97 protein-coding genes, 3 tRNA genes, 4 pseudogenes and 2 CRISPR repeat arrays (2 of these 106 running past the window's edge) are annotated in these 115,343 nt (G+C 68.6%); of the genes and pseudogenes, 53 read left to right on the forward strand and 51 right to left on the reverse strand.

Annotation, left to right across the window (positions count from 1 at the left end):
* The 3 genes in view from FHX37_RS00545 to FHX37_RS00555 are tightly spaced (each overlapping or abutting the next) and all read left to right on the forward strand, a layout consistent with a single transcriptional unit that may run on beyond the window.
* Window positions 1-428, forward strand: the 3' portion of a protein-coding gene (locus FHX37_RS00545) for a TetR/AcrR family transcriptional regulator (RefSeq protein ID WP_141921522.1). The gene continues 265 nt to the left of window position 1, outside the view; 428 of the gene's 693 nt are visible here — the last part of the coding sequence; its start codon lies off the left edge, out of view; its stop codon occupies window positions 426-428.
* Entirely contained in the window at window positions 421-1,335 is a 915-nt protein-coding gene (locus tag FHX37_RS00550) for an ABC transporter ATP-binding protein (protein WP_141924928.1), read from the forward strand. The genes FHX37_RS00545 and FHX37_RS00550 overlap by 8 nt, the downstream gene beginning before the upstream one ends.
* Window positions 1,335-2,960 (forward strand): ABC transporter permease, encoded by a 1,626-nt coding sequence (locus tag FHX37_RS00555; protein WP_141921523.1) that lies wholly within the window; start codon window positions 1,335-1,337, stop codon window positions 2,958-2,960. The genes FHX37_RS00550 and FHX37_RS00555 overlap by 1 nt, the downstream gene beginning before the upstream one ends.
* A 257-nt stretch (window positions 2,961-3,217) precedes the next feature.
* Here the strand turns inward: FHX37_RS00555 and FHX37_RS24025 are convergent, their stop codons facing one another.
* The 3 genes and pseudogenes from FHX37_RS24025 to FHX37_RS00570 all read right to left on the reverse strand — a co-directional run bounded on the left by FHX37_RS24025 (window position 3,218) and on the right by FHX37_RS00570 (window position 5,509).
* Window positions 3,218-3,925: a DDE-type integrase/transposase/recombinase gene (locus FHX37_RS24025; protein ID WP_170181465.1), complete on the reverse strand. Its 708-nt coding sequence runs from the start codon at window positions 3,923-3,925 to the stop codon at window positions 3,218-3,220.
* Window positions 3,926-3,938: 13 nt separating this feature from the next.
* Window positions 3,939-4,124 (reverse strand): annotated as a pseudogene (locus FHX37_RS00565) (response regulator transcription factor); the annotation flags it as partial.
* Between the two features lie 101 nt (window positions 4,125-4,225).
* Window positions 4,226-5,509 (reverse strand): sensor histidine kinase, encoded by a 1,284-nt coding sequence (locus FHX37_RS00570; RefSeq protein ID WP_141921524.1) that lies wholly within the window; start codon window positions 5,507-5,509, stop codon window positions 4,226-4,228.
* Between the two features lie 426 nt (window positions 5,510-5,935).
* On the opposite strand from FHX37_RS00570, the gene FHX37_RS00575 reads away from it, so the two are divergent.
* Both FHX37_RS00575 and FHX37_RS00580 read left to right on the forward strand, forming a co-directional pair.
* Window positions 5,936-6,706 (forward strand): ABC transporter ATP-binding protein, encoded by a 771-nt coding sequence (locus tag FHX37_RS00575; protein WP_141921525.1) that lies wholly within the window; start codon window positions 5,936-5,938, stop codon window positions 6,704-6,706.
* Window positions 6,706-9,243, forward strand: coding sequence for an ABC transporter permease (locus FHX37_RS00580; protein ID WP_141921526.1), 2,538 nt, complete (start codon window positions 6,706-6,708; stop codon window positions 9,241-9,243). The genes FHX37_RS00575 and FHX37_RS00580 overlap by 1 nt, the downstream gene beginning before the upstream one ends.
* Before the next feature lie 61 nt (window positions 9,244-9,304).
* On the opposite strand, the gene FHX37_RS00585 is transcribed toward FHX37_RS00580, so the two are convergent.
* The 4 genes and pseudogenes from FHX37_RS00585 to FHX37_RS00600 form a co-directional block, all read right to left on the reverse strand.
* The gene (locus FHX37_RS00585; protein WP_141921527.1) at window positions 9,305-9,508 is read right to left on the reverse strand and encodes a hypothetical protein; all 204 of its coding nucleotides are present in this window, start codon (window positions 9,506-9,508) and stop codon (window positions 9,305-9,307) included.
* Between the two features lie 37 nt (window positions 9,509-9,545).
* Window positions 9,546-9,875, reverse strand: coding sequence for an integrase core domain-containing protein (locus tag FHX37_RS22670; RefSeq protein ID WP_170181466.1), 330 nt, complete (start codon window positions 9,873-9,875; stop codon window positions 9,546-9,548).
* Window positions 9,859-10,655, reverse strand: a pseudogene (locus FHX37_RS00595) (IS30 family transposase); the annotation flags it as partial. The gene FHX37_RS22670 and the pseudogene FHX37_RS00595, both read right to left, overlap by 17 nt.
* On the reverse strand, window positions 10,603-10,791 hold the full coding sequence (locus tag FHX37_RS00600) for a hypothetical protein (RefSeq protein ID WP_141921529.1): 189 nt from the start codon (window positions 10,789-10,791) through the stop codon (window positions 10,603-10,605). The gene FHX37_RS00600 and the pseudogene FHX37_RS00595, both read right to left, overlap by 53 nt.
* A 782-nt stretch (window positions 10,792-11,573) precedes the next feature.
* On the opposite strand from FHX37_RS00600, the gene FHX37_RS00605 reads away from it, so the two are divergent.
* Window positions 11,574-12,050, forward strand: a complete 477-nt coding sequence (locus FHX37_RS00605; protein WP_141921530.1) for an NUDIX domain-containing protein — start codon at window positions 11,574-11,576, stop codon at window positions 12,048-12,050.
* 163 nt (window positions 12,051-12,213) lie between these two features.
* Here the strand turns inward: FHX37_RS00605 and FHX37_RS00610 are convergent, their stop codons facing one another.
* From FHX37_RS00610 to FHX37_RS00640, 7 genes are all read right to left on the reverse strand, one after another.
* A complete protein-coding gene (locus FHX37_RS00610; protein ID WP_141921531.1) occupies window positions 12,214-12,651 on the reverse strand; it encodes a hypothetical protein in 438 nt (145 codons plus the stop codon).
* A 346-nt stretch (window positions 12,652-12,997) separates the two neighbouring features.
* Complete coding sequence (locus tag FHX37_RS00615; protein WP_170181467.1) at window positions 12,998-13,441, reverse strand: RHS repeat-associated core domain-containing protein; 444 nt, start codon at window positions 13,439-13,441, stop codon at window positions 12,998-13,000.
* Window positions 13,442-14,528: 1,087 nt separating this feature from the next.
* Complete coding sequence (locus FHX37_RS00620) at window positions 14,529-14,927, reverse strand: hypothetical protein (protein ID WP_141921533.1); 399 nt, start codon at window positions 14,925-14,927, stop codon at window positions 14,529-14,531.
* A gap of 255 nt (window positions 14,928-15,182) precedes the next feature.
* A complete protein-coding gene (locus FHX37_RS00625) occupies window positions 15,183-15,560 on the reverse strand; it encodes a hypothetical protein (RefSeq protein ID WP_141921534.1) in 378 nt (125 codons plus the stop codon).
* A gap of 441 nt (window positions 15,561-16,001) precedes the next feature.
* Complete coding sequence (locus tag FHX37_RS00630) at window positions 16,002-16,316, reverse strand: hypothetical protein (RefSeq protein ID WP_141921535.1); 315 nt, start codon at window positions 16,314-16,316, stop codon at window positions 16,002-16,004.
* A 14-nt stretch (window positions 16,317-16,330) separates the two neighbouring features.
* Complete coding sequence (locus FHX37_RS00635; protein ID WP_141921536.1) at window positions 16,331-19,519, reverse strand: RHS repeat-associated core domain-containing protein; 3,189 nt, start codon at window positions 19,517-19,519, stop codon at window positions 16,331-16,333.
* 764 nt (window positions 19,520-20,283) lie between these two features.
* On the reverse strand, window positions 20,284-21,192 hold the full coding sequence (locus FHX37_RS00640; protein WP_141921537.1) for an IS5 family transposase: 909 nt from the start codon (window positions 21,190-21,192) through the stop codon (window positions 20,284-20,286).
* Window positions 21,193-21,357: 165 nt separating this feature from the next.
* Between FHX37_RS00640 and FHX37_RS00645 the strand changes: the two are divergent.
* The 9 genes and pseudogenes from FHX37_RS00645 to cas2 all read left to right on the forward strand — a co-directional run.
* Window positions 21,358-21,924 (forward strand): annotated as a pseudogene (locus FHX37_RS00645) (tyrosine-type recombinase/integrase); the annotation flags it as partial.
* A gap of 250 nt (window positions 21,925-22,174) precedes the next feature.
* Window positions 22,175-23,002 (forward strand): DUF2637 domain-containing protein, encoded by an 828-nt coding sequence (locus FHX37_RS00650; protein ID WP_141921539.1) that lies wholly within the window; start codon window positions 22,175-22,177, stop codon window positions 23,000-23,002.
* 90 nt (window positions 23,003-23,092) lie between these two features.
* Window positions 23,093-23,914: direct repeats of the CRISPR family, unit length 31 nt; unit sequence GTTGCGATCCCTCCAGGGATGATGAGTGAAC.
* 503 nt (window positions 23,915-24,417) lie between these two features.
* Window positions 24,418-25,107, forward strand: a complete 690-nt coding sequence (cas6, locus tag FHX37_RS00655) for a CRISPR-associated endoribonuclease Cas6 (protein ID WP_141921540.1) — start codon at window positions 24,418-24,420, stop codon at window positions 25,105-25,107.
* A complete protein-coding gene (locus tag FHX37_RS00660; protein WP_141921541.1) occupies window positions 25,104-26,501 on the forward strand; it encodes a hypothetical protein in 1,398 nt (465 codons plus the stop codon). The genes cas6 and FHX37_RS00660 overlap by 4 nt, the downstream gene beginning before the upstream one ends.
* Window positions 26,501-27,553, forward strand: a complete 1,053-nt coding sequence (gene cas7i, locus FHX37_RS00665) for a type I-B CRISPR-associated protein Cas7/Cst2/DevR (protein ID WP_141921542.1) — start codon at window positions 26,501-26,503, stop codon at window positions 27,551-27,553. The genes FHX37_RS00660 and cas7i overlap by 1 nt, the downstream gene beginning before the upstream one ends.
* Before the next feature lie 5 nt (window positions 27,554-27,558).
* Window positions 27,559-30,630 carry a CRISPR-associated helicase Cas3' gene (gene cas3, locus FHX37_RS00670; RefSeq protein ID WP_141921543.1) on the forward strand — a complete coding sequence of 1,024 codons (3,072 nt, stop codon included), beginning with the start codon at window positions 27,559-27,561 and terminating at the stop codon, window positions 30,628-30,630.
* Window positions 30,627-31,133: a CRISPR-associated protein Cas4 gene (cas4, locus tag FHX37_RS00675; protein WP_141921544.1), complete on the forward strand. Its 507-nt coding sequence runs from the start codon at window positions 30,627-30,629 to the stop codon at window positions 31,131-31,133. Before cas3 ends, cas4 begins: the two co-directional genes overlap by 4 nt.
* Window positions 31,130-32,110, forward strand: coding sequence for a type I-B CRISPR-associated endonuclease Cas1b (cas1b, locus tag FHX37_RS00680; protein WP_141921545.1), 981 nt, complete (start codon window positions 31,130-31,132; stop codon window positions 32,108-32,110). The genes cas4 and cas1b overlap by 4 nt, the downstream gene beginning before the upstream one ends.
* 4 nt (window positions 32,111-32,114) lie before the next feature.
* A complete protein-coding gene (gene cas2, locus FHX37_RS00685; protein WP_141921546.1) occupies window positions 32,115-32,378 on the forward strand; it encodes a CRISPR-associated endonuclease Cas2 in 264 nt (87 codons plus the stop codon).
* A 109-nt stretch (window positions 32,379-32,487) separates the two neighbouring features.
* Window positions 32,488-33,707: direct repeats of the CRISPR family, unit length 31 nt; unit sequence GTTCACTCATCACCCCTGGAGGGATCGCAAG.
* Between the two features lie 166 nt (window positions 33,708-33,873).
* Here cas2 and FHX37_RS00690 read toward each other — a convergent pair.
* The 5 genes from FHX37_RS00690 to FHX37_RS00710 all read right to left on the reverse strand — a co-directional run bounded on the left by FHX37_RS00690 (window position 33,874) and on the right by FHX37_RS00710 (window position 38,220).
* A complete protein-coding gene (locus FHX37_RS00690; RefSeq protein WP_141921547.1) occupies window positions 33,874-34,161 on the reverse strand; it encodes an ATP-binding protein in 288 nt (95 codons plus the stop codon).
* Window positions 34,162-34,866: 705 nt separating this feature from the next.
* A complete protein-coding gene (locus FHX37_RS00695; RefSeq protein ID WP_170181468.1) occupies window positions 34,867-35,622 on the reverse strand; it encodes a phosphotransferase in 756 nt (251 codons plus the stop codon).
* The gene (locus FHX37_RS00700) at window positions 35,615-36,448 is read right to left on the reverse strand and encodes a class I SAM-dependent methyltransferase (RefSeq protein WP_141921549.1); all 834 of its coding nucleotides are present in this window, start codon (window positions 36,446-36,448) and stop codon (window positions 35,615-35,617) included. Before FHX37_RS00700 ends, FHX37_RS00695 begins: the two co-directional genes overlap by 8 nt.
* 18 nt (window positions 36,449-36,466) lie before the next feature.
* Entirely contained in the window at window positions 36,467-36,991 is a 525-nt protein-coding gene (locus tag FHX37_RS00705) for a P-loop NTPase family protein (RefSeq protein WP_141921550.1), read from the reverse strand.
* 746 nt (window positions 36,992-37,737) lie between these two features.
* Window positions 37,738-38,220, reverse strand: a complete 483-nt coding sequence (locus FHX37_RS00710; protein WP_281288257.1) for an ATP-binding protein — start codon at window positions 38,218-38,220, stop codon at window positions 37,738-37,740.
* 420 nt (window positions 38,221-38,640) lie between these two features.
* On the opposite strand from FHX37_RS00710, the gene FHX37_RS00715 reads away from it, so the two are divergent.
* Window positions 38,641-40,095, forward strand: a complete 1,455-nt coding sequence (locus tag FHX37_RS00715; protein ID WP_141921552.1) for a hypothetical protein — start codon at window positions 38,641-38,643, stop codon at window positions 40,093-40,095.
* A 4-nt stretch (window positions 40,096-40,099) separates the two neighbouring features.
* Here FHX37_RS00715 and FHX37_RS00720 read toward each other — a convergent pair whose 3' ends face one another.
* Window positions 40,100-40,999, reverse strand: a complete 900-nt coding sequence (locus FHX37_RS00720) for a phosphotransferase enzyme family protein (protein WP_141921553.1) — start codon at window positions 40,997-40,999, stop codon at window positions 40,100-40,102.
* 315 nt (window positions 41,000-41,314) lie between these two features.
* On the opposite strand from FHX37_RS00720, the pseudogene fxlM reads away from it, so the two are divergent.
* Window positions 41,315-42,169, forward strand: a pseudogene (fxlM, locus tag FHX37_RS00725) (methyltransferase, FxLD system); the annotation flags it as partial.
* A gap of 58 nt (window positions 42,170-42,227) precedes the next feature.
* Here fxlM and FHX37_RS00730 read toward each other — a convergent pair.
* Window positions 42,228-42,300 (reverse strand) — tRNA-Arg (locus FHX37_RS00730).
* A 298-nt stretch (window positions 42,301-42,598) separates the two neighbouring features.
* On the opposite strand from FHX37_RS00730, the gene FHX37_RS00735 reads away from it, so the two are divergent.
* Complete coding sequence (locus tag FHX37_RS00735; RefSeq protein WP_246061964.1) at window positions 42,599-43,765, forward strand: D-alanyl-D-alanine carboxypeptidase family protein; 1,167 nt, start codon at window positions 42,599-42,601, stop codon at window positions 43,763-43,765.
* Window positions 43,766-43,798: 33 nt separating this feature from the next.
* Here the strand turns inward: FHX37_RS00735 and FHX37_RS00740 are convergent, their stop codons facing one another.
* From FHX37_RS00740 to FHX37_RS00750, 3 genes are all read right to left on the reverse strand, one after another.
* Window positions 43,799-44,446, reverse strand: a complete 648-nt coding sequence (locus FHX37_RS00740) for an SAF domain-containing protein (protein WP_141921554.1) — start codon at window positions 44,444-44,446, stop codon at window positions 43,799-43,801.
* A gap of 126 nt (window positions 44,447-44,572) precedes the next feature.
* Window positions 44,573-44,962 (reverse strand): FmdB family zinc ribbon protein, encoded by a 390-nt coding sequence (locus tag FHX37_RS00745; RefSeq protein ID WP_141921555.1) that lies wholly within the window; start codon window positions 44,960-44,962, stop codon window positions 44,573-44,575.
* A gap of 158 nt (window positions 44,963-45,120) precedes the next feature.
* Window positions 45,121-45,717: a 5-formyltetrahydrofolate cyclo-ligase gene (locus FHX37_RS00750; RefSeq protein WP_394344461.1), complete on the reverse strand. Its 597-nt coding sequence runs from the start codon at window positions 45,715-45,717 to the stop codon at window positions 45,121-45,123.
* Window positions 45,718-45,859: 142 nt separating this feature from the next.
* Between FHX37_RS00750 and galU the strand changes: the two genes are divergently transcribed.
* The 7 genes from galU (at window position 45,860) to FHX37_RS00785 (ending at window position 51,426) form a co-directional block, all read left to right on the forward strand.
* Window positions 45,860-46,786: a UTP--glucose-1-phosphate uridylyltransferase GalU gene (gene galU / locus FHX37_RS00755; RefSeq protein WP_141921556.1), complete on the forward strand. Its 927-nt coding sequence runs from the start codon at window positions 45,860-45,862 to the stop codon at window positions 46,784-46,786.
* A gap of 85 nt (window positions 46,787-46,871) precedes the next feature.
* Window positions 46,872-48,104, forward strand: a complete 1,233-nt coding sequence (glp, locus tag FHX37_RS00760) for a molybdotransferase-like divisome protein Glp (protein WP_141921557.1) — start codon at window positions 46,872-46,874, stop codon at window positions 48,102-48,104.
* Between the two features lie 222 nt (window positions 48,105-48,326).
* Window positions 48,327-48,815 carry a cyclic pyranopterin monophosphate synthase MoaC gene (gene moaC, locus FHX37_RS00765; protein WP_141921558.1) on the forward strand — a complete coding sequence of 163 codons (489 nt, stop codon included), beginning with the start codon at window positions 48,327-48,329 and terminating at the stop codon, window positions 48,813-48,815.
* Window positions 48,812-49,333: a MogA/MoaB family molybdenum cofactor biosynthesis protein gene (locus tag FHX37_RS00770; protein WP_141921559.1), complete on the forward strand. Its 522-nt coding sequence runs from the start codon at window positions 48,812-48,814 to the stop codon at window positions 49,331-49,333. Before moaC ends, FHX37_RS00770 begins: the two co-directional genes overlap by 4 nt.
* Window positions 49,334-49,545: 212 nt before the next feature.
* Window positions 49,546-50,190 carry a GNAT family N-acetyltransferase gene (locus tag FHX37_RS00775; RefSeq protein WP_141921560.1) on the forward strand — a complete coding sequence of 215 codons (645 nt, stop codon included), beginning with the start codon at window positions 49,546-49,548 and terminating at the stop codon, window positions 50,188-50,190.
* A 342-nt stretch (window positions 50,191-50,532) separates the two neighbouring features.
* Complete coding sequence (gene sepX, locus FHX37_RS00780; protein ID WP_141921561.1) at window positions 50,533-51,279, forward strand: divisome protein SepX/GlpR; 747 nt, start codon at window positions 50,533-50,535, stop codon at window positions 51,277-51,279.
* A gap of 73 nt (window positions 51,280-51,352) precedes the next feature.
* Window positions 51,353-51,426 (forward strand) — tRNA-Ala (locus tag FHX37_RS00785).
* 149 nt (window positions 51,427-51,575) lie between these two features.
* Here FHX37_RS00785 and FHX37_RS00790 read toward each other — a convergent pair.
* The 10 genes from FHX37_RS00790 to FHX37_RS00830 all read right to left on the reverse strand — a co-directional run bounded on the left by FHX37_RS00790 (window position 51,576) and on the right by FHX37_RS00830 (window position 65,826).
* A complete protein-coding gene (locus FHX37_RS00790; protein ID WP_141921562.1) occupies window positions 51,576-53,525 on the reverse strand; it encodes a S9 family peptidase in 1,950 nt (649 codons plus the stop codon).
* Window positions 53,526-53,710: 185 nt separating this feature from the next.
* Window positions 53,711-54,775, reverse strand: coding sequence for a terpene synthase family protein (locus FHX37_RS00795; RefSeq protein WP_141921563.1), 1,065 nt, complete (start codon window positions 54,773-54,775; stop codon window positions 53,711-53,713).
* Window positions 54,776-54,870: 95 nt separating this feature from the next.
* Window positions 54,871-55,533 (reverse strand): class I SAM-dependent methyltransferase, encoded by a 663-nt coding sequence (locus tag FHX37_RS00800; RefSeq protein ID WP_211351713.1) that lies wholly within the window; start codon window positions 55,531-55,533, stop codon window positions 54,871-54,873.
* Between the two features lie 208 nt (window positions 55,534-55,741).
* Entirely contained in the window at window positions 55,742-56,509 is a 768-nt protein-coding gene (locus FHX37_RS00805; protein ID WP_141921564.1) for a thioesterase II family protein, read from the reverse strand.
* Complete coding sequence (locus tag FHX37_RS00810) at window positions 56,506-60,924, reverse strand: type I polyketide synthase (protein ID WP_141921565.1); 4,419 nt, start codon at window positions 60,922-60,924, stop codon at window positions 56,506-56,508. The genes FHX37_RS00805 and FHX37_RS00810 overlap by 4 nt, the downstream gene beginning before the upstream one ends.
* Window positions 60,921-62,747, reverse strand: coding sequence for a non-ribosomal peptide synthetase (locus FHX37_RS00815; RefSeq protein ID WP_170181470.1), 1,827 nt, complete (start codon window positions 62,745-62,747; stop codon window positions 60,921-60,923). The genes FHX37_RS00810 and FHX37_RS00815 overlap by 4 nt, the downstream gene beginning before the upstream one ends.
* Window positions 62,744-63,643 (reverse strand): NAD(P)-dependent oxidoreductase, encoded by a 900-nt coding sequence (locus FHX37_RS00820; RefSeq protein ID WP_141921567.1) that lies wholly within the window; start codon window positions 63,641-63,643, stop codon window positions 62,744-62,746. The genes FHX37_RS00815 and FHX37_RS00820 overlap by 4 nt, the downstream gene beginning before the upstream one ends.
* Window positions 63,644-63,888: 245 nt before the next feature.
* On the reverse strand, window positions 63,889-64,023 hold the full coding sequence (locus tag FHX37_RS23795; protein ID WP_281288260.1) for a hypothetical protein: 135 nt from the start codon (window positions 64,021-64,023) through the stop codon (window positions 63,889-63,891).
* Between the two features lie 85 nt (window positions 64,024-64,108).
* Window positions 64,109-64,951: a class I SAM-dependent methyltransferase gene (locus FHX37_RS00825; protein ID WP_170181471.1), complete on the reverse strand. Its 843-nt coding sequence runs from the start codon at window positions 64,949-64,951 to the stop codon at window positions 64,109-64,111.
* A 338-nt stretch (window positions 64,952-65,289) separates the two neighbouring features.
* Entirely contained in the window at window positions 65,290-65,826 is a 537-nt protein-coding gene (locus FHX37_RS00830) for an EF-hand domain-containing protein (RefSeq protein WP_141921569.1), read from the reverse strand.
* A 991-nt stretch (window positions 65,827-66,817) separates the two neighbouring features.
* Between FHX37_RS00830 and FHX37_RS23800 the strand changes: the two genes are divergently transcribed.
* Window positions 66,818-66,952 carry a hypothetical protein gene (locus tag FHX37_RS23800; protein ID WP_281288261.1) on the forward strand — a complete coding sequence of 45 codons (135 nt, stop codon included), beginning with the start codon at window positions 66,818-66,820 and terminating at the stop codon, window positions 66,950-66,952.
* Between the two features lie 152 nt (window positions 66,953-67,104).
* Window positions 67,105-67,674, forward strand: a complete 570-nt coding sequence (locus FHX37_RS00840) for a hypothetical protein (RefSeq protein WP_141921571.1) — start codon at window positions 67,105-67,107, stop codon at window positions 67,672-67,674.
* A gap of 231 nt (window positions 67,675-67,905) precedes the next feature.
* Here FHX37_RS00840 and FHX37_RS00845 read toward each other — a convergent pair whose 3' ends face one another.
* Complete coding sequence (locus FHX37_RS00845) at window positions 67,906-68,223, reverse strand: sec-independent translocase (protein WP_141921572.1); 318 nt, start codon at window positions 68,221-68,223, stop codon at window positions 67,906-67,908.
* A 217-nt stretch (window positions 68,224-68,440) separates the two neighbouring features.
* Here FHX37_RS00845 and FHX37_RS00850 point away from each other — a divergent pair, with 217 nt between their 5' ends.
* The gene (locus FHX37_RS00850; RefSeq protein WP_246061965.1) at window positions 68,441-69,310 is read left to right on the forward strand and encodes an ion transporter; all 870 of its coding nucleotides are present in this window, start codon (window positions 68,441-68,443) and stop codon (window positions 69,308-69,310) included.
* A gap of 106 nt (window positions 69,311-69,416) precedes the next feature.
* Here FHX37_RS00850 and FHX37_RS00855 read toward each other — a convergent pair whose 3' ends face one another.
* Together FHX37_RS00855 and FHX37_RS00860 are read right to left on the reverse strand one after the other, a co-directional pair.
* Complete coding sequence (locus tag FHX37_RS00855; protein WP_141921574.1) at window positions 69,417-69,620, reverse strand: cold-shock protein; 204 nt, start codon at window positions 69,618-69,620, stop codon at window positions 69,417-69,419.
* Window positions 69,621-69,884: 264 nt separating this feature from the next.
* Window positions 69,885-71,540, reverse strand: coding sequence for a dolichyl-phosphate-mannose--protein mannosyltransferase (locus FHX37_RS00860; protein WP_141921575.1), 1,656 nt, complete (start codon window positions 71,538-71,540; stop codon window positions 69,885-69,887).
* Window positions 71,541-71,623: 83 nt separating this feature from the next.
* Here FHX37_RS00860 and rsmI point away from each other — a divergent pair, with 83 nt between their 5' ends.
* Window positions 71,624-72,493 carry a 16S rRNA (cytidine(1402)-2'-O)-methyltransferase gene (gene rsmI, locus FHX37_RS00865; protein WP_211351714.1) on the forward strand — a complete coding sequence of 290 codons (870 nt, stop codon included), beginning with the start codon at window positions 71,624-71,626 and terminating at the stop codon, window positions 72,491-72,493.
* Window positions 72,494-72,712: 219 nt separating this feature from the next.
* Here the strand turns inward: rsmI and secD are convergent, their stop codons facing one another.
* Complete coding sequence (gene secD / locus FHX37_RS00870) at window positions 72,713-75,415, reverse strand: protein translocase subunit SecD (protein ID WP_141921576.1); 2,703 nt, start codon at window positions 75,413-75,415, stop codon at window positions 72,713-72,715.
* Between the two features lie 65 nt (window positions 75,416-75,480).
* Window positions 75,481-75,927: a hypothetical protein gene (locus FHX37_RS00875; RefSeq protein WP_141921577.1), complete on the reverse strand. Its 447-nt coding sequence runs from the start codon at window positions 75,925-75,927 to the stop codon at window positions 75,481-75,483.
* 145 nt (window positions 75,928-76,072) lie between these two features.
* On the opposite strand from FHX37_RS00875, the gene metG reads away from it, so the two are divergent.
* Together metG and FHX37_RS00885 are read left to right on the forward strand one after the other, a co-directional pair.
* Window positions 76,073-77,890, forward strand: a complete 1,818-nt coding sequence (gene metG / locus FHX37_RS00880; RefSeq protein WP_141921578.1) for a methionine--tRNA ligase — start codon at window positions 76,073-76,075, stop codon at window positions 77,888-77,890.
* 152 nt (window positions 77,891-78,042) lie between these two features.
* On the forward strand, window positions 78,043-78,969 hold the full coding sequence (locus FHX37_RS00885) for a TatD family hydrolase (RefSeq protein WP_141921579.1): 927 nt from the start codon (window positions 78,043-78,045) through the stop codon (window positions 78,967-78,969).
* Between the two features lie 13 nt (window positions 78,970-78,982).
* Here FHX37_RS00885 and FHX37_RS00890 read toward each other — a convergent pair whose 3' ends face one another.
* The gene (locus FHX37_RS00890; RefSeq protein ID WP_141921580.1) at window positions 78,983-80,080 is read right to left on the reverse strand and encodes a CaiB/BaiF CoA transferase family protein; all 1,098 of its coding nucleotides are present in this window, start codon (window positions 80,078-80,080) and stop codon (window positions 78,983-78,985) included.
* Window positions 80,081-80,215: 135 nt separating this feature from the next.
* On the opposite strand from FHX37_RS00890, the gene rsmA reads away from it, so the two are divergent.
* The gene (gene rsmA, locus FHX37_RS00895; protein ID WP_141921581.1) at window positions 80,216-81,091 is read left to right on the forward strand and encodes a 16S rRNA (adenine(1518)-N(6)/adenine(1519)-N(6))-dimethyltransferase RsmA; all 876 of its coding nucleotides are present in this window, start codon (window positions 80,216-80,218) and stop codon (window positions 81,089-81,091) included.
* A gap of 4 nt (window positions 81,092-81,095) precedes the next feature.
* Here rsmA and FHX37_RS00900 read toward each other — a convergent pair whose 3' ends face one another.
* The gene (locus FHX37_RS00900) at window positions 81,096-82,958 is read right to left on the reverse strand and encodes a serine/threonine-protein kinase (RefSeq protein WP_141921582.1); all 1,863 of its coding nucleotides are present in this window, start codon (window positions 82,956-82,958) and stop codon (window positions 81,096-81,098) included.
* Window positions 82,959-83,086: 128 nt separating this feature from the next.
* On the opposite strand from FHX37_RS00900, the gene FHX37_RS00905 reads away from it, so the two are divergent.
* The 4 genes from FHX37_RS00905 (at window position 83,087) to FHX37_RS00920 (ending at window position 87,726) form a co-directional block, all read left to right on the forward strand.
* Entirely contained in the window at window positions 83,087-84,013 is a 927-nt protein-coding gene (locus FHX37_RS00905; protein WP_141921583.1) for a 4-(cytidine 5'-diphospho)-2-C-methyl-D-erythritol kinase, read from the forward strand.
* A gap of 201 nt (window positions 84,014-84,214) precedes the next feature.
* The gene (locus FHX37_RS00910; protein WP_141921584.1) at window positions 84,215-84,898 is read left to right on the forward strand and encodes a thiamine pyrophosphate-dependent enzyme; all 684 of its coding nucleotides are present in this window, start codon (window positions 84,215-84,217) and stop codon (window positions 84,896-84,898) included.
* Between the two features lie 80 nt (window positions 84,899-84,978).
* Entirely contained in the window at window positions 84,979-85,878 is a 900-nt protein-coding gene (locus FHX37_RS00915; RefSeq protein ID WP_141924934.1) for a transketolase family protein, read from the forward strand.
* Between the two features lie 60 nt (window positions 85,879-85,938).
* Window positions 85,939-87,726 (forward strand): ABC-F family ATP-binding cassette domain-containing protein, encoded by a 1,788-nt coding sequence (locus FHX37_RS00920; protein ID WP_141921585.1) that lies wholly within the window; start codon window positions 85,939-85,941, stop codon window positions 87,724-87,726.
* Window positions 87,727-87,825: 99 nt separating this feature from the next.
* On the opposite strand, the gene FHX37_RS00925 is transcribed toward FHX37_RS00920, so the two are convergent.
* The 3 genes from FHX37_RS00925 to FHX37_RS00935 all read right to left on the reverse strand — a co-directional run bounded on the left by FHX37_RS00925 (window position 87,826) and on the right by FHX37_RS00935 (window position 90,032).
* Window positions 87,826-88,329, reverse strand: coding sequence for a MarR family winged helix-turn-helix transcriptional regulator (locus FHX37_RS00925; RefSeq protein ID WP_141921586.1), 504 nt, complete (start codon window positions 88,327-88,329; stop codon window positions 87,826-87,828).
* A gap of 63 nt (window positions 88,330-88,392) precedes the next feature.
* Window positions 88,393-89,046, reverse strand: coding sequence for a TetR/AcrR family transcriptional regulator (locus FHX37_RS00930; protein WP_141921587.1), 654 nt, complete (start codon window positions 89,044-89,046; stop codon window positions 88,393-88,395).
* Between the two features lie 14 nt (window positions 89,047-89,060).
* Window positions 89,061-90,032, reverse strand: a complete 972-nt coding sequence (locus tag FHX37_RS00935) for a fatty acid desaturase (protein ID WP_394344463.1) — start codon at window positions 90,030-90,032, stop codon at window positions 89,061-89,063.
* A 330-nt stretch (window positions 90,033-90,362) separates the two neighbouring features.
* Here FHX37_RS00935 and FHX37_RS00940 point away from each other — a divergent pair.
* The 8 genes from FHX37_RS00940 (at window position 90,363) to cysN (ending at window position 98,374) form a co-directional block, all read left to right on the forward strand.
* Window positions 90,363-90,435: transfer RNA gene (locus FHX37_RS00940), tRNA-Gln, on the forward strand.
* A gap of 315 nt (window positions 90,436-90,750) precedes the next feature.
* Complete coding sequence (gene glmU / locus FHX37_RS00945; RefSeq protein WP_141921589.1) at window positions 90,751-92,223, forward strand: bifunctional UDP-N-acetylglucosamine diphosphorylase/glucosamine-1-phosphate N-acetyltransferase GlmU; 1,473 nt, start codon at window positions 90,751-90,753, stop codon at window positions 92,221-92,223.
* A 25-nt stretch (window positions 92,224-92,248) separates the two neighbouring features.
* Window positions 92,249-93,223 (forward strand): ribose-phosphate diphosphokinase, encoded by a 975-nt coding sequence (locus tag FHX37_RS00950; protein WP_141921590.1) that lies wholly within the window; start codon window positions 92,249-92,251, stop codon window positions 93,221-93,223.
* A gap of 234 nt (window positions 93,224-93,457) precedes the next feature.
* The gene (locus tag FHX37_RS00955) at window positions 93,458-94,126 is read left to right on the forward strand and encodes a 50S ribosomal protein L25/general stress protein Ctc (protein WP_141921591.1); all 669 of its coding nucleotides are present in this window, start codon (window positions 93,458-93,460) and stop codon (window positions 94,124-94,126) included.
* A gap of 117 nt (window positions 94,127-94,243) precedes the next feature.
* Entirely contained in the window at window positions 94,244-94,846 is a 603-nt protein-coding gene (gene pth, locus FHX37_RS00960; RefSeq protein WP_246061971.1) for an aminoacyl-tRNA hydrolase, read from the forward strand.
* 336 nt (window positions 94,847-95,182) lie between these two features.
* The gene (locus tag FHX37_RS00965; protein ID WP_141921593.1) at window positions 95,183-95,974 is read left to right on the forward strand and encodes a 3'(2'),5'-bisphosphate nucleotidase CysQ; all 792 of its coding nucleotides are present in this window, start codon (window positions 95,183-95,185) and stop codon (window positions 95,972-95,974) included.
* A gap of 42 nt (window positions 95,975-96,016) precedes the next feature.
* Window positions 96,017-96,949 (forward strand): sulfate adenylyltransferase subunit CysD, encoded by a 933-nt coding sequence (gene cysD, locus FHX37_RS00970; RefSeq protein WP_141921594.1) that lies wholly within the window; start codon window positions 96,017-96,019, stop codon window positions 96,947-96,949.
* Between the two features lie 156 nt (window positions 96,950-97,105).
* Window positions 97,106-98,374, forward strand: coding sequence for a sulfate adenylyltransferase subunit CysN (gene cysN, locus FHX37_RS00975; RefSeq protein WP_141921595.1), 1,269 nt, complete (start codon window positions 97,106-97,108; stop codon window positions 98,372-98,374).
* Between the two features lie 40 nt (window positions 98,375-98,414).
* Here the strand turns inward: cysN and FHX37_RS00980 are convergent, their stop codons facing one another.
* Both FHX37_RS00980 and mfd read right to left on the reverse strand, forming a co-directional pair.
* On the reverse strand, window positions 98,415-99,512 hold the full coding sequence (locus FHX37_RS00980) for an oxygenase MpaB family protein (protein ID WP_141921596.1): 1,098 nt from the start codon (window positions 99,510-99,512) through the stop codon (window positions 98,415-98,417).
* 245 nt (window positions 99,513-99,757) lie between these two features.
* Window positions 99,758-103,333, reverse strand: coding sequence for a transcription-repair coupling factor (gene mfd / locus FHX37_RS00985; protein ID WP_141921597.1), 3,576 nt, complete (start codon window positions 103,331-103,333; stop codon window positions 99,758-99,760).
* A gap of 427 nt (window positions 103,334-103,760) precedes the next feature.
* Here mfd and cysC point away from each other — a divergent pair, with 427 nt between their 5' ends.
* From cysC to FHX37_RS01000, 3 genes are all read left to right on the forward strand, one after another.
* A complete protein-coding gene (gene cysC / locus FHX37_RS00990) occupies window positions 103,761-105,371 on the forward strand; it encodes an adenylyl-sulfate kinase (protein ID WP_246061974.1) in 1,611 nt (536 codons plus the stop codon).
* The gene (gene mazG, locus FHX37_RS00995; RefSeq protein WP_141921598.1) at window positions 105,355-106,077 is read left to right on the forward strand and encodes a nucleoside triphosphate pyrophosphohydrolase; all 723 of its coding nucleotides are present in this window, start codon (window positions 105,355-105,357) and stop codon (window positions 106,075-106,077) included. The genes cysC and mazG overlap by 17 nt, the downstream gene beginning before the upstream one ends.
* Before the next feature lie 388 nt (window positions 106,078-106,465).
* Entirely contained in the window at window positions 106,466-107,308 is an 843-nt protein-coding gene (locus FHX37_RS01000; RefSeq protein ID WP_141921599.1) for a methyltransferase domain-containing protein, read from the forward strand.
* Between the two features lie 590 nt (window positions 107,309-107,898).
* On the opposite strand, the gene FHX37_RS01005 is transcribed toward FHX37_RS01000, so the two are convergent.
* Together FHX37_RS01005 and FHX37_RS01010 are read right to left on the reverse strand one after the other, a co-directional pair.
* Window positions 107,899-108,084, reverse strand: coding sequence for a DUF397 domain-containing protein (locus FHX37_RS01005; protein ID WP_141921600.1), 186 nt, complete (start codon window positions 108,082-108,084; stop codon window positions 107,899-107,901).
* Window positions 108,077-108,892 (reverse strand): helix-turn-helix domain-containing protein, encoded by an 816-nt coding sequence (locus FHX37_RS01010; RefSeq protein ID WP_141921601.1) that lies wholly within the window; start codon window positions 108,890-108,892, stop codon window positions 108,077-108,079. The genes FHX37_RS01005 and FHX37_RS01010 overlap by 8 nt, the downstream gene beginning before the upstream one ends.
* A 270-nt stretch (window positions 108,893-109,162) precedes the next feature.
* Here FHX37_RS01010 and FHX37_RS01015 point away from each other — a divergent pair, with 270 nt between their 5' ends.
* The 5 genes from FHX37_RS01015 (at window position 109,163) to FHX37_RS01035 (ending at window position 112,349) form a co-directional block, all read left to right on the forward strand.
* On the forward strand, window positions 109,163-109,663 hold the full coding sequence (locus FHX37_RS01015) for a hypothetical protein (RefSeq protein ID WP_141921602.1): 501 nt from the start codon (window positions 109,163-109,165) through the stop codon (window positions 109,661-109,663).
* Window positions 109,660-109,875, forward strand: a complete 216-nt coding sequence (locus FHX37_RS01020) for a MerR family transcriptional regulator (protein ID WP_246061976.1) — start codon at window positions 109,660-109,662, stop codon at window positions 109,873-109,875. The genes FHX37_RS01015 and FHX37_RS01020 overlap by 4 nt, the downstream gene beginning before the upstream one ends.
* Complete coding sequence (locus FHX37_RS01025; RefSeq protein WP_141921604.1) at window positions 109,872-110,108, forward strand: hypothetical protein; 237 nt, start codon at window positions 109,872-109,874, stop codon at window positions 110,106-110,108. The genes FHX37_RS01020 and FHX37_RS01025 overlap by 4 nt, the downstream gene beginning before the upstream one ends.
* Window positions 110,096-110,497, forward strand: coding sequence for a hypothetical protein (locus FHX37_RS01030; protein WP_141921605.1), 402 nt, complete (start codon window positions 110,096-110,098; stop codon window positions 110,495-110,497). The genes FHX37_RS01025 and FHX37_RS01030 overlap by 13 nt, the downstream gene beginning before the upstream one ends.
* Window positions 110,498-110,858: 361 nt before the next feature.
* Window positions 110,859-112,349 (forward strand): SUMF1/EgtB/PvdO family nonheme iron enzyme, encoded by a 1,491-nt coding sequence (locus FHX37_RS01035; protein WP_246061982.1) that lies wholly within the window; start codon window positions 110,859-110,861, stop codon window positions 112,347-112,349.
* Here FHX37_RS01035 and FHX37_RS01040 read toward each other — a convergent pair.
* Window positions 112,344-112,784, reverse strand: coding sequence for an NUDIX domain-containing protein (locus tag FHX37_RS01040; RefSeq protein WP_246061984.1), 441 nt, complete (start codon window positions 112,782-112,784; stop codon window positions 112,344-112,346). The genes FHX37_RS01035 and FHX37_RS01040 overlap by 6 nt on opposite strands.
* A 62-nt stretch (window positions 112,785-112,846) precedes the next feature.
* Here FHX37_RS01040 and FHX37_RS01045 point away from each other — a divergent pair, with 62 nt between their 5' ends.
* On the forward strand, window positions 112,847-113,602 hold the full coding sequence (locus FHX37_RS01045; protein ID WP_141921607.1) for a sugar phosphate nucleotidyltransferase: 756 nt from the start codon (window positions 112,847-112,849) through the stop codon (window positions 113,600-113,602).
* Between the two features lie 781 nt (window positions 113,603-114,383).
* Here the strand turns inward: FHX37_RS01045 and FHX37_RS01055 are convergent.
* Window positions 114,384-114,866 (reverse strand): nitroreductase family deazaflavin-dependent oxidoreductase, encoded by a 483-nt coding sequence (locus FHX37_RS01055; protein WP_141921609.1) that lies wholly within the window; start codon window positions 114,864-114,866, stop codon window positions 114,384-114,386.
* A 116-nt stretch (window positions 114,867-114,982) separates the two neighbouring features.
* On the reverse strand, window positions 114,983-115,343 hold the 3' portion of the coding sequence (locus tag FHX37_RS01060; protein WP_170181472.1) for a TetR/AcrR family transcriptional regulator. 239 nt of this gene lie beyond the right edge of the window; only the last 361 of its 600 coding nucleotides appear in the window; the start codon falls outside the window, past its right edge; its stop codon occupies window positions 114,983-114,985.

Genomic DNA, 115,343 nt, shown 5'->3' on the forward strand with positions numbered 1-115,343 from the left:
CCAGCCCCGAATTCATGGGTGAGCTGTTCTCCAGGAGTCCGTTGATCACCCGTTACATCGCCCGGGCCATGGTGGAGGGCTCGCCCGCGGCCTCGGCCGTCTTCGACACGAGCGCCTCGGTGTCGGAGGAGTTCTTCCGCAGGTTCTGGCCGGACCGCTTCCCCGAAGGATCGGACAGGGTCCGCGATGCCGCCGCGGTCCTGGCCGCCATGCACCTCTCGACGGTCGTGCTGCACGAGCGGCTGTCGCAGCGGATGGACACGGACGTGCTGAGTGCCGCGAACTCCTCGCGCATCGCCCTGGCGATGTTCGACGTCTACGCCTGCGTGGCGGATTTCCTCGAATCGGACGTCGGCCACGGCATCCACGACGCGGTCGTCAAGCAGCAGCAGGACCAGCCTCCCACGAACGGACACGATGATGAATGAGGCGATCAGCACCCGCGGTCTCGTGAAGACCTACGGGAGGACACGCGCTTTGAACGGCCTGGACCTGAGCGTCGGCACGGGAGAGGTGCATGGCTTTCTGGGCCCGAACGGCGCTGGCAAGACCTCCACTCTGCGCCTCCTCCTGGGGTTCCTGCGGGCCGAGTCCGGTACGGCCCGGCTACTGGGGGAGGATCCCTGGGAGAAGGCGGTCGAGCTGCATCGCAGGCTCGCCTACGTGCCCGGCGACGTCACGGTGTGGCCGAACCTCACCGGCGGCGAGATCATCGACCTGATGACCCGGCTGCGCGGCCACGCCAACGAATCCCGCCGCGACGAGCTGATCGAGCGGTTCCAGCTGAATCCCAAGAGGAAGGCCCGCACCCATTCCAAGGGCAACCGGCAGAAGGTCGCGTTGATCGCGGCGCTGGCGTCCGACGTGGAACTCCTGCTGCTGGACGAGCCCACATCGGGGCTCGACCCCCTGATGGAGGCGGTGTTCCGCCAGTGCGTCGAGGAGGAGCGCGGCCGCCGGACGGTGCTGCTGTCCAGCCACATCCTGTCGGAGGTCGAGGAGCTCTGCGACCGGGTGAGCATCATCCGGGACGGCCGGATCGTGGAGTCCGGAACGCTCGCCGAGCTGCGGTACCTGACCCGGTCCACGATCACCGCTGAGGTGACCGGCCCGCCCGCGGGCCTGGAGTCGCTGCCGGGCGTGCACGAACCGGAGGTCGATGGCCACCGGGTGCGGTGCCAGGTCGACAGCGACCACGTCGGCTCCGTCGTCGCGCACCTCGGTTCGTTGGGACTGCGCGACATCGCCATCAGCCCGCCGACCCTGGAGGAGCTGTTCATGCGCCACTACCAGGACGCTCCGGCAGCCACCGCGCCCCCGGGGAAGGCCCTGTGATGAGCGCATCCCCCGCCCAGCGGCGCGGAAACCCCAAGGCGCGTACACACAGCGGTGCCACAGCGGGCACCACTCAGCTGGTCCGGCTGATCCTGCGCCGCGACCGGGTGTGGCTGCCGGTATGGATGGCGGCGGTCCTCGGTCTCGTGGGGAGTCGCGCGACGTCCTATCCGGTCATCTATCCCGACGCCGCCGCGCGCCGGGAGCGCTACAGCGACGTCATGCGCGACGTCCCCATGTTCAGGCTGTTCCAGGGGCCCGCCTACGATGACAGCCTGCCCGCGCTGATGGCGCAGGAGACGGTCGCGGCCGTTACGCTGGTCGCCGCCCTCGGCGCCGCGATCTTCGTCGCCCGGAACACCCGGGGCGAGGAACAGGCCGGCCGACGGGAGCTGGTGGGGTCGGCGGCCGTGGGGCGGCACGCCCAGATCACCGCCGCGCTGCTCGTGGTCTTGGCGACCGGGACGATGCTGGGCGCGGCCTCGGCCGCCGTCCTCGTCGGAGCAGGCATGCCCGTCGCGGGATCGTTGGCGTTCGGCCTGGTCGTCGTGTCCGCCGTCGGGATCGCGGGGATCCTGGCCGCTGTGACGGCGCAGCTGACCGAGAGCAGCCGCGTGGCCGGAGCCAGCGCGATCGCGCTGTTCACCGGCATGCATTTCGTGCGTGGTGCCTTCGATATGGGCGACGGGTCCTTCCGCTGGTTCGGTTGGCTGGTGCCCAACGGGTGGCTGCAGCGCACCCGCCCGTACGCGGACGAGCAGTGGTGGCCGTTCCTGCTCGTCCTGGTCCTGATGGCCGCACTCGCCTGGGCCGCCTGTGCGCTGTCCGACCGCCGTGATCTCGGCACGGGCCTGATGGCGACGCGCCCCGGGCCCGCCAGGGCCGCGGGGAGCCTGAGCACTTCACTGGGTCTGGCCTGGCGCCTGCACCGCACGACGGTCATGGTCTGGGCCATCGCCACGGTCGCCATCGCGCTGCCGACGGGGCTCATCGGGGCGGAAGCCATGGAGGACTACGCCGACAGCGAGCGGATGCGGGAATGGGCCACCGCGATGGGAGGGGCAGAGCCCAGCCAGGCGTTCTTCACCTACATCGCCTTCCTCCTGGGGTTCCCGATCACCATGTACGCGATCATGACGGTGCTGCGCCTCCGTCAGGAGGAGAACAGCGGGCATGCCGAGCTCATGCTGTCGGCCTCGGTGGCGAGGACGCGCTGGGTCGCCAGCCACCTGGCGATCGCCCTGGCGAGCTCCGCGGGGTTGCAGCTGATCCTTGGGCTGTGCTTCGGGCTGGGCAGCGGTGACCTGGGAGGCATGCTCACCACCACGCTGAGCCTGGTCCCCGCACTGTGGGTCATGGTCGGGATCACTATGGCGGCCTTCGGCCTGCTGCATCGCGGTGCCGCGGTTGTCGGCTGGGGCGCGCTGGTCGTCGCCCTCGCGGTGGAGTTCGGCCAGCACGTCGGCTTGCCCCGGTGGATCTTCATGACGTTCTCCCCGTACGCCCACGTGCTCCCCTTCCTCGGCCCCCCGAGTCCACTCACCCTCGGCACGCTCACGGTGGTAGCGGCGGTGCTCATCGGTATCGGCCTCGCCGGGGTGCGGCGCCGGGACATGCTCGTGTGATGAACAGAGTGCGCTCGGCGGCGGTCCGGCACATGAGGGGTCGCTGCCGTGCGTGCGTACTACCGCGCACCCGCCGGGCCGGAGGCGTCGTTACGGTGATGGAGCGGGATCGCCTCCGGGGCTGCTCCACCAATGGAACCGCGGCCAACTGGCAAGAACCGACGAATAGCCGCGCACAACGCACACAGATGCGGGCCGGGAACGCTCGGGGTGCGCACGCGAAGGTGAGACCGACGTCCTTCCGCCGCGTGCGCCCCTCACCCTGCGGTGCCCCTGACACGGTGCGCCCGTACCGGAACGGGTCTTCTCTCGTCCGGCTTCTCGCGCGGGTCGGCGCTCACCGGGAGAGCGATCGCCCAGTGGGTCAGGCGTACTGGGTGATCATGGCGTCGGGCGAGCCGCGCTGGGTGAACGGGACCCTGGCTATGGCTCCCCTGGAACGCCGCTACGTGTCTCGCACCGCAACGTCCAGGGTCCGCCGTTCCATGGAGGTCTGCGGCACCCCAGTGCAGTTCCTGTTGCGGATCCAGCAGGGCAGCATGCGAACCTCCAGCCTGTAATCGATGGGCCACACATTGAACTTCTGAAGTTGCTTCGGTGTAGGAGAACACCTCGCGTTCGGCGTCGGCACGGGTGGTGAACGTGGTGCGGTCGATCAGTTCGGTCTCCAGCGAGGCGAAGAAGCTCTCAGTGACGGCGTTGTCGAAGCAGGAGCCGCTGCGCCCGGTGGAGGGGCGGATGCCGACCTGTTCGCAGCGGTGGCCGAAGGCCAGACTCGTATATTGCGAGCCCTTGTCCGAGTGGTGGATCAGCCCGGTCCGGGGCCGGCGGGCAGTTACGGCCATGGCCAGGGCGTCGCAGACCGGATCGGTGCGCATGTGGCTGGCCATGGCCCAGCCCACGATGCGTCGCGAGAATAGGTCCATGACCACCGCGAGGTAGAGCCATCCCTGCTCGGTGGGCACGTAGGTGATATCGGCCGTCCACCCCGGGCATGCGGATGTCCAGCAGCATGACGTCGGGCCCGCTCGCGCGGGCGCCGCGCACGGCCTCGGCGCCGTCCGAGGCCTCGCCGAGCACCTCGATGTCGTCGGCCGCCTCCAGGATCATCTTCAGCCCCGAGCGGACCAGCTGCTCGTCGTCGACCAGCACCGTGCGGATCATCGGCCGCCTTCCCCGTCACTTCCTGCACACGCGGGCACCGCGCTCTGGCGCGCTCCCCCTGCCACGCGCGACGCTAGCGCATGGCCGGGGGAGCGTGGGCCTCAGCCGTCCCCGGTGAGCGGCAACACCGCCCGCACCTGCCAGCCCCCGTCCGGGTAGGGCCCAGCGGTCAGCGTCCCCTCCGCAAGCACGATCCGCTCGCGCAGCCCTGCCAGACCGTACCCCCCGCCCCTCGGCGGCTCGGGCGCGCCCGGCGCGCGCGGCGGGCGCGGTTCGTTGGACACCGCCACCTCCAGGTCGCGCTCCCCGTAGTCGACCCTGACCTGTACCCCGGCCCCGGGCGCGTGCCGGCCAGCGTTGGTCAGCGCCTCCTGCACGACCCGGAAGGCGGTCCGCTCGGCCTGGGCGGGCAGCGGCCGGGGACGGCCCCCGGTGACCAACTCCACGCCCATGCCGGCCGAGCGCCACTCCCCCACCAGCCGGGCCAGGTCGGACAGGACCGGCTGGGGGGCGGTGGGCGCCTCCCCCGGCCCGTCGGTCGACTCGCGCAGCACGCCCAGGATCTCCCGCAGCTCCCCCAGCGCCTTGCGCCCGGTGGTGCGGATTAGTCCGGCCGCCTCGGCGGTGCGCTCGTCGGGTGCGTTCACCTCCAGTCCGCCGGCCCGCAGCACCATCATGCTGACCCGGTGCGCCACCACGTCGTGCATCTCGCGGGCGATCCGGGTGCGCTCGGCGTTGATGGCCCGGTCGGCCAGCAGGTGCTGCTCGCGCTCCAGGCGCTCGGCGCGCTCGCGCAGGTTGCCGATCAGCTGGCGGCGGGTGCCCACCCACAGCCCCAGGGTGAGCGGCAGGGCGACGCCCATGACGAGGAAGAGGAAGGTCACCGCGATGCCGTTCTGCGACACCAGGGAGGTGCCCGCGACGGCCGCCACCATCAGCGCGCTCCACAGGGCGAGCCGCCGCCGGTCGGTGAACCAGGAGGCGTAGGAGTACAGGCCGAGCATGCAGGGCACGGGGTTGCCGAAGAACAGCAGGAGCACCAGGGCGGTGCTCATCAGCCAGTTCGGGCGGGTCCGGCGCACCAGGAGGGTGAGCGAGACCGCGACGGGCAGAACCAGGGCCAGGGCCAGAGCCAGGGCCTGGGTGCCCAGGACCGCGAACTGGAGCGGGGAGGGCATGTCCACCGCGAGCAGGGGTGCGGTCAGGGCCCTGATCAGGTCCCCGCCGGGCGCCAGGGTGAACAGCGCGTTCCAGGGAAAGGCGCACACGGCCAGGAACCAGTCGGCGAGCCGGTGGCGGCGCTCCCACCACCACTTCCATAGCCGGACCGGTCCGTCTCCGAACGCGGCGCGCAGGCGCCGCTCCTCGCCTTCCCCATAGAACACACCCCGGAGTCTAGGCAAGCGGGGACGGGCTCCGTTCGCCCTGGTGAAGGGTGTTCCTCCCGCGGGCCGACGAACGTCGGTGCGGTGCGCGCCCAGCGCACGGGCGCCTTCACGGCCGCTCTGCGGCCCCGGCGCCCCGCCGCCCCGCCGGGCGGTACCGACGAAAGTCGGTACCGGGACCCCGCCCAAGGCTCCGGACCGGGCCGCGCCCCCCTCCTTTCGGCCATGGCCGAAAGGAGGGGGGCGCGGCCGATGCGCCGGTCACCCCGGCGCACCTAGCGTGGTCACGGTCGGTGCCTGGGCCGCGAACCCGCCGGTTACCGGAACACCGTCCGACCTCGGAGCCGTACCGCACCGGAGCACGCCCGGTCGCGGTACGCGAACGCTCCGGAGTCACCAGACCCACGACAGCAGGAGCAACGAGACGTGAGCCAGACCGCAGCGGTGGCCGCACCCGACGACAGCACACAGGCACCCCCCGTGGTGACGGCACGGAGCCTCTCCAAGGTGTACGGGGCCGACGACTCGGCCGTCCGGGCGCTCGACGGGGTCAGCGTCGAATTCGCCCGAGGCCACTACACCGCCATCATGGGCCCCTCGGGCTCGGGCAAGTCCACCCTGATGCACTGCCTGGCCGGGCTGGACACCGCCAGCTCCGGCACCGTGCACCTGGACCGCACCGACATCACCCGGCTCAACGACCGGCAGCTCACCCAGCTGCGCCGGGAGCGCATCGGCTTCATCTTCCAGTCGTTCAACCTGCTGCCGATGCTCACCGCCGAGCAGAACATCCTGCTGCCGGCGCAGATCGCCAAGCGCAAGGTGGACCGGGAGCGCTTCGAGCGGCTGATCGACGTGGTCGGCCTGCGCGACCGGCTGGACCACCTGCCGTCCAAGCTCTCCGGTGGCCAGCAGCAGCGCGTGGCGGTCGCCCGGGCCCTACTGGGTGCCCCCGAGGTGGTCTACGCCGACGAGCCCACCGGCAACCTCGACTCGCGCTCGGGCGCCGGCGTACTGTCCTTCCTGCGCGACTCCGCCCGCGACATGGGCCAGACCATCGTGATGGTGACCCACGACCCGATGGCCGCCTCCTACGCCGACCGGGTGATCTTCCTGCATGACGGGCAGCTGGTCGACGAGGTGCACGCGCCCACCGCCGAGACCATCTCGGACCGACTGCTGAAGCTGGAGTCCTGATGCTGCGCACGACCCTGGCCGGGCTGCGCATGCACAAGGCGCGGCTGGTCACCACCGCCCTGGCGATCGCCCTGGGCGTCATGTTCGTCACCGGGACCCTGGTGTTCGGCGACACCCTCGAGGAGGGGTACAGCACCAAGGTGCTGGGGGCGGCCGACGAGTACGCCGCCGTCGCCATCCCGGCATGGGACGAGGGCGCCCCCGCCGACCCGGAGGCGCCGGCGCCCGTGCTGCCCGCCGACACGCTGGAACAGATCCGCGACCTTCCCGAGGTGGCCGCGGCCGGCGGCATGACCCGCGGGGACGCCCCGCTGCTCGACAAGGACGGGCGCGCCGTGGGGTCCGTTCCCACCATCGGCATGAGTGTGGGGCCCGACACCCGGTTCCAGCCCGCGGAGGGGAGCCTGCCCGAGGGCTCCGGCGAGGCTGCCCTGGCCACCACCAGCGCCGACGCCACGGGGTACGGGGTCGGCGACACCGTCACCGTGCTCGACTCCGAGGACGAGCGGCACGAGTTCACCGTCAGCGGGCTGATCGACTTCGGCGTCGACCGCGAACTCAGCTACCGGGGGGTCGTCGCCTTCGATGAGGACACCACTCGGGAGATGACCGGCGCCGAGGGGTACTCGGAGATCGACGCGAGGGCCGCCGAGGGCGTAACCGACGCCGAGGTGGTCCGCGCCGTGGAGGGCGTCACTGGGTCGGACACCCACGTGGAGACCGGCGCCGCCTACGGCGACCGGCTCGCCGCGGAGGCGGGCGGCGACACGCAGGTGCTCACCGTCGGCCTGATGCTGTTCGCTCTGATCTCGGTCCTCGTCGCCGCGATCGTCATCTACAACACCTTCGCGATCCTGGTGGCCCAGCGCCAGCGGGAGATGGCGCTCCTGCGGTGCGTGGGCTCGGCGCGCGGGCAGGTGTTCCTCAGCGTGCTCACCGAGGCGCTGGTGGTGGGCCTGGTCGCCTCCGCGGTGGGCGTGGCCGTCGGTGTGGGGGCCGGCTGGGCCGGATTCGCCTTCGGGGGCGAGGCGCTCGGCGCCGACGCCTCGCAACCGCTGGTCGTGGGCGTCCTGCCGGTCGTCGTCGGGATGACCGTGGGCACCGTGATGGCGCTCGGCGCAGCGCTGCTGCCGGCCTGGCGCGCCACCCGCGTACCGCCGCTTGCGGCGCTGCGCACCAGCGCCACCGCGCAGGGCCTGGAGAAGGGCATCGGCTGGGTGCGCATCACGGTCGGCGCCGTGCTGTTCCTCATCTCGGGCGGCATCGTGTTCGCGGCCACCGACGGCGACAGCACGGGCCCGACCGGCATGGTGCTGACGACGGTGGCGGGGCTGGTCTGCTTCGTCGGCGTCGTGGTCCTGTCGCCGCTGCTGGTGCGCGCGGTCGTCGCGGCCGTCTCGCCGGCCATGCGGCGCATCGGGGTGGCGAGCATGCTGGCCGCCGACAACTCGCGGCGCAGCCCGAAGCGGGCGGCGACGGCGATGATCGCCCTGACCGTGGGGGCAACGCTGATCACCGGCTACGCGGTGGTCAGCGCCTCGCTCAAGACCACGATGGACGAAAGGCTGGCCGAGCAGTTCCCTGCCGACTACCGGATCAGCGCGTCCTTGGACGATCCCGACGCGGTCGTCCCGCAATCGGCGGTGGACGCGCTGGAGGAGTCCGACGCGATCGGCACCGTCGTCGAGCGGCGGCGGACCTCCACCGAGAGCGACGACGCCTCGGGCGACCTGGCCGTCCGCTCCTACATCGGCGCCACGCTCGGCGAGGACATCAAGAGCGACGCCGTCTCCGGGTCGCTGGCCGACATGGGCCCCGGCAAGGTCGCCGTGTCGGAGGAGTACGCGGGCGGCCGCGAGGCCGGGGACGTCCTCCCGCTGGCCACCGAGGACGGTGAGCAGGAGTACGAGATCGCCGCGGTCCTGAAGGACGGCGGGGGCATGAGGGGCGTGACCCTGGCCCCCCAGGACTTCGAGAAGGCCTTCCCGGACGTGGACGGCGCCGCCGGCGTGCTGGTGGACGGGGCCGAGGACGCCTCGGCGCAGCAGGTGCGCGACGCGGTGTACGACGCGGTCGCCGACGCCCCCAAGGTGGGCGTGAGCTCGATGGCAGAGATGAGGGCCCAGTTCGACGACATGCTGAACATCGCCTTCCTGGCCATCGCGGCCATGCTGGGCCTGGCGATCATCATCGCCGTGTTCGGCATCGCGAACACGATGGCGCTGTCGGTGCTGGAGCGCACCCGCGAGTCGGCGATGCTGCGGGCGCTCGGGCTGGCCCGAGGACAGCTGCGGCGGATGCTGAGCATCGAGGCCGTGGTGCTGTGCCTGATCGGCGCGGGCGTGGGCATCCTGCTGGGCATCGTGTTCGGTTGGGCGGCCGGGACCACGGCCTTGGAGAGCATGGTGTTCACCCTGCCGGTCGCGCAGATCGCGGTGTTCATCGGTGTCGCCGTGGCCGCGGGCCTGCTGGCGTCGGTGCTGCCGGGCCGCAAGGCGGCGGGCGCCTCGATCACCGGGGCACTCGCGAGCGAGTGAGGGGCGCCGTGCCCTGAGCCGCCGGGGGCGGGGCGGTTCCCAAGGTTAACCGCCCCGCCCGTCACACGGGAGGCGGCTGCGCTTCATCCGAGATCTTCTCAACGCTGAAGCCATGGCAGCCAGAGGAGTCGAGTTCCCCTTCCCGCCTCTCCCGGTCCCCGTCCGGGTGCTCCCCGGAGAGGTCGAGCATCGTATAGGAGGAATCGCCAACGATCCAGTAGTCGCTGTCGCGGGCCAGGTTTCCATCGCGATAGCTGCATTGCATGGCGAACTGTCAAGCCCCGAGTTCTGTGGAGAGTGGGTTAGCTGGTTTTCAGGGGTGCTTGTGAGGCGGCGGACGTTGCGTGCAGTGCCTCGAACTCGGCCGGTGGGAGGTGGCCGAGCTCTCCGTGGAGGCGCCGCTGGTTGAACCAGTCGATGTACTCGGCGACGGCGGTCTCGACGTCGTCGATACCCCTCCAGGGTCCCTTGTTGCGGATCAGTTCGGCCTTGAACAAGCTGTTGAACGCTTCGGCCAAGGCGTTGTCGTAGGAGTCGCCCCGGGAACCGACGGAGGCCACGGCCTCGGCCTGTTCGAGGCGTTCGGTGTAGCGCACGGCGCGGTACTGGGTGGGTTCAACCGGTCGATGCAACACCGGCCTGTTCGAGCAAGCGTAACCGCTCCCCGAAAACCTCGGCCGGAGTCCGCCAGCCCAGGACCTTGCGGGGACGGTTGTTGATCGCCAGAGCGACAGCTTCGAGGTCCTCGGCCGACCACCGGGAAAGGTCCGTGCCCTTCGGGAAGTACTGGCGCAGCAGCCCGTTCGTGTTCTCGTTCGTCGGCCGCTGCCACGGCGAATGCGGGTCGGCGAAGAACACCCTCGTGCCGGTATCAAGCGCGAACCGGGCATGATCGGAGAGTTCCTTGCCGCGGTCCCAGGTGAGGGTCTTGCGCAGCTGCTCGGGCAACCGGGCCATCGACGCTGTCAGCGCGGCTTTCATCGCGACGGCGCCGTAACCGCCCAGCGCGGGGCCGCTCTTCACCGGCGGTCCCTCTCCCCAGCCCTCCAGACGGGGCAGATGCACAAGCAACGTGGAACGACTGCTGCGTTCCACGACCGTGCCGATCGCTCGGTCCCGATGATCAGGTCTCCCTCCCAGTGCCCGGCAACCGCCCGGTCCCACGCCTCGGCGGGCCGCTCTGAAATCACGACGTCGGTGGTGACGTGGCCTTGCGGCTTGTTGCGTGCCCGCGCTCTGGGCACGCGCAGCGCACGGCCGGTGCGCAGGCACGCGACCAGGCCCCGCTTGAGCGCGCCGCGTCCCTCGATGAACAGGGACTGATAGATCGCCTCGTGGCTGATACGCATGGACTCATCCTCAGGGAAGTCGCTCCTCGGCGGCCACGTCCTTGTTGAACGCACCGGGCTCCGCGCACGCCAGGACGATCCGGCAGCGCAGCGCGTAGGCCTGGGTCGAGGTCGCCGCCCGCGCTCCGCGCACCAGCTCCCGGCGGTCGGCCTCGGTCACCGTCAACTCGGCCTTCTTCGGCCGCCCCGTCTTCGCCATCCCCGAAGCCTACACTTCTGAAACGAATTTCAGGCGCAGAACACTAGCCCCGCATCCTCGCGTCGGATGGGTTCCTGCCCCCTGCATAGTGCTGTGCGGCCTTGCCGCGTCTGCCTGCCAGTTGGTGGGCGAGGCGGGTCGGATCGACTCCGCTGGTGGGGGAGGGGAGGTCAGCGCGTGGCTGAGCCGCGGGGGAGGCAACCGGCCGGGCGCCCTGGCTGTTGGGTGCGGGACGGGCGTGCCGGAGGGTGCCGGGTGCTCCGCGTTGCTCCAACGGGACTGGAGAAGTCGTGGATTCTCGGGCACTCGACAGGCGCCAGGATAGCCGATGACCTGCGCAAATGACACGGCGCCGACACAAGAGCACCCGCGGAGCGACATCCGCCTCCGCAGCGACCGCCCCACCGGCCTTACAGTCCACCGACCTGCGGAAACAAGGTGGGCCACCAGGGGATCGAACCCTGAACCCGCGGATTAAAAGAAAACTCAGTAGGGAGTGTCCGGGGGTGATGCGTGTCAACTGGTGTTAAATCATCCCAGCGCATATGCCGTTTTCTGCTGTTCGGTGTTGCTTCATGCTGTCAGTGTCCGTAACCACCGAGCACACATGGAGCACACAGGTCAGGGGTGGTGTTCATAAGGGCAAGAGCCGATGGTACGGAGTAAATTTTCTGTCATAAGTGCCCTAATAGGTTTCTTGTTCGGAAAATAGGGGCCCGGTTGTTGATGGCCTCGTGGGATGTGCCGTCATGTAGTCGGGTATCGCTGTAGGCTGGCCAGCCATGACAGAACATTTGACCGTGGCGGTGGGAAAGCGCGCGGCACGGGCGATCCTGATTGATCCTCACGGGCGTTTGGTGCTGATTAAACGGACCAAGCCAGAACAGGCACCGTACTGGACCACTCCCGGCGGCAGTGTCGAGGAAACCGATACGTCGGTTGAGGCAGCCCTGCACCGCGAACTTGCTGAAGAATTGGGGGCGACAGCGGCCGGGACCTCGCAGGTCTTCCTCGTCAGCACGCCCTCGGAGGTTGGGGTGGCTGTGCAGCACTTCTTCGTGGCTCGGCTGTCGACACTGGACGAATCCACCCGCAGCGGGGCAGAGTTCAGCGATCCCGCACGAGGCGGCTACGAGCTGGACCGGGTAGAGCTGCGGGGTAAGGAGCTGGATTCGATCGACCTGAAGCCAGCCGCGTTGAAAGAGTTCATCCTCGCCAACCGGGAAGCGCTGCTGGCCGAAACGGTATCCGCCTCTTGACTCCCTACCGGCCCATCAGTGATAGGCCGGTGTTCCACGTCCGGGCGTACGCGCGGGTGGTCGTGGTCCATACCGGACGTGTCGCGCGGTGCAGCAGTCTTTCTAGGGCATCCGACGCGAACGAACTCGTCGAAGGCAAGGACCTTGACGCAAGGTGAATCTGTCAGTGCGTCTTCTGGTTGGGTTGGAGTTTCTGCCAGAAGTGGGCGAAGCGGTGGCCGAGGGCTTTGTCGCCGTTGTCGAGTTCGTAGGCGCCGGTGTAGGTGAAGGGGTTGGTCTGGGCCGCTTGGTCGCCGCTGCCGGCCGTGGCCGTCTCGGTTTGGCCGTAGGGGGTGTAGTCGTAGGCCACGTCCGGATCGGTTGACTCGGTTCCGTCCTCGGCCAGGGCGAGGGTGGAGTTCTGGGCGTCGGTGGCGGCGTTGTAGCGCTGCCCGCCGGTGATCATGCCCAGCATCCGCCCGTCCGGATCACGCACATACCGGGTGCGCTCCCCGTCGTCCTGTTCGATGCTGGAGATGCCCAGGGCGGTGTTGGTCAGGGTCTGGGTGGCGGCGTTGTCACCGCTTCCTTGGGTGATACCGCTACGCTGAGACGAATTCACCTTTTTCTTAAAAAAAGATATCCCAAGAAAGCGGAAATTATTATAGAGATCAAAAAACAAAAAAAGATATCGTTGGATATATCTTTACAAAAATTTCCTCATTCGCAAACCCTCTTATTGTTGGAATTGAGGCTGCAACGGAAATCGAAAGAACCCCTAAAGAGGATCCCGCATAAAGACTTTTATCTGGCATTGAGATTTATCGCTTCACAACTGGATGGTTTGTGTGTAATTGTTTCTCTAAATGAGAGAATTTGTACACGTAAGCGGACTGACGATAGGGTGGTCAACGAACTCTCTCGTCAGTCCGCACCGTTAACCAAAACTCTTCACTGGATCACTGTTGCTAGTAGCAGTTGCGGACTACATCAAACATTGCGTATCCCTGTCCGGCTTTATAGAGTCCAAGACTCCAGCCCAGTGTTGCAGCGCTTGGGCCAGCGGCGGCTCCCGCGGTTCCGAGTGTAGCCGCGATGCCAGCAATTCCAATTACTGTGGTGACTCCGAACCCAATTGCTGACCACTGGCAAGAAGTTAGCAACCCGTTTGGGTCGCTCTTGTTGATGGGGTCGCATTCGGCGTAGGTGTAGAGGTTGTCCTCCTGCCGGGAGGGGTCCTGCTGGGTGAAGCGGTCGGTGAAGTGCGACATGTACCGGTGCCCCATCGCCTTGTCGCCGTTGTCGAACTCATAGGACCCGATATAGGTGAACGGGTTGGCTCCGGCCGCCTGATCGCCGTCTCCGGCCGTGTCCGCTTCGGCGTCCCCGTAGGGGGTGTAGTCGTAGGCCACGTCCGGATCGCTTGACTCGGTTCCGTCCTCGGCCAGGGCGAGGGTGGAATTCGGGTGGTCGGCGGTATCGTCAAAGCCGCGCTGGCGTTCACGGTTCTCGAAAATAAAGTCGCTGATAACATCTCATCCGAAAAACAATGGAGCCAACAATGTCCCTATCAATCCTACAGTAAATAGTGATATTCCGATGATGAATATTTGTAAATTTGGCACGTTCTTCTGGTTTTGATTTTCCATGAATGGATTCCTAGTTCACAAATATCGGGCATCTTTGACCGATAGTATAAAGGTTTCCCATATGGAACCCGAACGTTCCAGCAAGACCGATTGTAGCGCCAACCGCTCCGACAGCAGCTGCGCCTCCTGACGCTGCGGTTGCCCCATAAGCCGCAACAGTCGTGAGTGCCATTCCTGAGAACATGAGGTGTGACATACCTGCGTTGAAAACCGCTCGCCCGCATGTGACCAGCCCACTCGGGTCGGTGTTGTTGATGGGGTCGCATTCGGCGTAGGAGTACAGGTTGTCTTCCTGCCAGGACGGGCCCTGCCGGGCGAAAAGCTCGGTGAGGCGCGAAAGATACTGACACACTACCAACTTGTCTCCGTGGTCAAATAGCATGGTCCCAGTGCAAGCAAATACTGACCGCCATTATTATATTTTCACTTAGCTCTCATCTTGGCTTGCCATCTAATGTTTTTTGCGGTAAATAGCGTAACAAAAGAAACAGGTGACAACCAGAAAAAATAAAAGGGCCATCAGAAGTGCTGGAACCTGATTGCTCGTAATCTTCTCATGGATAACAAATGATATCATAAGACAAGAGGAGATTGCTATAAATGGCCAAGCTGGGAACGGCTTTTTCTGTGATTCGTTTGCCATATTTACACTCAAAAGAGTAAGTAGAGTGGCCCCGTCGCTGGGCCACCGACACGAATATTCAGCTTCGGTAGGGCGAGCAGTTTATACCCACTTGGACAGCACCGATAATTGCGCTCCCTGCAGCCAGGCCGAAGACCACGGTTGCTCCAATGAATCCTGCGGGGCCACCCCACCAGATCCATGCCCCCACGTTAGCCAGACCCCACGCTAGCGAGAACATACTGCCCGCACACAGCCCCGTGGGGTCCATGTTGTTGATGGGGTCGCATTCGGCGTAGGTGTAGAGGTTGTTTTCTTGCCAGGAGGGGTCCTGTTGGGTGAAGCGGTGGGTGCGTTGGGAGAGCGGTGGCCGAGGGCTTTGTCGCCGTTGTCGAGTTCGTAGGCGCCGGTGTAGGTGAAGGGGTTGGTCTGGGCCGCTTGGTCGCCACTGCCGGCCGTGGTCGCTTCGGTTTGGCCGTAGGGGGTGTAGTCGTAGGCCACGTCCGGATCGGTTGACTCGGTTCCGTCCTCGGCCAGGGCGAGGGTGGAGTTCTGGGCGTCGGTGGCGGCGTTGTAGCGCTGCCCGCCGGTGATCATGCCCAGCATCCGCCCGTCCGGATCACGCACATACCGGGTGCGCTCCCCGTCGTCCTGTTCGATGCTTGCCCAGGCTGACCCCGCAGCGCATCGAGGTCCTTTCGGCCGAACCACGTGACGAAGGCCCTCGATGCACCCGGGGATTGTTAACTGCTTTCGCGACCTGATTACCTAATCAGGGCCCGGCGTATATATTCTACCTTATTGGATACTCTTTCCCGTATGCGAGGTCCCGGTCTAGGAGTCGGTTTTTCGTGTGAATTGAGTATTTGGAGCGCAGGAATGTCAAGTGCTCGCGTTCGCGTTTCTGCTTACGATTTCTACCGTGGAGCGAAAATCTTTTTCGTAAATTTCATGCGCCAAAGGATGCGCGGCCACGTACCATCCTTCATCGCTCCTAAATCTCAGCGCGACAGTCTTTGAGTCACCATCTTTGATGGCGACGTCCAGAATGGCGGGAATATTCCTTCTGCCTACCGAGAAAAATAGGCCGAACATCCGAAAAATAAACCGCGATCCATAGCATGCCGAGAGGCTATATTTTTCGAGTTTCTCAATTCTCCACCCTTGATTCTTCAAGGCTTCAGAGGCTTCGTGTACAAACGCTTCCGGATCACAAGAAACCCTGATGCTTATTTGTTCATCAAATATTCTTTTTCTCACCAGAACGTCCTATAAGCGCATACGCCAACTCCTGCAACGAACCCGTAAGCAGCACCATACACCATGCCCCATGAGCCCCAAGGAAAAATCCAACCCATACAGGCCGATTCCTGCGATCCCTCCAACCAGGGATCCGGCTCCCGTGCCGACCGAGACAGCTGTTCCGATAGTTGTCCAGCACAGTCCGCTGGGGTCCATGTTGTTGATGGGGGCGCATTCTGCGTAGGTGTATTTGTTGTTTTCTTGGCGTGAGGGATCTTGTTGGGTAAATTGGGAGGAGTAAAGGATACTTGTAAAACTGTCAGATCGCCATCTCAAGGAAGCTTGAATAAGTTTTTATCCGGATAGTCCATTGCTCTTTCGGATGCTTGTTTGTTACCGCTCGTTATTTATTACCTTGGATAGGATCAAGGTTCAATCCAGTAGGCAATCGCTATAGGATCAGGATAATTGGCCTCCGATTATAAAACCGATCGCGAGCCCAAGCACGGAAAGCAATGCGACAATGATAACGATTTTTTTGAGAGTGTGTCGCTCGCCCTCGCTTAACTCTCTCGCTTGCTTTCTTTTTCCGCCTCTTGCGCGATGGGTGACCTCTATGGACAACACCGGAACTAAAGGAGCAAGGAAAGCGAAAGAGGTCCACCACATCTCACCCGTCGCTGCGACTCCGGCGAAAACAACCCCTACCACAACGACTGTTCGCGAAAAAATTTTCCAAATTTTTGTTTCCGCATAGATCAGTGTATTGCCCAATCAGATACCTTTCTCTACCCGAAACGATGGCCCAGAACCGCTCCGACTCCCACAGCGAATCCAAAAGAGGCTCCTATTCCGGAACCTACTCCGCAACCAGCGCCGACAGTTACAACCCCTGCAAGACCGACTGTGCAGCCGACTGTTGCCCCCAGTCCGGTCCCAGCACCAGTAGAACTTCCGATAACGCCAATATCGTTCGTAAAGTTATTGTACGAATAGAGACCACTTGGATCCATATTGTTTATCGGATCGCCGGCGGCGTAGGTGTAGAGGTTGTTTTCTTGCCAGGAGGGGTCCTGCTGGGTGAAGCGCTCGGTGAAGTGCGACATGTAGCGATGCCCCATCGCCTTGTCGCCGTTGTCGAACTCATAGGACCCGATATAGGTGAACGGGTTGGCTCCGGCCGCCTGATCGCCGTCTCCGGCCGTATCCGCTTCGGCGTCCCCGTAGGGGGTGTAGTCGTAGGCCACGTCCGGATCGGTTGACTCGGTTCCGTCCTCGGCCAGGGCGAGGGTGGAGTTCTGGGCGTCGGTGGCGGCGTTGTAGCGCTGGCCGCCGGTGATCATGCCGAGCATGCGGCCCTCAGGGTCGCGCACATACCGGGTGCGGTCGCCGTCGTCCTGTTCGATGCTGGAGATGCCCAGGGCGGTGTTGGTCAGGGTGTGTTCGGTCTGGTTGTCGCCGGATCCTTGGGTGATGGTGCGGCGCTGGGTGGAGTCGGCGGTGTCGTAGCTGACCTGCAGGTCCGACGCGGAGTTGCCGGCGTCCTTGTCGACCATTTGGCCGGTGGGGCTGTAGTCGATGTCGGTCTGGCCGGCCTCGGTGAGGTTGCCGGCTTGGTCGTAGCCCAGCTCGGTGTCATCGACCTCGGTGACCTGGTCGGCCTTGTTGACCTGATAGTCGGTGTCGCCGGCGGAGGTGAGGTTGTCGGCCTCGTCGTAGGTGTAGTCGGTGTGGCCGTCGCTGGTCAGGCGGCCGCGCTCGTCGTAGGTGAACTCGCGGCTCTGGCCGTTGACGGTGCGCGACTGCAGCTTGGTGGTGTCCTGGCCGTCGTCGTCGGTGTAGGAGTAGGCGGCCTCGGCCAGGGTGTCACCGTCGGCGTTGGCCATCACCGACTCGGTGAGGAGCCCGGCCTCGTTGTGGTCCAGGCTCTGGGTGGCCCCGTCGGGGAAGGTGATCTCGTCGCGGTTGCCGGCCTCGTCGTAGCCGATGGTGGTCTCGCCGCCGGAGTCGTCGGTGACGGTGGTCAGCCGGTTGGCGGTGTCGTAGGCGTAGTCGGTGGTGGCGCCGTGTTCACTCAGCGAGGTGAGGTTGCCGGCCTGGTCGTAGGTGTAGTCGTAGGACTCGTGGTCCTGGCCGTCGTCGCGGCCGGTGTTGGCGACCTCGCCGCGTTTGTTGTAGGCGTGGGCCACGGTGGCCTGGGGGGTGTGGGTGGCGGTGACGTCGCCGTTGGGGTTGTATTCGGTGGATTGCCGGATGTCGCCGTCGTGGACGATCTCGACCACGCGGTCGAGCTTGTCGTAGGCGTACTCGAGGGTGGTGCCGTTGCCGTCGGTGACGCTGGTGACCCGGGACAGGGCGTCGTAGGTGAAGCTGGTGGTGCCCAGCGGGTCGGGTTGGTCGATTTCGGTGAGGTTGCCGTCCTCGTCGTAGGAGAACTCGGTTTTGGCGCCTTGGCCGTTGGTTTGGGAGGCCAGGGTGCCGTTGTTGTTGTACTCCAGACTCTGTTCGGGCTCCTCGGCGCCGGGGCGGCGGATCTGGGTGAGGTTGCCGCGGTCGTCGTAGTCCAGCTCCACCTCCTCCTCGGGAGCGGTGATGGAGGTGGGTTTGTGCGGGTTGGCCGAATCGGCGTATCCGATCTGGTATTCGGCGCCGGAGGGCAGCTGGGTGCCGACCATGTTGTTGAGGTCGTCGTAGTCGTAGGTGGTGGAGGCTCCGGCGGGGTCGGTGGCGGCGGCCACCGAGGCCGCGGCGGTCCAGGTGGTCGAGCGGGTGTTGCCCTCGGGGTCGGTGGCCTCTTCCTGGCGGCCCTGCTCGTCGAAGGTGTGGGTGGAGGTGTTGCCGCGCGGGTCGGTGACCTCGGTTTCGGCCTCGCCGTGGTCGTAGGTGGTCACGGCGCGTTCGTCTCCGGTGACCGGCTGGTCCAGCTCGGTGAGTTGGCCCGCGGTGTCGTGGTCGAGGTTCCAGGTGTGGCCGCGGGCGTTGGTGATCTCGGACAGGTGGTTGTTGTCGTCGTAGGCGAAGGTGATGTCGTTGCCGGCGCGGTCGGTGATTTCGGTGAGTTGCCCGTCGGCGTTGTAGGAGTAGTCGGCGGCGGTGGCTCCGGTGGGGTCGGTGATCTCGGTGAGTCCGATGCGGTTCTGGTGCCAGTCGAGTTCGGTGACGCGGTCCTGGTCATCGGTGATGGAGGTGATCAGGCCGTCGTCGTCGTAGTTGAGGGTGGTGGTGTTGCCGTTGTGGTCGCTTTGGGCATATAGCCACCCGTCGGCGGTGAAGGTCCACATCTGGTCGGCGTAGGGGCCCTGGTGGAAGGTCAGGGCGTAGCGGCCGTTGTCCAATTCCTCCAGGTCGGCTTCCATGTCCTCCGGAGACGCGAATGTCCCGTCGCCCTGGTCGGTGAAGGTCTCGCAGAACCCGGAGGGTCCGCGGAAGACGACGTCGTCGGAGTCGGTGATGAAGTCCAGGCCCACGTCGGTGCCGGTGTTGAGCTTCCACCCGTTGGTGCCCAGGTCCTGGCTGTTGTAGACGCTGGACAGCGACAGGTCGATGCCGGTGCCGGGGATGGTCAGCTCGCGGTGGCGCAGGACGGTGTTGCCGTTCTCCAGGTTGACGTCCAGTTCCAGGCGGTCGCTGATCTGGTGGCGCTGGAGGGGGTAGTGGTCCTGGACGCCGCGGTTGGTGCCATCATCACAGGAATCCTCGGCGTCGATGTCGGTGTCCTGGGCTGACAGGCCGTCCTGCTGGTCGGCCTCGCGTTCGTGGGGTTGCTTCCAGTCCTCCTCGGGCGGCTCGCCACCCGAGGGGTCCCGGTCGACCTCCTCGTCGGGCTGCCAGGAATCGCCGGACGGCACGTCCTGGGTGTCGGGGCTGCTGTTCTGTTCGGCGTGGGCGGGGGTGTGCAGCAGCGCTGCGGTCGTGACGGCGGCGGTGGCCACCGCGATCGAAGCGAGCCACCCTCGCGGGTGTGCGGGTGCGGGCATGTCTGTCCTCACCTGGTCGCGCGTGGGGGAGTTGTCGCACCACACGTGTGGTGCGACAAGCACGAGGGCAACGGCGTGCCGGCGGTGCGGTGCGAGACACCACCGCCCGGGGGCTGCAACGCGAGCACCGTGGATGGTGGTGGGATCGCACATGGGCCGGCGGCACACGAAGAGAAGAGGGGTGGGGCGCCTCCTGGGACGGGGGGTGAGAACCCCTGCGGCTCACGGGATCTCTCAGAGTGTTCTCAGTTTCGGTTCAGGAAGCACTCAAACATACGGTCTTCTGTTCCGCACCCACCCCCCGTGCCGTTCGTGGTTGGGGTGGCCGTGGTCGGGGTGTCTGGCCACGGGCGGGGGTATCGCGGTGGTCTGGAACGGCGTAGGACGATGACCAGCACTAGGGTTATCCCGCGGGAGTCCGGGGTGTGTTCAGCTCCGGCCACGGGAATAACCGAGGGTTTGTCCCGGGTGTCCAGGGGGCGGGGTGGTGGTGTGTCCCCGCGGTGGGTGCCTCGTGTGGGTCACTGTCGGGTTCGGCTCTCCCCGCCGGGGTGCTGTGGGCCGGTGGCCAGCACCACCACTAGTGGTGTTGCGGAAGGGAAACGAAAGGGAAAAGACAAGGAATACGCGGAGAAGCGTGCGCGTGCTACCACCATCAGAGACCAGCAAGAGCTCGTCATGATGACACCGACTCCGCCGCAGCCCACAGAGCTCCGAGAATCAGGTGGCTTCGACCGTTGGATCGGCCAGCGCCTAGGCCGTGTTTAAGAAGGTGTTGTTGCGAGGTCGCGTAGCCAGATGTCGATCACGGCGATGTGGACCGTGGCCTCGTAGCGCAGGGCGAGCTTGTCGTAGCGCGTGGCCACCGCGCGGAATTGCTTGAGCAGCCCTACGCCGCACTCCACCGCATGGCGGTCCCGATAGGCCCGGGCATCGAAAGCGGGCGGCCGGCCGCCCGCCGACCCCCGGGCTTTGCGGTGGGCCCGCTGGTCGGCGGGCTCGGCGATGGTCGCGGGGATCTTCCTGCGCCGTAGGTAGGCGCGATTGCTCCGGGAGGAGTAGGCCTTGTCGGCCAGCACGCGGTCGGGCCGGGTGCGCGGGCGCCCTGGCCCCGGGCGGGCCACGCGGATGCGCTCCAGCACTCGCGCGAACTGCGGGCTGTCGCCGCGGTGGCCGGCGCCCACCACCACCGCCAGGGGTTTGCGGCCCTGCTCTCCGGCGAGGTGGAGCTTGGTGCCCCACCCGCCGCGCGAGCGTCCCAGTGCGTGGTCGCGGGGTTCGTCCCCGGGCGGTTCGACCTGGTCGTAGGGGGTGCGGCGGGCGCCGGCGGCGTGGGGGTGGGCCCGGCACGTCGTGGAGTCGACCGAGACCCGCCAGTCGATGAGCCCGGCCGTATCGGCCCAGGCCCGCAGTTTCGCCGCGATCAGTGTCCAGATCCCGGCGCGCTGCCAGGTCCGCAGCAGGTGGTAGACCGATTGCCAGTGGCCGTAGCGTTCGGGCACGTCGCGCCAGGGCGCGCCGATGCGGGTGCGCCAGCGGATGCCGTCCAGCAGTTGGCGGCGGCTCCATATGGGCGGCTTTCCGCGTCCGCTCCTGGCGGGCAGCAGCGGTTCGAGCACGCGCCACTGCTTGTCGGTGAGATCGTTGCGTCCTCCGATCGATACCCTGGCCACCGAGGTCTCCGTGTAGATGGGCTGCTTGGTCGTTGTCCCATCTACCGGAGACCTCGCTCATGCGCAGCCCCGACATGCCGGAGAAGCAGGACAAGCCGGACTTCTTAAACAGGACCTAGCCGATGAGCGCGCTCAGCCTCTCGTGGTGGGTGCCCGGTCACCGGCGAAGGCCTCCATCCGGGAGAACCCCCTACGTCGCGGTGGGCGGTCGGTCTGGTCTGGCAGCACACCCGCCTGAACGATCAGGCCATCGATATCTGCTCCCAAACGGTGCAGCTGGGATGGGACACGGTGTCCACCACTCCGAAAAGCAGCGCCGGGCAGCGCACCATCACCCTTGACACGGAAACCACGACAGTGCTCACGCACTGGCGCGCCGCTCAGACTGCCGAACGTCTGCAGGTGGGCCAGGCATGGAACGACAGTGGGTTCGTGTTCACCCACTCTGCGGGAGCGCCTCTGTATCCCGCCTGGGTGAGTGCGTTGTTCCACCGTCTGGCCCAGCAGGCGGGATTGCCCCCGATCCGGCTGCACGACCTACGCCACGGGGCCGCCTCTCTGAGTCTGGCTGCCGGAGTCGATGTCACGGTTGTGTCCACCGAACTGGGCCATGCCACTACCGGCTTCACCCAGGACACCTACCAGCACGTGTTCCCCGAGGTCGCCCACCAGGCCGCTGAGGCAACCGCGGCCCTGTTGCCGCTGGATCGCAGCCGTAAGAGAAGGGTCTGACCTGCGACGGCGACTAGCTCCAGACTGATGAGCACACATGGAGCACACACACAACGAAACCCCAGGCCAGAGAACCGGTTGAATGCGGTCTGACCTGGGGTTTTGTGGTGGAGCCACGTTCCCGGAATACGAACCCCGCCCCGCTCATCGAAGGTCCGGTCATCGACCTGCCCGCCGGCCCGGTGCAGGGGAAACGGACAGGTGAGTCCGTCTCCGATACTGAGGACTCCGTTGGTGGGGGTGATCAGTGATGGACACCTCCCGCTGGAGCCGCTGGATCACCATCGCTGCGGTGCTGCTGTTGGCGATGATCGCCGCGGTGGTCTCCTACTCGCACATGTACGAGCTTGCGCTGCGCCACGGCGAACCCGCCTGGCGCGCGGCCCTGTTCCCCCTGTCCGTCGACGGCATCGTCGTCGCGGCCTCCATGGCGTTGTTGTCCGACGCTCGTCAAGGACGGCGTGGTGGACTGTTGCCCTGGACCCTGTTGGTCCTGGGCAGTCTGGCCTCGCTCGCGGCTAATGTCGCTGTGGCCGACCCCACCATGTGGTCGCGCGTCATCCACGCCTGGCCCGCATTCGCGCTGATCGGTTCCTATGAGCTGTTGATGCGCCAGTTCCGGGCGAGTGCTTCTATCGTTCGCCCGGCGCACGCCAGCAGTACGCCAGGCGAGGGCAGTGACGCCGCAACGGTCAGGGAAACACGGTCGACAATCACGATGGATGAGCCGCAAAGGAACGCGGATCACTGGGGACAGCGCCATCTGCGCGTCGTGGGAGACGCCCCGACGCCGAGGGCCACTCCTGCCGGGCAGAATACGCGCGGCGACCCCGACCCGCCGTTGGTCCAGTGCCGGGCGTGGAACTGGGCGCTACAGCACCAGCGTGCTGATGGCACGCTTCCCTCGGGTAAGGAGATCGCGTGGGCGTTCGATCGCCGTGAGCGGTGGGGGCGTATGGTCAAGCAACGCGGGAAGGCAGGCGCGCTCGAACGCCACCATCGGGCTGAGGAACGCGGTGAGGGCAACGTCCCTTCGGAGGAAGGCGAGGCCCTTGTCGCTGTGGGTGCATCCCCGTGACTGTGCGGTTTCTCTGCCTGGGCTACGCCTGCCTCACCTCGTGACGCGTTAAGCTAGTTCGTTCCCTGGCCGGGAGCGGTGGTGGTATCTGTTGTGATCCCTCCAGGGATGATGAGTGAACCGCCGTCTTCGGGTGGCATTTGGCGATCTTCCCCAGGTTGCGATCCCTCCAGGGATGATGAGTGAACCGGGTAGCGGGTCGGGTGCCCAGAAACGAACGCGGTTGCGATCCCTCCAGGGATGATGAGTGAACGGGTCACCCTCGTACCGCCGCTGCACGTAGCTCGGTTGCGATCCCTCCAGGGATGATGAGTGAACACGCGCACGCGGAGCCGTTCCGGAGCACGCTGCTATGTTGCGATCCCTCCAGGGATGATGAGTGAACGTGGACTGGGGCCACTCCCTCCACGCCCATGCGTTGCGATCCCTCCAGGGATGATGAGTGAACCCGGTCGAATGTCCCCACCATGGTGCCCTCGCTGCGTTGCGATCCCTCCAGGGATGATGAGTGAACAGGCGATATTGGATGCGCGGCGGACCACACGTCCTGTTGCGATCCCTCCAGGGATGATGAGTGAACCTGGCGATACCAGGCCCTGTGCCCCTGCGGCTGGATCAGGTTGCGATCCCTCCAGGGATGATGAGTGAACCGGGCCCGCGGCACCGCCGCTGTCGCTGGGCTCGTTGCGATCCCTCCAGGGATGATGAGTGAACACCGCATCTGCCGGTTGCGGGCAGGGGGCGGAGCGTTGCGATCCCTCCAGGGATGATGAGTGAACCGCACACCGCCGCACGCACGCTGCGGATTCCGGCGTTGCGATCCCTCCAGGGATGATGAGTGAACGACCTTTTTCTCCAGATTGAACCGGGGAGCCAGATAGGTTGCGATCCCTCCAGGGATGATGAGTGAACCCGAGAGTAAAATCGCAGGTCACATGGCATTTCGCAGCAGCTGCAAGGCGCTATTTTGCAGCAACCCGACAGTAATGCATCGCTGCAGGTCATAAAGCTAAACATAGCTTTCGTTGAGTGGTCGATTCGCTCTCATTCCTGGAATGCTCCCACGAGGCTCTCCTGGCGTGGTTCTCAGACGTAGGTCTCCCGTCCTGGATCCGCAGGCAACCACGAAACTCGGTTGGAGGCGGTTCAACTTAGTGACGGACGCCTTCATCCGAATCCGGGAGGAATAATAACTCTGCCTCTGCACAACAGGAAGCACGGTGCCGCCCTCTACCAGCACCTCACCCAGACTCGTGCCCACCCGATTCTTTCCGTGCCGTATAGGGCTGTGACCAGGAATCACACATAGTGGGTTGAAGATACTTCGTGGTTTTTCTTCCATTTCGCTGATGCGTGTCGGTGGCTGCTGCTATGACTGACTGCCGACGCCGTCGGAGTGAAGGAGGTGAGCACGCGTGCGGTTCCGGGTGGACGTCGCGGCCACAGAACCCGAGATGGCCTGGGCGGACGTACACGGCGCGGCCCGCTCCGTGGTCTATGACCTGATCAGCGCCCAGGACGCCGAACTGGCCACACAACTCCACGACACCGGGTGGAACAACTCCCCACTACGCCCCGTGGGGATCCGCCCGCCCGTGTTCCCCAACGCGACCCGCGTGAAAGGGCGCTATGCCACCGCGGGCGCGGGCCTGCTCCAGCTGTCATCGCCCGTCCCACGCGTCGCCGCCTGCCTGCTGGCCGGATCCGCCCAACGCAGCCAGCTGCGGTGGGGCTCGAGCCCACTCGCGGTCCAGGGGGTCCAGGTCGCCGCCACCCCCGACCACACCGGCGGAGAGGCGGTGCTGGAGACCGCCACCCCGGTGGTGGTCAAGCACGACGGGCGCTTCCTCCTGCCCGACGACCCCGGCTTCACCCACCGGCTGGAACACAACACCGCCCGCAAGGCCGACGTGCTGGGGCTGGACAACGAGGTCGACATCACGGTGCTGAAATCCGGCCCGCGCCGCCGGTTCTCCACCCCCAAGGGCTTCCGGATCGGGGCCCGGGTGAGCGTGCGGATGGCGGCCGCACCGCCACTGCTGGACGCCATCCACGACTGGGGACTGGGACTGGCCACCAACCAAGGCTTCGGATGGATCGCATGACCACGACAACAACCGGCGCGCCAACACTGCGCCTGACAGAACACCCGCTGCAACGGTGCGGGGCGCGGGCGCTGACCGAACTCGCCGGCCAACACGAACCCCACCAGGTGACACCCGAGGACATGGATCGGGCCGAAGCGAGGATCATCAACGATGTGGTGGCCGCGGCAACGGCGCCACGCGAAGCCGCTGGCTACGACTGGTGGAAGGTACTCTTCACGCTCTATCCCAACGCCAAACCCACCCATGCCAAACGGGAGCGTACGAGGGAAGGCCTGCACCCGCAGGTGCAAGAGATGTTCGCCCCGGATCAGGACACGGGCGTTCTTCGGCCGTGCACCTTCTGCGGGACGCGCTGCTCGGTGTTGTGGGCGAAGGCGACGTTGCCGATGTTCGACTCGGTACGGGCGGTGAACACGCTTCCGCCCGGTGTGGCGGGCTGGCCAGTGTGCCGCTCGTGCCGGCTAGCGATGTGGGCGTTGCCCTACGGAGCGTGGGTGGCAGCAGGTTCGGCGACAGTACTCACCTGTGACAACCCGGAGGTGGAGCGGGCCTTCGTCGCGCGTAACACGCTCCGTGCCCGACGGATTCACCAGTTCGGGTTTTCGGGACTTCGGTCTGGTGCAGGGCCGGAAGCCGTCGCTTTGCAGGCACTGCGGAAACACGCGGCCGATGCGCCAGCGGCGACCGCGTTGTGGATGTTCAAGAACGACAACCAAGAGCCGTGGTTGAAAACGAGCGGTACCCGGACGGGGGTGGCGCGGTTCCTGCACCGGATGTTGGCTGACCGGGACTGCCAGTCGGGGTGGAAGCGGCTGCGCCATGCGCTCGAACGCCGCGATTCTTCGGGAGCGGTGACGCTCAGTGGCGCGACTGGCGCTGCCCGGACGCTTTTCGACGCTGATCTTCAATCCGGAGACCGGCTCCTGAGTGAGCTGTGGCGGCGAGCTGCCCGTACGGAGGAGTACCACTGGTCGACCCTGTGGCAATGGCGGGCCCTCGCGGCCCTGTACGCGGAGGTGATGTACGAGGTGGACAACCAGCAACTCAGGCCAGCGGCGACTCTGGTGGCGCGGTGGATCGCCGCCGAGTCGAGCCGTGGGCGTTTCAACGAGTACCGCCAGGTAGCAGGTAGCGCTTACCACCTGCACAAGTTACTGATGACGGCCGGGGCGCGGCTGTATCTCAATGGGGAGGCGCCGGCCGACATCACCAACGTAGCGCCGGAGCTGTTGGCAAGCGGGCAACACGGCTGGCGCAACCGGGGGTTGCTGTTCTTCGAGGTTCTCGCCGAACTCAGAAGGCTCGAGGTTTCCATCGGAACAGCCGCAGACGCCGAGGAGGACGACGACAAGGACCCCCTGTCAGACGGGGACGACGAGGAGGACGCCTGATGAGTTACCTTGCGGGAAAGATCGTGCTCGCGGTTGATGCGGGTGCCCCCAACAACGGGAAGGGGGAGAGTACCTCCACCCCGGTGAAACAGGCGCGGGTGCGGGGACGCACCTACCCCTACGTGTCAGCCCAGGCGTTTCGCCGGTGGCTGCGCGACACGATGACCAGTATGGGCGCTGCACCGTCCCCGATCGAACGTTCGGGGAAGGGAAAAGCGCAGAAGGCCACCACCGCCGCCGATCCGATCAACTATGCCGATGACGACCTGTTCGGTTACATGCGGGCGGGAGCGAAAAACAGCGATGCGGCGACGACCCTACGCGACACCCCGTTCATGTCGGGCACGTTCATGTCCGTGGAACCAGCCAGGCCGGTAGAGGACTTCGGTGTGATGGCGCGGGGAGTGGACGAGCCGGTGCTGCACGGCCACCAGTTCTACACCGCTGATCTGGCTGCCCCGTTCCTGCTCGACGTGGCGCGGGTGGGAACGTTCACCCTGCCGCACGGGAACGGTGGTAAAGCCAACTACCTCAGCAAAGACACAGCGCTGGAAACCGCTGCCGCGGTGGAGGCGGGCGCGAGCGCGGTCACTTTCCGAGGCCAGCCGGCGCTGCAGCTGCCGTTGGAAATGAGGCGTGAACGGGTCGCCGTGCTGTTGGAGGCCCTGGCCGAGCTCTCCGGAGGAGCGAAGAAAGCGTTGCACTATGGGGATCGCACTCCTGCGCTGGTGGCGACCGTTCCGATGGCTGGCGGCACCAATCCCCTGGGGTTCGTCATCGACGGCGCCGAGGACGGAAGCGGGATTCAGGTCCGCGGTGACGTGCTGCGCAAGGAGCTGGAGGCGTGGGACGGCCAGTGGCAGGCACCCGTGCGCATCGGTTGGCGTCCTGGGTTCCGGGAGCAGGCACGTAAGAACTTCGAGGCCGAGGCCGGGGAACTCCTGGACCAGCAGAAGGCACACATTGACCACCCCCGCACCATGCTGCGCGGATTGGCCGCGGATCTGCGTGCGGGCCGGTGCGACGACTGGTTCGACGATCCGCGACGGTGACGGCGATGACGACAACACGCGCTCCGATCGAGGCGGCGCGCATCGAACTGTACGCGCCGGTGGCCTCATTCCGTGACCCCATGTTTCCCGGGGTGAGCCGGTGTCTTCCCGTTCCCCCACTGTCGACCGTACGGGGGATGCTCGCCGCGGCGACCGGCAACGCCAGCGAACCAGTTCCGGTGGGCATGTGCGCCCATGCCGAGGGGCAGGGAACCGACGCGGAGACCTATCACCCCATCGCGGCTGACGGATCCAACCCTGCGGTAGCGGGTCAGGTCAGCGAGGGGAAAGGTGGCCGTACCGTACGCGACCGCCCGTTCCTGTGCGGTGTGCACGTCACTCTCTGGGTTCCCAGCCCCGATGCTGAACGCATCACCGCGGCTTTACGGTGCCCGGTGTGGGGGTTGCGGTTGGGCCGCTCCCAAGACCTCGTCCACATCCGCTCGATCACCTCGGTGCGGCTGTCCCCGACCAGCGACGCGGTCGTGGGGCATGGGCTGGCACCGGTGGGAGCCCATACAGCAAGCCAGGCCACCACGCTGCGACTGGCTGACACCGTCAGTTCCGACCGGCTACAGACCAGCTTCAACAGTTACCTATGGTGCCCCGAACCCGCTGGAAACCATCAGGTACTCGGAGCCTACCGGGATCCGACCGACGACCAAGCAGTATGGCTGCATGGCACGGACGAACCCCCTCCCGAGGATCCAGAGCTCGCCAACGTTCTGGCCAAGTCCGCCCAGCACTCTCCCTCGGGGCAACCGGAGACACTGACCGAACACAGCAGGACCGTGCACGAGGCCGCCCACACAGTAGCCGAGCGCATCTCCTCACCCGGAGTGCTTTCCGAACAGCTCGCCTTCTGGAACTGGGTGGAAACAGCAGCACTACTGCACGACGCCGGGAAAGTAGCTGAAGGGTTCCAACGCCAGCTTCGTCCGGATGGTCCTCCATGGAGGGAACGCCACGAGGTGCTGTCTCTGGCTTACGTGGATCTGCTCACCCGCGGTCTTTGTGAGCGGGACCAGAAGATGGTCGCGGCCGGTGTGGCCTTCCACCACCTTTCCCTGGACTCCTCCGGACAAGGACTGGAGGAGCTGTATCCCGCTGTGGCGGACTGGGAAAAGAAATTCGGCCGTGACCCCGACCCCGAACCCGGGCGTCCTCGCGTCCAGGTGCCACGCAACCGCCACCGTGCCCTGCTGGCCTGGTTGAGCACCCGACTCGGGACGACGGCCCCCGAAGGGGAGGGCCGCAAGCTGTGGGAACGCGCCCGCGACACCTTCGCACGGGCCCGTTCCGACTGGGGCAGTCCCGTGTCAGCCGAGGAAGGACTTGTCGCGGTGCTCCTGCAGGGTGCGGTCACCCTGGCCGACCATTCCGGATCGGCACATGTGCCCCTCCAAACGCACATGCCTCTCCCGAGCCAGTTCCTCGACACGCTCGCAGCGCCCTACCCCCACCAACATGCGGCCGCTGAGGCGCAGGGCCATCTCGTGCTGCGGGCTCCCACCGGCAGCGGGAAGACCGAGGCCACGCTGGCCTGGGCGTCACACCAGCTCGACGATATGGACGGCCACCCCCGCCTGGTATGGGTGCTGCCCTACCGGGCCTCCATCGACGCCGCCTGGAAACGCTTCCGGAACGCGCTCGTCGCCGAACCCGGCGAGGACGAGCCCGACATCGCCGTCCTGCACGCCACCACCGCCCACACCCTCCTTACCCATGCCGCAGCCGGGGACACCACCGGCGACAAGGGCACCCCGGATCGGGTCAGGGCACAGCAAGCCCGGGACCGTGCGCATGCCATGCGAACCCTGTTCGCGCAGCGCGTGCGGGTGTCCACCCCCCACCAGCTGTTGCGTGCGGCGATCGCCGGACCGCGCTACTCCAGCTTCCTCCTGGAACAGGCCAACGCGCTGCTCGTCCTCGACGAACTACACGCCTACGATCCCACCACCTTCGGCCGGATCTGTGCGGCCATGAGCCTGTGGGAACAGCTGGGCAGCCGTATCGCCATCGCCTCAGCCACGCTGGCCCCACCGATGCTGGAGCTCATTCACGACACCCTCACCCACGACGTCACCGTTCACACCGCCTCGCCTGAGGCCGCACCGGACCGCCACCGGCTGGCCCTCGACGAGGAGCCCATCACGCATCCCGACAGTGTGAAACGGATCCGCGCCTGGCTCCAGGAGGGCCACAGCGTGCTCGTCGTCGCCAACACCGTCGCTACCGCCCAGTCCCTCTATGCTGAGCTCGCCCCCGACGCGCGCACCGCACACCCCGGTGACCCCGAGGCGGCGATCCTGCTGCACTCGCGCTTTCGCGGGTGCGATCGGGACGACATCGAAGAGCGCATCACAACCCGCTATCCGGAACGCGGTAGCGACGACTCCCCACGCCGGGGCGGTCTCGTCGTGAGTACCCAGGCCCTCGAGGTGTCACTGTGCCTGGACCTCGATCGGGGGGTGAGCGAACTCGCCCCCGTGGAGGCTCTGGCCCAACGGGCCGGCCGCGTCAACAGGCGCGGCCGACACCCCGACGGGCCGGTGGAGTTCCGTGTCCACCGCACAGAGGATTCCCGTCCTTACGACCCGAAAGCCACCGCTGCTGCTTGGCAGGCTCTCACCCAGGCGCCGGGCCCTGTCATCTCCGAACAGACCATCGGCGAGTGGCTGCGGTTAGCTTACGCCACCGACTGGGGACGCAGCTGGACCGAGGAAGCCCGCAACGCCCGCGACGAGTTCGCCGCCAGCTTCCTCACCTTCACCGACCCGTTCCACGATCGCAGTGACTACGCTCGAGGACTCGACGAGTCCTTCGACACCGTGGAAATCCTCCATCACGACGATGTCGCGGACTACGAGGAGAAAGCGGCCGAACATCCGCTACTGGCAGCCGGCCTGCTCATCCCGATCCGTTTCGGGCAGTTCATGAAACTGCGCTCCTCCGGCCGGGCCGCCCTCAACGACCGCCTTCGGATGTGGTCCACCGACATCCCCTACGACCCGGAAACCGGCCTGCAACTTCCCGCACCACACGATTACGTAGCGCAACCGGAAACGATCCTATGACCGAGGAATCCGACACCGGCCTGGGCGGGGTGCACATCAAATACCTGTTGCATTGCCCCCGCCAGCTCTGGCTCTACAGCCGCGGCTACCGTCCCGAGCAGCGCAGTGACACCGTCGCCTTCGGCGAAGCCCTGGACGAGACAACCTACACGCGCCGTCGCACCATCGATCTGGGAGAAGCCAAGATCGACTGGGTGACTACTGGTGCCGTCGTCCATGAGACGAAATCCTCACGCACCCCCACGCCCCAACACGAGGCGCAGGTACGCCACTACTGCCTACTGCTGTCTCGGCTGGGGGTCAATGTCGCCCGCGGCACCATCCACTATCCACTGATCCGACGCACGGTCGAAGTGCCCTGGGGCGACGAAGCACGCGCGCACGCCGAAGAGACCGAACGCCAAGCCCACGAGGTAATCGGCTCCCACCAACCACCGCCACGCCTTCCCCGGAAGCAGTGCCGGGGATGCTCCTACCGCGACTACTGCTGGGGAGAACTATGACCGCTGCCACCCGCACATACTGGCTCACCGAACCCTGCCGTATCCGCCGTGCGGACAACAGCCTCCGCATCGAACGCCCCGATGACACGCGGGTGCATATCCCCATCACCGACATCCGTGACCTCGTGCTCTTCGACCATGCGGATGTCAACACCGCAGCGTTCTCCCTGCTGAACCACCACAACATCACTGTCCATGTGCTTGACCACTACGGTAACTACAGCGGTGCCCTCACCCCCGCCGACGACATGTCCTCAGCACCGGTACTGCGCAGCCAAAGCGCCCTGACCAGCAACAGTGAACAACGTCTGGCCATCGCCCGGTCCCTGGTGCATACCACAGCCGCCAACGTCATCTGGGCTCTTGATACGAACCTTCTGGCCAACCCGCTAGAGCAGCTCACCGAACAGCTGGCCGAAGCCAGCGACACGGAGCAGATCATGGGCGCCGAAGGCAACTTCCGCCGCAGCTCCTGGGAAGTCCTCGACACCATGCTTCCGCCCTGGCTGCGTCTCAACGGCCGTACCCGCCGCCCGCCCACCAACGCCGGCAACGCTTTCGTTAGCTACGTCAACAGCGTTACCTACGCTCGTATGGTGACAGCGCTGCGATGCACACCCCTGCACCCTTCCCTCGGGTTCCTCCACGCTGACACCGACCGGCGCCGTAACACTCTCGCCCTTGACCTCGCCGAACCCTTCAAACCCCTCTTCGCCGAACGGATCCTGCGTCGCGCTGCTGCGCAGAAGACCCTGCGCAAGTCTGATTTCGAGAGTGACGTCGGACGTGCCTCCCTCAGTAACGAGGGCCGCAAGAAAGTATCCGAGCTGATCCGTACTGAACTGTCCACGACAGTTCACCACCGTTCTCTGCACCGCAAAGTCAGCTACGAGGAACTCATCCACCTCGAAGCGTTGAAGATCGTCCGCCTCTGCCTCGAGGACACCCCTTACAAACCCTTCCGGCCCTGGTGGTGATCCGATGTTCGTCGTTGTCGTCTACGACACGCTCGCACAGCGCAATCCCAGGATCCTCAAGACGTGTCGACACTATCTCCATTGGGTCCAGCGCAGTGTGTTCCAGGGTGAATTGTCAGACGCCCAGCATCGTTCCTTCACCCAAACAGTGAAACGCCAGCTCGATACCGAATACGACAGCGTATTGATCTATCGCATCCAGTCCCCACAACTGGTCCAAACCGAAACCATCGGGCAACACCCGGGGACGACCAGCCCCGTTCTCTGACCACTTGGTATAACGCTTTGACCTGCGACGCTGCATTACTTCCGGGTTGCTGCACACAAGCAGCTCACCATGGCTTTGATATACCTTGTGACCTGCGATTTTACTCTCGGTTCACTCATCACCCCTGGAGGGATCGCAAGACGCGTTGGTGGGTGTCGCCGGTGCGGGCAAGACTTCACTCATCACCCCTGGAGGGATCGCAAGGCCAAGACTGCCCGTTCTGCGACAAGTTGGACGGGTTCACTCATCACCCCTGGAGGGATCGCAAGAGTGTGACGGTGCCGTCCACCTGGAATTCTGCGGTTCACTCATCACCCCTGGAGGGATCGCAAGGATCACGGAGGCGGCCCACCAGCTGGGCATCGCGTTCACTCATCACCCCTGGAGGGATCGCAAGATCGACGATCCCCACGATCAGGTCGGCCGAGGCAAGTTCACTCATCACCCCTGGAGGGATCGCAAGATAGGGGGTGGTCACCATGCCCGGAGTACCAGGGGTTCACTCATCACCCCTGGAGGGATCGCAAGATTCCCGCTTGATTCTGTGGGGATCAGGCGGAGTGAGTTCACTCATCACCCCTGGAGGGATCGCAAGCTGCAGGAGTCCACCATGTCCTGCAGCGACGGCAGGAGGTTCACTCATCACCCCTGGAGGGATCGCAAGGCGAATCCTCCCGCGCGCCGCCCGGCGTCCCGGGAGGGGGTTCACTCATCACCCCTGGAGGGATCGCAAGGCCTGGGTGGCAAGCGTGTCGACGTGGTCACTGGTTCACTCATCACCCCTGGAGGGATCGCAAGCGGTCGGAGAATCGGGAGGCGGGTATGGGAGGCAGGTTCACTCATCACCCCTGGAGGGATCGCAAGGCGGTGGTTCCGCTGCACCGGCCCTGCAGCCTGGTTCACTCATCACCCCTGGAGGGATCGCAAGGCCGCCAGATACAGGGCAGTGGACGTGTCGTCCACGTTCACTCATCACCCCTGGAGGGATCGCAAGGAACGGTCGCGGAACGGCTGTGTGCGCAGGGACTAGTTCACTCATCACCCCTGGAGGGATCGCAAGGCGTTCCGAGCGTGGAACACCCGGAACGGTCGCGGAGTTCACTCATCACCCCTGGAGGGATCGCAAGACACGCTGCGGCTGGCCGCCCTGCACACCGCCCTATCGTTCACTCATCACCCCTGGAGGGATCGCAAGGCTATGTGGGACGCTACGGGACTCTGGCAGCGTCCCGTTCACTCATCACCCCTGGAGGGATCGCAAGCTGTTGATCCACCGCGCCCCCTGATGAGGAGTCGCGGTTCACTCATCACCCCTGGAGGGTTCCTTAGCCTCTAGAGATTTGGTTCCAGTCAATTTCAGAAAGTTCGGTGTCTTGGTGCGTGATTTCGGCGAATACAGTTCGTCCATTAGGGACACTGCTGTAGTCCCAACGCAGGGCAAAATATTCAACCAGAGTTAGTCCGCGTCCGGACTCTTGCCAAGGGTCCGTCTTCATTAGACGGGGAAACTGTGGCTGTTTCCCTGATCAGTGACTTCCGCTCGAATTATGGTGCTCTCGATACGTAGGGTGACCTGGAACATCCCTCCCTCCCGGCCGCTTACGGTATGGACGATGGCGTTACTTGCTAGTTCGCTGAGAAGGAAAGCCGCGCGCTCGGCAAGACCACTACCGATGTCGATCAACCGCGTGTGTGTGAGCATCCACGTGCGGGCTGACCTGACTTCCGTGGCGACGCCGGAGAAGGAACGCTTCCACTCCCGTTGGATGGACAACAGGCTCACGCAGATATCCTCCAAACCTGCGGTTCGGAACTGCTGTTCTGCGAGGCCGCAACGGTCACATCAAGAGGTAACTCCGTGTTGACTCCGGTGGCCCCGACCGGGATCACGGCATTGGTCGCTGGGACATTCATGTTCGGTCGCACGAACGCAGTCTTGGTGTTGCAGTGGACGACACACCTTTTGGTGGTTGATGCATGCATTGGCGGGCTCCAAAAATGCAGAAAAGAAGGATTCCCAGATGTGATGGAAAGTACGAACCCGAGCGAAGCTGGACACTGCACGAGTAGGGCGCTTCTGCTCCCATTTAGCTAGATCCGGTCGATAAGCGTCGAGGCTTTGAAGCGGACAGACGCTACTGTCCGTTTCGGTTCGTGGGGTGGCTACTCCAACGGGGTAATGAAAAACGCTTACCTTGTCCGAAAGCTGTACCCAGGCCGCTCGCCACTACTGGCGCGGAAGACCGGAGCGTGGGATTGATATCGGCAGCGGGGACAGTCCCTACGGACTCGACACGCAGGTGCTCGTGGAGGTCAGCGCGTTCTGCGAGGTTCGATCCACAGTGCCATGACCAGGATCGTTTTGGTGGAAGGTGGTGGTAAAGCGAGCCGACTGCGTCCATTGCATGCGAGTTCGGCGCTGTTCACGCACCAGCTGCTTCGAAACCATCCTCAGTAGTGTCAGGATTTCCAAACCTCCAGGAGACATTCACGCCCGCTGATCGGGATCAGTTCCTGGCCGTACTGTTTCCCACCGATGTTGGTATCCGTTGCGGCCGAGGTAGGAGACGGTGAGGAGGTAGTGGAGTTCGAGCCACTGGATGAGGTTGTCCCAGGAACACGCTCTTGCAGGTCCACCTTCGGCGCGCACGGCAGCCTCATAGGCGGCCAGAACAGTGGGATATGTGGCTGGGGAGAGCCTGCCGTAGGTCATCGCAGCACTGAAGAGTAGTTTGGCGAGGTCGTAGCCAAACGGGGCGAGTGTGAGGTCGTCGAAGTCGATGAAGGCAGGACCCGCGTCGGTGATGAGAACGTTGCGGATGTTGGTGTCTTTGTAGAACGCTGCGGGTTGACCCTTGGCGTGGGTAAGGGCAGAGGTGCCGTGGTGCAACTGCTCGGGGCTGATCAGGCCGTGCTGGCAGTGATGGTGGAGCCGTGCGTGGCGCGAGGTGGTAAATCCGGGAAGGGTTAGGCCACTGGAAGTGGGGAAATCCTGGTCCAGACGGGCGTTACGCAGGCGAGTGCGGTGGGCCCGGCCGTGGAGACCTCCCAACAGGGATGCGACGGCCGCGAGTTCAGTGGGACGCGCGTGGTGACCGTGGAGATGACGCAATCGCAGCTCGTTCGCGTCCACGGTGTGCAAGTCGGGTATGGGAGCGGCGAGTGCGGTCAGCCACTGGTGGTTACGTGCCGCGTCCCGAGCTTGGCTGGAGTGGGAGTACTCCTTGGTGAACTCGTCAGTCATGTCGTACTCCGACCAGGTACGTGACGGTTGAGGAGGCATTGACGGGCCCTTCAGGACGCCGGAGGCGTAGTTCACTCGCGAGCCGGTCGGGATCGTTTCCCACCGAAGCTGCCAGTGTGTATTTCGGACTGGTGATCAGGTAACGCGCTAGGTGATCAAGGCTCGTAAAACGAAAAAGGTGCTGGTCGTGGCGGAGCTGGCGAACGTGGAGGATCGGTGCCGCCAGTTCGGCGATGTTATGGCTGTGGACGGTCTCATAGAGGCTGGGGCGGTTGGGAGCGTGAGAGTCGAGACCAGTAGAAGCGAGAAGACGGTCGAGTTCGTGGTAACTGTCGCGGGCTTTGGTCACTGCGATCAGCACGCCGCCGGGGCGTAGGCAACGGGCGGTCTCGGAGAGGACGACGGTGGGTTGGGCCGCGTGGTAAAGGCAGAAGGCCGCCACGACGGCATCGACGCTCTTTGCCGGCAGAGGAAGGTGGTGGAAATCAGCCACGCACATCCAGGCGTTGCGCCGTTCCTCTGCACCAAGTCTGGTGCGTGTGGTCGAGATAAGGGAGGCAGAGGCATCGACGGCCACCAGGAAACGCGGATCAAGCGCGGCCAGTGCCTGGGTCGTGGTTCCACGCCCGCAACCGACATCGAGAACCCGGGCCGTGTCCACTGGCACGGCAAGGTGGGTGTGAAGCAGGTCGCTGATCACCTCGACAACCGGTGTGCCGTGCAACCGGGCGTCTAACAGCGCACTGGTGCGCTCGGTCAGGCGCCGTGGGGTGGCATAGAGCTGGTGGAGGTAGCCGGTGTCGGTGAAGGGATTAGCCGACGACACGCCGACCCCCCTCCATGGTCAGGACGTGGTGTTGCGCGCCTGGGTAGTGAGCCGAGTAAGGAGGCGCTTGGCGCCACGGCGGGAGCGCACGGTGTGAACCTCGGCATGCGCGGCGTGTTCGACGATCAGGGAGCGAACGCGGGGCGCCATGGCACTGCGGTAGTTCCAGACATATCTGATGAAGCCCCAGTGGATGCGGTCGTAGACACCCAGGGCGTCGTTCTGCCCGCCCCCGTGGCGCCACCGACGTTGGGCGAGACCTGCCAGGCAGGTCACCGCAGGCAGGTCGAGGAAGATGACCGTGCTGGCACGTGCCAGCCGGATCGGCAGGGTGGAGGCGTAGTTGCCGTCGATGACCCAGCGTTGCCCGGCGACGAGTTCCTCCTGCAGCGCGCTGAACTCCTCCTGGGAGCGAGGTTTCCACTCGCTGCCGTAGTAGACGACGTCGAGATGCGTGACCGGAGCGTTCAGCTCCGTTCCCAGCCGGCGGGCGAGGGTGGTCTTGCCGCTGCCGCCGCAGCCGATGATCGCGATCCTGTCCATCACGAGCGACGCTACTGGACATACGGTCGTGTCGCTGGTGGGTTGTCGACACCACGATCTCACCTCTCAACCGGGGCAGGCGTGAGCGCGCCGCACAGAACAATGAAGCGACCAATCGCCTTCCGGGTCGGCTTCGCTTCCACAGCCGGGAATGAGGTCCTCGGCGGCGGCACCAACGTCCTGTACCGGCTGACTGACGAGTTTGTCGTCCGCATCGACCGGCCCGGCACGGGCGCCGTCGCCGAGGGGGAAGTGCGCGTCTCCCACTGGCTGCAGGCCTGGGGAGTTCCGGTGGTCCAGGATCTGGCTGGCGCTGCCCAACCGGTGATGGTTCGACGCGCGCCCGGCCACCTGGTGGCGTCTACTGCCCCCCCCGCACCGACCGGCCACACCAGGCGAACTCGGCGGTGTACTGCGCTCCAACCACGCGCCACCCGGTCCCCGAAGACCTGGAACTGGCCCAGTTTGATCCGTTCACCGGGAATCGGTCCCGACCGGATCGACACCGCCGTGGAACAGGGGCGGCGACACGGCGGTGTCCGGGCGGGTCACCCCTGTCTTTCGGTGCGCCGATGCACTCCGATCGGGCCTGCCTGGCGACACCAGGGGCCTGCAACGCTCTATGGTCGGCGAAGAGCAGCCAAGGCCGCTGTCGTTTGGCGCATGAATCGCCCTTCACATCGTGATGTGGTCAACACCTGGGACACAGACCCCTAGCCGAAGCCGGATAACGGAGGGGAATGGTCTTACGAAAACCCTCCCCGGGGATTGTCGACAGTGCGAGTGTGCACCGTGCGCTTCGGCAATCTCACCAGCAGCGTTTCGTTTCCGGCCTCGTCCGGGCTGGTGGGCGTGGCGATGTCGGCAAACACGATGCGTCCCCGCGCGTCGCCGGGGACTCCAATGCGCTCGGCCCGCTGATCCACGAGATAGAGACCGCGCGCCGCCTCAGGGAAGTCAGAGACAGGGCAGGAACGGGGCACCGTGGGTTCGGACTCCTCGGTACCTGCGTCGGTCACGCTGACGCGTACCCAGCAAGCTCCGGTCAGTAGCTCGACGCGCACTGTTCCATCCGGATGCCCCGAAGCCGTGTGCTTGAGTGCGTTGGTGATCAGTTCCGAGGTGACCAGAGCAGCGGTCTCCACCAGGCATATGCCATACCCCGCCGTGCGCAGGATCCCGGTCACCCACCACCGGACTTGGGCGACACTGTCAGGCTCGCCGGCCAAGGCGAATGCCCTTGCGGTTATGGCTCTTTAGCCCCCTTCGGGAGAACGCAGGACATCCATACCCAGCGACACTGGGCGCAGCCGGACAGACGAGTACCGCACACCAGTGCTCATTCCGCCTCCCCAGAACATTGCTGTGGTCCGCTTCGTGTCGGCCACGTCGACGAAGGCGCCCACCAGTGCGGATACGCCTTCCCCGGCGTGCCCACCCGCCGAGTGCCTGTGACTACGGGATCCGACAGGAAAGTAAGGAGTGTCGCGGCATCCGCCGTGTGGAACGCAGAGGGGAGCCGTTCCGCAATGCTGTGGTGTCATAGAGACCAAGCATCGACAGGACGAGCCGGTACGCGGCAGGGCACGCAGAAGGGCATCCAAGGGCAATCTGGCAGCGGCGATCACCCTGCTGTGAAGGAAAGCGCAATGGCAACCAGCGAGCCGAACTCCCGACTCCGCGCGGCACGCGAGGCATGCTCTTCGCCGTCGGCTCAGGGGGAGGCGATGAGCCGGGCCGAGCTGGCCGAGGCGGTCAACGATCACTTGTGGCGCACCACTGGCAGGCGCTACGCGTTGGACTCCCATGCCATCGCCCGATATGAGCGGGGCAAGGTCCGCTGGCCCAACGTGACTTACCGGGCTGGGCTGAAGGCCGTACTTGGAGCCGACAGCGATGCCGACCTGGGTTTCCACCCTGTACCACGCGGGCGAACGGTGCGTCCCGGATCGACTGGTGCGATGCACTTGACCGGCGGTGGCCAGCAAGATGGCCGACTGTGGGTGGCGGACCTGTGCGGGTCCTCAGACGCATCGGTTGATGCGGCACGGGCATTGTGGGCTACAGACCTCGATCGTGAAACCTCGGGGGCCGAGACGGCGATCCCGGAAGTCGACGTGAGTGCGGTGGTATTGCGGTGGCTGACCGCGTCGAACGCGCTGCTGACCCGGCGGCGTGAGGGAACGGTGCTGGCCAGTGGGGATGACGTTGCCGCGGTGCACCGTGCGTGTGACATGTTTGAGGCGCTGGATCATGAGTTCGGTGGCGGACACGCCCGCGCCGCGGCGGTGCAGTACCTGAACAGTGAGATGGCGCCGCTGCTGCGGGGACGCTACAGCGCCGCGGTGGGGTGGGACCTGTTCCGTGCGGCGGCCCGGTTCACCTACAAGACCGGGGCGATGGCCTACGACGCCGGACACCACGCCTTGGCGCGCAACTACTTCGTGCAGGCGCTGAACTTCGCCCACTGGGGCGGCGACCCGGCATTGGCTGGGAAGGCACTGTCGCTGTTGAGCCACCAGGCGAACTTCCTGGGGCTATTCCGCCAGGCGCTGGACCTCGCACGCAGCGCCCGGATGGGGACACAAGGCCAGGTAAGCCCCGGCGTCCAGGCGATGTATGCGGCGATGGAGGCACGTGCGCTGGCCTCGTTGGGGGAGGAACGGGCTTGCACGCAGGCACTGAACCAGATGGAACGGTTCTTCCTCACCCGCGACGCTGAGCAGGAACCCGAGTGGCTGGGGTATTTCGATGACTCCGAGGTTCACGACGAGTTCGCACACTGCTTCCATGACCTGGGGCTGGGAGAAGCTACTCGCCGTCACGCCCAGGAAAGTCGCAGCGGCGCCCGACGGGAGTACCGACGCAGCCGCACCTTCGCCGGCCTGATCCTGGCCGGCTCCTACGTGCTGGACCAGGGGAGCGACGTGGACGAAGCCTGCCGGATCGCTGACAGTGTCGTGGCCGAGGCAGGCCCGATGCGTTCGGACCGGGTCAGGAGCTATGTTCGTCGGTTCAATGAGCGCCTGGAACCGTATGCGGGCGCATCCGCAGTGCGCGCGTTCCGGCAGCGGGCTCGCGCCTCCCTGCTGGAGGCACCGTAGGACCTCAGACTCCGGGGGTCCAGTCGAACTGCTGGGGGCGGGTGCGCAGGGTGGCGATGCGGTGTTCGGCTTCAGCGGTGAGCCGCGGTTCGCGGCCGGTGCGGGCGCTGAGCCAGGCGGTCATGCGCAGCCGCCGGATGTCAGCCAGGGTGTCGTAGCCGTCCCAGTCGCGCACGTCATAGCCATAGGCGCGGACGAAGGCGGCGTACTCGCTGGCGGTATACCACTCCAGGTCACGGTAGACGGCGGCGACGACCAGGTCCCACTCCCGCGGTCCGGTGGAAACCCGTTCCAGATCCATGGCCACGATCTCCCCGCTGGGGGTGTGGGCGAAGTTCTTGCGGTGGGCATCGCCGTGCACGGGGCCGGGCGGCAGCGCCGGCTGCAGGTTCTGGAAGGCGTGCCGCAGCTCCTCCAGGCGAGTGGTGAGGTAGGAACGCGAGCCGGCGCTGATGCCGGTGGCCGCCTGCAGGTACTGTTCCACCCCGCGCAGCGGTTCCAGAGGTGGCAAGTCCACCTGTTCGGGAGCGGCCAGGGAGTGCAGGCGGCATAGCGCACCACCGAGCTCGGCACTGGTGGCCATGCGCGGCTCGGCGACCTCGTGCCAGAGCGAGACCAGCCACCCCGCGACCTTCACGGGCGTGGATCGTGCCGGACGCACGGCAGGAACCCCCGCGGAGTTCAGCCAGGCGGCCACGTCCAGTTCCTGACACAGGCGCTGCGCGTTGTCGGTGGCCGTGATGCGCAGAACGATCCCTTCCGTCGGCAGCAGCACCGAGGCGTTGGTTCCCACCGGCCCCAACACCCTGCGCTCGGCAACGGCAAGCCCCAATGCCGCGCCCGCCTGCGCGGCGATGCGCAGTGCCACCTCCTGTGTCAACGACCCATCGGCCTGAACGGCCATCCTGCCAACCTCCCCTCGACATCGTCCTGCTGCAGCGGGCAGCCGCTCTCACCCTAGATGGGCAGGCGTGCCCGGCTTCGTGTGGTGTTCCAGAGTGCCCGTCGGTGCCCCGCAGAATGCCCTGCCGCGCCCCACGCCTCCATGGAAGGGTGACTGTGCGGCTACGCACCGAACGCAGTTTGGGGACGCCGCGTGCCATGGGTTCGACCACAACAACCACGGAGGATGCCTGTGCCCGGCACAGCAGCGATGAGCCCCGATCAGGCCCGCCAAGACATGGTTGATGCCCTGATCGGCCAGCGAGTCCAGACGGGGATGGAGCCCTTCTCACCTCGCCTTGAGAAGGCGCTGCGCACGGTGCCGCGCCACCTGTTCGCGCCTGAGGCTTCGCTGGAGCAGGCGTATGCTCCTGACGCGCCGGTGGCCATCAAGCACGACGCTCAGGGCAGACGCGTCAGCTCGCTGTCCTCGGCCCATACCCAGGCCACCATGCTCGAACAGGCCGACATCACCCCAGGAATGCGGGTACTGGAGGTGGGCTCGGGGGGATACAACGCCGCCTTGGTCGCTGAACTGGTCGGAACCGGCGGTGAGGTGACCTCGATCGACATCGATCGTGACATCACCGACCGGGCACGGCACTGCCTCGATGCGACCGGATACGACCGGGTGCGGGTGGCCTGCGCCGATGCCGAGTACGGCCTTCAGGGACACGCCCCCTACGACCGCATCCTGATCACCGCAGGGGCCGGGGACATCCCACCGGCGTGGCGCGGCCAACTCGGGCCGCAAGGGCGCCTGGTCGTTCCCTTGAGAATGCGCGGCCTGACCCGCACTACCGCCTTCGACCGCGCCGACGGGCATCTCGTGAGCCGCCCTGACCACCACCTCACGCAGTTCGTGTCCATGCAGGGCGCTGGCGCCCACGCCGAGCGTGGCATCGCCGTGCAGGGTGAGGACATCTCGCTGTTCGCCGTCGAGGGGAATGTGGACGTTTCGGCGCTGCGCGAGGCGCTGCACGGGCCGCGGTTGGAGACCTGGCCGGGAGTGGAATTCCGCCATCCCGACCGGCTCCATTTGTGGGTGGTGGGCCACGCCGACCACTACGCCCTGCTGTATGCCCGGCCGGGTGTTCTGGAACCAGGCCCGAACGGGCCGTTGGCCCCGGCCCCGATCCCGGTTCTGCTCGCAGAGCAGGGAAGTCTGGCGTTGCGTACCAAACGCGCCGTGGCCCCAGCAGGATTCGAACCTGCGACACCCACTTTAGGAGAGTGGTGCTCTGTCCCCTGAGCTATGAGGCCCGTCTGGGATGATAGCTCACATCAGAGCCCTGCGTGCCTCACGTCGGTACGCGGTTCCGGCCGAAACCCGGCGGTACCGGGACGTGCGCGGATTGAGTATCCTGCTGGCGACACGGTTGTCATCGCTTCCGGGTGATTCCCCTCACTCTCGCTGTACGGCACTGGTCCGGTAACCCCCGTGTGTCCGCCGGGATGCCGTGCGTGGCCGCGACCGTGAGTGACACCCGCCAGTTCGTACAGTCATGTCCGGTGATGGGACTGTAGTACGTTGCGATGCGGTAACGCGGACGATTACGACGTGAAGCGCGGAGGCCCCCTCGTGCCGTTCAGCCTCGACGTGACGCGGCGACACTCCCGCGGACCGGGCGGCGAGGATCCGTTCACTCTCGTGCTCGCTCGGCTCCGCGACAGTCGGCCCGCGCGGCTGGCTCTGGCCGCCGTCCTCGTGGCGGTCTGCCTCGTGCCGGGCGCGCAGACGGTCGTCGCCCCGGCGACCGACACCGCCACGGCCGACAGCGACCTCGACGAGCTCAAGAAGAAGGCCGACAAGGCCAAGGAGGAGCTCGAGGAGGCCACCGAGGACTACACCGAGCGGGAGAAGGCGCTGGAGGACGCCCAGGACGAGCTCGTCTCCACCCTGGAGGACCTGCAGGAGACCGAACAGGACCTCGCCGAGATGCGCGAACCCCTGTCCCAGCTCGCCAGCACCCTGTACCAGCAGCCCGACGGCGGCACCCTCGGGATGATGACCTCCGGGACGATCGAACAGGACCTCCAGGTGGAGTCCTACGTCGGCAAGCTCTCCGACGACCAGCAGGCGCTGCTGGAGGAGGCCAACAGTCTCCGGGAGGAGAAGTCCGACCTCGCCAACGACGCGCAGGCGCTGCAGTCGGAGACGCAGCTGGAACGGGTCGAGCTCAAGGGCGACCTCGCCGACCTGCGGGAGAAGTCGGAGGAGAGCACCGAGGAGCTCACCAGCGAGCTGGAGGACCGCGGGCTGGACGTCGACACCTACATGGCCGGGGCGGAGTGCGACCCCTCCAAGGGGGAGAACGCCTCCGACTCGGCCAACGGCCTGCTTCCGGACAGCTCCCTGTGCGAACTCCCGCAGGGCGGCGAGTTCCTGCGCGCCGACGCGGCCGTGGACTTCATCGAGATGAACCAGGCCTACGCCGAGGAGTTCGGTGAGGAGATGTGCGTGACCAGCTCCTACCGCGACCTCCCCAACCAGCAGCGCGTGTTCGCCGAGCAACCCCCCGGCAACGCCGCCGTCCCGGGCACCAGCAACCACGGCTGGGGCCTGGCGATCGACCTGTGCGGCGGGGTGCAGAACGAGGGGACGCCGCAGTTCAACTGGCTGGAGGAGAACTCCGAGCAGTGGGGCTGGTTCCACCCGCAGTGGGCCTACTCCAGCCCCTACGAGCCCTGGCACTGGGAGTACGAGGCCGTCAGCGGCGCCGACTGACCCCGCCCGGTCCGCGGGCGGGCGGTGGACCCCTCACCCGCGGATGGTGACGGACAGGCGGCTGCTGGCCGCGTGTCCGGCGAGAGCGCGCGCGTCCTCCGGAGTGACCGCCACGAGCAGGAGCGCGCCCGTCTCCCCGGACCCGGCCCGGTCGTCTTCCGGAACGGCGATCACCGGGCAGTCGGCCACCACCCGCTCGGCCGGACCGCCGCCCACCGCCTCCGCGGCGAAGCCGGCCGCGGACGGTTCGCCCGCCGCGAGGATGTCAACCCTGCTTCCCGGGTTGAGGAGGGTGAGAGCTCCGGCGTCCGCCACCCGGACCGGGGCGGCCACCCTGTCGGCGCCGTACTCGGCGGCGGGCGGGTCCGCGACCCGGGCGGTGGTGAGCACCTCCCCGCCGCGCAGCGGACCGGTCAAGGACATGCCATCAGTGTCGGTGTCCGGCGGAAGGGCGCCGTCGGGCACGGCCTCGCGCGGAAGGGAGCGCACCGTGGTGTCGCGCGGTGCCAGTGGGGAGGAGGCGGACACGTCTCCCGCCGCCACCAGGACGTCCGTGGTGGGCTCCGGAGGCGGGCGCAGCAACAGGACCGCGCCCGCGAACGCGAGCGCGGCGCAGGACGTGCCGAACGCGCGCCTGTGCCGGGACAGGAAGGCGCCCGGAACGCGCCGGCGCGTTCTCACAGCGGGCGGAGTGCTGGACGTGTGATGGCCATGTCAGCACGATACGACGCCGGGCAGGGAGTGGGGCGCCTGTCCACAGGCGCGGGGGTGCGGGTCCTGTTCGACGGACGGCGTCCGCCGAACAACCTAGCTGGAGGAGGCGGAGGCGGTGCTCGTCGACCCGCTGGAGGACCCGGAGGAGCTCGCGGTTCCGGAGGAGGAGTCGCCCGATCCGGAGGAGCCCGAGCTGGAGGAGTCCGAGCCGGAGCCGGACGAGTCCGCGCTTGAGCTGTCGCTCTTCTGGCCGCTGCCGTTCGCGGACTCCGAGGAGCCGTTGGCGGAGACCGACGATCCGGAACCGGGCTTGCTGTCGGTGTGGTAGAAGCCGGAGCCCTTGAAGACGATCCCCACAGCCGAGTACACCTTGCGCAGGCGGCCCTCGCACTCGGGGCACACGGTCAGCGAGTCGTCGCTGAAGCTCTGCACGACTTCCATCTGAGCGTCGCATGCGGTGCACGCGTACTGGTACGTAGGCACGGATCCTCCTTGCTGGCACTCTCGCCCGCTGACTGCTAAATGGTACGTGCTCGGGCAGCGCTGCCGCGACTCGGGGCGCTGCCACCGGCCGGTACGGCGCCGCCGGGATATGCAACACCCGGCGGTTCGGCGCTGTTCCCTCGCACACACCGGCGGGGTCAGAACCAGGAGAGCCCGCCCGTCGGCGTCACGACCCCGTGTACCGGCTGGTCGTGCGGTTCCGTGGGCACCGCGTCCACCAGTTCGGTGTCGTAAATCACCGCGACGATGCTCGTGTTCGGCCCGGCCAGCGACAGGGCCCGGTCGTAGCAGCCGGCCCCGCGCCCCAACCGGTAGCCCTTGCGGTCGATGGCCAGCGCGGGGCACACGATGGCCGACGCCCGCCGCACCGCCTCGGGGCCGTGCCGCTGACCGGTGGGTTCCAGCAGGTCGTTGGCGGTGCGGGTGAGACTGTCCGGACCCTCGTAGGAGGCCCAGTCCAGGTTCCGGTCCGGCAGGAACACCGGCAGCAGCACGTAGGTACCGCGCCGCCACAGCGCGGTGATGAGTTTGTGGGTGTCCGGCTCGGTTCCGACCGAGTAGTACACGGCGACCGTCCCGCCCGTGTCGAAGGGCGGCGTGCTGGCGAGAGCGTCCCTGAGCGCCGTCCCCGCGCGCTGCGTCTCGGACTCGGGCAGACTGCGCCGTTCCTGCGTGATCCGCCGGCGCATCTCCCGTTTCTCGGTGGTCTCCATGGCACCCAGTCTCCCAGCCACGGCCCGACGGTGAGGAATGCGTGAAGAACGGGTGAATGTCCCTTGCGCCGTACGGCGCTCACCGGCCAGCGCGCTGCCGTGACGCGGACCGGCCCACGCGTGCCGGGCGGTCACGGCACCGGCGCTGTCCTACAGTGCCGGCATGGCTGAAACGCAACCCGCTGTCCCCACTGTCACGAAAGCCGTGGTACCCGCGGCGGGTCTGGGCACCCGGTTCCTGCCCGCGACCAAGGCGACGCCCAAGGAGATGCTGCCGATCCTGGACAAACCCGCGATCCAGTACGTCGTGGAGGAGGCCGTCGCCGCCGGCCTCGACGACGTCCTCGTGATCACGGGGCGCAGCAAACGCTCCATCGAGGACCACTTCGACCGCGCCTACGAGCTGGAGGAGGCGCTGCGCGCCAAGGGCGACACCCGGCGCCTGCGGTCGGTGCAGGCCACCAGTGAGCTCGCCCAGATGCACTACGTGCGGCAGGGCGACCCGCGCGGGTTGGGCCACGCGGTCCTGTGCGCCGCGGCCCACGTGGGGCGGGAACCGTTCGCCGTGCTGCTGGGCGACGACCTCATCGGCGAGGTGGACGCGCTGCTCGCGCGGATGATCGAGGTGCGCGAGACCTACGGCGGCAGCGTGGTGGCGCTGATGGAGGTCGACCCCGAGAACGTGTCCTCCTACGGGTGCGCCGCCGTGGAACCGGCGGACGAACCGGACGTCGTCACGGTCACCGACCTGGTGGAGAAACCGCCGGTGGAGAGCGCCCCCAGCCGGTGGGTGATCATCGGCCGCTACATCTGCGACCCGGCGGTGTTCGACGTGCTGCGCGAGACCCCGCCCGGCAGGGGCGGGGAGATCCAGCTCACCGACGCGCTGCGGGAGCTGGCCGGGCGCGGGGCCGACGAGGGCGGGCCCGTGCACGGAGTGCTGTTCCCCGGGCGGCGCTACGACACCGGGAACACGGTGGACTACCTCCGCACCGTCGTGGAGTTCGCGTGCCGCCGCCCCGACCTCGCCGCCGAGTTCCTGCCCTGGCTGCGCTCGTTCGTGGCGGAGAAGGACAATCCCCAGACGTGAGGGCGGGGCTGTCCGGGACCCCCACCCGGCGTGGAACACTGGACACCTCGGCGGTGCGGCGTCAACGAACGGGGGAGCGACGACGATGAAGAGCGTGGAGCAGCACATCCGGGACGTTCTGGAGCTCGTTCACCCCACGGAGCCCACCGAGCTGGACCTGCTCCAGGCGCACGGCGGGGTGCTCGCCGAACCCGTGTCCGCGCCGGTCTCCCTCCCGCGGTTCGACAACTCCGCGGTGGACGGCTACGCCGTCGTGGCCACCGACCTCGACGGCGCCTCGGAGCAGGACCCGGCGCGTCTGCCCGTCGTCGCCGACATCCCCGCCGGGGACACCGCTGTGGTGACACTGCGGCCCGGCCAGTGCGCGCGCATCATGACCGGCGCGCCCCTCCCCGGGGGAGCGGACGCCGCGGTCCCGGTGGAGTGGACCGACGGCGGGACGGGGACCGTGACCGTCGACCGGCCCGTGACCGCCGGGAACGCCGTACGCCGCGCCGGCGGGGACGTGCGCGAGGGGGACCCGGTGCTGCGGTCCGGGGTGCGCGTGGGGCCGTCCGAGACGGCGGTGCTGGCCGCGGTCGGCCGGGGCAGGGTGCGGGTGCACCCGCGGCCGCGGGTCGCCGTCCTGTCCACCGGGGAGGAACTGGTGGAACCCGGGGCGCCGCTCGGCCGGGGGCAGATCTGGGAGTCCAACAGCTACATGCTGGCCACCGCCGTACGGGACGCCGACGGTGTCGCGTCCCGGCACGCCGCCACCGGCGACGACCCGGACAGCGTGCGCGAGGCGATCGAGGACGCCGCCGCGCGCTCCGACCTCATCCTCACCACCGGCGGTGTCAGCATGGGCGCCTACGACGCCGTCAAGGAGGTGCTCTCCCGGCTGGGAACGGTGTGGTTCGGCAAGGTCGCGGTGCAGCCGGGCATGCCCCAGGGCGCCGGAACGGTGGGCCACGACCGGACCCCGATCCTGACCCTTCCCGGAAACCCGGTCAGCGCCTTCGTGTCGTTCCAGCTGTTCGTTCGCCCCCTCCTGCGCGCGCTGCGCGGCCTTCCCCCCGACCCGCTGCCCTCGGTGCGCGCCCGGTTGGCGGCCCCGGGCCTCACCTCGCCGTACGGGAGGCGCTCGTACCTGCGGGCGGTGCTGGAACGCGACGGAAGCGACCCGGAGGTGGCCCACACCGCCGAACTCGCCGCGCGGCAGGGGTCCCATCAGCTCTCCGCCCTCGCCGACAGCAACGCTCTGGTGGTGGTTCCGGAAGAGGTGACGGAACTGGCCAGCGGAGACGTGGTGGAAGCTGTCACCCTGGACGGGACGTAGACCCTGTTCGGCGGACGCGTGCGCGTCGCTCCGGTACCCCGCCGGCGGCGCCCCCGTCCTCCCGACGGAGGATGCCCCCGCCCCGGCCCTCGGCCGTGCGGAGGGGCGCCGTCCGCGCCGCCCGGTGCGGGCAGCGTCCACCGGACAGGGCCCGCAGCCCGCGCACCGCACCGCCGCGGCGGTGCCGACCACAACCGACGCAAGGCACACAGGAAGCACACGATGTCCGAATCAGGATCCGCCGGATTCACCCACCTCACCGAGTCCGGTGACGCCCGCATGGTCGACGTGTCGGCCAAGGAGTCCAGTGCCCGCAGCGCGACCGCGACGGGGCGAGTGCTGCTGGCGCCGGAGGCCGTGTCGGCCCTGCGCGACGGGGAGGTTCCCAAGGGGGACGCGCTGGCGGTGGCCAGGGTGGCGGGTATCCAGGGGGCCAAACGCACCCCGGACCTCGTGCCGCTGTGCCACCCGATCGCTGTGCACGGTGTGGACGTCGACCTGCAGGTGCGCGACGAGGGGGTGCACATCAGCGCGACCGTGCGCACCGCCGACCGCACCGGAGTGGAGATGGAGGCGCTGACCTGCGTGACAGCGGCGGCGCTGGGCCTGGTGGACATGGTCAAGGCGCTCGACCCCCAGGCGGTGGTTTCCGACGTGCGGGTCGAGGAGAAAACGGGAGGCAAGAGCGGGGATTGGCGGCGTTCCCGATGAGCGGCCAGGAACACGCGCCGAGCGCGCTCGCCGTCACGGTGTCCAACCGGGCGTGGGAGGGGACCTATCCGGACCGTTCCGGTCCGGTCCTGGTGGACCTGCTGGGACAGGCGGGATGCGCGGCGTTCGGCCCCTGGGTGGTGCCCGACGGGCAGCCGGTCGCCGAGGCGTTGGAGCAGGCCCGCGACGCGGGGTACGACGCGGTGATCACCAGCGGGGGAACGGGGCTGAACCCGAACGACGCCACACCGGAGGCCACCCGCCCGCTGCTGGGCTACGAGGTTCCGGGGGTCGCCGAGGCCGTACGCGCGGCCGGCCGGGAGAAGGGCGTCGCCTCCGCCGTCCTCTCGCGCGGCCTGGCCGGAGTGATGGAGCGCGGTGACGGGCACCGCGTGTTCGTCGTGAACCTGCCCGGCTCCACCGGCGGAGTACGGGACGGGATGGAGGTGCTGTCGCGGTTGCTGGCCCACGCGCTGGACCAGATACGCGGCGGCGACCACCCCCGCGCGGCGGGCTGACCGTCCGGTTCCGGACGTCGGCGCCGCGCGGGTAGGGTGCTGCTCCGGTGTCCGCGCGCCGCGCCCGGCCTGGCGCGCAGGCGCCGCGTTGTTTCGGCCATGGTGGAATACTGGACGTTGTCGTAGGAAACGGCGCGTCCGGCCGCTCCCGTCACGCGCAGTCCCGGCGCCCGGCCGCCAGCGGCGCCGGAAGCATCGGAAGGACACAGGAAGTGAATCGGATACGAGGCTGGCCGGTCACCCTGCGGGAGGGGCCGGTTGGTCTGCGTCCACTGCGGCTGCGCGACGCCCGCCCCATGCGGGAAGTGCGGGTGCGCAACGCCGAATGGTTGCGACCCTGGGAACCGACGCATCCCGAGATGCCGTTGCAGGACTCCAGCCTGACTCCCTACATCGCCATGGTGCAGTCGATCCGCCGGGAGGCCCGTCAGGGCACCTCCCTTCCGTGGGCGCTGCTGTACGAGGGCGAGTTCGTCGGCCAGCTGACCATCAGCGCGCTCATCTGGGGGGCGGCGCGCTCCGCGCAGGTCGGCTACTGGATCGACGGCGCCTACGCCGGCCGGGGGGTCACCCCCACCGCGGTGGCGATGGCCGTGGACCACGCGTTCTTCACCGTGGGGCTGCACCGTATCGAGGCCAGCGTTCGGCCGGAGAACACGGCGAGCAGGCGCGTCGTCCAGAAACTGGGGTTCCACGACGAGGGGACACGCCGGCGGCAGTTGCACATCGACGGCGCGTGGCGGGACCACATCTGTTACGCGCTCACCCACGAGGACGTTCCCGGCGGGTTACTCCAGCGTTGGCGACACGGCCAAAACCCGTCGTTACCGGGAGACCCACCGCACACCGGTCGCTGACCCCCCGCGAACCGGAGACACGTTACTCCTGGACACACGTCCACGGAGGAATCACCGAGGAAGAGGACAGACTGCAATCTCACGACACTCCGGTCCGAATACTGCGCATTTACGGACACTGGGTCGTACGGTGCGGAACGTAGACGTATCAACGATACGGACAATGCGTGCATATGGCGCATGGGAGACAGCGCTCGGGGGGCACGGAGAACGATTCCGGAACGGAACCGCGACCGTGGACCGTCGTACCTGTCCACCGTCTTTCACGCTGCGCCGCGCACGGATGGCCGTGTCGGTACAGCGTCTGGCAGTGTCGTGTGATCGGCGGTACGAGGAGGGGTAATGGGCAGCTCTCCTCTGTATCTTGCCATCGTCGTCGTGTGGCTCATCGTGCTCGTTCCGATGCTGCTGCGCCGTGACGCGTCCGACCCCGCACCGGCGACCTCGCGCCGCACCGACCGCCGGGGCGGTCCCGGTCCGGGTGGTGGGTCGGACATAAGTGACGATGAGGACGAGGACTTCATCGACGACGAGTCCACTGATGAGGACGAGTCCGATATCAGCGACAATGGCGATTCGGAGGACACCCCTCCGCCGCGTCGTGCCCCGGCAGCGCCCCGGGCGCGTACCGAGGCCGCCGAGGACGGGGAGGAATCCGGCGAGCCCGCAGAGGAGACGGACGCCGAGGTGCTGTCCCAGCGCGGTCCCGCACCGCCCCGGGTGAACCGGGCCCGCATCATCGCGCGCCGCCGCCGCCGTACCACCGGCCTGGTCACACTGATCGCGGTAACCGCGGTGGCCGTGGTCGCCGGCCTCGGGCCGGCATGGGTACTCATCCCGCCGGCGCTGCTGCTGACGGGGCATCTCGCGCTGTTGCGCGAGGCGGCCAAGGCCGACACCGAGCGCCGTGTCGCCGAGCTGCGGCACCGGCGCCGGAAGCGGCGCGAGGAAGCCCGCCGCGCGGCCGAGGAGGCCGAGCGCCGTCAGCGGGAGCCCCGCGTCCCGGCCAACGTGGTCGAGTTGGACGCGCGCCGCAGTGACGTCTATGATCAGTACGCCGACGCGCACATACGCGCCGCCGGGGACTGAGCGCGGTCCGGAACCGTCCCGGTCTCCGATTCGGCAAACAGCACACGAGCTGTTATCGTATAGAGCGTCTCAAGGGGCTGTGGCGCAGTCCGGTAGCGCATCTCGTTCGCATCGAGAGGGTCCGGGGTTCAAATCCCCGCAGCTCCACACGAGATCAGGTCCCCGTTCCCGGCACAGGGAACGGGGACCTTGTTGTTGCCCGCAGCGGGGCCGTTCCCCGCGCCATGGGGGAGCCCCGGCCGGAATCCCGCGCCCCGACGGGGCGGCCGGCTGCCGTTGCCGGGGCCGAGCCTCTCCTAGACCGCGGCGTCGAACCCGAACTGCTGGGCGTAGAACGACAGCTCGGCCTCCAGCGCCTCCCTGATCGAGTCCGCCTTCCGGAACCCGTGCCCCTCCTCGGGAAAAGCGCGGTAGACGCACGGAAGCCCGTGCTCGTCCAACGCGGCTCTCAGACGCCGGGCGTGCTCCGGCGGACAGATCTCGTCCTTCTCCCCCTGCAGCAGCAGAACCGGTCCGGCCGCCCGCCGGGCGTTCGTGACGGGCGAGCGCTCCACGTAACGATCCCGGCACTCCGGAAGAGGGCCGATGAGGCTGTCGAGGTAGCGGGACTCGAAGTCGTGGGTTCCACCCGCGGCGGCGGCCAGGGGATCGAGCAGCGGGAACATGAGCGTTCCGCAGCGGAAGACGTCGGTCGACGTCAGCGCCACGGCGGCGGTCCAGCCCCCGGAGCTGCCGCCGCGTATGGCGATCCGCCGGAGGTCGGCCGTCCCCTCCCGAGCGAGGGCGCGGGCGACGCGGGCGCAGTCCGCGACGTCGACGACCCCCCACTGGCCGCGCAGCCGGTTGCGGAACCGCCTCCCGTACCCGGTCGACCCGCCGTGGTTCACGGCGACGACGCCGATCCCGCGACTGGTGAAGTAGGCGATGTCCGCCCGGAGCTCGGGGGCGGCGCGGCCGGTCGGCCCGCCGTGCACGTGGACCAGGAAGGGAGGGAGCTCCCCCGCCGGGGCCCGGTACTCCGGATTGTGCGGCGGGTACACGAGCGCGGGGACCGGCTCCCCCTCCGGCCCCGCGAAGCGGCGTTCGTGCGGAACGGGCAGGTACGCCGGGTCGGGCGAGCGCCGCGGCGGCCGGGAGAGCTCCGCGCGGCACCGGGAACGTGTGTCCGCGCGCACCACGGTGTGTCTCTGCCGGGGGGACGCCGCCACCCCGATGACCTCCCCGCCGCGGCGCGTGGTGATGTCCGGCTCCCAGGACGGGAAGGCGGTGTCCAGGTCGCGGACCGTCGACGTGCCCTCGTCGAGGACCGCCAACCTCCCCGAACGCACCACGGCGTAGCGCCCCGCCCCCAGGGGGGAGAACCAGCGGCTTCCCAGCTGCCAGAGCGGACCGCCCAGTTCCTCCGCGCAGGGGGCGAGGTTGCGGCGCGTCCGGTCGAGGCCGATCCGGTACAGGTTCCACCAGCCGTCGGGGTCGGACAGGGCCAGCAGCGAGTCGGGTCCGTCCCACGCGAACTGGCAGACCGCCTCACAGGGACCTCCCGCCAGGACCCGGGCGGGGCCGACGCCGCCCGCGCCGTCCAGGGGGGCGACGTACAGCAGCGTGCCGTCCCAGGGCATCGCCGGGTGGTCCCAGCCCAGCCACGCGAGGTGGCGCCCGTCCGGGCTCGGTCTCGGGGAGCTCAGGAAGTGGTGGTTGTCGGCCAGCACACGCTGCCGCGAGGGGTCGCCGACGGCCTCCCCCGAGAGGGGGACGGCGACGGCGTCGCGGCTGACGTCCGTCCGCCGGCCGCCGTACACGGTTTCGCGTACGCACCAGACCTCGTCCCCGCCCGGACCCGCGACGGGGTCGGCGTAGCGGGTCGTGTGCGGTAGCTCCGCGCGGGGAGTGAGCGGGACGGGGTCCGGGGCCGCCGCTCCCGGACTCGCCGCGTACAGCCGCTGGTCGGACCACTCGGTGAAAACCAGCCGGCTCGCCGCGTCCGGGGGCAGCAGGCACCACGGCCGCCCGCCGTACTCGTGCACCCGGTTGCGGACGCTCCACGGTGCGGGCAGCGCCTCCTCGACCCGGCCCGTGTCCTCCCGGAGCCGTAACAGGGCCACCCGACCGTCCTCCTCGGGCCTGCGCTGCGTCCACCACACGTGGCCCTCCTCCGCCTCGACCCACTGGGGCAGACTGCTCGTCGCCACCGCGTCGTCACTGGTGACGGCCGAGACCCAGGTGCCGTACGGTGCGTTCTCCGGCATTCGCGCGCTCCTGTTCGCTGGTCCGGGCGAGGGTGTTCCGTCGTGGGGCCCGCGTGGCGGCAGGGGCTGCCCCTCGGCAGGGGCGGGAAGCGCCGAACGGGGAACGTGCCGTGCTCCGGTGGGGTGGCGCGCCGCCCCACCGGAGCACACCGGCCCGACGGAGACCGCTCACCGGGGTGGGGATGTCAGAAGTAACCGATGTGTTCGGGGTCGCACACCACCGAGTCGGCGGTCTCGCCGTCGAGGTGGTAGCGCCGGGAGACCTGGTGGAAACGGTGGTTGCCGCCGAGCAGCAGGTCGAGGGCGCGTGCGTACCTGTCCGCCTGCGGGAAATCCGTCGTCGCCACCCACTCGTCCCGGGCGGCGGCGTACTCCTTCCCGGCCGTCGTGATCATCGCGACGAGGTCGTCGATCGCCTCCTGCCAGGAGTAGCCCTCGTTGAACACGCGGAGCGTGACAGGGTGCACCAGCGAGGTGAGGTTCTCCTGGTGGTAGACGTACTCGCGCCGGAACGAGTAGAGGTCGTTCATCAGGAAGAGGTGACGCGCGGCGGGGGCGAGCGCGCGCTGGAGGGCGGGGTCCCGGAAGAAGCCCGACGGCACCTCCAGTCCGGACATGGGGGCAGCGCCGAGGAAGAAGATGTCGGTGAAGTACGTCGTGTCCCTGTAACGCAGGTACTCCGCCATGGTCATGTCGATCAGGGACGGCATGGCGGCGCGGTGCTGGTCCTTGCGCGTCATGCTCTGGAAACCGTCCCGGACTGTGTCCAGGAACTGTTCCCCGGCGTCGGACGGGAGCCACGAGCGGATCTCGAAGGTCAGCTCGACGATCTTCGCCAGCAGCGCGTCATCGGTGAGCTCCCACGGGGACGCACCGGCCTCCCGGCCGCGGGCGATCATCGCGTTGATCCGGTCCCATATGGTCACGCTCGTCCCGGTCGCTCCGTCGTTCCTGGCCCACGCGGTCTCGACCGCGTCGTCGCACAGGCAGAGCAGGCCGTTCCACTTCACCCACGTGTCCAGGCGCTCCCTGTCCGCCTCGGGGTAGATGAGAGCGATCCCGAGGTGCAGCTTCGACTCGCGGTAGTAGTCGGTTCTGCCCGACATCCACGAGGCGCCCTCGAAGAAGGGGAAGCACCACTCGTCCATGGCCGCCTGGTACTCGTCGTCGTAGTGCGGGTTGACCGCCCACGGACCGCATTCGAGCCGGGGGAGTTCGTACTGGATCGTCCTGTCGGGCTGGACACTCACGAGTGTTCCTTTCCTGTTCGTTCGGGTCGCGTCGCCGGTGGGTCCGCGAGGAGCCACCGGGCCGGCTCCGCCCCCGGGGGACGGGACCGGAGGGGTCACGAAGCGGGGTGGAACCCCAGCAGGGCGGCGACGGAACGGTCGCCTCCGTAATCCAGCCAGGTCCGGCGCACGACGCGCGCGCCGGGCATCAGGGCCAGGTACTCGTCGAGGCCGCGCAGCCGCGACCACTTGCTGACCGGAACGTGGGCGCGCTCGTACTCGATCAGGACGAGGTAGCGGCAGGACTCCGCGAGTGAGCGGCACGCCGCGGCGATCCCCTCCTCATCGAGCACGTGCATGAGGACCCAGACGGACACGCCGATGTCGAACCGCGCCTCGCCCCAGGGGCGCTGCTCCGCGCGTCCTGTCCGGAACTCCACGTTGTCCAGCGACGCGCAGCGCTCCCGGGCCAGGTCGAGCATCCGCGGTGTCATGTCGACGGCCGTCACGTGCTGGGCCAGCTCAGCCACCGTGGGCGTGAGCCTGCCGATACCGCACCCCACCTCCAGGGCGGAGGCCGGCGGACGCCCCATCTCACGGCGCGCGGTCTCCGCGAACTCCCCGAGGACACGCGCGGTCTCGCGCGTCACTCCCTCGTTCAGCTCCTCCGGCTGCGAGGCACGCATGACCCGTGCCAGCCCGTCGCGCATGGACCTGCTGGCCCACTCCCGGGCCACCTCCCGGCCACTCGGAGCGAGCAGCTCCTCACCGCGTTCCACCTCGGCTTCTCCTTCCGTACGGGTTCGGCAGCCTTCCCCTGCGTTCCGACGGGGCAGGGCGGCCATGGCGATGTCGGGCCCCGGCGGTTCGGGGCGCTGCCGTGGGGGGACGCTGGCCGCACGACGTTCTGTGCGGCCGCGGCAGCGGCTCGGGGGCTGGTTGTCGTGCTTCCGGCGCTGACGCACGACAGCGCCCGTCCGGCCGGACCTAGCGTGACGGCGCACCGGCCCGCCGTAGGTGCGCGGTCCTGGTGGTGAGGTCCCCGACCAGCGTGTCCGCGGTCGTCGGGTCGTGGAAGTGCCCGCCGGGCAGGGCGACCGGCGTGAAGTCGCTGCTCGTGTAGGAGGACCAGCCCCGCATGTCCTCGACCGTGACCCTCGGGTCCTCGCGCCCGACGTAGGCGGCGATCGGTCCGCGTACTGGAACGGGGCGCGGCGGCGCGTACGCCTCGAGCAGCCTGTAGTCGCACCGGAGCGGGTGCAGGACGAGTTCGCGCATCTCCGGGTCGCGCAGGACGTCGGCATCCGTGCCGCCCAGCCGCCGCACCTCGGCCAGGAGGTCGGTGTCGTCGGTGATGCGGGACCGCCACGCGTGGTGGGGCGCGCCGTGGGCGGAGACGGCGAGCAGGAGGGGGTCCTCCCCGCTGTCCCGTTCGAGGCGCCGGGCCACCTCGTAGGCCACGGCCGCGCCCATGCTGTGCCCGAACAGCACGACGGGCAGCGGCGGAAGCGCGCGCAGGGCCTCGGCGATGTCGTCGGCGAGTGCCTCCAGCGACGGGGGGTGCGGTTCGTCCAGCCGGTGCTGGCGCCCGGGGTAGCAGGCGGCCAGAAGCTCGACACCGCTCGGTGCGGACCCGCCCCAGGACCGGAAGTAGTCCGGGGTGCCGCCCGCGTGGGGCAGGCAGACCAGGCGTGACGAGGCGGCGCTGTCCGCGGGGCTCCACGAGCGGAACCAGTTCCGAGGCTGCGGGTTCATGCGGTTCCCCCCGTGGACAGGACCCGGGCGAGCCCGGCGATCGTGGGTTCGGTGAACAGGGTGCGCGCGGTCAGCTCGATGCCGAACCGGTCCCGGCACTGCCGCGTCACCTGAAGCGCGGTGAGGGAGTGCCCCCCGAGGTCGAAGAAACTGTCGTGGACCTCGATCCCCGACACACCGAGCACGTCCTCCCAGACCCGCAGCAGACACTGTTCCGTGCCCTCACGCGAGGAGCTCTCCGGTGGGGAGGGGGTCGCCGTGTCCGGTGCCGCCGTGCGGGAGGGAGGCTCGGCCTCCTCCGGTGCGGAACCGTCGGTGGCCGGGTGGACGAGGCGGTCGGGATGCTCGGCGGAGGCGACCACCTGTTCCGCGGCCGCGTCCGCCAGGGCGGCGTCGAACGCCCGCAGCGCGTCCGTGGGCCGCATCCCCCCGGTGAGGGACTCACCCGTGACCTCGCGGTGGCGCTGTTCCATCCCCTCGGCCATGCCGACGCCGCGCCACCGGTCCCAGTTGACCGACAGCGTCCTGGTCCCCGACTCACGGGAGAGCTGGGCCGCGTACGCGTCGAGGTAGGCGTTGCCCGCCGAGTAGCAGGCCAGCCCTGGGGCGCCGGCGAACGCCGCCAACGAGGAGAAGTGGACGACGAAGTCCGGCCGCACCTCGGCCCTGAGCAGCGCCGAGGTGATCGCGTGCGCTCCGTCCCGCTTCGCCCGCAGACCGGCGTGGACATCGGCGTCCCCGAGGAACTGCACGAGTCCGCCGGACGGGGTCCCGGCGGCGTGGACGACCCCGTCCACACGACCGAGGCGCTGGACCGCCTCACGCAGGACCGCGGTCATGCGGTCCGCGTCGCAGACGTCCCCGCGCCGCACGAGGACGTCGGTCCCGAGGCGGTGGTACCACGCCGTCCCGTGGCCGCGGGCGGAGGACGACTCGTCGTCCTCCGCGCTGCGGGAGACGAGCACGAGCCTGGCGCCGTAACCGCGCGCGAGGTGCTCGGCGAGGTGCGCACCGACACCTCCGAGACCCCCCGTGACGACGTACACTCCGCCGGTCCGCACCGCCGGTTCGGTGTCCGCCTGCGCGCTGACCGGCAGGAACCGCCGCTGCCACCGGTGGCCGCCGCGGAGGACGACCGGGTCCTCGCGGGAGGGGAGGTCGAACGCGCGGAGCACGGCGGTGCACGCCGCCTCCGTCGACGCGGGCCCGCACGGGTGCGGGTCGAGGTCGACATGGCGCGTGACCACTCCCAGCTCGGCCGTCAGGGTCCGGGCGGCCGCGGCGGCGCCCGCGGCGTGGGGGGAGAGCCGTTCGGCACCGGTCACGTTGTGGGCTCCCCGCGTAACCACGCACAACCCGTCCGCGGTGGCGTCCTGCCCCAGTCCGTGGGCGATCCCGCGCAGTCCCCGCAGGGCCGGATCGTCCTGCGCCGCGCGGAAGTCGATGACCCGCAGGGGAAGCCCCGACTCCCGGGCCCTGTCGAGGACCGCCGCGTGGTGCTCGGGAGAGGCCCCGTCGATCCCCACCCGCTCGTCGGAGAACCACCGGAACGCGCCGTCGCCGATCACGACGGTGTGCGCGGCGCCGTGCTTCCGGAGAGTGTCGCCGACCTGCCGGGCGGTCGACGACCCGTCGGAGAACAGGACCCAGCGGAACCGGTCCGCTCGGACCGCCGTCGCCCGCCTCGGCGCGACGACGCGCCCCCACGAGACCCCGTAGAGCCCGGTGGGCGAGGTTTCCCCGGCCGGACTCGGCGCCGGACCCGACGCCGGGCTCTGCCCGGCGCCGCCCCGGCAGGGGTGGTACTCGGGCGTGAACCCGTACCGGAGCACGGGGGTGCGGCGGCGCCGCTGCCCCTCGAACAGCCGGGACGGTGTGATTCCCGCCCGTTCGCTCCAGAGGCGGCCCACCGCCTCGAGGAAGACCGCGTCGTCGGTCCGGCTGTCGCCGCGAGCCCGGCCGGTGGCCACCACGCGGTGGGCGGGGTCCGTCCGTTGGGCGCGCGCCAGGTCCGCCAGTGTGCTCCCGGGACCCGCCTCCACCAGCGCGGTGCTGCGCCAGGAGAAGATGTGTTCGAGCCCGTCGCGGAACCGGACGGGCTCGCGCATGTGGGCGACCCAGTACTCGGGACGGGCGATCTCATCGGTGACCGTGCGGCCCGACAGGTTCGACACCACCGGAACGTCCGGCCGCCGCAGGGGAACCGTCTCCAGCAGCGCTCGGAACTCCGGCAGCGCGGCGTCGACGAGTGGTGAGTGCGCGGCCAGGGACACCGGAAGCCGCCGGCACTCCGTCCCGTACCGTTCCAGCCGGTCCGCCAGCGCGTCCACGGCCCGTGCCACGCCGGACACCACGCACAGTTCGGGGCCGTTGACCGCCGCCACGGACGTGTCGTCGTCCAGGAACTCCTGCACCTTCTCCGGGGAGGCGGCGACGCTGACCATGGCCCCCGGCGCGTGCGTCGCCAGCAGCTCGGCGCGCCGGACCAGGACCGAGAGCGCGTCGGCCAACGTGAACACGCCCGCCACGTGGGCGGCGGCGTACTCACCGAAGCTGTGCCCCAACAGCGCCGTCGGGGCCAGGTCGAGGGAACGCAGCAGCCGGAACGTGGCCACCTCGGTGATGAACAGGGCCGGCATCGCGACGGTGGGTTCCTCGAGGGGGCCGTTGACCGTGGTGTCGTCGGCCAGGACCGCCTCGCGCACGCTGTCGCGGAGGCCCTCGGGCAGGGCGGCCAGGCACTCGTCGACGCACTCGCCGAACACACGCGTCCGCGCGTACAGGTCCCGGGCCATCCCGCGGTACTGCGGGCCGGCACCGGGGAACATGACCACCGTCTGTTCCGGTGCGGGCAGGGACGACTCGCCCCGGTACCACCAGCTCCCGGAGGGGTGCTCGGACGTGCGCGCCGCCTGTCCCGTGTCGCGGAACACGCCGCAGGCGCGTTCGGGCAGGGAGGCCCGTCCGGAGGACAGCGTCGCGGCGATGTCGGCCAGGTCGGTGTCGGGCCGTTTCGCGCACGCCGAGGCGAACTCCCGCTGGCTGCGCGACAGGGCATCCTGGTCCCGAGCCGAGAGGCAGACCAGCTGCCAGGGCCACCCGGGGGTGGGCTCCGGCCGCGGCGGGGCCTCCTCCAGGACGAGGTGGGCGTTGGTGCCGCCGATACCGGAGGAGTTCACCGCGGCCCGGCGCGGATGCGGCCCCTGCTGCCAGGGGCCGGCCGTGAGATCGAGGGTGAACGGGCTCGACCCGGCGTCGAGGTCGGGGTGGGGGGTCGAGAACGTCGGACAGGCCGGCACGAACCGGTGGTGGAGCATGAGCGCGGTCTTGATGACCCCCGCGACACCGGCGGCCGCGTCGGTGTGGCCGATGTTGGCCTTGACCGACCCGAGGCCGCGGTGCCCGGTGTGCGGCTGCCTGGTCCGGTAGGACTCGGACAGCGCCGAGAACTCGACGAGGTCCCCGAGGGCGGTGGCGGTCCCGTGGGACTCGACGTATCCGATCGTCTCCGGCGGTGTGTCGGCGGTCGCCAACGCGGTGGTGACCGCCTGCTGCTGCCCGGCGGCGCTGGGCGCGTAGAAACTGATCTTGTCCGAGCCGTCGTTGTTGACGGCGCTGCCCTTGACGACCGCGTAGACGCGGTCGCCGTCGTCGAGCGCGTCGGCGAGCCGCCGGAGCACGACGATGCCCAGCCCGTCGGCGGGCACGTACCCGGACGCGTCGGCGTCGAACGGTCGCATGCGGCCATCCGCGGACCACACGTCGCCGGCTTCGCGGAGGTAGCCGTGGCGGCGCAGCGGGCTCCAGGAGACCCCGCCCGCCAGCGCCATGTCGCAGTCGTGGTGCAACAGCGCCTGGCCCGCCGTGTGCACGGCGACCAGGGAGGTGGAGCACGCGGTCTGGACGGTGAGGGCCGGGCCGGTGAGTCCGAGCTTGTGCGCCACACGGGTCGACAGGAAGTCCTTGTCGTCCGCGGACAGCAGCAGCTGGTCGGCGGTGCCGAGGAAACTGCCCAGGTCGCGGTCGCGGTGGGTCCCGATGCTCTGTCCGGCGTAGACGCCGATGGCACCGTCGAACGCGTCGGGGGCGTGCCCCGCGTCCTCCAGAGCGTGCCACGCCGACTCGAGGAAGATGCGCTGTTGGGGGTCCATGGTGGCGGCGTCCCGGGCGGAGTACCCGAAGAATCCCGAGTCGAAGTACTCCCCGGAGGGGAGTACCCCTCCGGCGGGGACGAACCCGGGGTGCCGCATCCGGTCGGGGTCGGTCCCCGCGGCCGTGAGCTCCTCCGGGGTGAAGCGGGACAGCGCCTCCCGTCCCTCGCTGATGACGTTCCAGTAGCTCTCGACGTCCGGGGCGCCGGGATAGCGGCAGGCGATCCCCACGATCGCGAGTTCCAGGCTGTCTTCGTTGGTCATGAGTCTGGTCCTGACTGGCGTCGCGTGCGGATACGGGCGGTGACACCGCGCCGCGCGGCCCTGATCGCGGGGCCGTTCGACGCCGTTTGTTCGGAGGCCGTCGGTTCTGTCGAGTCGAGGTGCGCGCTCAGCCGCCGCACCGTGCGTGTCCGGGAGAGGTCCCTGAGGGGGAGGGGGACTCCCCACAGCTGCTGGATCTCCTTCCGGAGCTGGACGAGGTGCATCGACGTCCCCCCGAGGTCGGCGAACTCGTCGTCGGCGCCGATGCCCGTGACCCCCAGCAGCCGCTCCCACAGGCGCGCCATCCGCTCCTCGGTCTCCCCGCGGGGCGGGACGAAGTCGTAGCCGAGCGGGGGACGCTGCGACCCCGGTTCCGGAAGCGCCGAGTGGTCGACCTTTCCGTGGGCCGTCAGCGGCAGGCCGGCGACAGCCACGTAGACCGAGGGCACCATGTGCGCCGGGAGGGTCTCGCGGGCGACACGTCGCAGCTCGGGGACGGGGAGCTGTTCACCTCCCGGTGTGTGCAGGTACGCCACCAGCTGCTGCGCACCGTCCGCGTCGCTGCGGGACGTGACGGCCGCCGCGGTCACCCGGGGGTGGCGGCAGAGCGCGTGCTCGACCTCGACCGGTTCGATGCGGAAACCGTGCACGTTGAGCTGGCGGTCCGCCCGTCCGACGAAATCGAGTTGTCCGTCCGGCCGCCACACGGCCAGGTCGCCTGTCCGGAACCATCGTCCGGGCGGGTCGCCGTCGGGGCCGGCGTGGAACCGTTCGGCGGTCAGCTCGGGGCGTGCGAGGTAGCCCCGGGCGACCTGCACCCCGCCGAGGTGGATCTCTCCGGCCGCCCCGGGCGGTACCGGCGCTCCCGCCTCGTCGAGCAGACGTACCGCCACCCCGCGCAGCGGGCGTCCGATCGCCGGTTTCGGCTCGCCCGGGAAACACCGCGCCAGTGTGGCTCCCACGGTGACCTCGGTGGGGCCGTAGGCGTTGAACACCCGGACGCGGTCGGCCCACCGCTCCACGAGTTCGCGTGCCAGCGGCTCCCCTCCCGAGACCAGCGTCCGGACGGGAGGGGGGTCCTCGACGGGCAGTGACCGCAGCAGCGACGCGGCGGCGGACAGGTGCGTCGTGTCGTACAGCCGCAACTGGCGGGCGAGCTCCGCTCCCGACAGCTCGCCGCGTGTTTCGGGGATGCAGAGCGTGCCGCCATTGAGCACGCTCATCGCGAGTTCCCACACCCACGCGTCGAACGTGACCGGAGCGAACTGGAACACCCGGGCGCCGTCGAGGTCGCCGAACTCCTCGGCGAGGGCGCGGGCCAGGTTCACCACCCCGCGGTGTTCCACGAGGGCGCCCTTCGGGGCTCCCGTCGACCCCGAGGTGTACAGCACGTAGGCGAGCTGGTCCCCGCTGACGTCGCCGTGGTGGTACGGCTCGGCGCTGCACGGTTTCCGGACGTCGAGAACCCGCAGCTTCGCGGCGAGGTCGGGGTCGACGTGTTCCTGGGCCACGACCATCAGGGAGCACCCGGTGTCGGAGAGGACGGTCATCCGCCGGGAGCGGGGGTCGTCCCCAACCAGCGGGGTGTAGGCCGCGCCGGCTTTCCAGATGCCCAGGACCGCGATGACGAGTTCCACCGACCGGTCGAGGTGGAGACCGACGACGCTCTCGTCGCCCGCGCCCGCGGCGCGCAGGTCGCGGGCCAACCGGTCGGAGGCGGCGTCGAGCTGGGAGTAGGTGAGACAGCGGTCGCCCTGGACCAGCGCGGTCCGTTCCGGGGCCGCCCGGGCCCAGTCCCCGAGGAGAGTATGCCCACCGGTCACGAGTCCCCCTCTCCGGCCCCGCGCGCCGCCGCTTGCGCGCCGTCGGTCCGCTGTTCGGACAGGACGGATATGTGGGAGTGCCCGTGTCCGTTCGCCACTCCCGCATGGGCCCGGTCGCGCATGGTGTGCAGGAGCGAGTCGGGTATGCCGTGGTCGGTGTACAGCTGGGCAGTGCTCTCCAACGTCTCGTGGTGGATGCTGAGCGGGGAGAGCGAATCCCCGTGCTCGCCCGCGTGGACGTGCGCGGCGACGTCGGTCGCGACCGCGTCGATGTTTCCCAGGGCGAGCCGGACCGCGTGGTTGAACGCCGCCAGCGGCAGGCCGCGGGAACGCGCCAGCGAGGCCGACTCGATCGTTCCGTTGACGACGGCGTAGTAGAACGTGATCGCGAGCGCGTAGTACGTGTTCACCAGCGTGGTGTCGCCACCCAGGTACGTCGCTCCGCCGAGCGCCTCCGTCACGGCGCTGAGTCGGCGGAAGGCGGACTCGTCCCCCGCGTAGAGGATGTTGCAGGCCCCCGTTCCGAGCTCCTCGGGGTAGCACAGGAACACGGCCTCGACGTAACCCGCGCCCGCCGACTCGACCAGCCTCTCGGTGCCGGCGACGTCGTCGGGTGTCCCGCAGGCGGACTGGACGACGACGCGCCCCCGCAGCTCTGGGCTCACCGAGGAGAGGACGGAGTGTCCGGCGTCGTACCCCGGGATCGTCAGTACGACGACCGGGCTGGCTCCGGTGGCCTCGCTCAGCGACTCGTGCGGTGTGGCCCCGTACTCCCGTAGCGCGAACGCCCGTTCGGGAGTGCGGTTCCACACCGCGACGTCCAGTCCCGCGTCCAGGAGCGCTGTCGCGAGACGGCTGCCCATCGCGCCAGTGCCGACAACCGTTACGTCACTCATCAGATTTCCGGGGCTTCCTTCCGTGCGGTGTAGGCGTGTCCGTCTGCCCGTTGGAGCAGGCGGAAGTAGTGGTGACGGGCGGCCTGGGTCCTGTTTTCGGACGCTTGTCCTGCTGCGCGCCGCCCCAGGGCACCGCCCGGCGGCGTTTTCGTCGGTCGACGGAGGGTCCGCTCCGCCTCCCTGACCGGCCGTGCCGGGCGGCACCGGAGACGCCGCTCGCGACGAACAGCGCCCAAAAACAGGACCTAGAGGCCGCTCCCGGTGCGGACGGCGAACGTGCCGCTGGAGCGCACCGCGATGCGGCCGGTGCGGGTTCCGGTGTTCGCGCCGCTGGGAACGACGGCGCGGGTGGGGTCGTCGGCGGCTAACCCGAAGAACACCGTGGCGCGGGGTAGGCGCAGGCGGGTGGAACCCGTGGCGGTTCGCCCTTCCGCGTGGTGCGGCGGAGCACGGTCGCGTCCGGTGTCAGCGGGCCACCGTGGTGGTGGCCGGTTTCCGCGCCTCGATGATGTGGCCGCCGATGTTCAGGTCCGCCCAGTGGCCGAAGATCTCGACGAGTTCGTCGAGCCCGGAGCTCCCGTACGTGTCGTGGAGCTGTTGGCTGTGTTCCCGTAGCCGGTCGGTCAGCTCGTGGAAGGACCTGTTCGTGTGGCCGGTGATGTCCGTCGCGGACCGTGTCTCCAGTCCGGCCCCCGACACGGCGGCGGTGAGCTCGTCCACCGTGTGCAGTTTGCGCGCCTGGAGCAGGTCCAGGTACCTGCGCACGGAGGGGGAGTCGGGTTCGGGGAACTGCGGGGGCAGACAGGGTGTCTCGATGACGAGTGCCCCGCCGGGGCGCAGTACGCGGGAGAGTTCGCCGAACAGGGGATCGAGCTCGAAGTGGGGGGTGGACTCGAACGCCAGGACGGCGCCGAAGGTGTCGTCGTCGTGGGGGAGCGACAGCGCGTCGGTGTGGGTGAACGTCACCAGTGCCTCGGTCCCGCTCGCGGCCGAGCGCGACTCTCCCCGCCGGAGCGCCGCCTCATTGACGTCGACCGCGACCACCTCCGCCCCGGTGGTCTCCGCGATACGCACGGCGGGTCCGCCGTTGCCGCATCCCACGTCGAGCACGCGGTCACCGGGGCCGACGCCGAGCCGGTCGATCACGATGTCGGTCAACCGGGCGGTGGCCTGTTCGATGGAAGCGTCGTCCTCCGCTCCCGACCAGAAACCGAAGTGCATGTCGAGCCCCGTGAGGTGCTCGATCAGAGTAGAAAGATACTCGTACGATTCGGGAACCGAGTCGGTCCCCGTGATTGTCTCGCTCAAAGTCCGCCCTTGTCTCTGCGTTATTCTGACGCGTTTTTTGTGGAAAATTCGGGCAGGGGATGCGTCCCGACAATTCTTTGTTTCCGTCCGGTTTGCCCCCGCGGGTCGCGCCCTCGTGCGGAAAATGTCTGGAGCGGCCGGGTTCCGGAAAAAGAACGCGGGGGTGCGGGGGAGAAGGTGCACCGTTCTGTCCGCCGGGGGAGAGGTTCGTGGCGCGATGCGCTCCGGTGCGTCACGGAGAGGGCGCCACAGGAAAGACGCCCTTTCCGGGCGGGCGCCTTTCCCGGCATTGTCGAGCATCGGGAACCATCAAAACGTTCCGCTCCGATGTCCTGGTTCTACATGCCGACGAGGGCGCTCTCGCGGCCGGTGCTCTCGCTGCTGTAGATGTCGGAGACGAGGTCGGCGAACTCCTGCTTGGAAAGGCTCCCGTTGCCGTTGGTGTCGAGCTCCTGGAACACGGAGTGGGAGTCGCCCTTGAGTCCCTGCGCCTTGGCGAACTTGGCGAACTCCTGCTCCGAGATGCTGCCGTCACCACTGGTGTCGGCCATGTCGAACAGGGCGTTGGTGATCGCGTCGGTGTAGGACCGGATCTCCGACTCGTCGGCGTTCATCCAGAACGTGATGTACTCGTCCTTGCTGACCTTGCCGTCCCCGTCGGAGTCCACGGAGCTCTTGATGGTGCTCCAGAGGTCCTCGAGGTTGCTGTCCAGCTCCTGGGCTTTCGGGCTGTTGCTCTCGTAGCCGAATTCGTCCAGGAGCGAGCTGAACACCCGGTGCACGTCATTGGCCTCGATGTAGCCGTTCCCGTTGGAATCGAGAACCTTGAAGTCGGACTCGATCTTTTGCTGACGGGAATCAGATTCGTTGGCCATTGTTTCGGTCCTCCTGCGGCTGTTTTCTGGTGGTCTGGAAACTCGGGGTTGCAACCCGGAAATATTCCTACCTCGATCCTGCCGGGCGCAGTCTAGCCAGGAAAGTTCTCCGTTTTCAACTTTCGGATAAAAGAACAATTGGTATGCGAGGCGCGGAAGAACGCTTTAATGGCAGCATTACGGAATTTTCCCTTGTGTGTGGTAAGGGTGGTTTCCGTGGTTTTGGTGGGGGTGGCACCGTTCCGTTGGCGGCCGCGGGCGCGCGGCGGGTGCCACGCGCGGTCTTGCGGGGCGGGCCGCTGGTGGCGCGGCGGGCGCCGCGCAGCCGTCCCGGATCGTGCGCCGGCCGCGAGCGGCCCTGGGCCCGGTGGGGAAGGAACCTCCGCGGGGCCGGGCGCCCGTTCGTCGGTACTGCCGGATCGTGCGCCGGCAGCGGCGCCCTGTTTCCCGCACCCGCCGCCTGATCGGGTGGCGACCATCCGCGCGCCGGGCCCGAACCGCCGTACCGAGCGCGACGCGGACAGTGGAGAAGTACAATGACGCCGGAGAACGAACCCGGGCGTCCGTGGCCGTCACGCCTGCGGTGGGAAGGGGCTCCTGTACTGCACTGTCCCTGCACATTTCAAGAGGTGACAGTGCGAAAGTACCGGTTTTTTGTGATTATGTGACACAGCTGCCCCCGACGTGCGGTACGTTTCATTTGGGCACGGGATTGTCTGACCGTTTGGTTGGATTTCGGTTACCCCCGGTGTCTCCTGCGAATTCCCGCGAACACCGAGGGGAGGTTCGCGAGTGGAGTCACATTTTTCCAGGTCAGAAGGCATGATCGTGTTCGGTGCGCTCGGTACTTTTGTTACTGTTGAGAGCGAAATTTTGTGCTATGAGTAATATTTGGCACTCATGGCCATTAAAATCCGAAACTTGTCTTGTGCGTGGTCTGTCCGATCCGTCATCGTTGAAGGGCCAGGCACGCAACACCAGGAGGTGCGCTGTGTTCACGAGAATCTGTGCGATAGCGGCAATTTCCGTAGCGGCGCTGTTCGGTGCTGCCCTGCCCGCTGGCGCGGAGGGCGCATCCGCTCCCACCACCACGTCGGCTGACACCGGCTGGAGCTGGCAGCAGTAGTTCCGATGCGCCGGTCCGGGAACCGGCCCGTGGCCGAGGCAGGGAACCAGCACCCGCTGCCCCGGCCACGGTGGTTCCCCAACCGGTCGGGCGGGTAGGACGCCACTGCCGTCCTACCGCCCACACCCTCGACGAGAGGGAGGTTCTCCGCCGTGTCGGACACTGCGCACACCCCCGGCGGCTACGACCCCCGGAACCGTGGCGAGTCCGGGCGCGGTTACGAGTACCCGCCGCCGACACACGCCACGGGCGGGTACCACTACCCCGACGTCCCTCCGCCCGGTGAACCACGCCCGTCCGAACCCGAACGGGAGGACGAGCGGCGGGAGGAGCCGGTGGCGGCCGCGCGTTTCCACCGGCAGACACGCGCGAGGAGCAAGCAGATCCCGGCGCTGCGGCAGCAGCGGCCCTGGCGGTTGCTCGTCGTCACGGTACTGTTCGTCATGGCGGTGGGAAGCTGGGCCGAGGCCGTGTCCCCCCTCGTCCGGGCGTTCGCCCACGTCGGGTTCTGGGCGGCGCTCGCCCTGGCGGCGCTGGCGACGGTGTACCGGGAACGGCGCAACGGCTGGCCCCCCGCCGCCCGCTGGCCGTGGCCCACCGCCGCCGTGCTCGGGACGATCCTCGCCGAGGTCCTCGTGCTCACGGTCGGCCCCTCCACCGTCATGGTCGGCTCGGTCGTCGTGCTCGCCCTGGGCCTGTTCCTGGCCCTCATGTTCGGCTGAGCAGCATCCGGCCAGGCGGAACCGGGACCCCGGACGTGTCGGGTGCGGCGCTTCCGGACGGAAAACGGTCTGCCTTCCGGGCGCGCGAACGGCATGCGAGAGCGAGCCGTGCTTCCGGGGTGAATCGCGGCCGCCTGCGGTACACGAACCATGACTCCCGGTAGCCTCCGGGGTCGTCCGCGGATGCCGCCGCAGGACGCGGCCGCCGGACGGGGCCGGGTGGCCGCGTTGTTAGGTGGCCTCGTCGTCGAACGGGGGGCGTTTCCCGTTCAGTTGGGACGTGGCCCGTTTACCCGGCGACTCCTCGTCGTCGGCTTCCCAGAAGTGCTTCTGGACGAAACGTTTCGGGTTGAGGTCCTGCACGTCGAGGTTCGAGAACTCCGGACCCAGCCCCTCCTGCAGGTCGCTCTTCGCGCTGTCCGCCATCCTGCGCAACTGGCGCAGCATCCGCCCGGCCTGCGCCGCAGCCTTGGGCAGCTGGTCCGGGCCGAAGACCAGGAGTCCGAGTACACCGAGGACGATGAACTCGCTTACTCCGATGTTGAACATGTACGTCCTCCCGCGGCCCGTCGTGGCCGGCTCGCCTCCCTCGCAGATTAACCGCTCGTGGTGGGTGAGCGGACAGCGGGCCACGCCGGAACGGTCCCGGCGCCCCACTGCCGCCGTATTCCGGGCGCTCGCCGATGCGCCCACGGGGCTGGTATTAGGGTTGGTGAGGCTCATAGGGCGCTGACGCCAGACGCTGTGGTGCGGGGGGATACCGGTGGTGGAAGGCACGCTGCGGGCCCGGGTGTCCCGGGTCGTGGACGCGCAGTGGTTCCAGAACACGATCATCACGGTGATCGTACTCAACGCCGTCGCGCTGGGTGTGGAGACCTACCGGGACGAGATCGAGGGCGGTGACGCCCTCTTCGCCACCGCGGAACACCTCTTCGTGGCGTTTTTCACGTTCGAACTGGCGTTGAAGCTCTACGCCCGCGGACCCTCGTTCTTCCGCGACCCGTGGAACTGGTTCGACACCGCCGTCGTCGCGATCGCGCTGGTTCCCTCCTCCGGGAGCTTCTCCGTGCTGCGGCTGCTGCGCATCCTGCGCATCCTGCGGCTCATCAGCGTGATGCCGCAGATGCGGGTGATCGTCTCGGCCCTGTTCCGGTCCGTCCCCGGCCTGGGAACCGTCATCGGCCTGCTGCTGATCATCGTCTACACCGGGGCGGTGCTCGGCGAGAAGATGTTCCACGAGACCGACCCCGAACGGTTCGGTGACCTCGGAACGACGCTGTACAGCATGTTCATCCTGCTGACCACCGAGGACTGGCCCGACGTGGCCGAACCGGTGCTCCAGCAGCACCCCATGGCCTGGATCTTCTTCGTCGGCTACATCGTGGTCAGCGCCTTCATCGTGCTCAACCTGGTCATCGGTGTGATCGTCACCTCGATGCAGCACGAGGTCAGCGAGGAACGCTGGGAGGAGGACCAGGAACTGGAACTCCGCCAGCACGAGGCCGTCATGACCCAGTTGGAAACCCTCACCACACAGGTGACCCGGCTCAGCGCGGAGGTACGGGAACTCCGCGCCGCCAACGGCACCCTCGACACCCGGGAAGACGAGGACCTCTCCGACCCGCCGCGCGCGTGACCCCCGCCGGTGCCCCAGCGGGCACACCGACGGCCCCCGCCCGACGGGTGGGGGCCGTGACACGACACGCATGCGGTGCGCCGCCTGGCGGCGGCTCACCGGTATGTCAGAGTGAACGGACGTTGGACGCCTGCGGGCCCTTCGGGCTCTGGGTGACCTCGAACTCCACCGCCTGGTTCTCTTCCAGGTTCCGGAAGCCGGTACCCGCGATCGCCGAGTAGTGCACGAACACGTCGGGACCACCACCGTCGACAGCGATGAACCCGAAACCCTTCTCAGAGTTGAACCACTTCACGGTGCCCTGAGCCATCTGCTCTCCCTTTGCGGACTGCTGCGGAACCGCACCCTGCTGGTTCCGGGTTGCCGAGCGCCCGCCTGGGGATCTCCGCCCACCGACCAGCGCCCACGTGAAGTTTCGCGAGGCGCCTGGGGCATCCGTGGAAACTACAACCGCAACCAGGCGTCAGCTTACCACCACGGAGTGGGCTGTGCCGAGACTCAACCCCCCGTGGCTGTGCTTTCCGCGGTCATAACAGCACTGTCCGGAACAGGGCCAGCGTCCACCGAACAGGACCTAGTCGGGCCCGGCGCTGCCGTAGATCCAGGTGTCGAACCACATCCGGTCCGACCACGCCTCGTACGGGATGGACTGGGCGCTCAGCACCGGGTACAGGTAGGTGAAGTTGGCGATGACCAGGAGCAGTACCACCCCGAACACCACACCGCCGGCGACGCGGGCCCACGGGGAGCGTCCGGGAACGGAACCGTCCGTACCGTCCGCGCTTCCCGCGCCCCTCTGGCCGATGACCAGCCCTATCGCCAGCACGATGGCCAACGCGAGGAACGGCAGCATCGGCAGGGCGTAGAACACGAACATCGTCCGGTCCGGGTAGGCGAACCACGGGAGCCATCCCGCGGCCGCGCCCAACAGCACGGCCCCGGCGCGCCAGTCCCGGTAGACCACCCACCAGACGAGCATCACCAGCAGCGCGACGATACCCAGCCACCACACGGCCGGGGTCCCGACTCCGAGGATCGCGCTGGAGCACGACGTGGCGTCGCAGTCGCTGCCCTCCCCGTCGTAGAAGAACGCCACCGGTATGCGCATGACGATCCAGTCCCAGGGTTTGGACGCGAAGTCGTGCGGCTCGGACAGCGAACTGTGGTACGACATGATCTCGGAGTGGTACGTGAACAGGCTGCGCAGCGCGTTCACCGGAGCCTGCAGCCAGCCGGGGGAGTCGGCCAGCGCCCCGGCGTGCTCGGCCCCCCACTGGCGGTTGTGGCCGCCGGAGGTGGTGAACCACCCGCTCCACGTGGCGAGGTACACCGCGGCCGCCACACCCACGGTCTGGAGGAACGCCGGCACCGCGTCGAACACGAACCAGCGACGCGCCACGTGCCGTTGACCGGTGGTGCGTCGGGCGCCGTAGTCCCATGCCACGGTGAGCAGGCCGAACGCCGCGATGTAGAACAGCGCCGACCATTTCGTTCCGACCGCCAGGCCGAAACACACTCCCGCGGCGATCCGCCACCAGCGCATGCCGAGCCACCCGGACAGCGCCGCGCCCGAGTCGGCCAGACCGGCCAGCCTGGCCCGGGTGCGGTCCCGGTCCAGCACCAGGAACGCGAAACCGGCGAGGATCCAGAACGTGAGGAAGATGTCCAGCATCGCCAGCCGGCTCATCGTGAAGTGCAACCCGTCCAGCGCCATGATGAGCCCGGCGGCGCACCCCAGCACCCACGAGCGCGTCATCCGCGTCGCGACACGCACCAGGACCAGCACGGACAGGGTGCCCACGACGGCCGCGGCGAGGCGCCACCCCATGGGGGACATGGAGGCGCCGAACGGCAGCACCCCCCACACCCAGTCGCCGAGAGCGATCATCCACTTGCCCAGCGGCGGGTGGACGACGAAGTCGCTGCCGCCCGTCCAGATCGCCTGCTTCCCCTGGGCGAGGAGCTCGTCGGCGTTCTCGACCGTGCTGTGCTCGTAGCCGTAGTTCCACAGCGAGAACGCGTCCTTGGCGTAGTACGTCTCGTCGAAGTAGATACGCGCCGGCGTGCCGAGGTCGAGGAACCGCAGCGCCCCCGCGAACAGCGCGACCAGGACGGCGCCGAGCCAACCCGCCCAGGCCGGTCTGGGCATGGGCGGTACGAGCCGTGAGCGGAGGGGCGGTGCCGGCGGTGGGTGTGCCTCGGATTCGGCGGAAAGTGCGGTGGTGGTCATCTCGCTCTTAAAGTTAGGGCCGAAGATGGCGGAAGCTTACCGGGCAGTCGGGTCCGGGGCTAGGTCAACCGTAATGGTCGTGGATGGGGTGGAACGTGTCCGGATGGGCCACTGTTGCGGAAGAGCCGGGGATTCTCACGCTCGCCGGCCTCCCCATCGGTAACCAGGAGGACGCACAGCCGCGCCTGCTGGAGGCGTTGCACAGCGCCCGGATCATCGCGGCGGAGGATACCCGCCGACTGCGCCGGTTCGCCTCCCGCGCAGGTGTCCGGCTCGGGGGAGAGGCGGGAGCCCGCGTGGTGTCCTACTACGACGCCAACGAGAACCGCCGCGCGGGTGAACTCCTGGAGGAGCTGCGCGCGGGCAACGACGTGCTCATGGTGACCGACGCCGGGATGCCCGCCGTGTCCGACCCCGGATACCGGCTGGTGAACGCCTGCGCCGATGCGGGGGTGCCGGTGACCGCCATCCCCGGACCGTCGGCGGTCACCACCGCCCTCGCCCTGTCCGGGCTCCCCAGCGACCGGTTCTGTTTCGAGGGCTTCCCGCCCCGCAAGGGCCAGGCGGGCCGGTTCGCCGAACTGGCCCGGGAGAGCCGGACCCTGGTGTTCTTCGAGAGCCCCCGGCGCGTCGGCGCGACCCTGGCCGCCATGGCCGAGGCGTTCGGTGCCGACCGCAGGGCCGCGGTGTGCCGCGAGCTCACCAAGACCCACGAGGAGGTGCGCCGCGGCACCCTGTCCGAACTCGCCTCTTGGGCGCGGGAGGTGCGCGGTGAGGTCACCGTGGTGGTGGCCGGGGCCGAGTCCCGGCCGGTGAGCCGCGACCCGGACGACCTCGCGGCCGCCGTCGCCGAACGGGAGGCCGGCGGTCTGAGCCGCAAGGACGCCGTCCAACAGGTCGCCGGGGAACTCGGGGTGCCCAAACGCGAGGTGTACGACGCCGCGCACCGCTAGGGCCTGTTCTTCGGACGCTCGTCCTGCTGCGCGGCGCTGGTCGCGCGGCTCGTGGCGAACAGTGCCCGCCACTCCTCGGAGCCGACGGGCGCGTGCGCGAGCGTCGGTGCCGCTCGCCACGGCCAGCGGCCGTCGAACGGGCCGCAGAGCGGCGGCCGGGCCCGTAACCGGACCCGGCCGCTGGGTGGTGGTCCCCGCGGCGCGGGGACGGTACACGAGTCAGACGACGGCGCCGTCGCTCTGCTCCCTGGCGGTGCGCAGCTCCTTGCGCTGCTTGGTCTTCTTCTCCCGGACCTCGTGCGGCGGCGGGGTCGTGTCCCACCGCTGCAGCCAGATCGCCAGCGGCGAGGCCACGAACAGTGTGGAGAACACACCCGACACCAGGCCCACGAGCATCGCGATGGAGAAGTCCGTCAGGGACGCTCCACCGAAGATCGCGAGCGTGCCCAGGATGAACAACCCGCCGATGGTGGTGTTGACCGTCCGCGGCAGGGTGTGCAGCAACGCCGTGTTGGTGATCCGGGAGAACGTCGAGCGGGAGTCGTTGGCCCACTCGTCGCGCACCCGGTCGAACGTCACCACGGAGTCGTTCACCGAGAAACCGATGACGCTGAGGATCGCCGCGAGGAACACCCCGTCGATCGACTTGCCCAGCCAGCAGAACAACCCGATCACGACGGTGATGTCGAAGGCCAGCGCCAGCATCGTGGACAGGCCGAACGACCACCGGAACCGCCACGCCAGGTACACCATCTGCAGGGCGAGCGCGGCCCCCAGCGCGATGAGCGCCTTGTTCCGCAGCTCGTTGCCCATGCTCGGGCCGATCTTCTCGTCACTGAGCCGGTCGACCCCCCCGGCGCTGTCGCTCAGGGAGTTCTCGATCGTCTCGGCTTCCCCGTCGGATATGGGACCGGTGCGCACCGAGATGTCGCCGTCGCCCGACTTCTGCACCACGGCGTTCGGGAACCCGGCGTCGGTGATCTCCTGGCGGGCGTCCTCGACGCTGACGGTCTGCTCGGTGGTGAAGTCCATGACGCGGCCGCCGGTGAACTCCACACCGAAGTTGGGTGTGCGGATCAGCACGCCCAGCACCGCGACGACGGCCACCGCGCCGGCGATCCCCAGCCAGAGTCCGCTGCGTTTCATCAGGTTGGGGTTGCGCTCGGTCAGCCAGGAGCGGACCTTGCTGATCTTGGAGATCCCGGAGAGGCGCGGGTGGTCGCGTACCACCTTGCGGCGCACCGCCCATTCCACGAGCACCCGCGCGATGACGAGCGCCGAGATCATCGACACGATCGTGCCCAGCCCCAGCGTCACGCCGAAGCCCTGCACGGTCCCGGAGGCGAAGAAGAACAGCAGCGCGGCCGCGATCAGCGTGGTGATGTTGGTGTCGATGACCGCGCTCCACGCCTTCTGCGTCCCCGACAGGAACGCCTTCTGCAGGTTGGGCGGGATCGCCCGGCGCCGGCGCCGGGAGGACAGCGCCCCCTCCGCCTGTTCGGAGTCCTGCTCGGATCCTTCGGCCATGCCGGCCGACTTGTTCGCGGCGTAGGTCTTCTCCTGGCGCTGGTGCTCCTCCCGCGCTCGTTCGAATATGAGCACGTTCGCGTCGATCGCCATGCCGATCGCCAGGACGAAACCGGCCAGCCCGGGCAGGGTGAGGGTGGCGTTCAACGCGACCAGCGCCGCGTAGGCGATCAGGGTGTAGCACGCCAGCGCGGCCGAGGCGAGGAAGCCCACCAGGCGGTAGGCGACGCAGATGTAGGCCGCGGTGAGCAGCAGACCGATCCCACCGGCGATGAAGCTCGCCTTGATCGCCTCTGCGCCCAGGGTGGGTCCGACCGTCTGCCGTTGCACCTCGCTGACCGGCAGCGGGAGCGAACCGCCCTCGATGAGCACGGCGAGGTCGTTGGCGCTCTCCTGGTCGAACTGGGAGCTCGTGATCGTGGTCTGTCCGCCGGACATGCCGGCGTCGCAGGCCACGTCCTGGTTCACCTCCGGGGCGGAGATGATCTCGTCGTCCAGCACGATGGCGACCCGCCGTTTGGGGTCGCCCGCCGGGTTACAGGCGGCCTTGCCGGTGAGGTCCTTCCACTGGCCCCGGCCCTTGCCCTCGAAGTCGACGTTGACCTGCCACTGGGTCTGGGTCTGCTGGTCGAGGACGGCGTCGGCGCTGTTGACCTTGTTGCCCTTGATCGCCGTCTTACCGAGCTGGAGCACCTCCCCCTGGTCGTCGGGGAGCTCCTTGACCACGTTGTCCGGGTTCTCGGCGGGCTGCGCACCGCCCTGGCCGCCACCCTGCTGTTGCTGGAGCATGTCCTGCAGTTCCTCCTGGGACATGTCCGAGGGGTCCTGGCCGCCCCCGCCGCCGGAGCCGTCGCCTCCGCCGTCGCCGCCGGAGCCGTCGCTGCCGCCACCGGAGCCGTCCGTGGGGGCGTTGGCGTTGTCCGGCGGGTTCGCCGAGTCACCGCCGGGAGCTCCGCCGCCGGGTGCCCCGCCGCCGGGTGCTCCGCCGAGGCCGGGCATTCCGCCCGAGCCGCCCTGTTGGCCCTTCGAGCCGAGCACGGGGTGGAAGGACAGTTGGGCGGTCTGCCCGAGGATCTCGGCCGCCTCGGTCGGGTCCTGCACACCCGGCAGCTCGACGATGATCCGGTCGCTTCCCGACCGCGACATGGTGGCCTTACTGACCCCGATGTCGTCGATGCGCTGGCGCAGTACCTCGATGACCTGGTCGGTGTTCTCGGCGTTGGCCTCGGTTCCGTCCTCGGCGTCCTGGGTCTCCAGGATGATCTGTGTGCCGCCGCTGAGGTCGAGCCCCAGCTTCGGCGGGATGAACCACGCGGCGCCGAAGGCGGCGACCACGATGATGAGGGAGACGATGCCGCGCAGCATGCGCGTCCCGCCTCCCGCCTGACTGGACAATGGAAACTACCTCTCACGTCGCCGTGGATACTTGGGGGTCTCTCCGCGGAAGTCGGAGAACAGGGTCACACGCGCACGGTGGGAGGCGGGTCCCGGCCAAGCGGCAGACCGGGCGCCACGGGCGTCGGCGAAGCGCCGGCGGCCTGTGGAAGCGGGACACGTACCCACGGGCCCGCGCGGTGGGGAAGAAGCCCGTGCGCGGGCGCGTAGCCCTCGGGAAGGTCCCGCGCTGCGGGACGCTGGTCCCCGCCACCGGGCGGTACCGCCGCGGTAGCGGTCCCCGGGTCGTGACGTGTGTAGGCGACGGGCGGCGGCAGCGGGGCCGCCGCAGCGACCGTACGGTCCGGCCGGTGGTGCGCGTCCGACTGCGCGCCGGGAGGGTGCGGTACCGGCGCCCCGGCCAGTACGGCGGCTGCGGCCAGCAGCAGGACCAACGCGCGGGAGGCCGTGGCGGTCGCCTTCGTGCGCTGGCCGTTCACCACAGCCCCGGAGCGGTAACGCCGCGGAGCCATCGTCAACCTACTACGACTGGGAAGTTCAGGGGATCACACTACCGAGCCCCGCGCGCCCTGTCGTCCCGGACCGGTACCTCCACCGCTCCACCGGAACGACGGAAACGGTGTGCCCGCGTCCGGAATCGCGACTAGGCTTGTGGCCATGTCGTCGAAACGCCACATTCTGACCGGGGTGGCCTGGCCCTACGCCAACGGGCCCCGCCACATTGGGCACGTGTCCGGGTTCGGGGTTCCCTCCGACGTCTTCGCCCGCTTCCAGCGAATGTCGGGCCACCACGTGCTGATGGTCAGCGGCACCGACGAGCACGGCACCCCCGTGCTGGTGCGTGCGGAGCAGGAGGGGATCACCGCGCGGGAGCTGGCCGACCGCTACAACCGGGTCATCGCCGAGGACCTGGTGTCGCTCGGGCTGTCCTACGACCTGTTCACCCGTACCACCACCGCCAACCACTACCGCGTGGTGCAGGAACTGTTCACCGGCCTGTACGACAACGGGTACATCTTCGCGCGCACCACCAAGGGCGCCGTGTCCCCGTCCACCGGGCGCACCCTGCCGGACCGTTACATCGAGGGGGAGTGCCCGATCTGCGGTGCCGCGGGCGCCCGCGGGGACCAGTGCGACAACTGCGGGAACCAGCTCGACCCCGTGGACCTGATCGACCCCCACTCCAAGGTCAACGGCGAGAAACCGGAGTTCATCGACACCGAGCACTTCATGCTGGACCTCCCGGCGTTCGCCGAGGTCCTGGGGAAGTACCTGAGGTCCAAGAACGGACAGTGGCGGCCCAACGTCCTCAAGTTCTCCCTGAACCTGCTCGACGACATGCAACCCCGGGCGATCAGCCGCGACCTCGACTGGGGCGTGCCGATCCCGCTGGAGGGCTGGAGCGAGGAGGCGAACAAACGCCTCTACGTGTGGTTCGACGCCGTCATCGGCTACCTGTCCGCCTCGATCGAGTGGGCCAACCGGACCGGCGATCCCGAGGCGTGGCGCCGCTGGTGGCAGGAGGCCGACGCCGAGTCCTACTACTTCATGGGCAAGGACAACATCGTCTTCCACTCCGAGATCTGGCCGGCGATGCTCATGGGCTACAGCGGCGCCGGCGACAACGGGGGCACCCCGGGCTCGCTGGGCGCGCTGAACCTGCCGAGCGAGGTGGTCTCCAGCGAGTTCCTCACCATGGAGGGGCGCAAGTTCTCCTCCTCCCGGCGGGTGGCCGTCTACGTCCGGGACTTCCTGCAGCGCTACTCCGCCGACGCCCTGCGGTACTACATCATCGCCGCCGGACCGGAGACCCAGGACACCGACTTCACCTGGTCCGAGTTCGTCCGCCGGAACAACGACGAACTCGTCGCCACCTGGGGCAACCTGGTGCACCGCGCCATCTCCCTGGCGGCCAAGAACATCGGGGAGGTTCCGGAACCGGGCGGGTTCACCGACGAGGACCACGCCGTGCTGGCCGAGGTGAGGGCGGCGTTCGACACGGTTGGCGGGCACCTGCAGCGTTCGCGGTTCAAAGCCGGCCTGCAGGAGGCGATGCGGGCCGTCGCCGAGGCCAACAAGTACCTCTCCGAACAGGCGCCGTGGGCGCTGAAGAAGACCGACCCGGACCGGATGCGCACGGTGCTGCACGTCGCGCTGCAACTGGTCAGTGACGCGAAGACGCTGCTCACCCCCTTCCTCCCGGAGTCGTCCAACAAGGTGCACGCGATGCTGGGCGGGACCGGAGTGTGGGCCGGGATGCCGCGGCTGGAGGAGGCCGTGGACTCCATCGGCGGGGAGGACGGCACCTCCACCTACCCCGTGATCACCGGGGACTACGCCACCGACCAGGCCACGTGGGAACCGGTGCCCGTCCAGCCCGGGACGCCGCTGTCCGCGCCGACGCCGCTGTTCGCCAAGCTGGACCAGAGCGTGGTGGACGAGGAACTGGCGCGGCTGGAGAACCAGGCCGATTAGGGACCGGCCGGCGGACAGCGTCCGCCGGCCGGGAACCGGACACCACCCCGTTCCCCGACCGGCGTCGGGTAACGGGAATACCAGCGGCGGCGGACCGTTCTACCGGATGGTCCGCCGTTTTTCGTGTTCCACGCTTTCCGGGAGTACTAGGGATGGGTAAACGCAGTGGTCAGGCCGTGCGCAACCGGAACGCGTCGGCGCCGCCCCCCGCGCCCGAATCGTTGGGGGCAGCCGTTCCGGACAGCCACACCCACATGGACATGCAGGACCCGCCGGTGGAGCGGATCATCGCCGACGCGGCCGACGTGGGGGTGCGCCCGCTGGTCCAGGTCGGGTGCGACGTGGCGGGGGCGCGTTGGGCGGTGGACACCGCCCGCCACCACCCCGGCGACGTGTGGGCGGCCGTGGCGCTGCACCCCAACGAGGCGCCGCGGATCGTGTACGGCGACGGCGCCCCCGGCGTCGAGGTGGACGAGACCGACTGGGCCGGCAAGCTCCGCCCGGCGGGCGGCACGGCCGGACTGGACGAGGCCGTGGCCGAGATCGACCAGCTGGCCGCGGCGGAGGAGGTCCGCGCCGTCGGTGAGACCGGCCTGGACTACTTCCGCACCGGCGAGGAGGGGGTGCAGGCGCAGCAGGAGTCGTTCCGCCGCCACGTCGAGCTCGCCAAGCGGCACGACAAGGCGCTGATGATCCACGACCGCCAGGCCCACGACGACGTGCTGCGCGTCCTCGACGAGGAGGGCGCCCCGGAGCGGGTGATCTTCCACTGTTTCTCCGGCGACGCCGACCTCGCCGAGGTGTGCGCCCACAACGGCTACTTCATGAGTTTCGCGGGCAACGTCACCTTCGCCAGCGCGACCGAGCTGCGGGAGGCCGTCGCCGCGGCCCCGGCGGAGCTGCTGCTGGTGGAGACGGACGCGCCGTTCCTCACCCCCCGCCCCTACCGGGGGAGGCCCAACGCCCCCTATCTGGTTCCGCACACGCTGCGGGCCGTGGCCGAGGCGAAGGACCTGGCCGAGGACAAGCTGGCTGAGCTGGTGGCGGACAACGCGCGCCGCGCCTTCGGCCTCGCCTGACCGCTGCCCGGCCTCAGGTGTCCACACCCCACTGGGCGAGGGTGTCCTCGAGCGTGGGGGTGGGAAACTCCGGGTCGCGGGTGGCCGCTCCCGGGGTGCGGTCGAACCGCGGCGCGGGGCCGGGATAGAGGCCGTCCCCGTCTCCCGCGAGGGAACCGCGGGCGGCGACGTGCGGGTGCCGGGCCGCCTCCGGTGCGGAGAGCACCGGCTGTACGCACGCCTCCGTGCCGCCGAGGAGCTCGGCCCACTCGTCGCGGGTCCTGGTCCGCAGCACCGCGGCGAACCGCTCCCGCAGCTCCGGCCACCGCTCCCGGTCCCACTGGTCGGGGAGGTCGGCCTGGTCCAGGCCGATCCCCTCCAGGAACGCCGCGTAGAACTGCGGCTCGATGCAGCCCACCGCGACGTGGCGGCCGTCGGCGCACTCGTAGACGTCGTACCAGGGGGCGCCGGTGTCCAGATAGTTGGTGCCGCGTTCGTCGCTCCACGCGCCCCGCCGGCGGTCCTCGTGGATCATGGCGGTGAGGAGGGCGCTGCCGTCCACCATCGCGGCGTCCACCACCTGTCCCCGGCCGGAGGTGGCGCGCTCCACCAGGGCACTGAGAATGCCGGTGACCGCGAACATGCTGCCGCCGCCGAAGTCGCCGAGCAGGTTCACCGGCGGCACCGGTGCCTCCCCCTGGCGTCCGATGGTGTGCAGCACACCGTTCAGGGCGATGTAGTTCATGTCGTGCCCGGCGGTGTGCGCGAGCGGGCCGTCCTGGCCCCAGCCCGTCATCCGCGCGTACACCAGGCCCGGGTTGTCCGCGTGGCACACCTCGGGGCCCAGCCCGCGCCGTTCCATGACGCCGGGGCGGAACCCCTCCAGCAGCACGTCCGCCGCCGCGACCACTCTCCGGGCGGTGGCGAGGTCCTCCTCGCTCTTGAGGTCGAGCCCCATGATGGGCCGCCCGGCGCTCATGTGCGGCCCCTGGCCGTGCCGGGCCGCCTCGGCCGCCTCGGGGCGGTCCACCCGGATGACACTGGCGCCGAGGTCGGCCAGCAGCATGGCCGCCATCGGCCCGGGACCGATCCCGCCGAACTCCACGACACGAACACCCGCAAGCGGACCCATGCGTGGCACCCCCTCTGATTAGAACAACGTTCGGTCTCATTATGTCCGCAGTGGCGGGAACGCGCGAACCCCGGTCCCACGCGGTCAGCCGGAGCGGCCGGGCCGCGTGCCCGCGCGAGCTGGCAGAATAACGGGATGAACCCGTGCGGAACTCCCGACGACACCGGTCTGCTGCTGACCTCCGCCGACGTGCGGCGCCTCGCCGCCGACATCGGCCTGCGCCCCACCAAGACACTGGGCCAGAACTTCGTCGTCGACGCCGGAACCGTGCGCCGTATCGCACGCGCCTCCGGAGTCGGCAGTGACGACACCGTCGTCGAGGTCGGCCCCGGTCTGGGGTCGCTGACCCTGGCGCTGCTCGCCCGCGCCGGGCACGTCACCGCGATCGAGGCCGACCCGGACCTCGCCGAGGCCCTGCCCGGCACCGTCCGCCGGCGTGCTGGCGCGCTGGCCGGGAAACTCGACGTCGTCACCGCCGACGCGCTGCGTGTCACCCGGCTCCCCGGGCCCGAACCCACCGCCATGGTGGCGAACCTGCCCTACAACGTCGCGGTCCCGGTGGTGCTGCACCTGCTGGAACTGCTCCCGTCCCTGCGCCACGTCCTCGTCATGGTGCAGTCCGAGGTGGCCGACCGGCTCGCGGCCGCCCCGGGGAGCCGCACCTACGGGGTGCCGTCGGCCAAGGCCGCCTGGTACGCCGAGGTGCGCCGCGCGGGGGCGGTCAGCCGCAACGTGTTCTGGCCCGTGCCCCACGTCGACTCCGGGCTGGTGGAGCTGCGCCGCCGCGCACCCGTGGCCACAACTGCGAGCCGCGCGGAGGTCTTCGCCGTCATCGACGCCGCCTTCGCGCAGCGCCGCAAGACCCTGCGCTCGGCCCTGTCCGCGTGGGCCGGCTCGGCCTCCGCCGCCGAACAGGCCCTGCGCGCGGCCGGTGTCGACCCGGGAGCGCGGGGGGAAGCGCTCGACGTGACGGCCTTCGCCCGCATCGCCGAGCACGGCCCCGGCGGTTAGGACCTCAGCTCGCCTGCGGGATGTCGCTGATGTCGACCGAGACGGGTTCCGCGTCCTCGGCGCCGGACAGGAGGAGCTCTCCCGACTCCAGGTCGGCGTTCTCCTCCACGAGGAAGACCAGGTCGCCCTCGGCCCGCTCCCGGGGGGACAACTGTTGCCACAGCGGCGCCTCGGACTCGGTCACCGACGGTTCGAGAGCCGTGTAGGACCCCGACGGACCCCCCTCGATCCGCTGCCAGTCGCTCTCCAGCGTGACGGGCTCGGAGGAGACGTTGCGCACCTCCAGCGAGAACACGCAGTACATCCCTCCCTCTGGGCGGGAGCGTCCGTCCACCGAGGGGACACAGGAGTACTCCCGAGCGTCGAACTCCACCGGGGAGGCGTTCTCCCCGGAAGCGCTGCCACCGGAACCGTCCCCGGAGGAGTCGTCGCCGTCCGCGTCGGCGTCCCCGGCGTCGTCCTGGTCCGCGGTGTCCTGCGGGGCCTGGTCGTTGTTCAGGGGCAACCCCAGCCCGTTGGACCCGAACAGGGTCAGCGCGGTGACCAGCAGGCCCACGAGGACGATGGCGACGCCGGCCGTCACCACAATCCATGTCAATCGCCGCTTCGCGGGATGTAACGGGCGCTGCGGTGGTGGGGGCGCCGGCGGGACGTAGGGCTGGGGCCGCTGCTGCTGCGCGGCCTGCTCGTGCGGGTCGGGTCCCACCTGGGGGATCGGTCCGGACTGGTGCACGGGAGGCGCGTTGAACTGGCCCGTCTGGTGGGCCGGGGGAGGCGCTGCGTGCTGGTTGGGGTGCGGGGCCGGCTGCGCGGGTGGTTGCGGCCCCGGTACCGGAGGTTGTTGGGCCGGGTACTGCGGCAGGGGAGGGCCCTGTCCCGCCGGGGATGGTGGCGGGTGCGGCATGCCCGCGGGCGTCGGCGGGGGCCCGGGCGGGCCGGGCTGCGGTGGCGGCGGGACCGGCGGGAGGTTGGGGTGCCAGGACTGGTGCAACGCGTGGCTGATCTGGTCGCCGCCGTTGTTGTTGGCCTCGTCCTCGCCACCGGTGAGCTCCAGGAGCAGGTCCTGGGCTTTGGGGCGGTGCTCGGGCTTCTTCGCCAGCGCCTGGGTGACCAGCCGGTCCAGCGGGGCGTCGAGGTTGCCGATCTGGGGCTCGGCGAACAGCATGCGTTTGCCCAGCGTCATCGCGTCGCCGTTCCCGAACGGGTGGACCCCGTTGCCCGCGAACGCCACCAGGCACCCCCACGCGAAGACGTCCGCGGCGGTGGTGACCTTCTCCTCCAGCAGTTGCTCCGGCGCCATCCAGCCGGGGCTGCCCATGACGATGCCGGTCTGGGTGTGGTTCGTCACCGTGTTCATGGCCCGGGCGATCCCGAAGTCGATCACCCGCGGCCCGGAGAGGGACAGCAGCACGTTGGCGGGCTTCAGGTCGCGGTGCACCAGCCCGGCCCGGTGGATCGCCGAGAGCGCCGCGGCGACCCCCAGCGCGAACCCGTGCAGCGTGCTCGAGTCGAGCGAACCGTGCTCCGCGACGTGCTCGGCCAGGGCGGTACCCGAGATGTACTCGGTGACCATGTAGGGGCGCCCCTCGAACGTGCCGTAGTCCAGCACCTTGGCCGTGCAGAACGAGGCGACACGGCGCGCGTTCTCCATCTCGTCATGGAAGCGGGCACGGGTGGCCTCGTCGAACGCGAGTTCCGGTCGAATCACCTTGATGGCGACATGCGTGCCTTTCTCGGCGGTACGGCCGAGATAGACCGTCCCCATTCCTCCGTTGCCCAGTTGCCCGGCCAGCACATAGGGACCGATGGTGGCCGGATCTCCGGCTGCCAACGGTTCCAAGTCCTTCGGGAGCCCGTCCGACGGCAAGCGACCCTCCCCGACGGTGTCCTTACTCCGTCTGGCCCCAAGGTAGCGGGGAAACTCTCGTGATACCCACCCACGCAGGCCACACGGCCACGAGGCCGCATACCCGGACCGGGTAAGCTCTGGGACCCGTGAACACTCCGAACACCGTGACCGTACGGGTACCCGCGAAGGTGAACCTCCAGCTAGCGGTGGGGCCAGCGCGCGACGATGGATACCACGATCTGGTCAATGTCTTTCACGCTGTTTCGCTGTTCGACGAGGTTACCGTCACAGCGGCAGGGCCGCATGCCACCCCCGACGCGCCACAGCTCAGCGCGGAGGCGCAAACGGGACCGCGGGCGGGGGTCCCCCTCGACGGAACCAACCTCGCCAGCCGGGCCGCCCGGTTGGCCGCGGGCGCGTGCGACCGCCCCTGCCCGGGGAGAATCCACCTGCGCAAGAACATACCGGTCGCCGGCGGCATGGCGGGAGGAAGCGCCGACGCCGCCGCTGTTCTTGTGGCATGCAACACACTGTGGAACGCGGGGTTGTCGGAGGGGGAACTCGGCTCCCTCGCGGCGGAACTGGGCAGTGACGTCGCCTTCCCGTTGCTGGGCGGCACCGCCGTGGGGACCGGTCGTGGTGAGCAGCTCACCCCTCTGGACAGTCCGGGCCGGTACCACTGGGTGTTCGCGCTGTCGGAGACCGGCCTGTCCACCGGTGCCGTGTTCGGGGAGTACGACCGGCTGCGGCCGGACGCGCCCGCGCCGCGCCGCGACCCGGAACTGACCCGGGCACTCGCCGCGGCCGACGCTGCGGCGCTCGGCGCGGCGCTGAGCAACGACCTGCAGCGCGCGGCACTGTCGCTGCGTCCGGACCTGGAGGGCGTGCTGCGGGCCGGGCGCGCTGCGGGCGCGTCGGGGGCGCTCGTCTCCGGCTCGGGGCCGACGTGCGCCTTCCTCGCGGGAGACGAGGGGACGGCCCGCGCCCTCGCCGCCGAGCTGGAGCGTTCCGGCGCCTGCCAGCACACCGTTGTCGCCCACGGCCACGTGGCCGGAGCGACGGTCGTCGGCTAGGTCCTGTTTCCGGACGCTGTTCGTCGCGAGCGGCGTCTCCAGTGCCGGGGCGACGCGCAGCAGCACAAGCGCCCACCGGCGGGGTTCCGGGCGGTGGCAGGAGCCCATGTGCCGCCCGGAATCCCCGGTCGGCCCTTCCGGTGGGACCGAGGCGGATTCCGCCATTGACCTCAACCGCGCTTGAGGCAGGAGTCTGTCGGTATGGCAACCGCGACTTTCTCCAGGTACGCCGACCTCACCGCACTCGTCGGATTGATGACCGGGGACGAGAAGCACCAGGCCGCCGCCGCGTCCACCCTCGACGTGCTGTGGGTCCTCTACGACCGTGTCCTCACCGTCACGCCCGAGACCACCGACCACCCGGATCGCGACCGGTTCCTGCTCTCCAAGGGGCACGGTCCCGCCGGTTACTACGCCGTCCTTGCCGCCAAAGGCTTCCTCACCGTCGGGAACCTCCGGAACTGGACGGAGTCCGACTCGCCGTTGGGCCACCATCCCGACCGCACCCTCGTCCCCGGAGCCGAGATCTCCAGCGGTTCGCTGGGTCACGGCCTCGGGCTCGGAGTGGGAACCGCCCTCGGGTTGCGCGCCCAGGCCCGCGACCGCCCCCGGGTCGTGGTACTCCTCGGCGACGGTGAACTCGACGAGGGAAGCAACCATGAGGCCATCGCCTTCGCCGGCCGGGCGGGGCTGGAGAACCTCACCGCCGTCGTCGTCGACAACAGTTCGGCCACCCACGGCTGGCCCGGCGGTATCGCGGAGCGCTTCACCCGGGAGGGGTGGTCGGCGCGCACCGTCCCCAACCGCGACCACGCCGCTCTGTACGGCGCGCTCACCGCCCCGCACGACGGGGTCCCCCTCGCCGTCGTCGTCACTGTCGTCTGACAGACACACCCACCAGGAGAGTCACCATGACAGCGACCACAGCCCACTCCGGGGAGACCGCCACCGACGTGGCCCAGCCGATGCGTGAGACGTTCGTGCGCGTCGTCAGCTCCGCACTGGACACCGATCCCGGACTCGCCCTGCTACTGGCCGACATCTCCGCGGACCGGTTCGCGGAGGTGTCGGCGCGCCATCCCGACCGGGTCGTCAACCTCGGTAGCCGGGAGCAGCTACTGATCGGCGCGGCCGGGGGGCTGGCCCTCACCGGTATGCGCCCCGTCGCCCACACGTTCGGGTCCTTCCTGGTGGAACGCCCGTTCGAACAGCTCAAACTCGACCTGGGGCACCAGGGGACGGGCGCTGTCCTGGCCAGCACCGGCGGTTCCTACGAGACACCGGGCTACGGCCGTACCCACATGGCTCCCGGTGACGTCGCGCTGCTCGACACCCTCCCTGGGTGGACGGTGCATGTCCCCGGACACGCGGACGAGGCCGCCCGGCTGCTGGAGGGCGCCCTGCCCGGTGACGACCGGGTGTACCTGCGGCTCAGCGAACGCGGGAACACACAACCGCACGCCGTCGGGCGGGGACTGGTCCCGGTGCGGGAGGGGTCCGCCCGCTCGCGCGGCGTCGTCCTCGCGGTGGGCCCCATGCTGGAACGGGTGCTGGCCGCGACCCGGGACCTCGACGTCACCGTCGCCTACACCGCGACGGTCCGACCCTTCGACCGGGAAGGGCTGAGACGGCTCACCGCCGCGGCGGGACAGGCCGACATCCTGCTCGTCGAGCCCTACCTCGCGGGAACGTCGGCGCACGAGGTCGCCGCCGCGCTGCACGACCGCAGGCACCGGCAGCTCTCGTTGGGCGTGTCCCGGAACGCGGAGGTGCGCGGGTACGGAACCCAGGCCGACCACGACCGCGCCCACGGTCTGGACACCGCCGGCGTCGCCGCGGCCGCGCGTGAGTTCTTCCTCGTCTGAGGCCGTCCGCGCGCGGGTGTGGTCAACCCACCCGGGCGCGGGCACCACAATGGAAGGACGATGAACCTCGTCAATCTGCAGGACGTCACTGTCGCCTACGGCCACCTCGTGCCGCTGAACGCCGTATCGCTCGGTGTGGAGGACACCGACCGGATCGGGATCGTCGGCCGCAACGGGGGTGGCAAGTCCACACTGGTCGCGGCCGTCGCGGGTCTGCTCCAGCCCGACTCGGGGCGGGTGATCCACAGCCGCGGGTTGCGTGTCGGCTACCTCTACCAGAGCGACAGCTACCCCGAGGGGACCGTCGGAGAGTACGTGCTCGGCGGTATGGCCGAGCACGAGTGGGCCGGCAACGCCCGCACACGCGACGTGCTGCGCGGCCTGCTCAGCGGCTGGGACCTCGACACCCCCATGTCGGCCCTGTCCGGTGGGGAGCGGCGCCGCACCACCCTGGCCCGGCTGCTGATCGAGAGCCACGACCTGATCGCGCTGGACGAGCCCACCAACCACCTGGACATCGAGGGCATCGCCTGGCTCGCCAACCACCTGCGGCAGCGCAAGGAAGCCCTGCTCGTCGTCACCCACGACCGCTGGTTCCTGGACAGCGCCACCAACCGCACCTGGGAGGTCGTCGACGGCCGGGTGGAGCAGTACGAGGGGGGATACGCCGCCTACGTGCTGGCCAAGGCGGAGCGCGAACGGCTCGCCGCGGCCGCGGAGGAGCGCCGGCAGAACCTGATGCGCAAGGAGCTCGCCTGGTTGCGGCGCGGCGCCCCCGCCCGCACGTCCAAACCCAAGTTCCGGGTGGAGGCGGCCAACGCCCTGATCGCCAACGAGCCCCCGCCCCGGGACACCGTGGAGCTGGTGCGGTTCGCCACCTCCCGGCTCGGCAAGACCGTCATCGACGTCGAGGACCTCGTCCTGACGGGGGGTGAGGAGCGCCTGCTCGACCGGGTCACCTGGCAGCTCGGCCCCGGGGACCGGGTCGGCCTGGTCGGGGTGAACGGCTCCGGGAAGACGACCCTGCTGCGTGCCCTCGCCAAGGAGCGCGACCCCGACGACGGGACGGTGCGGCACGGTAAGACCGTGAACCTGGCGCACCTGTCGCAGACCCTGGAGGAGCTGGACCCGCAGCGCCGCCCGCTGGAGGCGGTCGAGGAGGTGCGCCAGTACGTCACCATCGGCAAGAAGGAGTACTCCGCCAGCCACATGCTGGAGCGGTTCGGGTTCCGCGGCGAACGCCAGTGGACGCCGATCGGTGACCTCTCCGGCGGGGAGCGGCGCCGCCTGCAACTCCTGCGGCTGCTGATGAACGAACCCAACGTGCTGCTGCTGGACGAGCCCACCAACGACCTGGACATCGAGACGCTCACCGAGCTGGAGGACCTGCTGGACAGCTGGCCGGGGTCGTTGGTCCTGGTCAGCCACGACCGCTACTTCCTCGAGCGCATCACCGACCACGTCCTCGCGCTGATGGGCGACGGCAAGCTCTCGCTCCTGCCCGGCGGGGTGGACGAGTACCTGTCGCTGCGCGACGCCGCCGGCGACCGGGGGGCGGTCCCCAGCCAGGACCGGGAGGCCTCCGAACAGTCGTCCGGCGGGCAGCCCGCCGCCTCGGCCGGGATCTCGGCCGCGGAGGAACGCGCGATCGGCAAGGAGATCCAGCGGATCGAGCGGCGGATGGAGCGCATCGGCACCCGCGAGTCCGAGCTGCACGAGCAGATGGCGCAGGCCGCCGAGGACTACACGCGTCTGGCGGAGCTGGACTCCGAGCTCAAGGGGCTGCAGGCCCAGAAGCGTGAGCTGGAGGAGTCCTGGCTCGCCGAGGTGGAGAAGCTGGAGGGGTAGGCCCTGTTCCTCGGGCGCCTGCCCCGCCGCGTGGCGCTGGACGCGCCGCCCGTCGCGGGCGGCGCCCACCGGCCGGCCTGACGCCGGCCGGGCGGTGCCTCAGGCACCCTCAGGTCCGTCGTCCAGCGGGGAAAGCAGGGAGCGCAGCAGTCCCGCGAGCTGTGTGCGCTGCTCGCGCGGCAGGGTCCGCAGGATCGACTCCTCGTAGCGCAGCAGGTCGGACAGCGCCGCGTCCACGCGTTCCCTGCCCTCCTCGGAGAGGCGCACCAGCACCCCCCGTTTGTCCGCCGGGTCGGGGTGGCGTCCCACCAGCCCCGTCTCCGCCAGCCTGTCGATCCGGTTCGTCATGGTCCCCGAGGTCACCAGGGTCGCGCGCAGCAACCGTCCGGGGGTGAGCTCGTAGGGGGGACCCGCGCGGCGCAGCTCGGCGAGAACGTCGAACTCCCACGGTTCGAGGTTGTGCTTGGTGAACACCGCGCGCCGGGCGCGGTCCAGGTGCCGTGCCAGGCGGGACACCCGGCTGAGCACCTGCAGCGGTTCCACATCGAGATCGGGACGCTCCGCGCGCCACGCCGTGACCAGCCCGTCAACCTCATCGTGCATACGCGCAGCATATCTCTTGATATCAAGAGAAAAGTCGGGAGGCGCGGATCCGGCCCGAAAGTGTCACCCCGCCCGGTTGCTCAGGGTCTCCAGCTGGGGCTTGGCCTCCAGGCTGGACAGGCCGTTCCAGGAGAGGTTCACCAGGTGCGCCGCCACGACCTCGCGCTTGGGTTTGCGCACCTCCAGCCACCACTGGCCGGTCAGCGCCACCATACCGACCAGGGACTGCGCGTACATCGGCGCCAGCTTCGGGTCGTAGCCGCGCTCGTTGAACTCCTCGACCAGAACGTGTTCCACCTGGGTGGCGATGTCGCTGATCAGGCTCGCGAAACTCCCCGTGCCGGAGGCGGCGTGCGAGTCCCGGGCCAGGATCCGGAACCCGTCGCTGCACTCGTCCACGTAGGCCAGCAGCGCCATCGCGGCACCCTCGAGCTTGGCGCGGGCATGGTCGCCGGTCAGCGACTCGACGACCATGCTGAGCAGCGTGCGCATCTCGCGGTCCACGACCACGGCGTAGATACCGTCCTTGCCGCCGAAGTGCTCGTAGACCACGGGTTTGGAGACGCCCGCACGCGCGGCGATCTCCTCGATCGACGTGCCGTCGAAGCCGCGCTGCGCGAACAGCTCCCGGCCGATGTCGAGCAGTTGCTCCCGGCGTTGTCTGCCGGTCATGCGCTTGCGGCGCGACCGGCCCTTCTGTTCGCTCACGGCTCCCATGATGGCCAATCAGTCTAGGCGCTGACGCGTTTGGCTTCCAGACGCTCACGTTTCGGCCAACGGACCTTAGTGGCCCATCCCAGTTTTTCAAACACCCAGATCGTCCGGGCGGAGATGTCGATCTGTCCCTTGAGGACCCCGTGCCGCGCGCAGGTGGGATCGGCGTGGTGCAGGTTGTGCCACGACTCGCCGAACGACGGGATGGCGAGCCACCACACGTTGCGCGAGCGGTCCCGCACCTCGAAGTTCTCCTCACCGATCGTATGGCAGATGGAGTTGATCGACCAGGTCACGTGGTGCAGCAGACCCACCCGCACCAGGCCGGCCCAGAAGAAGGCGGTGGCCGCACCCCACCACGACATCGTCACCAGGCCGCCGATGATGCCGGGGCTGAGCAGGCTGAACAGCACCAGCGGGATGAACATCTTGTCGACCTTGACGACGTCCCGGTCCTTCAGCAGGTCCGGGGTGAACCGCTTGGGCGAGGTCTTCTGCTCGTCCAGGTACATCCACGCCATGTGGGCGTAGTACAGGCCCTTCGCCACCGAGCGCCAGTCGTCGCCGAACCGCCACGGGGAGTGCGGGTCGCCCTCCACGTCGGCGTACTTGTGGTGGCGCCGGTGGTCGGCCACCCACTTGATGACGCTGCCCTGGATGGAGAGGCTCCCGGCGATCGCCAGGGCGATGCGCAGCGGGCGGTTGGCCTTGAACGAACCGTGCGTGAAGTGCCGGTGGAAGCCGACGGTGACGCCCAGGCCGCTGACGAGGTAGAAGACGGCGCCGATGACGATGTCGGTCAGGGTCAGACCCCAACCCCACGCGAGGGGGACGGCGGCCGCCAGTGCCAGCAGCGGGATGAAAACGAACGCGAAGACCGTGTAGCGCTCGGCCTTGCCGCGGCCCTCCGGGTCCAGCTCCGGTTCGGGAGCGTTCTTCGGCGCCGGTCTCGGCGCCGGTTCTGGGGTGATCTCGGGTGCTGCGGTCAATTTCCCACCTCGGGTCCGGAAAGCCGTGCGATTCGTCCGAAGCGGGCTCATGTTTCCCGCTCTCCGTGCCCGATCGCCCGGCGGTCCTGTAACTTATCCTTACGTAACCGTAACTTACGATGCCGTAGGTTAGCCAATTCCGGGGTCGAAATCGCAGCGGAAAGAACCGGAAGCGCCCGCGCCCGGCGGCCCGTTGCGGCGTGGCGGGCGCCACATCCGGGTGCGGGCGGTACTATCGGGATGCCGAGATCGGGCAGAGCGGCTATCGTTGGCCCAGGCGGGCCCGCGACGGGTCCGCGCCCGGGCGCGTCTCGCGCCCGCCGCAGGCGGTCCCCGGTGGTGTAATCGGAAACACGTCAGATTTTGGTTCTGAAGAGTCCAGGTTCGATCCCTGGCCGGGGAGCACACCCACCCAGCCCGCGGGTAAGAAACCACACACTCGCGGCTGCGGTCTTTCGCTCCCGCTCCCGCACGCCCCGGGCTCTCCCCGAACCGCCCGGTACGCTGGCCCGGCACCGATCCGCAGCGCGGGCCGAGCGCGTGTATGCTGCCGGTGTCGGCCTCGTGAGGCCATCCGCGTCCGCGGCCGCGGTGGGAGACCCGCGCGCGGCGGTACGCTCGTTTATCCACGCACCCGTGTGACACCGCGGATGCGTCCTGTCGCACGCCGACCCACAGGTCGCCACCCGATCCGCCAGCGTTACGAGGAGTCCCGCCAGTGAGTGCGAGCCGCCCCGCTGCCGTCATCGTCCTCGCCGCGGGCGAGGGCACTCGGATGAAGTCCCGGCACCCCAAGGTTCTGCACGAGATCTGCGGACGCAGCATGCTGGACCACGTGCTGGCCGCAGCGCACGAGCTGGAGCCCGAGCACACCGTGGTCGTCGTCGGCTCCGGCCGGGAGCGCGTCACCCGCCACCTCGCCGACACCGCCCCCGACGTGGGTACCGCCCTGCAGGAGCAGCAGAACGGCACCGGCCACGCCGTACGTATGGCCGTGGCCCAGCTCGCCTCGCGCGGTGTCAGCCTCTCCGGCACGGTGGTGCTCGCCTACGGGGACACCCCGTTGCTGCGCGGGCGCACCCTCGACGACCTCGTCGCGGCCCACGAGTCGGAGGGCAACGCCGTCACCGTGCTGTCCGCGGAGGTTCCCGATCCCACCGGCTACGGCAGGGTGGTGCGCGACGCCGAGGGAGTGTTCACCGGCATCGTCGAACACGCCGACGCGACGGAGCGCCAGCGCGGGATACACGAGATCAACTCCGGGATGTACGCCTTCGACGGCGCGCTTCTCACCAGCGTCGTCGAGCGCTTCTCCACCGACAACGCCAAGGGTGAGGAGTACATCACCGAAGCGGCCGGGATCCTGCGCGGCGACGGCCACCGGGTGGGCGCCGCCCCGGCCGCGGACTGGGTGGAGATCCAGGGCGTGAACGACCGCGTCCAACTCGCCGAGGCCCGGCGGCTGCTCAACGACCGGCTGCTCACCCGGCACATGCGCGAGGGCGTCACGGTGGTCGACCCCGCCTCGACCTGGGTGGACACCGACGTCCGGATCGGCGTGGACGCTGTCGTCGAACCACAGACCCAACTGCGCGCAAGCACCGAGATCGGCGAGGGGGCGCGGGTGGGCCCGGGCTCCCTGCTGAGCGATACCCGCGTGGGGGACGACGCGCACGTCTCCCACACGGTCGCGTACTCGGCCGAGATCGGCCCTGAGACGGAAGTCGGGCCCTACACCTACCTGCGTCCGGGTTCCCGGCTCGACAGCGGTTCCAAGGCCGGAACCTTCGTCGAGGTGAAGAACTCCACCGTGGCGGAGGGGGCGAAGGTCCCGCATCTGACCTACGTCGGTGACGCCGACATCGGACGGGGCGCGAACATCGGGGCGTCCTCGGTGTTCGTCAACTACGACGGTGTCGACAAGCACCGCACCACGATCGGGGACCACGCCCGCACCGGCAGCGACAACATGTTCGTCGCTCCCGTGAGCGTCGGGGACGGCGCCTACACCGGTGCGGGAACGGTGGTCCGCAAGGACGTCCCATCCGGTGCGCTGTCCGTCACACACGGCGAGCAGCGCATCATCGAGGGGTGGGTGCGGCGCAAACGTCCGGGAACACCGGCGGCCGAGGCCGCCGAGGGGGCGGACGACGACGGCACGAAGCCGGACAGCGCCGACGACGGCGAATAATCAGTGTCTGTGGGGGATCTCAAAAGTGACCGGGATGAAGTCTCCGGGACAGAAGATGCTCATGCTGTTCTCCGGGCGTACCCACCCGGAGCTGGCCGACCAGGTGGCCGAACAGCTCGGTATCGATGTCGCACCGACGAAGTTCGAGGACTTCGCCAACGGTGAGACCTACGTGCGTTTCCTGGAGTCGGTACGCGGCAGTGACGCGTTCGTCCTGCAGAGCCACGCCGACCCGATCAACGAGTCCATCATGGAGCAGCTCATCATGGTGGACGCGCTGAAGCGGGCCTCGGCCAAACGCATCACCGTGGTGACGCCGTTCCTGGGCTACGCGCGCCAGGACAAGAAGCACCGGGGGCGCGAGCCGATCTCCTCGCGCCTCATGACCGACCTGTTCCGCACCGCCGGCGCCGACCGGCTGATGGCCGTGGACCTGCACACCGACCAGATCCAGGGCTTCTTCGACGGGCCGGTGGACCACCTGGTCGCGCTGCCGCTGCTGTCGGACTACATGAAGGGGCGCGTGAGCAGCTCCGAGGCAACGGTGGTCTCCCCGGACGCGGGACGGGTGCGCACGGCCGACCGGTGGGCCGACCGGCTCAGCTCGCCGCTGGCGATCATCCACAAGCGCCGCGACCCGGACGTGGCCAACCAGGTCAAGGTGCACGAGGTCGTGGGTGAGGTCGAGGGCCGCACCTGCATCCTGGTCGACGACATGATCGACACGGCCGGCACGATCGTGAAGGCGGCGGACGCGCTGGTCGAGCAGGGGGCCAAGGAGGTACTGGCCGCGGCGACCCACGGGGTGCTGTCCGGCCCGGCGGCCGAGCGGCTGCAGAACTCGCGCATCTCCGAGGTGGTGGTCACGAACTCCCTCCCGATCCTCGAGGAGCGGCAGTTCCCGAAGCTGACCCAGCTGTCGATCGCTCCGCTGCTGGCTCGTGCGGTGAGCGAGGTCTTCAGCGACGGCTCGGTGACGAGCCTGTTCGAGGACCCCTGACCCACCGGGGCCGTGTACGAAGCTGTCGGTGTAGCCCTTAGACTGGGTTGAGTCTCCCCGTGCCCTGTGGTGGCTACGGGCTCCGACACGCAGGAGCGTGTGGTCCGGCGTGGTGCGGTTGTGCGCCCTGTTTCCGCGGGGATGGTCCCGCGCGTTCTTCCCGCCCGCGCGGGATGTTGTTGTGCAGAAGTCGTGTTCCCCGGCAATGCGGGGATGATCCCGAGGAGTTTTGTCGTGTCCGAGGTACGCATCGCGGCCGAACCGCGCACGGAATTCGGCAAGGGCGCCGCACGTCGCACCCGCCGCGCGGGGAAGGTGCCGGCCGTGCTCTACGGCCACGGCACTGAGCCCCGCCACATCTCCCTTCCCGGCCATGAGCTGATGATGGCGATGAAGACCCCGAACGTGCTGCTGCGTGTCGAGGGCGTGGACAAGAACAACCTTGTCCTGCCCAAGGAGGTGCAGCGCGACGACATCAAGGGCTTCCTCACCCACGTCGACCTCATCGTCGTGAAGAAGGGCGAGCGGGTGAACGTGGAGATCCCGGTGACACTCACCGGCGAGGTGCCCACCGACGGCGTGCTCAACCAGGAGCTTGTTCAGGTGGAGGTCGAGACCGAGGCCACCCACATCCCGGAGGGTGTCAACTACGACATCTCCGAGCTCCCGGTCGGGACGCACGTCACGGCCGGTGACCTGAACCTGCCCGCCGGCACCACGCTGTCGGGCGACCCGGAGACCATCGTTCTCACGCTCTCCGGCGAGCAGGAGGCGGCCGTTCCGGAGGCCGAGACCGAGGAGGCCGAGGCCGAGTCCGAGGAAGCGGCAGCCGAGGCGAGCGGTGAGGCGTCCGAGTCCACCGAGGGGTCCGGGTCCTCCGGGTCCTCCGAGTCCTCCGAGTAACCGCCGGACCGGATTTCGGTTTCGATGCGGACGCGCGGCCTCCCACGGTGGTTGGGGGGCCGCGCGCGTTTCGGCCGGGGCGAGACACCCGGCCCCGATGCGGACGGGAGCGCGGAGGTGGCCCCCTCAGGGGAGAACGCGGGCGAAGCCCAGCGGTGGCTGGTCGCGGGGTTGGGCAATCCCGGCCCGAAGTACGCCGGGAACCGGCACAACATCGGTTTCATGGTGCTGGACGCGCTCGCGGAACAGTGCGGCGAGCGCTGGAAGCGGCACAAGACCAACGCACAGGTCGCCGAGGCGCGGCTCGAACAGCGGCCCGTCATCCTGGCGAAGCCCCAGTCCTACATGAACCTCTCCGGCGGTCCGGTCGCCGGGCTGAGCAGGTTCTACCGCGTCCCGCTGGAGCGGATCGTGGTGGTGCACGACGAACTGGACGTCGCCTACGGGGCACTGCGGTTGAAACGCGGCGGTGGCGGCGGCGGGCACAACGGCCTGCGTTCGCTGACCTCCTCGCTGGGCGGGCCGGACTACGTCCGGCTGCGGATGGGGATCGGCCGCCCGCCCGGCCGGACGGACGTCGCCGCCTACGTTCTCTCGGACTTCTCCACCGCGGAACGCAAGGAACTCGCGCTCACCGTCGAGCGCGGCACCGACGCGGTGCGGACCGTGTTGGCTCAGGGTTTGGAGAAAGCCCAGCACGTGTATCACACTGTGTCGTGATCCAATTCAGCGCGCCGCGCGGCGGCGACCGCCCCACGACACCGACCCCACCGGGTAGGCGGGCGGTTCCGGCTCGGCGGGCGCGGGTGGTGCGGCCTCCGGGGCCACCACAGGCCCGGACGCCGGGCGGCGCACGCTGCCGCTTCGGACCGGTCCGTCGGTGGAACGTGTCCCGGGCGCCGTCGTGGGCGGGCGCGCCGGAACGCGGCCCGGCCGCCGGGACCCGAGTGTTCGGGTCCGCGTAACGTGGGAAGCTGGCCGCCGTTCCCGAACGTCCGAGTCGCGTGCGGTGGGCATGGTCAGCGTCAGTCCGTGGGCGGGAGCATACTGAGTCCGGTGAACAACATCCGAAACGATCATGAGGTGGCACGCGATCTCGCGACCGAAGCGGGCCAGCAGCTGCTCAAGCTGCGGGCGAAGCACGGCTTCGACGAGCCCGAGGTGTTGCGTACGCTCGGTGACCGAACCTCGCACGAGTTCCTCTTCTCCGCGCTGGGCCGGCTGCGCCCCAGCGACCCGGTGCTCTCCGAGGAGGGGGCCGACAACGAGGCGCGGCTGGAGTCCCAGCGGGTGTGGATCATCGATCCGCTCGACGGCACGCGGGAGTTCTCCGAGTCGGGCCGCACCGACTGGGCGGTGCACGTCGCCCTGTGGGAGAACGGTGAACTGACCGCGGGCGCGGTCGCCCTGCCGGCGCAGGGGAGCACACTGTCGACGGTGGACCCGCCGTGGCTGCCCGAGGAGCGGCCCGCCGGGCAGCGCTTGCGGATCACCGCCAGCCGGACGCGTTCTCCCGAGTTCGTCCAGCGCATGTCCACACAGCTCGGGGCCGAGGTGGTCCCGATGGGCTCGGCCGGTGCGAAGATCTGTGCCGTGCTGCTGGGAATCGCCGACATCTACGTGCACGCCGGCGGGCAGTACGAGTGGGACAGCGCGGCGCCGGTGGCCGTCGCTCGGGAGGCGGGTCTGCACGCCTCGCGGATCGACGGGTCGAGGCTGACCTACAACGGGGAAGAGCCCTGGCTACCCGATATTCTGGTATGTCGACCGGAATTGTCGGGCATGTTGTTGGCAAGTATCCGCGATGTCGCGGATCGGGACGGCGCGGGGCCCCACTCGGGAGAGTGACAGCACCCTCGCGATAAGGCGCCGGGACACAGAGGCGAATTTATGGATCAGACCGATACACCAGTGAAGGGGAACTACCAGCTCTCGCAGCTGGACGTTCTCGAGTCAGAAGCGATCTTCATCATGCGCGAGGTCGCCTCGGAGTTCGAGCGGCCGGTGCTGCTGTTCTCCGGCGGCAAGGACTCCCTGGTGATGCTGCGCTTGGCGGAGAAGGCGTTCTGGCCGGGGGCGATCCCGTTCCCCGTGATGCACGTCGACACGGGGCACAACTTCGAGGAGGTCATGGAGTTCCGGGACCGCCGCCTCGCTGAGGCGGGCGTGGAGCTGGTCGTGGCCTCGGTACAGGAGCAGATCGACGCGGGCAAGGTCACCGAACCGACCGGACGCTCGGCCGGACGCAACCGGTTGCAGACCCCGGCGCTGCTGGAGGCGCTGGAGAAGCACCGGTTCGACGCCGTGTTCGGCGGGGCCCGGCGGGACGAGGAGAAGGCCCGCGCCAAGGAGCGGGTGTTCTCCTTCCGGGACGAGTTCGGTCAGTGGGACCCCAAGGGGCAGCGGCCCGAGCTGTGGAACACGTTCAACACCCGGATCAAGCCGGGGGAGCACATGCGGGTCTTCCCCCTGTCCAACTGGACCGAGCTGGACATATGGGGTTATATCGCCCGGGAGCGGCTGGAGCTGCCCTCGATCTACTACGCCCACAAACGCCAGGTGTTCGAGCGTGACGGCATCCTCCTGGCCGACCACCCGGTGACCCAGCGCGGTGCGGACGAGGAAGCGTTCGAGGCGACGGTGCGCTACCGCACCGTCGGGGACATCTCCTGCACCGGAGCTGTCCGCTCCACCGCCGTCGAGCTGGATGACATCATCGCCGAGATCGCGGCCACCCGGGTCACCGAGCGCGGTCAGACCCGGGCCGACGACCGCTCCAGCGAGGCGGCGATGGAAGACCGCAAACGCGAGGGCTACTTCTGATCCAGGCGCGGGTAGTAGCGGGTACAACGCCCGTACCGGGGCGCGCCGGCGAGCCACGCGCGAACGTGCCGGCGGCCCGCCCCGTCCCCGGGACGCCTCCGGACACCGCTGCCTCACGCGACCGTTTCCACCGCCACCGTTTTGGGACACCTGCACATGAGTACTGACATTCTGCGGTTCGCAACAGCCGGATCCGTCGACGACGGCAAGAGCACACTGATCGGCCGGCTGCTCTACGACTCCAAGTCCATCTTCGAGGACCAGCTCGACGCGGTCGAGCGGACCAGCCGCGGCCGCGGCGAGGAACAGGCCAACCTGGCACTGCTCACGGACGGGCTGCGCGCCGAGCGTGAGCAGGGGATCACGATCGACGTCGCCTACCGGTACTTCGCGACGCCGCGCCGCACGTTCATCATCGCCGACACGCCCGGCCACGTCCAGTACACCCGCAACATGGTCACCGGGGCGTCCACCTCGGACCTTGCGGTCATCCTGATCGACGCCCGCAACGGGCTGCAGGAGCAGAGCCGCAGGCACGCCTTCCTCGCCTCGCTGCTCCAGGTGCCGCACCTGGTGCTGGCGGTCAACAAGATGGACCTCGTGGACTACTCCCAGGAGCGGTTCGAGGAGATCCAGCGGGAGTTCTCCGAGTTCGCCGCGAAGCTGGACGTCAACGACCTGACGTTCGTTCCGATCTCGGCGCTGCACGGCGACAACGTGGTGGAGCGTTCGCTGAACATGCCGTGGTACGAGGGGCCGTCCCTCCTCCACCTCCTGGAGAACGTCCACATCGCCTCCGACCGCAACCTCATCGACGTGCGGTTCCCGGTGCAGTACGTCGTCCGGCCGCACAAGGCCGACAACCCGGAGCTGCACGACTTCCGCGGCTACTCCGGCCGGGTGGCCGGCGGCGTCCTCAAACCGGGCGACGAGGTGACACACCTGCCGTCGGACCTGAACACCCGGATCAAGCGGATCGTGACCGCGGACGGGGACGTCGACGAGGCCTTCCCGCCGATGTCGGTGACGCTGCTGCTCGAGGACGACATCGACGTCTCGCGCGGTGACATGATCTGCAGGCCGCACAACAGGCCGCGCTCCGCCCAGAACGTCGACGCGATGATCTCGTGGATGTCCCCGGGCCGGACGCTGACGCCGCGGTCCAAACTGCTGGTCAAGCACACCACCCGCACGGCCAAGGTGATGGTGCGCGACCTGTACTACCGGTTGGACGTCAACACGCTGCACCGCGACGAGGAGGCCGCCGAGCTGGGACTCAACGAGATCGGCCGGGTGAGCCTGCGTTCCGCCGACCCGCTGTTCGTCGACGAGTACCGCGACAACCGGCTCACCGGCGGGTTCATCCTCATCGACCCGGACACCAACGAGACCGTGGGTGCCGGGATGGTCGTGGACGCCGAGTGAGAGCTGTCCCGCCGGGCGGACCGGCGGGACAGCGGGACCGTCACTGGATACGGTCGGACATCTGGGGTTCGGTCTCCTGCCCGTGGGTGAACGCCTCACGGCTCACCCGCTCCACCCCGGTGCTCAGCGCGTCCAGTACCGGCCGCACCGCGGCGTTCTGCGTCGCCGAGCTGCCCAGCAGCGCTGACGCTCCGGTCGACAGGGCGTCGGCACCGAGGTCGTAGGCCGACCGGGGCACCTCCATCATGTCGGCGTAGGTGTCGGACAGCGCCAGCCGCAGGAACGCCGGAACGGCACCCTCCAGGCCCGGGGGCATGTAGGACTCGTAGAGGTCGATGCACTCCCGGGTCAGCAGCACGCCCTCGTCGCTGCGGGCCCACTCCCGGTCCCGCGCCTCGTCCCACAGGTTCTTGGCCTCGGCGCGGCTCGCGGGCATGTACGCGTCCGGGATGCCGAGGAAGTGCCCGACGACGCGCCAGGCGTAGTAGAACCCGTCGGCCTCGCGCTCTGTGACCGACACTCCGATACGCTCCATCGCGTCCAGCGCGCCGACGGAGAACACGACGGCGGCCCCGGCGGTGTAGAGCTGGGAGACCGGGGCGCCGTCCCGCTGGGTGTCCCACTCGCCGGAGCGGCGGTGGAGCTCCCGGATCGCCGCGTGGACGAGGCGGACCTTCTGGCAGGTGGGGACGAGCTTGGAGCGGTCGGTGAACGCGTCCTCGTCCCCCATGCCCATGAACAGCCGCGTCGACTGGGAGAGGCGCCGGTGCGGCTGCTGCGAGAGCTGGTGGGTGGACAGCAGCGTCTTCGCGCCGACGGGGGAGAGGTAGGTACCCACCAGCCCGGCCGTCGCCTGGATGGCCGAGGCCGCGAGGTGGTGGTGCTGGAAGAACTCGGCGATGTCGTCCAGCCGCTGGGACTCCATCCAGTCGGGGAAGCTCCGGGTCTTCTCCAGGTAGTCGGCCAGGACCGGCGGGGCCTGGGAGGGGACGTCCTGGTCGGCCGCGCCGAACTCCCGGAACAGTTCGTTGACGCTGTTGACCTGGCCGTTGTCCAGGAGTTCCCGGACGACGGCGTCAGCGTCCGGGTCACCGGCGTGTTTGAGGTCGGTGAGGTAGTCGTCGTAGGTGAGGGCCAACTCCGGCTCCTTACGTTTCGCTGCGAGGCGCTGGCGCCCGCGCGGACGCTCCGTCCGGTCCCGCTGGGGAGGGCGGTGAGGAACACGCCCGGCGCGAAGACACGTTCAATCGCCAGAAGACTACAATACGTGTTTCCCGTCTGCGGCGCGTTCCGCCGAATCCACCGCGGGAACGGTTCACCCGGTGCGCGGACGTGACGCGCTGCGGCAGCGGTGGCTGGCCCCGCCGACGGGCCACGGCCGGGTCAGCTGGCGAACACGGCCTCCACCAGGTCGGTGCACCACTTCAGCAGGTCCAGGTCGCGCAGGTTCTTCCCGCCGAGACCGCCCGCCTTCGGCGCCGGGACGAGGAGCGTGTGGTTCGCCTCCTTGAGTACCGCCTTGGGGTAGAGCCGCCGCAGCCGCAGCTGCTGCGACTCGCGCAGCTCGACCGGAGCGAACCGGATCTGGTTGCCCTGCAGGACCACGTCGGTCAGCCCCACCTGTTTGGCCAGTACCCGGAAGCGGGCCACCGCCAGGAGGTTGTCCACGGGCTGCGGCGGGGTGCCGAACCGGTCCACCAGCTCCGCGCGCGCGGCGGCGATGTCCTCGTCGTCGGTGACACTGGCGATGCGCTTGTAGGACTGCAGCCGCAACCGCTCGCCCGGGATGTAGTCGTGCGGGATGTGGGCCTCGACGGGCAGCTCGACCTTGGTCTCCACCTCCTCGTCGGAGACCTCGTCGCCGTTGAGCTCGCGGACGGCCTCCCCCACCATGCGGGTGTAGAGGTCGAACCCGACCCCGGCGATACTGCCGGACTGCTCCGCGCCGAGGATGTTGCCTGCGCCGCGGATCTCCAGGTCCTTCATCGCCACGTACATCCCGGCGCCGGTCTCCGTGTGCTGGGCGACCGTGGAGAGCCGTTCGTGCGCGGTCTCACTGAGCGGTTGCTCCGGCGGGTAGAGGAAGTAGGAGTAGGCCCGCTCGCGGCCGCGGCCGACCCGGCCCCGCAGCTGGTGCAGCTGGGACAGCCCGTAGGTGTCCGCGCGGTCCACGATCAGGGTGTTGGCGTTGGGCACGTCCAGTCCGGACTCCACGATGGTGGTGCAGACCAGCACGTCGAAGCTCTTCTCCCAGAAGTCCACCATGACCCTCTCGAGCTGGTGCTCGTTCATCTGGCCGTGGGCGTGGGCCACCCGCGCCTCCGGCACCAGCTCGCTGATCGAGGCCGCCACCCGCTCGATCGACGCCACCCGGTTGTGTACGAAGAACACCTGCCCCTCGCGCATCAGCTCCCGGCGGATCGCCGCCGCGATCTGCTTCTCGTCGTAGGGGCCGACGAACGTCAGCACCGGGTGGCGTTCCTCCGGCGGGGTGAGGATCGTGGTCATCTCCCGGATGCCCGTCATCCCCATCTCCAGGGTGCGCGGGATGGGGGTGGCCGACATCGCGAGTACGTCCACCTGCGTCCGCAGCCGCTTCAGGGCCTCCTTGTGCTCCACCCCGAACCGCTGTTCCTCGTCGATGACCACCAGACCCAGGTTCTTGAACCTGGTCTCGTCGGACAGCAGCCGGTGGGTGCCGATCACGATGTCGATCTCGCCGGTGCGCAGTCCCTCGCGGGTCTGTTCCACCTCCGAGTCGGTCTGGAACCGCGACAGGGGTTTGATCCGGACGGGGAAGGACCCGTAGCGCTCGGTGAACGTGGACAGGTGCTGCTGCACCAGCACCGTGGTGGGCACCAGCACCGCCACCTGCTTGCCGTCCTGCACTGCCTTGAACGCGGCGCGCACGGCGACCTCCGTCTTGCCGTAGCCGACGTCGCCGCAGATCAGCCGGTCCATCGGCACCGACTTCTCCATGTCGGCCTTGACCTCCTCGATGGCGGCCAGCTGGTCGGGCGTCTCCACGTAGGGGAACGCGTCCTCCAACTCGCGCTGCCACGGGGTGTCCGGCGGGTAGGCGTGGCCGGGCGACGCCTGGCGGGCCGAGTACAACCGGATCAGCTCACCGGCGATCTCCCGCACGGCCTTGCGGGCGCGGCTCTTCGTCTTCGACCAGTCCGCACCGCCCATCTTGGACAGGGTCGGCGCCTCGCCGCCGACGTAGCGGGTGATCTCGTCGAGCTGGTCGGTCGGGACGAACAGCCGGTCACCCGGCTGGCCGCGTTTGCTCGCCGCGTACTCGATCACCAGGTACTCGCGGGTGGCGCCCTGGATCGTCCGGCTGATCATCTCGACGTAACGCCCGATGCCGTGTTTCTCGTGCACCACGTGGTCGCCCGGTTTGAGCTGCAACGGGTCCACGTTGCCCCGGCGGCGGCTGGGCATCCTGCGCATGTCGCGCGTCGAGGACTTCTGCCCGACCAGGTCGGTCTCGGTGAGCAGCACCGTACGCACCGGGCGCCACACGAAACCGTGCTCGAGCTGCCCCGTCGTCACCGTCGCCACCGACGGTTCCGGTGCCTCGTCGAGGTCGCCGCGCAGCTGTACCCCGAGGCCGGCGTCGCGCAGCATGGAGTCCAGGCGCTCCGCGGGACCGTGTCCCGGTGTCAGCAGCACGACCCGCCACCCGTCGTGCAACCACGACTTGACGTCGGCGAGTGCGCGCTCGGTGTCGCCGCGGTAGGCCTCCGCCGGGCCGGCGTCGATACGGACCGTCGTGGCGCCGCTGCCGTCGGCCTCAGCGGCGTCGCCGGAGTCGAACGGGGTGAGGGTCCACCACGGCAGTCCCAGCTCGGCTGCGTTCGCCTGCACCTCGTCGAGGGTCATGTAGGCCGAGGCGCCCACGTCGATCGGAGTGTCGCCACCGGAGGCGGCGTTGATCCACGAGGCCTGCAGGAACTCCCGGCTCGTCTGCTCCAGCTCGACGGAGCGGGACCGGACGCGCTCCGGGTCGCAGCCCACGACGTGCGTCCCCGCGGGCAGGTGGTTCAGCAGCGGTTCCATACCGTCGGCGAGGACCGGCGCGAACGCCTCCATGCCCTCGACCGCGATCCCCTGGGCCAGCTTGTCCAGGATGTCGGAGAGTTCGGGGTTCTGGCGGGAGAGCTCCCTGGCCCGCTCCCGGACCCGCTGCGTGAGCAGAAGTTCCCGGCAGGGCGGCGCGAACAGCCCGGCAGCGGCGTCGCCCCGGCCGCCGGTGTGCTGCTCGGCGCTCATCGACCGCTGGTCGGAGACGTGGAAGTACCGGACCTCCTCCACCTGGTCGCCCCAGAACTCCAGGCGCAGCGGGTGCTCCTCGGTCGGGGGGAAGACGTCCACGATGCCGCCGCGCACCGCGACCTCACCGCGTTTCTCCACCAGGTCCACCCGGGCGTAACCGATGTCCACCAGGGACTGGACGAGGTCCTCCAGCTCCGCGTCCTCCCCCGGGCGGACCCGCACCGGCGTCAGTTCTCCCAGGCCGGATACCAGCGGCTGCAGGACACTGCGGACGGGGGCGACCACCACCCGCAACGGCGCGGTCAACGGGTCGGCGGGGTCGGGGTGGGCCAGCCGCCGCAGCACCGCGAGCCGCTGCCCCACGGTGTCCGAACGGGGGGAGAGCCGCTCGTGCGGCAGCGTCTCCCAGGCGGGGAACAGCGCCACGGAGTTGTCGGGCAGCAGTGAACCGAGCGCTTCGGACAGTTCCGAGGCGGCACGCTCCGTGGCGGTCACCGCCAGTACCGGCCGGTCAGCGCCCGCGGGTTCCTCCGCGGCGAGCGCCGAGACCAGCAGCGGCTGCAGCGCCGGAGGGGCCACGAGATCGAGGTGTTCGTCCCGGCCGTCTCGCGCGGCCGCGATCGTTCGGTCGAGTTCCGGGTCGCCGGCGGCGACCTTCAACAATCCAGAAAGACTCATGGCGCAAAGAAGCGTATGACCGTGGTAGGGAGTGGTCGGCAGGTGGCAACGTGCACAAGCCTCGCTGGTCGCTCGTGTGCGCGGCGTCGCCACCCGCTGTCCGACACCGCCGCGCACTGCCGCGGTCCGGACAGCGGCACACCCGGCGGGCTCGTGTCAGCGCGGGCGGGCCACTGCCAAGCCTACGCGGCGCCACGAGCCGTCGGGACACCGTCCACCGTTCCGGCGGTGGACAGGGCCTGCCCCCCGTAACACCAACCGGCCGGCTGGTGTTCCTCCCCCGGCCGCGTCCGGCCGGCTGGTGTTCCTCCCCGGCCGCGTCCGGCCGGGACACGGCTCTCTCCCCAACCACCGACGGGCGGCACGGTGGCCCCACCGGCCGGCATAAGCTGTCCCCAGCAGTGCACGAGCGATTCTGGAGGTCGGGTTGAGTGTCAGTGGCGAGCGCACCGAGACAGCCGAGGCGGCGGCTCCGCACTTCGCCCCCGGCCCCACGGAACTGGCGCACCTGGAGCTCATCCTCAACGGCAGCTACCCGCTGTCCGGGTTCATGACCGCCGAGGAGGCCGAGGCGGTGACGCGGGACGGGCACCTGCCGGACGGCACACCCTGGCCGGTGCCGGTCACCCTGCCCGTCCCGGACGAACTGGCCGACGCCCGGCGGCTCGTACTCACCGACCCGGAGGGCGCGCCGCTGGCCGAACTGGACGTGCGCCAACGGTGGCGGCCCGAACAGCACGCACAACCCGACCAGACCCCCAGTCACCACCTCGCCGGGGAGGTGTGCTCCGCGAGCCCGGCGATGCACGGCGCGCTGCGGCAGCTGCGGCTGTCGCCCGACAGCCTCGCCGCCCTCCGGGCCGCAGAGGGCGGCGACGCCGGCCGGCCCCTCCTCGCCGTGGTCACCGACCGCCCGCTGCACCACAACACCCTGCACCAGATACGGGAGGCGGCGGCGAGCCTCGGAGGCGACCACCCCGCCGACGTGCTCGTCCTCGTCGACGCCCCCATGGACAACGAGGGGCTGGCCCCCGCGATCCTTGCGGCGGAACCGCTCCTGCCGCCGCGGAGCAGGTTCGCCGTTACCACCCTCCCGCCGGCGCGCTCCCCCGCGGGCGGGGCGCTGCCAACTGGGCGGGACGCCCTGCTCGCCGCGCACGTGGCGCGGTCCTACGGCGCCACCAGCGTCCTGCTGAACCGCGGGGAGGACGGCTCCGCCCACGAGGTGGCGGCCGCGGAGCCCACCTCCCCGGTGGCGGTGCTGCGCCCCTCCGAGTGGCGCTACGACACCCGGGACGGGATGTGGCGCCTGGCTGGTGAGGTTCCCGAGCAGGCGGCGCGCGAGGAGCCGGCCGACGCCGACATCGCCGAGACGCTCGCCCTCGGCCGGGAACTGCCGTCCTGGTTCACGCCGGCGCGGGTGGCCACGGAACTGTACCGGCTGCGGCCGCCGCGCACTCGTCGCGGCCTGACCGTGTTCCTCACCGGCCTCTCCGGCTCCGGCAAGTCCACGATCGCGCGGGGCGTGGCCGACGGCATCCGCGGCTCCGGGCGCACGGTCACCCTGCTGGACGGCGACATCGTACGGCGGCTTCTGTCCGCGGGCCTCACCTTCTCCCGCGAGGACCGCGACCTCAACATCCGCAGGATCGGCTACGTGGCCTCCGAGATCACCCGGCACGGCGGCGTGGCCATCTGCGCCCCCATCGCCCCCTACGCCGCGACCCGTGCCCAGGTGCGCGCTATGGTCGAGGAGAACGGGGACTTCTTCCTGGTCCACGTCGCGACCCCGTTGGACGTGTGCGAGGAGCGTGACCGCAAGGGCCTCTACGCCAAGGCGCGCGCCGGCGAGATCCAGGAGTTCACCGGGATCTCCGACCCCTACGAGGAACCCGCCGACGCCGAGCTCGTGCTGGACACGGCGGGAACCGAGGAGAGCGAGTCCGTCGCCCGGGTGCTGGAGGCGCTGCGCGTCGGCGGCTGGCTACCCGAACCCGAACCGGAACGGAAGACCACTGCTGATGACCGACACCACTGACCGGGAGCACCGGCCCGGCCAGGGACTGCTCGCCCTGGTCGACGTCATGGACACGCTGCGCCGCGAGTGCCCGTGGGACGCCGACCAGACCCACGAGTCCCTGGCCAAGTTCCTCATCGAGGAGTCCTACGAGGCGCTGCAGACGATCGAGGACGGCGACTACGACACCCTCCGCGAGGAGCTGGGCGACGTCCTGCTGCAGGTCGTCTTCCACGCGCGTGTCGCCCAGGAACGCGGCGGTGAGGGCTTCACCATCGACGACGTGGCCGAGGCCGTCACCACGAAACTGGTGCGCCGCCACCCGCACGTGTTCTCCGACACCGCCGTCAACGGCACCGAGGACGTCCGGGCCAACTGGGAGACGATCAAGGCGGCCGAACGGGCCGAGAAGGGCCAGGAGGACGCGTCGATCCTGGAAGGGGTCCCGTTCGGCCAACCCGCAGCGCTGCTCAGCTACGAGCTGGCGAAACGGGCCGTGCGCAACGGGGTGCCCGCCGAGCTGATCGGCGACGACGGCGGGCCCGGCGGTGAGCTGTTGGCCGCTGTGGAGGCGGAACGCCAGCGCGGCGCCGACCCGGAGATGGACCTGCGTTCGGCCGCGCGCCGGTTCGACCAGCGGGTACGCGCCGCCGAGGCCAAGGCCCGCGCCGACGGCTACGAGCCGCGCTCACTCACCGCCGACCAGTGGCGGGCCTACTGGGATTAGCGCGTCCGGAGCGCTGGGTGGGGCACCGAGGGGGCTTTGGCCCGCGGGGACATGGTTCCCCGTGTGCTCTGCGCATCCGCCCACGGAGAGGGACCCGGCATCGAGGGCTTCGGCGACGAGGACGCAGCGCGGCGTTCGGCCGCGGCGCGTGTGCGGGTATCGGTTCCGGGACGGCACCCCGAAGCTGTGGGGTTCCTGGAGGAGCCCTCCGGTGGGGAAACGCCGATCTCCGGGGCCGCCTCGCCGCTGGCGGGCATGCCCGGATCTGTCTGTGTGGGGAGTAACCGCGGGTGGCCGCTTCCGGCCACGGGGTGTTGCCTGTTCCGCGCGCGGGGTAGGGACGTGGACGGATATCCCCCCGAGGCGTGGAGGATCAGTATGGGTACCCGTGGCGGTGCGGATGGGTGAACAGACCCCACCCGGCCCGGAACGGTTGGCCGGACTTACCGAGAACGAAACGTGGAGGCAGGCACTGCGGGACGTCCCGCGCGAGTGGTTCGTGCCCGAGCGGGCGTGGGCGACGCCCATGGGTGCCGCTCCGAGTTATTGGATCGACCGAGCCACCGATCCCCAGCCGTGGTACGAGGCGGTCTACAGCGACAGCACGATCGTGACCCAGATCGAGGACGGCGGTACCGACCTCACTGAGGAATCGGCTCGGAGCGCGAACCGCTTCACCAGTTCCAATTCCGCTCCGAGTAATGTCACCTCCTTCTTAGAGCTTCTCGATACATACGACAAGGACCGAGTGTTAGAGATCGGTACCGGTACCGGGTGGACAACCGGTCTGCTCTCGGCCCGGTTGGGCGCGGAGAACATCACTTCCGTGGAGGTGGACGAGCAGGTAGCGAAACAGGCGCGGGTGAATCTGGAACGCGTTGGATATATGCCGAACCTGATAACAGGTGACGGCGAGAAAGGGCATCCGGGAGGAGCCCCCTTCGACCGGATCCATGTCACATGCGGGGTACGGAAGGTGCCCTACACATGGGTGGAACAGACCCGCCCTGGCGGGATTATCGTGCTGCCGTGGATGCCTGGCTTGGGCGGTTATCAGGTAAAGCTCACTGCTACGAATGACGGAGCCGTGGGACGCTTCACTGGCAACTGCGGTTATATGATGATGCGTTCCCAGCGCCCTACCAACACCCCCATAGCTGACGATGACCGCGAGTCGCACCCCGGATTGATCCACGCCGCGTCCATTACGCGGGTACGGGATGTCAGATAGCACTCATCGGGACGTTGCCGCGCCTCACCGCAGCAGGCGGTAGCTCGGCCGACGGAACGTTCCTTCTGGTGCTGTCTGATGGGGGTCTCTCACACGCACTGGTGAAACAACCTTCCACGGATGAACCTGCGACGGTGACGCAGCGCGGGCCACGCAACCTATGGGATGAGGCTGAAGAGACCTACTTGAGATGGGTGGCATGGGGCGAGCCGGGCCAAGAGCGGTTTGGACTCACTGTGGACGCTGACGGCCAGCACGTGTGGCTGGATTCGCCACGCAATCAAGTGCGGAGAGGTATGGGTGATGGGGTCAGCACCGTAAAGAAGTGAACTGCAGCGCATGTCGGGGATATGGAACCCAGCAACGATCCCGCGATGGAACAGTTGAAGATGCCCCTTGCGAACTCTGCAGCGGAACCGGGAAACAACCCTCGTGACACCATCAGCTCTGGCTCGGTGAGCCCCAGCGGGCGGTAGACGCTGCGTCCCCCCATGCCGACGTAGCCCCGGAACAACAACAGCCCCCGGCCGGGGTGAAACCGAGGGCTGGCTACGTCTTGCTCCGTGGCCGAGGGCAGCCACAGGCGAAGGTTACAGTCGGCCGGTGCGCACCTCGTCGAGGAACGCCTGCCACTCGGAAGCGGAGAACGACAGGTGGCCGGCCTGCCGGTTCTGGGTGTCGCGGACAGCGGTCACCGGCCCCTCGGCGACCTCGACACAGTTGTTGTTACTGCCGTTGCTGTAGCTGGACTTGTGCCACACATGCTGGTTACTCATCTAGCTCTCCCTGTATCTGGCGGAGAAGGTCAACGCTACTGCTGGTCGGCAACGCGTCCGCCTGAATCGCTGACCACAGCGTGGAGCAGGTGCGGACGTGCTCATCACTGTCGAGGACCACATCGTCCACCACGTGTTCCGCTGTCACCACCATGGGGCGGTCCGCGAACGCGAACACTCGGAACGGTCCGCACAGCCCCGGTGGCATCGAGAGGTCGGACGGAACGATCTGGAGACGCAGGACGTGTTCATCGATCAGTCTCAGTAAATGACCAATCTGCCCCTTCATTGTGACCACGCCACCGATGTTGCGCCGTATGACAGTCTCATCCAGCACAACCCACATTAGTGGGCGGTCTGTATCCTCCAGCACCCGCTGGCGCTGCAACCGTGAGTCCACCAGTTGGTCAATAGTCGCCGCATCTACGAACGGTCGCATGGCAGCGAACGTGGCACGGGCGTAATCAGCGGTCTGCATAAGACCAGGAACCAGAAAATTGTGATATTCGCGTATTTCGTAGGCTAACTGCTCGAAGTCGATGGATGTCCGGGAACCGGTCGGATACAGCGTCTGTCCGTTGGCCGACTTCCAGAGCCGTTCGAAGGTCCCGGTAGTCCGGAACAATGCGTCCAGTTGTTGCGCTTGGTCAAACTGCGGACCACGCATACCGGACTCCATGTACGAAATCAGGGATGAGGACACCACCAAAGCCTGGGCAACCTGCCCCTGTGACATGGATGTTGAAGTTCGGTGTTTTCGCAGTTCAGAGCCGAATTTCTGCCAAGTTGGATTGTATCTACGCCCCATCAGTCCTCCACGCTTGATCAACCATCACAGAACATCACCGCTAGAACACCAAAATAAACCGAACGTAAAAGAAATTGACAAAGCGGTGGTCATGCTAGCTACCGATTCCGCACGAAAGCCATGCTGGTCGGCGAGCTCCTGGAACAAGGGGAGGAGCCTCCGGGCGCGGTATCAGGTAGCAGCGAAACCGCGCCCGGGGCGTTACAAAACCTCCGCGAGAGTGACAGCTCTCCGGAGGCGTGGCCATCAACTGATGAGGAGTCGATGACAATGCTCCAGTTTATTCGCACCCTCGCGTCCCTGTGGACGCTGCTTGCGATGCTGGCTGTCGCCCTGTTCCCGCCCACGCGTTACCGGGATGGCTACCAACGCCCGGCCCCGCGTGCCGCACCACCGCCACCCGCCAGGCGAGGTACGGCACGCCGCTTCACCGTGCCGCCGCCACGGGGTGGGACCCACGACCAGGCCGGGATTTCCTGCCGGGACGTGGACAGCGGCATGGTCCCTTCAGCCGCGTTTCCCGAGCCCGAGCTGCTCGACCCTGAGGAGCACAGCCCCGTGCGGCCTTATGTGACCGAGTTCGAGCGTCACCGCCAACGGCGGGAGGAAGAGGGGGCCTGTCCGGCCTGCGGTGCCGCCACCACGCCTGAACCTCCCGCCCCACCGGCCCACGAGGACGGGCTGGACGACGTGCGCGCGGAACTCTCCCCGCTGGTGCGGCAATGGCTATCCCAGCGCGAGCAGAAGAGCACGGTGGGGGTGGTCCGGTGAGTACCCCCGCACCCTGGCCCGCCCCGTTGCTGCGTCCGGGTGATGTGGCCGAGGCCTTCGGCGTGACCACCTCCACCGTCAACACCTGGGTACGCGAGGGCCGCCTGGCCCCGGTACTGGTTACCCCGGGCGGGCACCGCCGGTTCGCGCCCGACCAGGTTCACACCCTGCTGGCCACCACCAACCGTGAAGAAGGGGGTGGTCAGGCGTGAATCTCACCCCGCAGGAACGCCGCGAGTTGCGTGACCTGGTGGAGCAGCTCGTCCAGGCCACCGAAGGCCACGCGTTCTGGCTCAACCGGATCCGCGCGACCATCCTCGCGCTGCGCGACCGGCTGGACGCCTGGCTCGGCGAGGAGGACCACGACACCGACAGAAGTGACGAGGACACGGGAGCGGTTTCCCATCAGCGCGAGGCTAGGGGTGGTGGCCCGTGCGAGGAGTAGAGCCCGGGTGGGAACCCGGCATGTGGGTGCGGCTGCCCGGGGAACCCGACGGCACCACCCCGTGGGATGTCGTCACACAGCAGGCTGACGGGATGCTGCGGATCGCTCCCCGCGACACGGTCGGCGATGTCCACACGGTCACCGTCCACCCGGCCGAAGTGGAGCGGCTTTCCGGTGGGGATCTGTCGTATCTGCAGTGCCGCTGGCCCGTGGGGTTGCGGGTGCGGCTGCACGCAGCTGGCTCCACCGTGCACGTGGTCACCGGCCACACACCCCAGCCCGGAACGGACAGCGGGGATGTGCTTGTGCGACCTGCCAAGGGCGGTCCGGTGCGCCACGCCAATCCCCGCATCCTGACCGACTGGATCCCGGTCGAACTCCAGGAATAGAACCATCACGGAACGCGTGCCTTTTCTCGACCGGGCGCGCGACGGGGGTGTGCGTGGTGGCGCACACCCCCGTCCCTGGGTGCTGCCACCATCTCCCAACACCCGGGCGTCCTTCCCTCCCACGCCGCGCCAGGGGTGGCCCACCACTAAGAGCGACACAGATCAGACCAGCAACTTCCGTCTTCGAGACACCCCCTGGGAGACACGAACCATGACGGCTGACGAACGCCCTCTGATACTCGTTCTTGGAACCTCCGAACGCGTGGGGTCGAACTGGGTTCTCGACTCCCTGCGACATTCCACCATCCAGCACAACGAACACCTTCGGCAGCAGCTCGGCAGGCAACACCCACTCGCCCCCTTGACCACAATCAGTGCAACAAGCCCCGCTGTACACGCTCCGCTCGCCGCCTACTGGGTGGAGTCCTTCAAGAGCAGCAAGTACCGCGGCGGGCGCCACGTCGTCAAAGAGACCAACCTGTATTTCACCGCCGCGGCGCTCCTCGCGCTATTCCCGGACTCACCCGTTGTGGTGCTCTCACGGTCTCCGCTAGGGGTGGCCAGCTCTTTCACCCGTGGCGCCCTCTGGAAACGGTGGGACTACGGGAACATCTACCGCCATGTTGCGGCCTTGGCACACGAGGACGAACACCGCCGCTGGTCGAGACTCGTACCCGACGACGATCCGTGCCCGCCCGTCGCGCTTACACGGCTGATCACCTTGAACACGGCCCTGCTCGCCGATGCCCTTGGAGACCGTGAACACGCGCATGTGTCCTACGAAGCTGCCGTACTCGACTGGCGATCCGCCACGCGGCCCTTGGCCGGGCTGGTTGAGGAATTCGGATCGGCGTCTTCGCTCCCATCAAAGGAGACACCCTCCTGTGACAGCACGTTCGCGACCACCAACCACAAAGACGGTTTGGTCGCGCGTCTGCGCCCCGGAACCGCCGAGGTGGTGACGTCCGAGACGTCACGCTGTTTGAGTCTGCTCCGCAGCATCGTCGCTCCCGCGTCGTCCAAGAGGGCGGAGCGGTGGCTTGCCGGTGCCGACTCCTACGCCCTGGCCACCTTCGACAATCCAGAAGCCGCCCCACCGAGACTGACGACCACCATTCGCAAGGCGCGGACCGAACCGGCCTATGTCCCCTTGGCTCCCCCTCATACCCGGTGGCGGAACCTGCTCGTCTCCAACGCCGAGATGTGTGTCTTCCTTAACGGGCTCACCGACGCGGGCCTGAAGACCACCCTGCACGGGGTACACATCGTCGCGATCCCCATGCCGCACGAACGCGGCGGCCGACTGCACCCCACCGGCAAGGGGTGGCGAGTGAGCCCCGGATACGAACACCATCCGGCCTACTGGATCACCTGGATCGGAGCAGCCGCCTATGCCTTCTGGGAAGGGGCGCGGCTCCCGACCAGCAGCGAGCTGGACGCGCTCACTGCCGGCGCTCACGCCAGCAACGCCGAATACCAGATGGGAGATGTGACTCCCGTCGATGAACCTGGTTTAGGGCCGAAAGCTGTGCACCACAGAGTCGGCAATCTTCGAGTGTGGTGCTGCGATGGGCCGGGCCACGGAACGGAGTGGGCGCCCCTAACGCGGTACCGGCACGGAGCCGCATGGAACACACCCGCGTCGCGGGAGGAGGTGACGAGTCGGCGTTCCCGGCACCTGCTCGGCGCCTCCTGCGGTGTCGGTGTGCGGTTGACCTGTGCATCTTCCACGGGTCCTCGATGTTCGCTTAACGAGGTAGCCGACCGATTGAGCCGGTGGCTCACCCTGCTAGGCGACCGGACGCGCCCCCTGTCCGAACTCGACCGGGAGGCTATCGCCCTTCTGTCATAGCCCGATAGCCGACTTCGGTCCCATGTAGGAGCCGGCGCCAGGGAAGCCGCCCTCGACCAGCTGGGCGAACCGCTCGCTGAAACCGAGCTGCGAAAGATCCTCGGTCTTTACGAATTCCACTCCACGAATCGGGCGCGTATCGATTCCCTCGGAGATCTTACCGAGAGTCCCGCCCACCTTTCGCACCTCGAAAGTCATGTGCACCACATGAAGACCTTTTTCCGGAATGATGTGGTCGCACACGTAAAGCAACCGGACGACTTCGACGTCGATTCCGGTTTCCTCCCGCATCTCGCGAACGAGGGCATCAGCGAGCGGTTCGCCCTCCTCGACCCGGCCGCCGGGCAGGCTCCACTTGCGCAGCCCGTCGGTGTCCTGGTCCAACAGCAGAACCTGCCCGTCCTCCACAAGGAAACCCGTCACGCGTATATCCATGTCAGCACCCTAGCGAAAAGGATGGCTCAATGCGATCGGACCGAGGAAAACAGCATTCAGTAATGATCGCCGCCGGAGGGCTGGGAACAAGGAGGGCGGACTGGTTCCGATTCCTGCCAAAAGAATACTTTCCCGTGCATGGGAAACCAGGAATCGCACTGCTCATGGAAGAAATCGCCGACCTGGGAAACGCGCGAACCGTCATGGTGCACCACCCCTACTACACCCGGTTCGCCGCATGGATCAGCTACGTACTGAACAAGCCCGACGCGTATGACCAGGTTGCCGACACCGCCACCGAAACGCGGCACTGGCCCAGCGTGGACATGATCCCCCAGTCCGGTACCTACGGTGACATCACGTCCGTACTCAACGCCGACGACTACCTGAACCGGCCCGCCCAGCTGTATGTCATGTACGCCGACAACCTGTTTCCCAACGCCCGCCCCCTGCTGCACCTGGGTGAACTGGACGCCGACACAGCGGTGATGGTGCGGCCCTACACACGCGCCGCAGCAACCAAGCGCGGCGTCGTCGTCTGCGACAACGACCGCATGGTTCGCTTGGTGGAAAAGCCCGACGAGGATACAGCAGCCGTTCTCGAAGCCACCTACGGCTGCGACAACCTCGCGCTCATGACCGGCCGTTCACGGGTCAGTCGCTCATTCCTGGACTTCCTCCACACCTACCGGCACTCCAGCGGAGAGCCGAAACTATCGCTTGCCTTGTCCACCTACGCCCAGACGGCATCGGTCAGAGTCCGGCGAGTAGACACTACTGTGACCGATCTTGGGGCGCCCTTCCCGAACGTCGACTGAGATAGGGGGCAATTGCGGTTCCGGGGCGCGGTGTGTGCGGGGTGAGCTATCCCACCGCGTCGGCGACGACAGCGGAGGTGTCGCGTTCTCGACGTCGCTACCACGCGGAATGGATACATCGCTGCTACACACACTTGCCGACCACATGGGATCAGGCGCGGTTTCATCCGGGGGAGCGTGCACAGCGACGGGAGATGTGGTCTCCTGGCTCCGTCGTCGCGGTGTTGGGTTACGCGCCGCACTGCTCGTTGATAACGCGTTTTTGAGGTATGTACGTGTTATGTCCGAATATCCAGAAGTTGCACACACGGGCACGCGCGTGACATAGAAGACCAGGTCAGAGAGATGATCCCCGCGCACGCGGGGATGGACCCCGGTTGGCGTTGTATTGCTATTGACCAACCGGATGCTCCCCGCGCACGCGGGGATGGACCCGGGCGTTTCCGATTCCGGAGACGGTCCCCCAGATGCTCCCCGCGCACGCGGGGATGGACCCATACGGCGCATGCTCACGCAGAGCGACTATTTATGCTCCCCGCGTACGCGGGGATGGACCGCAACGCTCCGGACAACCTCTGTGGATTGTCACGTGAGCCCCACGCACGTGGGGATGGACCGAGGTACGGGTCAGCCGCACACTGACACCGCGGATGAGCCTCACGCACGTGGGGGTAGGTCGAGGTCAGTTACCTGCTGGGAGCGGGAAAGCTCCCGCTCCCAGCCACTCCACTCCGTCTTGTGAAGGCCGGGTGCGTGGGTAGCGGGTCACGCCGGGCGCGGCTCACTCGGGTCGCAGGGCGACGATGGGCACCCCGTGCTCCCGGTCGGCGCCCACCCGTTCGTAGCTGGCGTCGGTGCTGTCGACCTCCTGGCCGACCGCCCGCATCAGCGCGGCGGCGGTCCGAGGGTGGCGGCGGGCGTACTCGGCGAGGCGGCGCCCCGACTCCTCAGCCGGCAGCGGGCGCGCCGTGCCCGTGTAGCGGCGCCATCCCACCTGGAAGCGCACCCGCGGCTCGGTGCTGATATTGCGGAACCACTGCGCGCGTCCGCCGTAGCCGGAGGCGACCAGGTACCCGCCGGACTCCTCGTGGCGCCCCACGACCTCCAGTACCACCTGGCGGGCCCTGCCGCTCTTGCGCCCGATGTGGGTCAGCAGCACGAACCTGTTGCCGAGGAGGCCGCCGAGCCCCAGTCGGTAGATCCAGATCGGCGCCCGGTACAGGGCGCGCCGCGCGGTCGTACGCGGCGGTTGGGAGAAGGTCACGGTTCGTCGCTCCTTGTCTCGAGGGCGGGATGGGCCAGTAGCGGTTCGGTCAGCAGCACCGGGGCGCGAACCGGGCGGGCGTCGAACCGGCCCGACGCGGAGGTGACGGCCGTGGTTCACGCCTCCTCCCGGAGGCGCACGCCCTCGACGCACACGTCGAGGATCGGCTCGGCCAGCTCGGTGATCGGCAGTCGGGGGTCCATCAGCCACTGGAGCAGGCAGCCCTCGATCGCCCCGACGATCACGGTCGCGTGGTGCTCTCCGACTCCCTCCCGGACGGTGCCCTCGGCCTCGCGCAGCAGTTCGGCGATCGTCGTCCGGTACTCGCTGTAGACGCCCGGCATGTCCAGGGGGAGCTGGCTTTCCTCGCGGCCGCTCGACCACAGGTCGAGCAGGATACGGGCGAGTTCCGGCTCGTCGGCGAGCGCCTCCAGCACTGAGCGCACCAGGGAGCCGAGTCGCTCCAGTGGCGGCCCT

The organism is Haloactinospora alba (assembly GCF_006717075.1).
GTDB classification, from domain to species: domain Bacteria; phylum Actinomycetota; class Actinomycetes; order Streptosporangiales; family Streptosporangiaceae; genus Haloactinospora; species Haloactinospora alba.

Bases quoted from the DNA above. Each gene is read 5' to 3' on its own strand.
- FHX37_RS00660 (WP_141921541.1), top strand. From the start codon at position 25,104: ATGACCACGACAACAACCGGCGCGCCAACACTGCGCCTGACAGAACAC.
- FHX37_RS00860 (WP_141921575.1), bottom strand. From the start codon at position 71,540: ATGACCACCACCGCACTTTCCGCCGAATCCGAGGCACACCCACCGCCG.
- FHX37_RS00885 (WP_141921579.1), top strand. From the start codon at position 78,043: ATGGGTAAACGCAGTGGTCAGGCCGTGCGCAACCGGAACGCGTCGGCG.
- FHX37_RS00830 (WP_141921569.1), bottom strand. From the start codon at position 65,826: ATGGCCAACGAATCTGATTCCCGTCAGCAAAAGATCGAGTCCGACTTC.
- cas7i (WP_141921542.1), top strand. From the start codon at position 26,501: ATGAGTTACCTTGCGGGAAAGATCGTGCTCGCGGTTGATGCGGGTGCC.
- FHX37_RS00705 (WP_141921550.1), bottom strand. From the start codon at position 36,991: ATGGACAGGATCGCGATCATCGGCTGCGGCGGCAGCGGCAAGACCACC.
- FHX37_RS01010 (WP_141921601.1), bottom strand. From the start codon at position 108,892: ATGGGGCGTAGATACAATCCAACTTGGCAGAAATTCGGCTCTGAACTG.
- FHX37_RS00790 (WP_141921562.1), bottom strand. From the start codon at position 53,525: ATGCCGGAGAACGCACCGTACGGCACCTGGGTCTCGGCCGTCACCAGT.
- rsmI (WP_211351714.1), top strand. From the start codon at position 71,624: ATGGGGTGGAACGTGTCCGGATGGGCCACTGTTGCGGAAGAGCCGGGG.
- FHX37_RS00805 (WP_141921564.1), bottom strand. From the start codon at position 56,509: ATGAACCCGCAGCCTCGGAACTGGTTCCGCTCGTGGAGCCCCGCGGAC.
- FHX37_RS00915 (WP_141924934.1), top strand. From the start codon at position 84,979: ATGCGTGAGACGTTCGTGCGCGTCGTCAGCTCCGCACTGGACACCGAT.
- FHX37_RS00855 (WP_141921574.1), bottom strand. From the start codon at position 69,620: ATGGCTCAGGGCACCGTGAAGTGGTTCAACTCTGAGAAGGGTTTCGGG.
- FHX37_RS00555 (WP_141921523.1), top strand. From the start codon at position 1,335: ATGAGCGCATCCCCCGCCCAGCGGCGCGGAAACCCCAAGGCGCGTACA.
- glp (WP_141921557.1), top strand. From the start codon at position 46,872: ATGAAGAGCGTGGAGCAGCACATCCGGGACGTTCTGGAGCTCGTTCAC.
- mazG (WP_141921598.1), top strand. From the start codon at position 105,355: ATGACCGACACCACTGACCGGGAGCACCGGCCCGGCCAGGGACTGCTC.
- FHX37_RS00820 (WP_141921567.1), bottom strand. From the start codon at position 63,643: ATGAGTGACGTAACGGTTGTCGGCACTGGCGCGATGGGCAGCCGTCTC.
- metG (WP_141921578.1), top strand. From the start codon at position 76,073: ATGTCGTCGAAACGCCACATTCTGACCGGGGTGGCCTGGCCCTACGCC.
- FHX37_RS00715 (WP_141921552.1), top strand. From the start codon at position 38,641: ATGGCAACCAGCGAGCCGAACTCCCGACTCCGCGCGGCACGCGAGGCA.
- cysN (WP_141921595.1), top strand. From the start codon at position 97,106: ATGAGTACTGACATTCTGCGGTTCGCAACAGCCGGATCCGTCGACGAC.
- FHX37_RS00910 (WP_141921584.1), top strand. From the start codon at position 84,215: ATGGCAACCGCGACTTTCTCCAGGTACGCCGACCTCACCGCACTCGTC.
- moaC (WP_141921558.1), top strand. From the start codon at position 48,327: ATGTCCGAATCAGGATCCGCCGGATTCACCCACCTCACCGAGTCCGGT.
- FHX37_RS00695 (WP_170181468.1), bottom strand. From the start codon at position 35,622: ATGACTGACGAGTTCACCAAGGAGTACTCCCACTCCAGCCAAGCTCGG.
- galU (WP_141921556.1), top strand. From the start codon at position 45,860: ATGGCTGAAACGCAACCCGCTGTCCCCACTGTCACGAAAGCCGTGGTA.
- sepX (WP_141921561.1), top strand. From the start codon at position 50,533: ATGGGCAGCTCTCCTCTGTATCTTGCCATCGTCGTCGTGTGGCTCATC.
- FHX37_RS00890 (WP_141921580.1), bottom strand. From the start codon at position 80,080: ATGGGTCCGCTTGCGGGTGTTCGTGTCGTGGAGTTCGGCGGGATCGGT.
- rsmA (WP_141921581.1), top strand. From the start codon at position 80,216: ATGAACCCGTGCGGAACTCCCGACGACACCGGTCTGCTGCTGACCTCC.
- cas3 (WP_141921543.1), top strand. From the start codon at position 27,559: ATGACGACAACACGCGCTCCGATCGAGGCGGCGCGCATCGAACTGTAC.
- cas2 (WP_141921546.1), top strand. From the start codon at position 32,115: ATGTTCGTCGTTGTCGTCTACGACACGCTCGCACAGCGCAATCCCAGG.
- FHX37_RS01045 (WP_141921607.1), top strand. From the start codon at position 112,847: ATGATCGCCGCCGGAGGGCTGGGAACAAGGAGGGCGGACTGGTTCCGA.
- FHX37_RS00770 (WP_141921559.1), top strand. From the start codon at position 48,812: ATGAGCGGCCAGGAACACGCGCCGAGCGCGCTCGCCGTCACGGTGTCC.
- FHX37_RS00720 (WP_141921553.1), bottom strand. From the start codon at position 40,999: ATGGCCGTTCAGGCCGATGGGTCGTTGACACAGGAGGTGGCACTGCGC.
- FHX37_RS01005 (WP_141921600.1), bottom strand. From the start codon at position 108,084: ATGAGTAACCAGCATGTGTGGCACAAGTCCAGCTACAGCAACGGCAGT.
- FHX37_RS00930 (WP_141921587.1), bottom strand. From the start codon at position 89,046: ATGGGAGCCGTGAGCGAACAGAAGGGCCGGTCGCGCCGCAAGCGCATG.
- FHX37_RS00650 (WP_141921539.1), top strand. From the start codon at position 22,175: ATGGACACCTCCCGCTGGAGCCGCTGGATCACCATCGCTGCGGTGCTG.
- cas4 (WP_141921544.1), top strand. From the start codon at position 30,627: ATGACCGAGGAATCCGACACCGGCCTGGGCGGGGTGCACATCAAATAC.
- mfd (WP_141921597.1), bottom strand. From the start codon at position 103,333: ATGAGTCTTTCTGGATTGTTGAAGGTCGCCGCCGGCGACCCGGAACTC.
- FHX37_RS00580 (WP_141921526.1), top strand. From the start codon at position 6,706: ATGCTGCGCACGACCCTGGCCGGGCTGCGCATGCACAAGGCGCGGCTG.
- FHX37_RS00585 (WP_141921527.1), bottom strand. From the start codon at position 9,508: ATGCAATGCAGCTATCGCGATGGAAACCTGGCCCGCGACAGCGACTAC.
- cysD (WP_141921594.1), top strand. From the start codon at position 96,017: ATGGATCAGACCGATACACCAGTGAAGGGGAACTACCAGCTCTCGCAG.
- FHX37_RS00810 (WP_141921565.1), bottom strand. From the start codon at position 60,924: ATGACCAACGAAGACAGCCTGGAACTCGCGATCGTGGGGATCGCCTGC.
- FHX37_RS00920 (WP_141921585.1), top strand. From the start codon at position 85,939: ATGAACCTCGTCAATCTGCAGGACGTCACTGTCGCCTACGGCCACCTC.
- cas1b (WP_141921545.1), top strand. From the start codon at position 31,130: ATGACCGCTGCCACCCGCACATACTGGCTCACCGAACCCTGCCGTATC.
- FHX37_RS00845 (WP_141921572.1), bottom strand. From the start codon at position 68,223: ATGTTCAACATCGGAGTAAGCGAGTTCATCGTCCTCGGTGTACTCGGA.
- FHX37_RS00875 (WP_141921577.1), bottom strand. From the start codon at position 75,927: ATGGCTCCGCGGCGTTACCGCTCCGGGGCTGTGGTGAACGGCCAGCGC.
- FHX37_RS01015 (WP_141921602.1), top strand. From the start codon at position 109,163: ATGCTCCAGTTTATTCGCACCCTCGCGTCCCTGTGGACGCTGCTTGCG.
- FHX37_RS00600 (WP_141921529.1), bottom strand. From the start codon at position 10,791: ATGGCGAAGACGGGGCGGCCGAAGAAGGCCGAGTTGACGGTGACCGAG.
- FHX37_RS00550 (WP_141924928.1), top strand. From the start codon at position 421: ATGAATGAGGCGATCAGCACCCGCGGTCTCGTGAAGACCTACGGGAGG.
- FHX37_RS01040 (WP_246061984.1), bottom strand. From the start codon at position 112,784: ATGGATATACGCGTGACGGGTTTCCTTGTGGAGGACGGGCAGGTTCTG.
- FHX37_RS00605 (WP_141921530.1), top strand. From the start codon at position 11,574: ATGACAGAACATTTGACCGTGGCGGTGGGAAAGCGCGCGGCACGGGCG.
- FHX37_RS00635 (WP_141921536.1), bottom strand. From the start codon at position 19,519: ATGCCCGCACCCGCACACCCGCGAGGGTGGCTCGCTTCGATCGCGGTG.
- FHX37_RS00925 (WP_141921586.1), bottom strand. From the start codon at position 88,329: ATGCACGATGAGGTTGACGGGCTGGTCACGGCGTGGCGCGCGGAGCGT.